Annotated in this window: 96 protein-coding genes (1 of these 96 running past the window's edge); 43 read left to right on the forward strand and 53 right to left on the reverse strand. The window is 70.1% G+C overall.

Features of this window, described 5'->3' with window-relative positions; all coding sequences use genetic code 11:
• The 3 genes from DEU35_RS06130 to DEU35_RS06140 form a co-directional block, all read left to right on the forward strand.
• Positions 1-3,418 carry the 3' portion of a DUF3418 domain-containing protein gene (locus DEU35_RS06130; RefSeq protein ID WP_116238953.1) on the forward strand. Its footprint begins 842 nt before the window's first position, so 3,418 of the gene's 4,260 nt are visible here — the last part of the coding sequence; its start codon lies beyond the left edge, outside the window; its stop codon occupies positions 3,416-3,418.
• Between the two features lie 20 nt (positions 3,419-3,438).
• The gene (locus tag DEU35_RS06135; protein ID WP_180993349.1) at positions 3,439-3,891 is read left to right on the forward strand and encodes an NUDIX domain-containing protein; all 453 of its coding nucleotides are present in this window, start codon (positions 3,439-3,441) and stop codon (positions 3,889-3,891) included.
• A 131-nt stretch (positions 3,892-4,022) separates the two neighbouring features.
• Positions 4,023-4,376, forward strand: a complete 354-nt coding sequence (locus DEU35_RS06140; protein ID WP_258027849.1) for an N-acetyltransferase — start codon at positions 4,023-4,025, stop codon at positions 4,374-4,376.
• A gap of 95 nt (positions 4,377-4,471) precedes the next feature.
• Here the strand turns inward: DEU35_RS06140 and DEU35_RS06145 are convergent, their stop codons facing one another.
• A complete protein-coding gene (locus tag DEU35_RS06145; RefSeq protein ID WP_103206354.1) occupies positions 4,472-4,969 on the reverse strand; it encodes a MarR family winged helix-turn-helix transcriptional regulator in 498 nt (165 codons plus the stop codon).
• A gap of 40 nt (positions 4,970-5,009) precedes the next feature.
• Between DEU35_RS06145 and DEU35_RS06150 the strand changes: the two genes are divergently transcribed.
• On the forward strand, positions 5,010-5,933 hold the full coding sequence (locus DEU35_RS06150) for an EamA family transporter (RefSeq protein ID WP_116238954.1): 924 nt from the start codon (positions 5,010-5,012) through the stop codon (positions 5,931-5,933).
• Here the strand turns inward: DEU35_RS06150 and DEU35_RS06155 are convergent.
• The 8 genes from DEU35_RS06155 to DEU35_RS06190 form a co-directional block, all read right to left on the reverse strand.
• Positions 5,912-6,739, reverse strand: a complete 828-nt coding sequence (locus tag DEU35_RS06155) for a hypothetical protein (protein ID WP_116238955.1) — start codon at positions 6,737-6,739, stop codon at positions 5,912-5,914. The two genes, DEU35_RS06150 and DEU35_RS06155, sit on opposite strands and share 22 nt — an antisense overlap.
• Positions 6,736-7,401, reverse strand: coding sequence for a response regulator transcription factor (locus DEU35_RS06160; protein ID WP_116238956.1), 666 nt, complete (start codon positions 7,399-7,401; stop codon positions 6,736-6,738). Before DEU35_RS06160 ends, DEU35_RS06155 begins: the two co-directional genes overlap by 4 nt.
• Positions 7,389-8,717 (reverse strand): histidine kinase, encoded by a 1,329-nt coding sequence (locus DEU35_RS06165; protein ID WP_103206350.1) that lies wholly within the window; start codon positions 8,715-8,717, stop codon positions 7,389-7,391. Before DEU35_RS06165 ends, DEU35_RS06160 begins: the two co-directional genes overlap by 13 nt.
• A 140-nt stretch (positions 8,718-8,857) precedes the next feature.
• Positions 8,858-10,123 (reverse strand): multiple monosaccharide ABC transporter permease, encoded by a 1,266-nt coding sequence (gene mmsB / locus DEU35_RS06170; protein WP_246077976.1) that lies wholly within the window; start codon positions 10,121-10,123, stop codon positions 8,858-8,860.
• Complete coding sequence (gene mmsA / locus DEU35_RS06175) at positions 10,110-11,636, reverse strand: multiple monosaccharide ABC transporter ATP-binding protein (protein ID WP_103206467.1); 1,527 nt, start codon at positions 11,634-11,636, stop codon at positions 10,110-10,112. Before mmsA ends, mmsB begins: the two co-directional genes overlap by 14 nt.
• Before the next feature lie 160 nt (positions 11,637-11,796).
• Positions 11,797-12,900, reverse strand: a complete 1,104-nt coding sequence (gene chvE, locus DEU35_RS06180) for a multiple monosaccharide ABC transporter substrate-binding protein (RefSeq protein WP_103206466.1) — start codon at positions 12,898-12,900, stop codon at positions 11,797-11,799.
• A gap of 331 nt (positions 12,901-13,231) precedes the next feature.
• Positions 13,232-14,257, reverse strand: a complete 1,026-nt coding sequence (locus DEU35_RS06185; RefSeq protein ID WP_103206349.1) for a LacI family DNA-binding transcriptional regulator — start codon at positions 14,255-14,257, stop codon at positions 13,232-13,234.
• 274 nt (positions 14,258-14,531) lie between these two features.
• Positions 14,532-15,854: a M20/M25/M40 family metallo-hydrolase gene (locus DEU35_RS06190; protein WP_103206348.1), complete on the reverse strand. Its 1,323-nt coding sequence runs from the start codon at positions 15,852-15,854 to the stop codon at positions 14,532-14,534.
• A gap of 76 nt (positions 15,855-15,930) precedes the next feature.
• Here DEU35_RS06190 and DEU35_RS06195 point away from each other — a divergent pair, with 76 nt between their 5' ends.
• Positions 15,931-16,914, forward strand: a complete 984-nt coding sequence (locus DEU35_RS06195) for a Gfo/Idh/MocA family protein (protein ID WP_103206465.1) — start codon at positions 15,931-15,933, stop codon at positions 16,912-16,914.
• Between the two features lie 47 nt (positions 16,915-16,961).
• Positions 16,962-17,822 carry an NYN domain-containing protein gene (locus DEU35_RS06200; RefSeq protein WP_103206347.1) on the forward strand — a complete coding sequence of 287 codons (861 nt, stop codon included), beginning with the start codon at positions 16,962-16,964 and terminating at the stop codon, positions 17,820-17,822.
• Positions 17,823-18,275: 453 nt separating this feature from the next.
• Here DEU35_RS06200 and DEU35_RS06205 read toward each other — a convergent pair whose 3' ends face one another.
• Complete coding sequence (locus tag DEU35_RS06205; protein ID WP_103206346.1) at positions 18,276-18,902, reverse strand: hypothetical protein; 627 nt, start codon at positions 18,900-18,902, stop codon at positions 18,276-18,278.
• Positions 18,903-18,906: 4 nt separating this feature from the next.
• Positions 18,907-20,451, reverse strand: a complete 1,545-nt coding sequence (locus DEU35_RS06210) for an ATP-dependent DNA ligase (RefSeq protein ID WP_116238957.1) — start codon at positions 20,449-20,451, stop codon at positions 18,907-18,909.
• Between the two features lie 214 nt (positions 20,452-20,665).
• Here DEU35_RS06210 and DEU35_RS06215 point away from each other — a divergent pair, with 214 nt between their 5' ends.
• Positions 20,666-22,315 (forward strand): ATP-dependent DNA helicase RecQ, encoded by a 1,650-nt coding sequence (locus DEU35_RS06215; RefSeq protein WP_116238958.1) that lies wholly within the window; start codon positions 20,666-20,668, stop codon positions 22,313-22,315.
• A gap of 110 nt (positions 22,316-22,425) precedes the next feature.
• Here DEU35_RS06215 and DEU35_RS06220 read toward each other — a convergent pair whose 3' ends face one another.
• Together DEU35_RS06220 and DEU35_RS06225 are read right to left on the reverse strand one after the other, a co-directional pair.
• Positions 22,426-22,833, reverse strand: a complete 408-nt coding sequence (locus tag DEU35_RS06220) for a hypothetical protein (RefSeq protein WP_103206343.1) — start codon at positions 22,831-22,833, stop codon at positions 22,426-22,428.
• A 95-nt stretch (positions 22,834-22,928) separates the two neighbouring features.
• Positions 22,929-24,095, reverse strand: coding sequence for a DUF418 domain-containing protein (locus tag DEU35_RS06225; protein ID WP_258873364.1), 1,167 nt, complete (start codon positions 24,093-24,095; stop codon positions 22,929-22,931).
• Between the two features lie 22 nt (positions 24,096-24,117).
• Between DEU35_RS06225 and DEU35_RS06230 the strand changes: the two genes are divergently transcribed.
• A complete protein-coding gene (locus tag DEU35_RS06230) occupies positions 24,118-24,726 on the forward strand; it encodes a TetR/AcrR family transcriptional regulator (protein WP_116238960.1) in 609 nt (202 codons plus the stop codon).
• 101 nt (positions 24,727-24,827) lie between these two features.
• On the opposite strand, the gene DEU35_RS06235 is transcribed toward DEU35_RS06230, so the two are convergent.
• From DEU35_RS06235 to DEU35_RS06250, 4 genes are all read right to left on the reverse strand, one after another.
• A complete protein-coding gene (locus tag DEU35_RS06235; RefSeq protein WP_116238961.1) occupies positions 24,828-25,604 on the reverse strand; it encodes an LLM class flavin-dependent oxidoreductase in 777 nt (258 codons plus the stop codon).
• Positions 25,601-26,482 carry an LLM class flavin-dependent oxidoreductase gene (locus DEU35_RS06240; RefSeq protein WP_116238962.1) on the reverse strand — a complete coding sequence of 294 codons (882 nt, stop codon included), beginning with the start codon at positions 26,480-26,482 and terminating at the stop codon, positions 25,601-25,603. Before DEU35_RS06240 ends, DEU35_RS06235 begins: the two co-directional genes overlap by 4 nt.
• A gap of 265 nt (positions 26,483-26,747) precedes the next feature.
• On the reverse strand, positions 26,748-29,264 hold the full coding sequence (locus tag DEU35_RS06245; RefSeq protein ID WP_116238963.1) for an ATP-dependent Clp protease ATP-binding subunit: 2,517 nt from the start codon (positions 29,262-29,264) through the stop codon (positions 26,748-26,750).
• Between the two features lie 87 nt (positions 29,265-29,351).
• Positions 29,352-30,182, reverse strand: coding sequence for a hypothetical protein (locus tag DEU35_RS06250; protein ID WP_116238964.1), 831 nt, complete (start codon positions 30,180-30,182; stop codon positions 29,352-29,354).
• A 121-nt stretch (positions 30,183-30,303) separates the two neighbouring features.
• Here DEU35_RS06250 and DEU35_RS06255 point away from each other — a divergent pair, with 121 nt between their 5' ends.
• The 4 genes from DEU35_RS06255 (at position 30,304) to DEU35_RS06265 (ending at position 33,081) form a co-directional block, all read left to right on the forward strand.
• The gene (locus tag DEU35_RS06255) at positions 30,304-31,110 is read left to right on the forward strand and encodes an EI24 domain-containing protein (RefSeq protein ID WP_103206336.1); all 807 of its coding nucleotides are present in this window, start codon (positions 30,304-30,306) and stop codon (positions 31,108-31,110) included.
• A 24-nt stretch (positions 31,111-31,134) separates the two neighbouring features.
• Complete coding sequence (locus DEU35_RS17055; protein WP_164481596.1) at positions 31,135-31,284, forward strand: hypothetical protein; 150 nt, start codon at positions 31,135-31,137, stop codon at positions 31,282-31,284.
• A 53-nt stretch (positions 31,285-31,337) separates the two neighbouring features.
• Positions 31,338-32,441 (forward strand): class I SAM-dependent methyltransferase, encoded by a 1,104-nt coding sequence (locus DEU35_RS06260; protein WP_116238965.1) that lies wholly within the window; start codon positions 31,338-31,340, stop codon positions 32,439-32,441.
• Positions 32,442-32,517: 76 nt separating this feature from the next.
• The gene (locus DEU35_RS06265) at positions 32,518-33,081 is read left to right on the forward strand and encodes a hypothetical protein (RefSeq protein ID WP_147301831.1); all 564 of its coding nucleotides are present in this window, start codon (positions 32,518-32,520) and stop codon (positions 33,079-33,081) included.
• 14 nt (positions 33,082-33,095) lie between these two features.
• On the opposite strand, the gene DEU35_RS06270 is transcribed toward DEU35_RS06265, so the two are convergent.
• Positions 33,096-33,560 carry a DUF3817 domain-containing protein gene (locus tag DEU35_RS06270; RefSeq protein ID WP_116238967.1) on the reverse strand — a complete coding sequence of 155 codons (465 nt, stop codon included), beginning with the start codon at positions 33,558-33,560 and terminating at the stop codon, positions 33,096-33,098.
• A gap of 322 nt (positions 33,561-33,882) precedes the next feature.
• On the opposite strand from DEU35_RS06270, the gene DEU35_RS06275 reads away from it, so the two are divergent.
• The 4 genes from DEU35_RS06275 to DEU35_RS06290 are packed head-to-tail and all read left to right on the forward strand — an operon-like array spanning position 33,883 to position 37,170.
• Complete coding sequence (locus DEU35_RS06275; RefSeq protein ID WP_103206332.1) at positions 33,883-34,908, forward strand: FUSC family protein; 1,026 nt, start codon at positions 33,883-33,885, stop codon at positions 34,906-34,908.
• Between the two features lie 7 nt (positions 34,909-34,915).
• Positions 34,916-35,401: a hypothetical protein gene (locus tag DEU35_RS06280; RefSeq protein WP_103206331.1), complete on the forward strand. Its 486-nt coding sequence runs from the start codon at positions 34,916-34,918 to the stop codon at positions 35,399-35,401.
• 15 nt (positions 35,402-35,416) lie between these two features.
• Positions 35,417-36,250 carry a ribokinase gene (locus DEU35_RS06285; RefSeq protein WP_116238968.1) on the forward strand — a complete coding sequence of 278 codons (834 nt, stop codon included), beginning with the start codon at positions 35,417-35,419 and terminating at the stop codon, positions 36,248-36,250.
• Positions 36,247-37,170 (forward strand): nucleoside hydrolase, encoded by a 924-nt coding sequence (locus tag DEU35_RS06290; RefSeq protein ID WP_116238969.1) that lies wholly within the window; start codon positions 36,247-36,249, stop codon positions 37,168-37,170. The genes DEU35_RS06285 and DEU35_RS06290 overlap by 4 nt, the downstream gene beginning before the upstream one ends.
• Before the next feature lie 9 nt (positions 37,171-37,179).
• Here the strand turns inward: DEU35_RS06290 and DEU35_RS17060 are convergent, their stop codons facing one another.
• Complete coding sequence (locus tag DEU35_RS17060) at positions 37,180-37,347, reverse strand: hypothetical protein (protein WP_170210608.1); 168 nt, start codon at positions 37,345-37,347, stop codon at positions 37,180-37,182.
• Between the two features lie 180 nt (positions 37,348-37,527).
• On the opposite strand from DEU35_RS17060, the gene DEU35_RS06295 reads away from it, so the two are divergent.
• Positions 37,528-38,475: a sensor histidine kinase gene (locus DEU35_RS06295; RefSeq protein ID WP_147301832.1), complete on the forward strand. Its 948-nt coding sequence runs from the start codon at positions 37,528-37,530 to the stop codon at positions 38,473-38,475.
• Here the strand turns inward: DEU35_RS06295 and DEU35_RS06300 are convergent.
• Both DEU35_RS06300 and DEU35_RS06305 read right to left on the reverse strand, forming a co-directional pair.
• Positions 38,455-40,218: a hypothetical protein gene (locus tag DEU35_RS06300; RefSeq protein ID WP_147301833.1), complete on the reverse strand. Its 1,764-nt coding sequence runs from the start codon at positions 40,216-40,218 to the stop codon at positions 38,455-38,457. The two genes, DEU35_RS06295 and DEU35_RS06300, sit on opposite strands and share 21 nt — an antisense overlap.
• An 11-nt stretch (positions 40,219-40,229) precedes the next feature.
• Positions 40,230-40,901, reverse strand: coding sequence for a response regulator transcription factor (locus tag DEU35_RS06305; protein WP_116238972.1), 672 nt, complete (start codon positions 40,899-40,901; stop codon positions 40,230-40,232).
• 168 nt (positions 40,902-41,069) lie between these two features.
• On the opposite strand from DEU35_RS06305, the gene DEU35_RS06310 reads away from it, so the two are divergent.
• Positions 41,070-43,001 (forward strand): Hsp70 family protein, encoded by a 1,932-nt coding sequence (locus DEU35_RS06310; protein WP_116238973.1) that lies wholly within the window; start codon positions 41,070-41,072, stop codon positions 42,999-43,001.
• A 128-nt stretch (positions 43,002-43,129) separates the two neighbouring features.
• Positions 43,130-43,666, forward strand: coding sequence for a sigma-70 family RNA polymerase sigma factor (locus tag DEU35_RS06315; RefSeq protein WP_116238974.1), 537 nt, complete (start codon positions 43,130-43,132; stop codon positions 43,664-43,666).
• A 57-nt stretch (positions 43,667-43,723) separates the two neighbouring features.
• On the opposite strand, the gene DEU35_RS06320 is transcribed toward DEU35_RS06315, so the two are convergent.
• The 12 genes from DEU35_RS06320 to eccD all read right to left on the reverse strand — a co-directional run bounded on the left by DEU35_RS06320 (position 43,724) and on the right by eccD (position 68,732).
• Positions 43,724-46,726 carry an AAA family ATPase gene (locus DEU35_RS06320; RefSeq protein ID WP_116238975.1) on the reverse strand — a complete coding sequence of 1,001 codons (3,003 nt, stop codon included), beginning with the start codon at positions 46,724-46,726 and terminating at the stop codon, positions 43,724-43,726.
• Positions 46,711-47,202: a hypothetical protein gene (locus DEU35_RS06325; protein WP_103206322.1), complete on the reverse strand. Its 492-nt coding sequence runs from the start codon at positions 47,200-47,202 to the stop codon at positions 46,711-46,713. The genes DEU35_RS06320 and DEU35_RS06325 overlap by 16 nt, the downstream gene beginning before the upstream one ends.
• Before the next feature lie 12 nt (positions 47,203-47,214).
• A complete protein-coding gene (locus tag DEU35_RS06330) occupies positions 47,215-50,160 on the reverse strand; it encodes a hypothetical protein (RefSeq protein ID WP_116238976.1) in 2,946 nt (981 codons plus the stop codon).
• A gap of 48 nt (positions 50,161-50,208) precedes the next feature.
• On the reverse strand, positions 50,209-60,804 hold the full coding sequence (locus tag DEU35_RS16815) for a hypothetical protein (RefSeq protein WP_147301834.1): 10,596 nt from the start codon (positions 60,802-60,804) through the stop codon (positions 50,209-50,211).
• 57 nt (positions 60,805-60,861) lie between these two features.
• On the reverse strand, positions 60,862-61,179 hold the full coding sequence (locus tag DEU35_RS16820) for a hypothetical protein (RefSeq protein WP_146035501.1): 318 nt from the start codon (positions 61,177-61,179) through the stop codon (positions 60,862-60,864).
• Positions 61,169-61,570, reverse strand: a complete 402-nt coding sequence (locus DEU35_RS06350) for a YbaB/EbfC family nucleoid-associated protein (protein ID WP_116238980.1) — start codon at positions 61,568-61,570, stop codon at positions 61,169-61,171. The genes DEU35_RS16820 and DEU35_RS06350 overlap by 11 nt, the downstream gene beginning before the upstream one ends.
• Positions 61,567-64,830, reverse strand: coding sequence for a hypothetical protein (locus tag DEU35_RS17065; protein ID WP_181904622.1), 3,264 nt, complete (start codon positions 64,828-64,830; stop codon positions 61,567-61,569). The genes DEU35_RS06350 and DEU35_RS17065 overlap by 4 nt, the downstream gene beginning before the upstream one ends.
• Positions 64,831-64,873: 43 nt before the next feature.
• Positions 64,874-65,206: a hypothetical protein gene (locus DEU35_RS06355; RefSeq protein WP_103206315.1), complete on the reverse strand. Its 333-nt coding sequence runs from the start codon at positions 65,204-65,206 to the stop codon at positions 64,874-64,876.
• A 58-nt stretch (positions 65,207-65,264) separates the two neighbouring features.
• A complete protein-coding gene (locus tag DEU35_RS06360) occupies positions 65,265-65,549 on the reverse strand; it encodes a hypothetical protein (RefSeq protein ID WP_103206314.1) in 285 nt (94 codons plus the stop codon).
• A 29-nt stretch (positions 65,550-65,578) separates the two neighbouring features.
• A complete protein-coding gene (locus DEU35_RS06365; RefSeq protein WP_103206313.1) occupies positions 65,579-65,872 on the reverse strand; it encodes a hypothetical protein in 294 nt (97 codons plus the stop codon).
• A gap of 84 nt (positions 65,873-65,956) precedes the next feature.
• A complete protein-coding gene (gene eccB / locus DEU35_RS06370) occupies positions 65,957-67,231 on the reverse strand; it encodes a type VII secretion protein EccB (protein ID WP_116238981.1) in 1,275 nt (424 codons plus the stop codon).
• Positions 67,232-67,286: 55 nt separating this feature from the next.
• A complete protein-coding gene (gene eccD, locus DEU35_RS06375; RefSeq protein WP_181904589.1) occupies positions 67,287-68,732 on the reverse strand; it encodes a type VII secretion integral membrane protein EccD in 1,446 nt (481 codons plus the stop codon).
• A 128-nt stretch (positions 68,733-68,860) separates the two neighbouring features.
• On the opposite strand from eccD, the gene eccCa reads away from it, so the two are divergent.
• A complete protein-coding gene (eccCa, locus tag DEU35_RS06380) occupies positions 68,861-72,847 on the forward strand; it encodes a type VII secretion protein EccCa (RefSeq protein ID WP_116238983.1) in 3,987 nt (1,328 codons plus the stop codon).
• A complete protein-coding gene (locus DEU35_RS06385) occupies positions 72,844-74,028 on the forward strand; it encodes a S8 family serine peptidase (RefSeq protein WP_103206309.1) in 1,185 nt (394 codons plus the stop codon). Before eccCa ends, DEU35_RS06385 begins: the two co-directional genes overlap by 4 nt.
• Positions 74,029-74,133: 105 nt before the next feature.
• Here the strand turns inward: DEU35_RS06385 and nrdF are convergent, their stop codons facing one another.
• Genes nrdF through nrdH form a run of 4 tightly spaced genes read right to left on the reverse strand, consistent with a single transcriptional unit; the run spans position 74,134 to position 77,987 of the window.
• Positions 74,134-75,108 carry a class 1b ribonucleoside-diphosphate reductase subunit beta gene (nrdF, locus tag DEU35_RS06390; RefSeq protein WP_074696716.1) on the reverse strand — a complete coding sequence of 325 codons (975 nt, stop codon included), beginning with the start codon at positions 75,106-75,108 and terminating at the stop codon, positions 74,134-74,136.
• A 38-nt stretch (positions 75,109-75,146) separates the two neighbouring features.
• Positions 75,147-77,303 carry a class 1b ribonucleoside-diphosphate reductase subunit alpha gene (gene nrdE, locus DEU35_RS06395; protein ID WP_103206308.1) on the reverse strand — a complete coding sequence of 719 codons (2,157 nt, stop codon included), beginning with the start codon at positions 77,301-77,303 and terminating at the stop codon, positions 75,147-75,149.
• On the reverse strand, positions 77,285-77,725 hold the full coding sequence (gene nrdI, locus DEU35_RS06400) for a class Ib ribonucleoside-diphosphate reductase assembly flavoprotein NrdI (RefSeq protein ID WP_116238984.1): 441 nt from the start codon (positions 77,723-77,725) through the stop codon (positions 77,285-77,287). Before nrdI ends, nrdE begins: the two co-directional genes overlap by 19 nt.
• Positions 77,726-77,753: 28 nt before the next feature.
• On the reverse strand, positions 77,754-77,987 hold the full coding sequence (nrdH, locus tag DEU35_RS06405; RefSeq protein WP_055838040.1) for a glutaredoxin-like protein NrdH: 234 nt from the start codon (positions 77,985-77,987) through the stop codon (positions 77,754-77,756).
• 386 nt (positions 77,988-78,373) lie between these two features.
• Here nrdH and DEU35_RS06410 point away from each other — a divergent pair, with 386 nt between their 5' ends.
• Positions 78,374-79,579 carry an MFS transporter gene (locus DEU35_RS06410; protein ID WP_103206307.1) on the forward strand — a complete coding sequence of 402 codons (1,206 nt, stop codon included), beginning with the start codon at positions 78,374-78,376 and terminating at the stop codon, positions 79,577-79,579.
• A gap of 51 nt (positions 79,580-79,630) precedes the next feature.
• On the opposite strand, the gene DEU35_RS06415 is transcribed toward DEU35_RS06410, so the two are convergent.
• Positions 79,631-80,035, reverse strand: a complete 405-nt coding sequence (locus tag DEU35_RS06415; RefSeq protein ID WP_103206306.1) for a pilus assembly protein CpaE — start codon at positions 80,033-80,035, stop codon at positions 79,631-79,633.
• Positions 80,036-80,107: 72 nt separating this feature from the next.
• Here DEU35_RS06415 and DEU35_RS06420 point away from each other — a divergent pair, with 72 nt between their 5' ends.
• From DEU35_RS06420 to DEU35_RS06445, 6 genes are all read left to right on the forward strand, one after another.
• On the forward strand, positions 80,108-80,860 hold the full coding sequence (locus tag DEU35_RS06420) for an alpha/beta fold hydrolase (protein ID WP_103206463.1): 753 nt from the start codon (positions 80,108-80,110) through the stop codon (positions 80,858-80,860).
• 73 nt (positions 80,861-80,933) lie between these two features.
• On the forward strand, positions 80,934-82,094 hold the full coding sequence (locus DEU35_RS06425) for an acyl-CoA dehydrogenase family protein (RefSeq protein WP_116238985.1): 1,161 nt from the start codon (positions 80,934-80,936) through the stop codon (positions 82,092-82,094).
• Positions 82,094-83,368 (forward strand): DUF445 domain-containing protein, encoded by a 1,275-nt coding sequence (locus tag DEU35_RS06430; RefSeq protein ID WP_116238986.1) that lies wholly within the window; start codon positions 82,094-82,096, stop codon positions 83,366-83,368. The genes DEU35_RS06425 and DEU35_RS06430 overlap by 1 nt, the downstream gene beginning before the upstream one ends.
• 77 nt (positions 83,369-83,445) lie before the next feature.
• Entirely contained in the window at positions 83,446-83,796 is a 351-nt protein-coding gene (locus tag DEU35_RS06435; RefSeq protein ID WP_258873369.1) for a gamma-glutamylcyclotransferase family protein, read from the forward strand.
• Positions 83,793-84,044 carry a hypothetical protein gene (locus DEU35_RS06440; RefSeq protein ID WP_116238988.1) on the forward strand — a complete coding sequence of 84 codons (252 nt, stop codon included), beginning with the start codon at positions 83,793-83,795 and terminating at the stop codon, positions 84,042-84,044. The genes DEU35_RS06435 and DEU35_RS06440 overlap by 4 nt, the downstream gene beginning before the upstream one ends.
• A complete protein-coding gene (locus tag DEU35_RS06445) occupies positions 84,041-84,505 on the forward strand; it encodes a histidine phosphatase family protein (RefSeq protein WP_116238989.1) in 465 nt (154 codons plus the stop codon). The genes DEU35_RS06440 and DEU35_RS06445 overlap by 4 nt, the downstream gene beginning before the upstream one ends.
• Here the strand turns inward: DEU35_RS06445 and hutH are convergent.
• Positions 84,495-86,069 (reverse strand): histidine ammonia-lyase, encoded by a 1,575-nt coding sequence (hutH, locus tag DEU35_RS06450; RefSeq protein WP_116238990.1) that lies wholly within the window; start codon positions 86,067-86,069, stop codon positions 84,495-84,497. The genes DEU35_RS06445 and hutH overlap by 11 nt on opposite strands.
• 61 nt (positions 86,070-86,130) lie before the next feature.
• Between hutH and DEU35_RS06455 the strand changes: the two genes are divergently transcribed.
• Complete coding sequence (locus DEU35_RS06455) at positions 86,131-86,904, forward strand: IclR family transcriptional regulator (RefSeq protein WP_103206300.1); 774 nt, start codon at positions 86,131-86,133, stop codon at positions 86,902-86,904.
• 37 nt (positions 86,905-86,941) lie between these two features.
• Here DEU35_RS06455 and DEU35_RS06460 read toward each other — a convergent pair whose 3' ends face one another.
• Positions 86,942-87,940, reverse strand: coding sequence for a LacI family DNA-binding transcriptional regulator (locus tag DEU35_RS06460; RefSeq protein WP_103206299.1), 999 nt, complete (start codon positions 87,938-87,940; stop codon positions 86,942-86,944).
• Positions 87,941-88,145: 205 nt separating this feature from the next.
• Between DEU35_RS06460 and DEU35_RS06465 the strand changes: the two genes are divergently transcribed.
• The 4 genes from DEU35_RS06465 to DEU35_RS06480 all read left to right on the forward strand — a co-directional run bounded on the left by DEU35_RS06465 (position 88,146) and on the right by DEU35_RS06480 (position 93,368).
• Positions 88,146-89,396, forward strand: a complete 1,251-nt coding sequence (locus DEU35_RS06465; protein WP_103206298.1) for an extracellular solute-binding protein — start codon at positions 88,146-88,148, stop codon at positions 89,394-89,396.
• A 2-nt stretch (positions 89,397-89,398) separates the two neighbouring features.
• Positions 89,399-90,505, forward strand: coding sequence for a carbohydrate ABC transporter permease (locus DEU35_RS06470; RefSeq protein ID WP_103206297.1), 1,107 nt, complete (start codon positions 89,399-89,401; stop codon positions 90,503-90,505).
• A 77-nt stretch (positions 90,506-90,582) separates the two neighbouring features.
• Positions 90,583-91,416 carry a carbohydrate ABC transporter permease gene (locus tag DEU35_RS06475; protein ID WP_246078022.1) on the forward strand — a complete coding sequence of 278 codons (834 nt, stop codon included), beginning with the start codon at positions 90,583-90,585 and terminating at the stop codon, positions 91,414-91,416.
• On the forward strand, positions 91,413-93,368 hold the full coding sequence (locus tag DEU35_RS06480; RefSeq protein ID WP_103206295.1) for a glycogen debranching N-terminal domain-containing protein: 1,956 nt from the start codon (positions 91,413-91,415) through the stop codon (positions 93,366-93,368). Before DEU35_RS06475 ends, DEU35_RS06480 begins: the two co-directional genes overlap by 4 nt.
• A gap of 119 nt (positions 93,369-93,487) precedes the next feature.
• Here the strand turns inward: DEU35_RS06480 and DEU35_RS06485 are convergent, their stop codons facing one another.
• Positions 93,488-93,964 (reverse strand): YbaK/EbsC family protein, encoded by a 477-nt coding sequence (locus tag DEU35_RS06485; protein WP_116238991.1) that lies wholly within the window; start codon positions 93,962-93,964, stop codon positions 93,488-93,490.
• Positions 93,965-94,171: 207 nt separating this feature from the next.
• On the opposite strand from DEU35_RS06485, the gene DEU35_RS06490 reads away from it, so the two are divergent.
• Positions 94,172-95,245, forward strand: coding sequence for a Glu/Leu/Phe/Val dehydrogenase family protein (locus DEU35_RS06490; protein WP_116238992.1), 1,074 nt, complete (start codon positions 94,172-94,174; stop codon positions 95,243-95,245).
• Positions 95,246-95,315: 70 nt separating this feature from the next.
• Here the strand turns inward: DEU35_RS06490 and DEU35_RS06495 are convergent, their stop codons facing one another.
• Both DEU35_RS06495 and DEU35_RS06500 read right to left on the reverse strand, forming a co-directional pair.
• Positions 95,316-95,654 (reverse strand): Lsr2 family protein, encoded by a 339-nt coding sequence (locus DEU35_RS06495; protein ID WP_116238993.1) that lies wholly within the window; start codon positions 95,652-95,654, stop codon positions 95,316-95,318.
• A gap of 210 nt (positions 95,655-95,864) precedes the next feature.
• Positions 95,865-96,212: an Lsr2 family protein gene (locus DEU35_RS06500; RefSeq protein ID WP_103206291.1), complete on the reverse strand. Its 348-nt coding sequence runs from the start codon at positions 96,210-96,212 to the stop codon at positions 95,865-95,867.
• Between the two features lie 170 nt (positions 96,213-96,382).
• On the opposite strand from DEU35_RS06500, the gene DEU35_RS06505 reads away from it, so the two are divergent.
• Positions 96,383-97,882, forward strand: a complete 1,500-nt coding sequence (locus DEU35_RS06505) for an amino acid permease (protein ID WP_116238994.1) — start codon at positions 96,383-96,385, stop codon at positions 97,880-97,882.
• 66 nt (positions 97,883-97,948) lie between these two features.
• Here the strand turns inward: DEU35_RS06505 and DEU35_RS06510 are convergent, their stop codons facing one another.
• Positions 97,949-98,794, reverse strand: coding sequence for a helix-turn-helix transcriptional regulator (locus DEU35_RS06510; RefSeq protein WP_116238995.1), 846 nt, complete (start codon positions 98,792-98,794; stop codon positions 97,949-97,951).
• 100 nt (positions 98,795-98,894) lie between these two features.
• Here DEU35_RS06510 and DEU35_RS06515 point away from each other — a divergent pair, with 100 nt between their 5' ends.
• The 3 genes from DEU35_RS06515 to DEU35_RS06525 all read left to right on the forward strand — a co-directional run bounded on the left by DEU35_RS06515 (position 98,895) and on the right by DEU35_RS06525 (position 102,220).
• Positions 98,895-99,650: an SDR family oxidoreductase gene (locus DEU35_RS06515; RefSeq protein ID WP_103206288.1), complete on the forward strand. Its 756-nt coding sequence runs from the start codon at positions 98,895-98,897 to the stop codon at positions 99,648-99,650.
• Between the two features lie 258 nt (positions 99,651-99,908).
• On the forward strand, positions 99,909-100,652 hold the full coding sequence (locus DEU35_RS06520; protein WP_116239340.1) for an ABC transporter ATP-binding protein: 744 nt from the start codon (positions 99,909-99,911) through the stop codon (positions 100,650-100,652).
• Positions 100,634-102,220, forward strand: coding sequence for a hypothetical protein (locus tag DEU35_RS06525; RefSeq protein WP_258873374.1), 1,587 nt, complete (start codon positions 100,634-100,636; stop codon positions 102,218-102,220). The genes DEU35_RS06520 and DEU35_RS06525 overlap by 19 nt, the downstream gene beginning before the upstream one ends.
• A gap of 47 nt (positions 102,221-102,267) precedes the next feature.
• On the opposite strand, the gene DEU35_RS06530 is transcribed toward DEU35_RS06525, so the two are convergent.
• Positions 102,268-103,284, reverse strand: coding sequence for a hypothetical protein (locus DEU35_RS06530; RefSeq protein WP_103206287.1), 1,017 nt, complete (start codon positions 103,282-103,284; stop codon positions 102,268-102,270).
• A gap of 48 nt (positions 103,285-103,332) precedes the next feature.
• On the opposite strand from DEU35_RS06530, the gene DEU35_RS06535 reads away from it, so the two are divergent.
• On the forward strand, positions 103,333-103,524 hold the full coding sequence (locus tag DEU35_RS06535) for a hypothetical protein (protein WP_116238996.1): 192 nt from the start codon (positions 103,333-103,335) through the stop codon (positions 103,522-103,524).
• A gap of 33 nt (positions 103,525-103,557) precedes the next feature.
• On the opposite strand, the gene DEU35_RS06540 is transcribed toward DEU35_RS06535, so the two are convergent.
• A complete protein-coding gene (locus DEU35_RS06540) occupies positions 103,558-104,139 on the reverse strand; it encodes a LysM peptidoglycan-binding domain-containing protein (protein ID WP_181904590.1) in 582 nt (193 codons plus the stop codon).
• Positions 104,140-104,281: 142 nt separating this feature from the next.
• Between DEU35_RS06540 and DEU35_RS06545 the strand changes: the two genes are divergently transcribed.
• The 3 genes from DEU35_RS06545 to DEU35_RS06555 all read left to right on the forward strand — a co-directional run bounded on the left by DEU35_RS06545 (position 104,282) and on the right by DEU35_RS06555 (position 105,747).
• Positions 104,282-104,722, forward strand: coding sequence for a VOC family protein (locus tag DEU35_RS06545; RefSeq protein ID WP_116238998.1), 441 nt, complete (start codon positions 104,282-104,284; stop codon positions 104,720-104,722).
• Positions 104,719-105,108, forward strand: coding sequence for a VOC family protein (locus DEU35_RS06550; protein WP_116238999.1), 390 nt, complete (start codon positions 104,719-104,721; stop codon positions 105,106-105,108). Before DEU35_RS06545 ends, DEU35_RS06550 begins: the two co-directional genes overlap by 4 nt.
• A gap of 360 nt (positions 105,109-105,468) precedes the next feature.
• Complete coding sequence (locus DEU35_RS06555) at positions 105,469-105,747, forward strand: helix-turn-helix domain-containing protein (protein ID WP_116239000.1); 279 nt, start codon at positions 105,469-105,471, stop codon at positions 105,745-105,747.
• Positions 105,748-105,921: 174 nt separating this feature from the next.
• Here DEU35_RS06555 and DEU35_RS16825 read toward each other — a convergent pair whose 3' ends face one another.
• From DEU35_RS16825 to DEU35_RS06575, 5 genes are all read right to left on the reverse strand, one after another.
• Positions 105,922-106,854, reverse strand: coding sequence for a hypothetical protein (locus DEU35_RS16825; protein WP_147301835.1), 933 nt, complete (start codon positions 106,852-106,854; stop codon positions 105,922-105,924).
• A 98-nt stretch (positions 106,855-106,952) separates the two neighbouring features.
• Positions 106,953-108,284 (reverse strand): hypothetical protein, encoded by a 1,332-nt coding sequence (locus DEU35_RS06560; RefSeq protein WP_147301836.1) that lies wholly within the window; start codon positions 108,282-108,284, stop codon positions 106,953-106,955.
• Positions 108,281-109,432: a DUF262 domain-containing protein gene (locus DEU35_RS06565; RefSeq protein ID WP_116239002.1), complete on the reverse strand. Its 1,152-nt coding sequence runs from the start codon at positions 109,430-109,432 to the stop codon at positions 108,281-108,283. The genes DEU35_RS06560 and DEU35_RS06565 overlap by 4 nt, the downstream gene beginning before the upstream one ends.
• 8 nt (positions 109,433-109,440) lie before the next feature.
• On the reverse strand, positions 109,441-110,370 hold the full coding sequence (locus DEU35_RS06570; protein WP_116239003.1) for a hypothetical protein: 930 nt from the start codon (positions 110,368-110,370) through the stop codon (positions 109,441-109,443).
• Positions 110,371-110,374: 4 nt separating this feature from the next.
• Positions 110,375-112,042: an N-6 DNA methylase gene (locus DEU35_RS06575; protein WP_181904591.1), complete on the reverse strand. Its 1,668-nt coding sequence runs from the start codon at positions 112,040-112,042 to the stop codon at positions 110,375-110,377.
• 109 nt (positions 112,043-112,151) lie between these two features.
• Between DEU35_RS06575 and DEU35_RS06580 the strand changes: the two genes are divergently transcribed.
• A complete protein-coding gene (locus DEU35_RS06580) occupies positions 112,152-112,409 on the forward strand; it encodes a hypothetical protein (RefSeq protein ID WP_116239005.1) in 258 nt (85 codons plus the stop codon).
• A gap of 1,692 nt (positions 112,410-114,101) precedes the next feature.
• Here DEU35_RS06580 and DEU35_RS06585 read toward each other — a convergent pair.
• Positions 114,102-114,608 (reverse strand): DUF3846 domain-containing protein, encoded by a 507-nt coding sequence (locus DEU35_RS06585; RefSeq protein ID WP_116239006.1) that lies wholly within the window; start codon positions 114,606-114,608, stop codon positions 114,102-114,104.
• A 170-nt stretch (positions 114,609-114,778) separates the two neighbouring features.
• Positions 114,779-115,120 carry a hypothetical protein gene (locus DEU35_RS06590; RefSeq protein WP_116239007.1) on the reverse strand — a complete coding sequence of 114 codons (342 nt, stop codon included), beginning with the start codon at positions 115,118-115,120 and terminating at the stop codon, positions 114,779-114,781.
• Positions 115,121-115,343 lie beyond the last annotated feature (223 nt).

The following is a 115,343-nucleotide window of genomic DNA, read 5'->3' on the forward strand; positions in this document are numbered from 1 at the left end:
CTTCTTCCCCGGCGAGGCGGAGATCCGCGACGCGGCGGATGCCATCCGAGGGGCGTATCAGAAGGACACCTCTCCCACCGAGGTGCTCCCCCTCTACGGGCGGCTCTCGGCCGCCGAGCAGCACCGCGTGTTCGAGCGTTCGAGCGTCGCGGGCGTGCGCCGCCGAGTGATCCTCGCCACGAACGTCGCCGAGACGAGTCTCACCGTCCCCGGCATCCGGTACGTCGTCGACACGGGGACGGCGCGCATCTCGCGCTACAGCAACCGCTCGAAGATCCAGCGCCTGCCGATCGAAGCGGTGTCGCAGGCGTCGGCGCAGCAGCGCTCGGGCCGCGCCGGCCGTACCTCGCCGGGCGTGGCGATCCGGCTCTACTCTGAGGACGATTTCACGCGTCGCCCGGAGTACACCGAACCCGAGATCCTGCGGACGTCGCTGGCATCCGTCATCCTGCAGATGCTCTCGCTCGGCTTCGGCGACATCCAGGCGTTCCCGTTCCTGACGCCGCCGGACTCGCGGGGCGTGAAGGCGGCATTCGACCTGCTCGTCGAGCTGGGCGCGGTGAAGCTGCCGGCACCGGCACCGGGGGCGCGCGGGGCCGACACCTCACCGAACCGCGACGTGCGCGGCGACGGCGACCCGTCCCGGCGTGACCGCGGTCGCCGCGCAGACGACGGCCCCCGCCTCACCGAGATCGGTCGTGAAATCGCGCGGCTGCCGATCGACCCACGGTTCGCACGCATGCTCATCGAGGCCCGGCGTAACGACGTGCAATCCGAGGTGCTCGCGATCGTGTCGGGCATGTCGATCCAGGACGTGCGCGAACGGCCCGAGGAGCGACGCGAGGAAGCCGACCGCTTCCACGCGCGGTTCACCGACCCCACCAGCGACTTCCTGTCGCTGCTCAACCTCTGGGACTACCTGCAGCTGAAGCAGGCGGAACTCGGCTCGAGCGCATTCCGGCGTCTGTGCCGCAGCGAGCACCTCAACTACGTGCGCGTGCGCGAGTGGATGGATGTGCATCGGCAGCTGCGGTCGCTCGGCGGCGAGCGCGGGGCGGGCGAGGCGCGCGGTGACGGCGGGCGCGGGCGCGGTTCGAGGAACCATGTCCCACTTATGGCTGGTTCAGACCCCTCCAGGCCACACAAATCGGGACATGGCTCGCACGTATCGGGACACGGTTCGGTCAGCACCGACCAGGGCGACGGCCCCGAGGGCCACGCCGCGGGCGATGCCATTCATCGCGCGATCCTGTCCGGGTTGCTGTCGCACCTCGGCATCCTGGATCCGCGCACGATGGCGCAGGCCAAAGACCGCAAGGCTCCGGGTGACACCCGCCCCACCAAGGGCGAATACATCGGCGCGCGCGGGGCGCGGTTCGCAATCTTCCCCGGGTCGGGGTTGAAGAAGAAGCGCCCCTCGGCGGTCATGGCCGCCGAGCTCGTCGAGACCTCTCGCCTGTTCGCCCGGACGGTCGCCGCCGTCGACCCGGCGTGGGCGGAAGAACTTGCCCCCGACCTGGTGAAGCGATCGCTGAGCGAGCCGCACTGGTCGAAGGATGCCGGCTCCGCCGCCGCCTATGAGAAGGTCACCCTCTTCGGGGTCGAACTCGTCGGCCGCCGCCGCGTGCAGCTGGCCCGCTTCGACCGGCCGCTCGCGCGCGAGATGTTCGTGCGCCACGCGCTGGTCGAGGGCGAGTGGGACCCCTCGGTGCTCGACAAGCGGCTCACGGCATTCCTCCGCCGCAACCAGGAGCAGCGCCGCCTGCTCGAGAAGATCGAGGAGCGCGAGCGCCGCCGCGACATCCTGATCGGCGACGAAGCGGTCTTCGCGTTCTACAACTCACGGATCCCCGCCGACGTCACCGATGTGCGCTCGTTCGAGACGTGGTGGAAGGATGCCTCGAACCGCACGCCCCACCTGCTCGACCTGCGCGAGTCCGACCTCACCGGCGACCGCGCCCAGGGCGATGACCGGGCCTTCCCCGCGCGCTGGCGCCAGGGCGATCAGACGCTCAACCTCGCGTACCGCTTCGAGCCGGGCGCGCCCGACGACGGCGTGACGGTGGTCGTGCCGCTGCCGCTGCTCGCGCAGCTACGTCCCGACGGCTTCGACTGGCAGGTCCCGGGCATGCGCGACGAACTGGTCACCGCGCTGCTGCGCGCCCTTCCGAAAACCATCCGCCGCAACGTCGTACCCGCCGCCGACTGGGCGGAGAAATTCTCGGCCGAGCTCGCCGAGAAGGGCCCCGAGCACGCGAACGGCTTGCCGAAGACGACGCTCGTCGACGCCCTCGCCGCTCTCGTGCAGCGCGTGGCGAACCAGCGGGTGAGCGCCGCCGATTTCGAACTCGAGCGGGTTCCCGGTCACCTGATGCCGTCGTTCCGCGCGGTGGATGCCCGTGGACGCGCGATCGGGAGCGACCGCGACCTCGCGACCCTGCAACGCCGCCTCGCCGACCGCGCGCGCTCGAGCGTCGAGTCGGCCGTGACGCGCGAGCGTCCCGCCACCCGGTCTGCCGCGAAGGTCGCCGAGGCATCGCCCGCGTTCGCGTCGCGCGCGAAGCTCACGAGCTGGGACATCGACGAGCTCACCGAGGTCGTCGACACCCCCGTCGCCGGCGGCGTCGTGCGCGGGTACCCGGCGCTCATCGACGAGGGCGACAGCGTCGCCCTGCGCGTGGAGGCCACACCCGAAGACGCCGCGCGACACACCCGCGCCGGCATCCGGCGTCTCATGCTGCTGGCCGTCCCCTCCCCCGCCACGTACGTGCTCGACCACCTCACCGCGAACGAGAAGCTGGCGCTCGCGGCATCCCCGTACCAGAACGCCAAGGCGCTCATCGAGGATGCGCGTGTCGCCCTGGCCGACGATGTGCTGCTGCGCGAGGCGCCGAGCGGCGTCGTGAGGACGAAGGCGGACTTCGAGCGGGTGCGCGATGCGTTCTCCTCCCTCTCGGTCGACCGCACCTTCCAGACCGTGTCTCTCGCGGCGAAGATCCTGCTCGCGCAGCGCGAGGTGGACCGCGCGATGAAGGATGCCTCGTCGATCACCCTGCTCGGTGCGCTGAACGACGTGCGCGGCCAGGTGAAGGGGCTGATCTTCCCCGGCTTCCTCTCCCGCACCGGCCTCTCGCGACTGCAGCACCTGCCGCGCTACCTCACGGGAGCGCTCGATCGGGTGAAGACCCTGTCGGACAACCCCGGCCGCGACCGCCAACGCATGACCGAATACGAACGCGCCGCCGCGGGCTTCGTGGATGCCGGAGGGTCGATGCCCCTCCCCGCGGACGCCCCCGCGAACCTCGTGCACACGCGCTGGCTGCTCGAGGAACTGCGCGTGAGCCTGTTCGCTCAGCGCCTCGGCACGGCCGAGCCCGTGTCGCCGCAGCGCATCGCGAAGGCGCTGAAGGGCGCGTGAGTCGAATCTAGACTCGCCCGATGGCGATGTCCTCCTACGTGACCTCGATCCGCTCACGGATCGGGTCCGATCTCCTCCTGCTCCCCGGGGTCACCGCGGTGATCCGCGACGGCGAACGGTTCCTCCTCGCCCGGCACCGGCACAGCGGCACCTGGAGCCTCATCGGGGGCGGGGTGGAACCCGGGGAGGAGCCCTCTGAGGCGCTCCTGCGCGAAGTGCGCGAAGAGACGGGCGCATCGGTCCGGGTGCGCGGCATCGTCGGCGTCTACGGCGGAGAGCCGATGATGGTCACCTATCCGAACGGCGACCGCGTCGGATACGTCACGACCGCGTACGATTGCGAACTGCTCGGCGACGCCGTCGCCGACGGCGAGGAGCTTCTCGAACTCCGGTGGTTCGAGCGGCAGGAGATCACCGCTCTCGATCGCCGTGATTGGATCGACCGCGTGATCGCCGACGCCGCGAAGCTATGAATGAGTCCGCGGTGGTTCGGCGCGCCAGACCGGACGACGCAGATGCGATTGCCGCGCTTCACGCACGGTCTCGGGCGGCCTACTATGGCGACTCGCTCTCCGCGGAGGATGCGGGGCACGACCGCCGCCCGATGTGGCGACGCCTCGTCACAGAGCACGACGCTCTCGTTCTGTGCGCGATCGTTGACGAGGTCATCATCGGCTTCTGCTGCCTGCGACGGGCCGCCGCGGCGAACGAGGTGGAGTTGCAGGGCCTGTACATAGAGCCTGGGCGGTTCGGGACCGGTGTCGCTGAGACGCTGTACGTGTCCTTCGTCGCGGAATGCCGGGGGCGCGCCGCCCGCCTCGAGGTCTGGGACCGCAACGAACGCGCCAAGGCGTTCTACCGCCGGCGCGGTTGGGTCCCCAGCGATCAGACCCGACCCGGCCCCGCCGACACTCCTTTCGTGACGTGGCGACTGCCACCTGAGTCAGACGCCGAGTGACGGCCCCAGGCACGAAGCAGCGTCCTGGGCGCGTCACGCTGGTCGGCGGGAGCCGCGCCGGCGCGCCCTTCGTGACGTGGCGTCGCCCGCCTGACTCACACTCCGAGCGACGCACCCCAGGCACGCAGCAGCGCCTCGAGCGCGCGACGCTGCTCGGCGTCGAGGCCCGCGAGCAGACGCTGCTCGTTGGCCATGTGGGCGGTGAACGCCTCGTCGATCACGCGGCGTCCGGCCGGCGTCAGCCGGATGACCCGCGCGCGCCCGTCGTCGGCGTCGTCATCGCGCACCACGAGACCGGATGCCAAAAGTCGATCGACGCGCTTGGTCACCGCCCCGCTGGTGACCATCGTGTGGCGCGCGAGCTCGCCCGGCGCCGCGGCGAACGGCTCCCCCGCGCGGCGAAGAGCGGCGAGGATGTCGAACTCCCCCTCGCCGAGACCGTAGCGGCGGTAGACGGCGAGCAGCTCGTCGCGCAGGTGATCGGCGAGACGGTGCAGGCGTCCGATCACCTGCATCGGTGAGACGTCGATGTCGGGGCGTTCGGCCTGCCACTGCGCCGTGAGGGCGTCGACGCGATCGGTCGTCGGGGTCATGGCATCCACTCTATCTTCCACGGAAAGTACACTGTCTTCCATGGAAGCTAAATGGCGCATCGTCGCCGTCACCGCCGTCGCGCCGATCGCGTGGGGTGCGACCTACGTCGTCACGCGACACCTCCTGCCGGCCGACGCACCCCTGTGGGGTGCCGCTCTGCGCGCCCTGCCGGCGGGCCTGCTGCTGTGGGCGCTCGCGCGACGCCGACCCCGAGGGGCGTGGTGGTGGAAGGCGCCCGTGCTCGGGATGCTGAACTTCGGCGCCTTCTTCGTGCTCGTCTACGTCGCGGCGCAGCTGTTGCCGTCGTCGATCGCCGCCTCGATCATGGCCCTCGCCCCGCTGGCCCTCGCCGGACTCGCGTGGCCCCTGCTCGCTCAGCGCCCCACGGCGCGCTGGGCCGTCGGCGCAGCCCTCGGCCTCGCGGGGGTCGCTCTCGTGGTCGGCCTCGGCACCGGAGCCGTTCCGCTCGCGGGGGTCGTGGCATCCGCCGTCGCTCTTCTGGCGTCATCGCTGGGTGCGATCCTCACGACCCGCTGGAAAGACGACACGCCCCTCCTGGCGACCACGTCGTGGCAGCTGACCGCGGGCGGTCTCGCCCTGGTCGCCGTCGCCGTGATGGTCGAAGGTGCTCCTCCGACCGTGGATGCCACGGGCCTCGCCGCGTACGTCGGGATCGCGGTGATCGCGACGGCGGTCGCGTTCGTGTGCTGGTTCACCGGACTCCGGCACCTGCCCGCGGGCACCGTGGGACTCATCGGTCTGCTGAACCCGGTGACCGGGGTGCTGCTCGGGGTGGCCGTGGGCGGCGAATCGCTCGCGACGCCGCAGGCGCTGGGCATCGTGCTCGTCCTCGTCGCGATCGCCGTGTCGAGCCGGGCGCGGAGCCGCAATCTGCCGCCCCGGGGAGCCCCGGGCGAGAGGCCCGACCCTGCGCAACGGCGCTACGACCGCAGCGATACCTGACCCAGCGCTGCTTCGACGTCGACGACCGCGGTCGCCGAGCTCGAGGTGCGCAAGCGGTTGTCGACTCGGCCGAGGCCGCTGTCGGTCGTGACGTTGTACTCATCGTCGGGCAGGGTGATGTCGGCGGATCCGGCCGTCACCGTGACCTTCGTGCGCGCGGGGGCATCGCCCTGCACCGTCGTGGCCAGACTGCCTCCCGCGACCTCGAACGTCGCGTCCCCGACCCCGGTGAGCGTGCCCGAAGCCGCGCCGCCCGAAACGGAGACGGAGACCGTGCGCACGTCACCGGCGAGATCCACGTCGCCCCCGGCGAGCTGCACGGAGAGTGAGTCGAAGTCGGCGTCGAGCGCGAGGGCGCCACCGGCGACCTCGATGCGCGCGTCGAGGTTCGTCGTGGTCGACAGCCGCGGGAGCAGCAGGGTCGCCGACCCCGCGCTGGTCGACCACCCGATGACGTTCGGCTGCGGGGAGCTCACCCGCAGCGTGGCGCCGTCGCGTTCGAAGGTCCAATCACCCGTCCCACCCCCGTCGACGTCGAGCTGCGCCTCCGACACGTCGCCGTAGGCGATCGTGAGCGAGCCGCCGGCCACGTCGACATCGAGCGCGGTGATCCCGGTCGTCGAGGTCTCGCTCGCCGCGTACGCGCGCCCACTGTCGCGCAGGGTGGCCGCCGCGCTCACTCCCGCCGAAACGACGGTGCCGGCGAGGACGCACGTTCCGACGACGATCGTGGCGAGCGAGACGAAGAAGGGCGTTCCGTGCCGCGAGCCCGGGTTCGACGCGGTCGAGGGTGCGTGCGAGGTCATGAGGTCGCTCCGGTGTGATCGTGGCCCAGGTGCACGAGGGCGGCGATGACGCGGCGGTTGCCGGTCTCGTCCTGCTCGAGGCCGAGCTTGGTGAAGATGGCGGTGATGTACTTCTCGACGCTGGCCTCCGAGACGAAGAGCGCCTGCGCGATGGCCTGATTCGAGCGGCCTTCGGCGATGAGGGCGAGCACCGATCGTTCGCGCTCGGTGAGGCTCTGCAGCCGTTCGTCGCGACGGCGCCGCGCCAGCAGCTGACCGACGACCTCGGGGTCGAGCACGGTCGCTCCCCCGGCGATGCGCGCGACCGTGTCGAGGAAGTCGCGCACGTCGGCGACCCGGTCCTTCAGCAGATACCCGAGCGAGCCCTGCCCGTCGGCGATGAGATCGCTCGCGTACTGCTCCTCGACGTATTGCGACAGGACCAGGACGCACAGCCCCGGATGCCGGGACCTCAGCGCGATCGCCGCGCGAATGCCCTCGTCGGTCCAGGTCGGCGGGAGCCGCACGTCGAGGATGCAGAGGTCGGGCGCGGTCTCCGCGACCGCGGCCTCGAGGCCCCCGGCATCCGGGAGAGCCGCGACGACCTCGTGACCGTCGTCGGCGAGCAGGCGGACGAGCCCCTCGCGCAGCAGGACCGAGTCTTCGCAGATCAGGATGCGCACGGAACGTTCACCTCCACCGTGGTCGGACCGCCCTGGGGGCTGTCGATGCGGGCGGTCCCGCCGGCCGCCGTGACGCGGTTGACGATGCCGTCCAGACCGCCGCCGGGAACGATCCGGGCCCCGCCCAGGCCGTCGTCTTCGACCCGGGCCCACAGGGTCGCGTCATCTCGCAGTCGCACGAGGACACGGCATCCGGTCGCCCGGGAGTGCTTCGCGGCGTTGGTCAGGGCCTCGGCGATCACGAAGTACACCGCGGCCTCGGCCGGGCGGGAGCACCGGCGCGGAAGGCGCACGTCGAGGGTCACCGGAATGTGGGACCGCGACGCGAGCGCCGAAAGAGCAGCGTCGAGACCTCGATCGTCGAGGACGGAGGCGTGGATGCCGCGGGCGAGCTGCCGCAGTTCGGTGATCGCCGACTTGGTCGAGGCGTGGGCCTCGGCAACGAGGGCTTTCGCGGCCTCGGGGTCGTCGTCGATCTTCGTCTGGGCGAGGCCCAGCGTCATGCCGATCGAGACGAGTCTCGGCTGCACGCCGTCGTGGAGGTCGCGCTCGATGCGGGTGCGCTCGACCTCGGCCGCTCGGACGGCGCCCGCGCGGCGGGTGTCGGAGGCACGCGCCTGCTCCTCGAGCTGCACCTCTCGAGAGGGCACGAGGATGGCGCGGGAGATGAGGCCGTGCAGCACCGCCAGACCCACGACGGCGGCGAGCGAGGCGACGAAGACAAGCAGACCCACGAGGGGTGCGGCGATGCCGTAGAGCGGGAGCAGTCCGAGCAGATTGATGTTCGACCAGCCGAAAAGGGGACTCACCATCACCGCGAGACCCCATGCCGTGAAGCTCGCGACCCCGAGGGTGCTCACCCCGAGGATGGTCGCGATCGCGAACGAAGCGACGGCACGCCACTGCCCCGGGTCGATCGCCTGCAGCCAGATCGTGTCCACCACGCCGAGGAAGCCCGTGCGCGCGCTCCGACGCGGGCGGAGCGCCGGGAGACCGAGACCGTACAGGCCGTCGAGGCGGACGCGCTCGAACCACGCGATCGCGAAGAGGACGTAGACCAGAGCCACGAGGGCGATCACGCCGATCAGCAGGGCGGCGAGGAGCCCCACGCCCGCGCCGAACAAGCCGAACACCCCGCCCAGGACGCCCGGCCCGACGACGCCGAGCGCGGCGAGATGGGCGACCGCACCGGCGATGCGGCCCGGCGAGGCGATCCGCACCCGCGCGGCGAGGGGCTGGTCGGCTCCCGCCGCGGGGGCGGGCTCTGTGCTCGCGGGCGTCGGCGGAGGAGGCGGGAGAACGGATGCCGTGGTCATGTGTTCCACGCTAGAGGCGCGCTCGCGCCGGCACCGCCCGGTCAGCCCCCGCCCGTTTTCGGGTTATCCCGAAAAGCGTTCCGGACACGCGAAGACGCCCCGCCGCAGAAGCGACGGGGCGTCTCACGCACGAGCGTGGATCAACCGCGGGTGCGGTTCTTGTTCCACACGTCGAAGGCCACGGCCAGCAGCAGCACGAGACCCTTGATGAACTGCTGCACGTCGGTCGAGATGCCCATGAGCGACATGCCGTTGTTGAGCACACCCATGACCAGACCACCGGCGATCGCGCCGACCACGCGGCCGACACCACCCTGGACGGCGGCTCCACCGATGAAGGAGGCGGCGATGGCATCCAGCTCGAAGAGGTTTCCCGCGCCGGGACCGGCGGAGTTCAGTCGGCCCGTGAACACGATGCCGGCGAGGGCCGCGAGGACACCCATGTTGACGAACAGCATGAAGTCGACGCGACGGGTGTTGATGCCGGACAGCTTCGCGGCGGTGCGGTTGCCACCCAGCGCGTAGATGTGGCGGCCGAAGACGCTGCGGCTCATGACCGTCGAGTAGCCGATGATCAGCAGAGCCAGCACCACGAGCACGATGGGCGTGCCGCGCGAGCCGGGGGCGACGCCCAGCAGGTAGGTGAGGTAGGCGATGAGCGCGCCGCCACCGATGAGCTTGACCAGGAAGGCGACCTGCGGCTCGTTCTGCAGCTCGAGCGCGGCGCGCTTGGCACGCTGACGCACCTGCGAGACGACGAAGAGCACGAGGGTCAGCACGCCCAGGGCGACCGTGATCCACTCGGCCGGCGACGTCGCCGCCGGGAACAGGTCGGGGAACAGGTAGCCGCCGCCGAGGGCACGGTACTCGGTGGGGAACGGGGTGATCTGGGTGTTGCCCAGGGTCATCTGCGTCAGACCGCGGAAGAGCAGCATGCCCGCGAGGGTCACGATGAACGCCGGGATGCCGATGTAGGCGACCCAGAATCCCTGCCACATGCCGACCACGGCGCCGAGGAGCAGCGAGAGGACGATCCCCAGCCACCAGGGCAGGCCCCACTGGACGATGAGCACACCCGAGACGGCACCGACGAAGGCGGCCACCGAACCGACCGAGAGATCGATGTGACCGGCGATGATGATCATCACCATGCCGATTGCGAGGATCAGGATGTAGCTGTTCTGGACGATGATGTTCGACACGTTGCCCGCGGTGAGCAGACGACCGCCGGTCAGCGCCTGAAAGAGCAGCACGATGACGATCAGCGCGATGAAGATGCCGATCTCGCGCAGGCGCGACGTGAAGAACTGCACGATGCCGCCGGCGCCGTTGCCGGCACCGCCGCCGACGGGCCCCTTCGGCGTGGCGGGACCCTGGGGGGTCACGGTGTTGTCAAGCGCTGACATGGTCGGCTTCCTTTTCCTTCGTCATGAGCACCATGAGTGCCTCGGGCGTGGCCTCTTCGATGGGCAGCTGGCCGGTGATGTGGCCTTCGCTGAGGGTGTAGATGCGGTCGCAGATGCCGAGGAGCTCAGGCAGCTCCGAAGAGATGACGAGCACCCCCTTCCCCTGCGCCGCGAGGGAGTTGATGATCGTGTAGATCTCGTATTTGGCGCCCACGTCGATGCCGCGGGTCGGCTCGTCGAGGATGAGCACCTCGGGGTCGGAGTAGAGCCACTGCGAGAGGACGACCTTCTGCTGGTTGCCGCCCGAGAGCTTGCCCACGACCACGTCGACGCTGGGCGCCTTGATGTTCATCGACTTGCGGTAGCGGTTGGCGACGAGGTACTCCTCGTCGCCGTCGACGAACCCGCCCTTGACGAGCTTGCGCATCCCGGCGATCGAGATGTTCCGCTTGATGGTGTCGATGAGGTTGAGCCCTGCGCCCTTGCGGTCTTCGGTGACGTAGGCCAGTCCGCTGCGGATGGCCGCGGGAACCGTCGAGGTGTCGGCCTTCTCGCCGCGGATGTAGACGTTGCCCGAGATGCGCGAGCCGAAGCTCTTGCCGAACACGCTCATCGCGAGCTCGGTGCGCCCCGCGCCCATGAGGCCGGCGATGCCGACGACCTCGCCGGCGCGCACGTTCAGGTTCGCCTGGTGGATGACGACGCGGCTCGCGTCGGTCGGGTGACTGACGTTCCAGTCCTCGATGCGCAGGACCTCGTCGCCGATCTCGACGTCGCGGTCGGGGTAGCGGTTCTCGAGCTCTCGGCCCACCATCCCGCGGATGATGCGGTCTTCGCTCGTACCGCCGGTGGCCACGTCGAGCGTCTCGATCGTGCGACCGTCACGGATGATCGTGACCTCGTCGGCGATCGCGCGGATCTCGTTGAGCTTGTGGCTGATGATGATGCAGGTGATGTTCTGACCGCGCAGGTGCCGGATCAGATCGAGCAGGTGCTCGGAGTCGTCGTCGTTGAGCGCCGCGGTCGGCTCATCGAGGATGAGGAGCTTGACGTCCTTCGACAGTGCCTTGGCGATCTCGACGAGCTGCTGCTTGCCGACGCCGATCTCGTTGACGGGAACGTCGGGGCTGTCGCCCAGACCCACGCGGGCGAGGAGCTTGGCCGCCTCGCGGTTGGTGGCATCCCAGTCGATGAGACCGCGGTTCGTGATCTCGTTGCCGAGGAAGATGTTCTCGGCGATCGAGAGGTAGGGGCTCAGCGCGAGCTCCTGGTGGATGATGACGATGCCGGCCGCTTCGCTGTCGCGGATGTCTTTGAACTCGACGGTGTTGCCGTCGAAGACGATCTCGCCGCGGTAATCGCCCGCGGGGTACACGCCGCTGAGCACCTTCATGAGGGTGGACTTGCCGGCGCCGTTCTCGCCGCAGATGGCGTGAACCGTCCCGCGCTCGACGGTCAGCGACACGTCGGCGAGCGCGATGACGCCGGGGAACTCCTTGGTGATCGAGCGCATCTCGAGGATGGTGCTCACGAGGTCCTCCTTGCAGAACCGGCTCGTGGCCGGTCGGAATATGGGGCGGGTGCGGGATGCCGCGGACCCGCGGGAGCCTCCGCCGCGACCCGGCGGGTCGCGGCGGAGGCGGGGCGGAGGGGCGGAGAGCCCCTCCGGGGGATTACTTCAGGTCGGCCTCGGTGTAGTAACCGCTGTCGATGAGGACTTCCTTGTAGTTGTCCTTGGTGACGATCGTCGAGTTGAGCAGGTACGAGGGAACGACCTTCTTGCCGTTGTCGTAGGTCTTCTCGTCGTTGACCTCGGGCTTCTCGCCCTTGCGGATGTCGTCGACCATGGTCACGGCCTGCTTGGCGAGCTCTCGCGTGTCCTTGAAGATCGTCGAGTACTGCTCACCGGCGATGATCGACTTGATCGAGCCGGCCTCGGCGTCCTGTCCCGTGATGACGGGGAGGGCGTTGGCGGCGTAGCCACCCGAGGTGAGGGCCGAGATGATGCCGATCGACAGCCCGTCGTAGGGCGAAAGGACACCGTCGAGCTTGGTGCCGCCGATGACGGTGAGGATGTTCTCCATGCGCTTCTGCGCCGTCTCGGGCAGCCAGCGCAGAATGGCCGCCTGGCCGAACTCGGTCTGGCCGGAGGGAACCTTCAGCACGCCCTTGTCCATGTAGGGCTTGAGGGTGTCCATGGCGCCGTTCCAGAAGAACGTGGCGTTGTTGTCGTCGGGGCTCCCCGCGAACAGCTCGACGTTGAAAGGACCTGCGGCGCCGGTGTCCTTGCCCGAGGCGTCGAGGACGCCGAGTCCGGTCAGGAGCGAGGTGGCCTGCTGGACGCCGACCTTGTAGTTGTCGAACGTCGTGTAGTAGTCGACGTTCTCGGTGCCGTTGATGAGGCGGTCGTACGCGATGACGGGGATGTTCGCGTCCTTGGCCTGCTGCAGCACGTCGGTCAGCGTGGTGCCGTCGATCGAGGCGACGATCAGGGCCTTGGCGCCCGTGGTGATCATGTTCTCGATCTGCGAGACCTGCGTGGGGATGTCGTCGTTCGCGTACTGAAGGTCGACCTGGTAGCCGAGCCCCTCGAGCTGCGACTTGACGTTGTTGCCGTCGGCGATCCACCGCTCCGACTGCTGCGTCGGCATGGCGACGCCGATGGTGCCGCCGGCTTCCTGCGAGTCTCCGCTGCCCGCGCCGGTGCGGTCTCCCGCGCAACCGGCGAGGCCGATGCCGAGCGCGAGGACGCCCGCTCCCGCGATCGCCTTGAGCATGCTGTGCTTCTTCACTCTGGTTCCCTCCGTTGGGTGTATGTCGCGGCGTCTCCCCTGGAGTCCACCGCGGGCAGTGCGGACGGCGCACATCGGGACGCACGGCCTCGGGGGCGAAACGAAGGGCCCTCGGCGAGGCGGTGCGATCCGCATCGTTCGAAACGTCTTCGTCTCGACGGATCCGCTCCGCAGCGAGTCCCGTCGGCCGTGTGACCCGGTCATGTGACCGTTCACATTGTGTGAGTGATGCTACCTCCCCGCTGGGCGGCACTGTCAAGTCTCGACGCGCCGGGAGTTCAGCCGTTGCCGAAACGTGACGTGCGCGTGGAGCGGTTCAGGCCCGCGGAGAGGCCGTCGACGACCGCACGATGAGGCGCAGGTGATCGGGTTCCACCACCGGTGCATCGTCGTTCGTCTCGCCGAGAGAGGCCAGGAGGTCGCTCACCGCGCGCGTGCCGATGCCCACGAAATCCTGGCGCACCGTCGTCAGCGGGGGCCAGAGGTGAGCGGATTCGGGGACGTCGTCGAACCCGACGACGGAGATGTCCTCGGGGACCGAGCGACCTATGGCCCGAACGGCATGCATGAACCCGAGGGCCATGTGGTCGTTGCCCGCGAACACCGCGGTGGCATCCTCGGTGCGCAGCAACTCCAACCCCGCCTCGAAGCCGAACTGCGCCGTCCAGTCGCCGAGGACGGGTGGCCTCGGCGAGAGGTCGTGGGCATCCATCTCCGCGAGATACCCGCGCATGCGGTGATCGGCCTCGACCCAGTCGCGTGGACCGGCGATATGCAGGATGCGCGAGTGCCCGAGTTCGATGAGGTGGCGGACGGCGGCGCGAGCCCCCGCGCTCTGGTCGTTGTGAGTGGTCGACGTGCCCGTCGAGGTGACGATCTGCACCGGCACCGGGAGCTTCAGTTCGTCGAGGATCGGCACCACCCGCGTCTGCGGAGCCACCGCGATGAGTCCCTCGATGGACTGCTGCATGAGGTGGTCGATCGACGAACGCACGTCGTCGGGGGCGCTCGTCGCGAGATTCGTGACGGTGAGGCGGTAGCCGGCGGCACGGGCGGCGGACTCGATGGCCTGCACCATCGACGCGGTGCCGTGGGTCGTGGCGCGCGGGCCCAGCACGCCGATGAGGCGCGAGCGGCTGGTGGCGAGAGCCCGGGCGGCCTGATTCGGCACGAACTTGAGCTCCGCGATCGCGGAGCGCACCTTCGCCGCGGTCTCGGGGCGCAACTGCGTGCTGTTGTTGATCACGCGCGAGACGGTTTGATACGACACTCCCGCGAGCCGCGCGACATCGCGGATGCTCGGGGCGCGCCCTGTCGCCTCCGGGATATCGGTGTCGCTCATCGTCCGCCTCATTGCGGGTCGCGCCCTGTTGCGTGACCGGTCACACGAGGATAGCCGACGCGACTCGGTCCGCCCGAACGCGCTCACGTCAGCGCGATAGGCCGGCTGTGCGCAGGGCGGGAGAGCCGTTTCACCCGCGCCGACACCGTCTGCCGGGGCGCCACAGACCCGGCTCCACGCCAGACGATCCGAACCGATGCGCCCGCGCGTCCGCATCCGATTCTGATGGGGTGCGCCACCCGGGAGCAGTCGGACGACGGCGCGAAGACCCCGGTCAGGAGGCGATCAGAGCCCGGTAGAACTGGATGCCGCGGAGCCAGGCATCGACGCGGATGCGCTCGTCGGGGGCGTGCAGCGCGTCGCGTTCGGCGCGCGAGAGGTGGAACGGGGCGAAGCGGTACACCGCGTCGGTGAGCCCGGCGTAGAACCGGCTGTCGCTCGCCCCCAGTTGCAGGTACGGCAGAGGAACGGTGTCAGGACCGAGGGTGTCGGTGACCGCCCGCGACAATCGCCGCCACGCTGCGCCCTGCCAGGGCGAGACCGGCGAGGGGTCGTTGCCGTGACGCATCTCGATGTCGACGAGCGGGTCGGCCACCGCCCGACGCAGGTGGACCGCGACATCGGCGAGGGTGTCGCCGGTGAGCAGCCGCACGTTCACGCTCGCCCGCGCCGAGGTGGCGAGCACGTTCTCACCCGTCGAGCCCTCGAGGCGGGTGACGACGGCGGTGGTGCGCACGAGGGCATTCGTCTCGGGACCGAGCAGCGACAACGCCAAGGTCACCGCGGGCGCCGACACGGAGGTGCGGTGGAACAGCGTCGAGAGGGGGTCCCTCGTGTGCGGCGCGGCGGTGGCCAACATCGCCCGGACCGGCGGAACGAGCCGCCGCGGGAACGGACGACGACGAAGGCGATCGATCGCACGAGCGAGTCGTGCTGTCGCGGGCAGGCGGGGCGGGGTCGAAGCGTGCCCCCCGGCCTCACGCGTCACGAGGTCGAAGGTCGCGACTCCGCGCTCGGCGACGCCGATCATCGCGGTGGGCGCGCTGACACCCGGCACGGCGCCCTCGACGACCGCTCCCCCCTCGTCGAGCACGAGGGCCGGACGGATGCCGCGCTCCGCGAGAAGGGACGCCATCGCCTGCGCCCCGGTGCCGCGTGTCTCTTCGTCGTGGCCGAAGGCGAGCCACACGTCGGTTCGCGGGGTGATGTCGTCGGCGAGCAATGCTTCGACCGCCTCGAGAATGGCGACGAGAGCGCCCTTGTCGTCGATCGCGCCGCGCGCGTAGAGGGTGGCGTCGGCGCCCTCGCCCTCGAGGTCGGCGGCGAACGGCGGGTGCTGCCACTCCTGCCCGTCGACGGGGACGACGTCCTGGTGGGCGAGAAGGACCAGCGGAGCGCCGGGGCGCTCCCCCGCCCAGCGATAGAGCAGCGACCGCCCCGCGACGACCTCTCGCTCGAGCCGCGCGTGGATCAGCGGATACAGCCGCTCGAGTGCGGCGTGGAAGGCCTCGAAGGCCGAGTCGTCGACCTCGGCCGGGTCGACACGCGACACCGTCGGGATGGACAGCAGCTCGCGGAATCGCTCGACGGGCGTCATGCGACGAGCCTAGAACGTGTGATCTCTCGGGTGGGCGCGGCGGACGATGTCGGCGGACGCGGCTACGGTGGAGCGCATGACCGGACTGCACTGGGGCATCCTCGCAACGGGCGGCATCGCGCACGCCTTCACCTCCGACCTGCGCACCGCGGGCCTCGACGTCACCGCCGTCGGCTCGCGACGCATCGAGAGCGCTCGCGCTTTCGCCGCGCAGTACGACATCGCGCACGCGTACGGCTCGTACGAAGAGCTCGTCGCCGACCCCGAGGTCGACATCGTCTACATCGCCACCCCGCATCCCGGCCACATCGCCAACGCCCTGCTCGCCCTCGAGCACGGCAAGCATGTGCTGGTCGAGAAGCCCTTCACCCTGAACGCCTCCGAGGCGGCGCAGATCCGTGACAAGGCGAGCGAGAAGGGTCTTCTCGCGATGGAGGCGATGTGGACGCGGTACCTGCCGCACATGGTGCGCATCCGCGAGATCCTCGCCGCCGGAACACTCGGCGAGATCCGCGTGGTCTCGGCCGATCACACTCAGAAGATCTCGACCGACCCGGCGCACCGCCTCAACGATCTCGCGCTCGGCGGCGGCGCCCTGCTCGACCTCGGCATCTACCCGATCTCGTTCGCGGTCGACGTCCTGGGCCTGCCCGAGCGCATCACCGCTCTCGCCCGCCTGTCCGATGCGGGCAGCGACGCCGAGGTGGCGACCGCATTCGTGCACGCCGGCGGAGCGCTGTCGACCACGGTGTCGTCGTCGCGCGGAGCCGGTCTGAACACCGCGCAGATCGTCGGCACCGACGCTCGCATCGAAATCGACCGCGTCTGGTACACCCCCACGTCGTTCCGCGTGGTCGCCCCCGACGGAGACGTGCTCGAGGAGTTCACGGCCGAGGTCGAGGGGCGCGGAATGCAGTTCCAGGCGCAGGCGGCAGAGCGTTTCGTCGCTGCCGGCGCCGGGTCGAATCACGTCCTGGGGATCGATGAGACCGTGGCCATCATGGGGGTCCTCGACGAGGTGCGCCGCCAGATCGGCGTGGTCTATCCCGGCGAGCGGTGAGCGGCGAGGGCTACCCGCTCTCGGCCGGGACGGGTCAGACTGGAACCATGCCCGATACCCAGACCGCCCGCGTCGCCGTCTACCTCGACTTCGACAACATCGTGATGTCCTGGTACGACCGCGTGCACGGGCGGAACGCGTACTCGCGGGATCGGCAGAAGATCGCAGAGAATCCGATCGACCCCGAGATCGCCGAGCGCCTCACCAAAGCGACCATCGACGTCGGCGCGATCATCGACTATGCCGCATCGTTCGGCACGCTCGTGCTCACCCGGGCCTACGCCGACTGGTCGTCGCCGGTCAATGCCGAGTACCGCTCGCAGCTCGTGGCGCGCGCGGTCGACCTTGTACAGCTCTTCCCCGCCGCCGCCTACGCCAAGAACGGTGCCGACATCCGTCTGGCGGTGGATGCCGTGGAAGACATGTTCCGCCTCCCCGACCTGTCGCACGTGGTCATCGTCGCCGGAGACAGCGACTACGTCCCCCTCGCGCAGCGGTGCAAGCGACTCGGCCGGTTCGTCGTCGGGGTCGGTGTGGCCGGGTCGACGGCGAAGTCGCTCGCCGCGGCGTGCGACCGGTTCGACGCCTACGACTCGCTCCCCGGCATCCCGAATCTGGCCGAGACGAAGAAGGACGCCGCGCCCTCTCGGCCCCGCGCGCGCAAGCGCTCGAAAGACCCCGCGGTCGACCTGCTCGAGCGCGCGATGCAGCTCGAAGCGGAGCGCGCCGACGGCGAGTGGCTGCACGCCTCGGCGGTGAAAGACCTGATGAAGCGGCTGGATCCGTCGTTCAGTGAGAAAGCGCTCGGGTTCCGCAGCTTCTCGGACTTCCTCAAAGCGCAGACCGACCATGTCGAGGTCGACGAGGAGTCGAACGTCGTTCAGGTGAAGGCCGTCTCGCGGGGCTGAGGCGGCGCGGGCGCGGACCCGACGCGCTGGCGGGCGTGGCCCCGCGCGCGGATGAGTGGCCCTGCGCGGTTGATCAGACGTGGGCGCCCGCGTCGAGTGTCCAAAACACCCGGACGATTTCGACGGGCGTCCGGGTGTTTTGGACACTCAAGGGACACGAACGGGCGAGGCTGAGGCGCGGTCGCGCGGCCCCAGCCGGGGCACGGTCGGCCCGCGGCGTCACGGCCGCGAGCACACTCACCCTCACGAGCACACTCGCCCTCACGAGCACCTCGCCCTCGCGAGCACACTCACCCTCACGGGCACCTCGCCCTCGCGAGCACACTCGCCCTCACGTCGAGTGTCCAAAACACCCGGACGATTTCGACGGGCGTCCGGGTGTTCTGGACACTCAACGGGTCGAAGAGGTTGGGCGGGCCGTTCGGCGTCCCGCGCCGGTGACGACCCGCGCCGTCAGCGGCGCTCGGCCCCGGGGGCGACGTGGGTCAGCACGCGCGACCACACCGAGGTGAGCGTGACCTCGCCGTTGACCGAAGCGATCTCGTCGGGGTGGACGACCTCGGCGGTGCCCGACCGCAATCGATCGACGTACCATGCGGCATCGCCCTGTCCCGCCGGGCCGTCCTGGCCCACGAGCACCAAGACGTCGGCGGCGAGATCGTCGAGAAGCGGCGTGCGCAGGTCGCGACTCAGCGCATCGGTCGGGCTCTGGACGCCGACGATCGCGACGCGGTCCACGACCCCGCCCATCGCGGCCGCGAGATAGAGCGCGATCGGACCCGCTGACCGCTCCCCCACGACGCCGACTGCCGCACCCAGGGCCTCGCGCTCGAGCAGCGCCTTCAACGCCTCGACGGTCAGCCCGGCCGGTGTCTGCCCGCCGAATACCGGCGGATCCTCCAGTTCGGGCGCGTCGAGACCGATGGCGACGATCCGCACGTCGAAGCCCGAGGTGACGCGGGCATCCGGATCGGTGGTGGCGACGTCGCCGGTGCGGAGCACGAACACGGCGCGCGGGGCGCCCGGGGTTCCGAAGCTGCGGTAACCGAGCTCGCCGTCGAGCCAGGGGGCAAGACTCATCGCGTCATCCTTCCGTCGCCGCTCCGCCGCCGGGCAGCAGCGCGCGCAGGGTGTCGATCGTGTCGGCCTCGGCCGCCGTCTTGTCCGAACGGTAGGTCTTCACGCGGGCGAAGCGCAGCGCCACGCCGCCGGGATACCGCACAGACCGCTGCACCCCGTCGATCGCGATCTCGACGACGGTGTCGGGCGCCACGCGGATGCCGCCCGCCAGCTCTCCGGTCTGCCGTTCGGCGAAGTGCGCCGACTGCCACCGCAGCAGCTCGTCGGTCAGGCCCTTGAAGGTCTTGCCGACCATCACGAACCCGCCCGGCTCGCCGAAGCGCCCCTCGGGATCGCGTGCGCCGAGATGCAGGTTGGACAGCCACCCCGAGCGTCGTCCCGAACCGTACTCGACGCCGAGAACGACGAGGTCGAAGGTGTGCACCGGCTTCACCTTGAGCCAGCTCTTGCCGCGACGTCCCGCGGTGTAGGCGTCGTCGAGCCCTTTCACCATCACGCCCTCGTGACCGGCGGCGAGGGCATCGCGGGCGAAAGCGTCGGCGACCTCGACGTCGTCGGTGAGCACGGCGGGGATGCGGTGCTCCCCCGCGACCCGCTGCAGCTCATCGAGACGGGTGGCGAGGGGTTCGTCGACGAGGTCACGACCATCGACGTGGAGGATGTCGAAGAACCAGGGCCGGAGGGCGATCTCCCGCGCGGTCTCGGCGCCGAAACGCGCCATCGTGTCTTGGAACGGCCGCGGGCCGCCGTCTTCGTCGAGTGACAGCGTCTCGCCGTCGAGGATGACGTCGTCGACGGGGAGGGAGAGAGCCACCTCGACGATCTCGGGCACGCGGTGGGTGATGTCGGCAAGCGTGCGGGTGAGAACGCGGACCTCGCCGCCGTGCCGATGCACCTGGACTCTCGCCCCGTCGAGCTTGTACTCCACCGACGCTCGACCGGTGACGGCCAGCGCCTCGGCGACGCTCGTCGCCGTCGACGCCAGCATCGGCTGCACGCCGCGGCCGACCACGAGGCCGACCGCCGCGAGGTCGTCGGCGGTGCCCGTCAGCGCGATGCGCGTCGTCTCGCCCAGGTCGCCCGACAACATGGCGGCCCGGCGCACCAGGGCACCGTCGCGATCGGAGGCCCGGGCCACGGCATCCAGCAGCACGCCCTCGAGGGCACCGGTTCGCATCTCTCCCGTCATGATGCGGATGAGCAGATGCCACTCCGGCGCCGTCGCCCGAGAAGCGAGTTCGTCGAGGAGGCGCGTGCGAACGGCCGCCGAACCGGCGCCGCCGACCTGCGTCAGCTCCGTGAAGGCGTCGTCGACGTCGCCGACGGTCAGGCCCGGTTCGTCTGCGTGATCACCGTCGCGGGCCGAGAGCGTGCGCCAGCCCACGCCGAGGCGGCCCTGGCGCGGTGAGGCGGTGAGAAGCCCGACCGCCGGCTCGATCTCGTCCGGGTCCAGCCCGCGGAGGAGCGTCGCGAGGGCGTCGACCTTGGCCAGACGCGAGCGCGTGTTCGTCACCACTGTGAGCGCGGTCTCGATGTCGCCGAAGAGCATGTCGGCATCCTGACATCCCCTTCCGACATCGGGCCGACGCTTGTGCGGGTCGCGCGGCGGTGTCATGCATCTGCGAGCGACACGGCGTCTTCCGAAGCGGTGGCGTTTTCCGGCCGCGGCGTCAGGAGAACAGATCCGGCTCGACCTCGCAACCCCCGGGGCGATGTCGGAGGTCTGGAGTGTGCTGGGGTCCTCCACCCAGGAATGAGGTCTCGTGAACGCTCCCGCCACCCTCGAACAGTCCGCTCGTACCGCCCGCGAGGTGTTCGGATGGGACGATCTGCTGCCGGGTCAGGCCGAGGCCATCGATGCGGTCGTGAGCGGACGCGACACCCTCGTCGTCTTCCCCACGGGAGCCGGCAAGTCGGCCGTCTACCAGATCGCGGGCTGCGAACTGGGCGGGACGACCGTGGTCATCTCACCTCTCCTCGCCCTGCAGCGCGATCAGATCGACTCCATCGACGCGGCCCCCGACGCCCCGGCGGCCGTCGCCCTCAACTCCCGCACGAGCGCCGCCGCCAAGAAGGCGGCATGGGCGGCCATCGAGGGACCCGACGCCGTGTACGCCTTCCTGGCGCCCGAGCAGCTCGCCAACGCAGAGGTCTTCGACCGGCTCGCGAAGGCCGACGTGCGTCTCGTCGTCATCGACGAGGCGCACTGCGTCTCGGCCTGGGGCCACGACTTCCGCCCCGATTACGCGCGCATCGGCGACGCCATCGACGCACTCGGCCATCCGCCGGTGCTGGCATTGACCGCCACGGCATCCGCTCCTGTCCGCGACGACATCGTGTCGAGCCTGGGCATGCGCGAGCCCCACCTCGAGGTGCGCGGAATGGACCGCCCCGAGATCCACATGGCAGTCCGCCGGCACGAGCACGACGCCGACAAGCGTCGCGCCGTCATCGCGGACGTCCGGGATGCCGGCGGCCCGGCCCTGCTCTACGTGGCGACGCGCAAGGGCACCGACTCCTACGCCGAGGAGTTGAGGGAGCTGGGCCTTCGGGCCGCGGCGTACCACGGCGCGATGGCGCAGAAGAAGCGCGACGAGGTGCACTCCGCCTGGAGCGCGGGAGACCTCGACGTGGTGGTGGCGACCTCGGCGTTCGGCATGGGCGTCGACAAGAGCGACGTGCGCCTGGTCGTGCACGCCGACGTGACCGAGTCGCTGGACTCGTACGCGCAGGAGATCGGTCGTGCAGCGCGTGACGGGCAGCCCGCGCGGGCGATCCTGCACTACCGCGCCGAGGACTTCTCGCTGCGCTCGTTCTTCGCCGGCGGCCGCACCAAGCGCGCCGACATCGCGGGCGTGTGGGACGTGCTGCAGCGGACCGGGAAGCCGTTGCGCGCGAAGGACATCGCCGATGAGAGCGGGCGCTCGGTGCGGGCGATCGGCCGGGTTCTGAACCAGCTCGTGGCGTGCGAGCTCGCCGTGTCGGGCCCCGACGGCGTCTCGGCACGGTCGAAGGTATCGGCGGGCGACGCGGTCGGCGCGGTCCGCGAACGCGATGAGGCCGAGGAGCGCATCCGCGCCTCGCGCATCGAGATCATGCGCGGGTACGCCGAGACGACGCACTGCCGTCGGCGGGCCCTGCTCGAGTACTTCGGTGTCGAGACCCCGGCGCAGTGCGGGTCGTGCGACCGGTGCGACACGGACACCGTCGCCCCGGCCGACGACTCGGCGGCGACAGCGGACGACGACGGGATCCGTATCGACTCCACCGTCGAGCACGGCGAGTTCGGCTCCGGTACGGCCATGGCGATCGAAGACGACCGGCTCACGGTGTTCTTCGCCGACCACGGGTACAAGGTGCTCGCCCGGTCGGCGTTCGAGAACGGCATCCTGGAGCTCGGCGAAGCGGCGTAGCACGCGGAGTTCGCCGCGGTTCCGCCGTTCCGAAGCCGCCCGACGCGGAGACGCCCCGCCCGGGAGGAGCGGGAACGTCAACGCACCCGCCCCGAGTCACTCCGGGGGCGTCAGCGCGCCCGCGTCGACCACCACGCCCACGCGACGAGCGGGATCTGCAAGAACAGCCGGATGAACCGTGAACGGTCGGTATTCAGCCCCGGCGCCGAGCGCCCGGTGCGCCACTGGTGCACGTTGCCCGGGAACACGGCGACGAAGAAGGCCGCGATCGCCGCCCCCACGCGTCCGCGCTCGCGCGGCAGGGCGACGAGGGCGACGCCCAGGACGACCTCGACGGCTCCGGATGCCACGACGATGGCGTCCTTGTCCGTCCGAAGCAGTCGCGTGGCCCATCCCGGAACGACGATCCGGTAGCCGCGGCGACCCCACGTGAGGTGACCGACCCCCGCCCCGACGAGCAGGAGGGCCAGCGCCCCGCGGGCGACGGAGCGGACGGTGAGACCTGTACGGCGCGGCATTCGGTCAGTCTGTCATCCGTGTACGGGGGCGGGGCCGTCAGCGCTCGACATCGTCGCGGAGGTCGGCGACCAGGCGGGAAGGGGCACAGCGCACACTACGCGCGCCCGTGCGCGCCGAGGTCGGCCGCCGCGCGCCACAACCACTCCACCGGTCCGGCCGCGAATCGACGCAGCCACAGGTGAGCCGCTGTCGCGACGACGGCGGTGATGAGCAAGAACGCCGCGACCGTCACCGGCACACGCCACGCGGAGAGCGACGACGCGAGCCCGAAACCCCAGCCGTAGAAGAGCGCTCCACCCAGGAGGTTCTGCAGGAGGTACGCGCTCAGGGCCACACGCCCCATCTCGGTGGCGCGGCGTCCGAACCATCCGCTCGTTCCGCGGCGAAGACAGAGTTCGACCACCATCCCCAGGAGGCCGAGGGCCACCACGGGGGCCACGACGTAGCGCTCCAGCAGCAATCCCACGGACGACGCCGACATCGCGAGGAGGAGGTCGACGGGCACCGCGCACGCGCCGATGATCATGAGACGGGCACGGAGCCGCGCGCCGTCCGCGGAGAACACCCCCGCGCGGAACAGCGCGGCGCCGGCGAGGAACATCGCCAGCGACAGGAATCCGATCAGCACGGGCTCGGCGCGAAAGACGATGACGTTATCGAGGCGGAAAGCCGCGAGCCCGAAGAAGGACTCCGTCGCGTAGGGGCTCCGTGCCTCGGGCAGCGAGACCTCGGCATCCACCCCCGGAAGAGTCGTCAGTGCGATCACGAGAAGCGTGATCATCGCGATGTGGATGGCTCCGAAGGCGACGATCAGGGCTCGCTGCGCTCGAGGCCGAGTAAGGAGGAGGAAAGACACCACGCCCGCGGTCACGGCGTACCCCATGAGCACATCGAACTCCGCGATGAGGACGTAGTTGACCAGACCGTCGATGAAGAGCAGTGCGGCGCGCCACAGGTATCGCCCGGGCCATCGACGGTGATGCCGAGCCGCGGAACGGTGCTGGATCGCGAGTCCGACGCCGAATGTCAGCGAGAGCAGCGCCAGGAACTTGCCCTGGGCCACAGCCATCAACGCGAGCTGTGCGGCGGCCTCGCCGCGGGACTCGTCGGGGAGAACAGGGGCACTGAGCATGCCCAGCAGGCCCCAGGGATGCGAGAACACCCAGACGTTCGTCGCGAGAGTGCCGACGATGGCGATGCCGCGCACCACGTCCAGGGCTTCGAGTCGACCCGTTCGGGCCAATACGTTCGTATTGTTCACGTGTTCACCGTAGCCTACGACGGTGACTACCTCCGCTTCTCCCTCCGCTCGCGGCAGCAAAGACGCGATCGCCGAGGCGGTCCTGAGCGTGCTCTCGACAGGTGGCGCCGACGATCTCAGCGTGCGGAAAGTCGCCGCAGAGGCAGGCGTCTCGGTCGGAGCGGTGCAGCACCACTTCCCGACCCGCGCAGCGCTCATCATCGGAGCAATGGATGCCGTGAACGCGCTGTTTCGCGACCGCATCCGCGCCGCGCTGTCCGGCGCGCGCTCGGCCGAGGAACGCCTCCTGCTGTTCTGCGAGGAGCTCGCCTGTCTCGGCGATGCCGGCCCGCGCGACGCGGTCGTATGGACGTCCTTCGCCTCGCGCGCCGGAACCGACCCTCGGGTGCGCGAGATCCATGCGAAGGATTGGCGCGTGACAGAAGGGTTTCTGCAGACCTTGATGACCGACGCCTACCCCCACGCGGACATCGCTTCCGACGATGCCGCGCTGCTGCTCGCCGCCCTCGATGGGATCGCCGTCGCTCGCGGCGCCGAGGGCGACGATCGGATGCCGCCTGCCCGCGGGCGACGCCTCGTCTCCGCGATTCTCGAGACCTTCGAGGCACGACCCGCGCCGCCCGCTTCTTAGACGTTCGTCGTGCCCCGAAAGCGCCCGACCGCCGAGATCCGTTCCGCGACCGCGGACGACGCCGTGGCCATCGCGCACGAGCGGCGTCGCGCCCGCTGGCCTCAGCCCGGAGCGGGCGCCGCCCTCCGCACGAACTCGATATAGGCCTCGACGGTGTCTTCGGGCACGATTGCGCGCAAGACGACCTCGTCGGCAGCCGCCGTGTAGGCCTCGAGCGCGTCGGCGAGTTTGCCGACGTCACGGATCGTCGTGTCCGCGGCATCCACCCCCATCCGCTCGAAATTCGCGGCGTAGTTCGGAAACGACGCGTACCGTGCGGTCTCGGCATCGAGGCGCTCGCGCGCGGCGGAGACGATCGCCGTGCGGACGTACACCGCGATGTGCGTCGCCGGCGCGATCTCGTGCAAAGCCTCGGCTTGAGCGCGGGCTTCGACCGGCGGGACCCAGTTCAGCAGCACGCCCTCGGCGAGCTCCGCTCCCGTGCGGCGCATCTTCGGCCCGAGTGCACCCACGAGGACGCGAGGGACGCCCGCGTCATGAAGAACCGAGACGGCATCTCTCACCCGGGCCAGGGCACCCTGCTTGGCCATGCCCGAGCCGATGCCGAGCGTCAATCGGTCCAGCGGAAGATCGAGGGATGCCACCTCGGCCGCGATCGCGTCGGCGGGACGACGGTCGACGGGGACGACGCCCGTGGCGAGTCGAAGGCGGTCCGTGACGCGCGCGGCGGCGGCGAGCGCGGCGAGGGCGTCGCCGTCAGGAGTGTCGTTGATCCAGAGGGTGTCGAAGCCCGCGCTCTCGACGGCCGGAGCGATCTGCGTGACGGCGTCAGGACCGAGGGATCCAGCGAGTCCGAGCGAAACGATTCCTCGCGTCACGATGCACCTCCCCCATTCGGCAGGGACACCGCGACCTGGCCCACCGCGGAGAAGAAGGCGGCGAGGTCGACGTCGTCGGTGGGCAGGAGCACGACATCGTCGACGCCCGCAGCCTGGAAACGCGCGACCCCCTCGGCGACCTCTGACACCGAACCCGCGAGAACGCGATCCGCCGCGTCCGCGCGGTCGGCGAGCACCGCTGTGGCGCGCTCGTGAGCATCGGGGCCGAAGGCCGTCAGCACATAGGCGACGACATCGGTACGGCCCTCACGACCCGCCTCGGCGCGGCCCGCCCGCACGGCCCGCACGGCGGCGGCGATCTCGTCGACGGTATGTCTGCTGTCGAGCACCACCCCGTCGGCGACGGCGCCCGCCAGAGCGAGGGTCTTCGGCCCTTCGGCGGCGGCGTACACGAGCGGGGCGGCGGCGGGCGGCCAATCGAGTGTGACATCGCGCAGCTTCACGTAACGCCCCTCTGCGCTGACCGTCTCGCCCGCGAGAAGGGACCTCAAGGCCGGCAGCTGCTCCCGCATGAGCGTCAACGGGGAGGCGACCTTGGCCCCGACCTGACGCATCCAGTCCTGCACCCCGTGACCGAAGCCCGGCAGGAGGCGCCCCGGGAACATGCGCTCGATCGTGGCGATCTCCATCGCCGAAACGGCGACGTTGCGGAGCGGAAGGGGCGCGATGCCGACCCCGATGCGCAGGTGATCGGTGACGGCGAGAGCTGCCGCGGCCGCAGCCCACGCCGAGGACCGGAAACAGTCCTCCCAGAGCCAGAGTTCTTCGACCCCGGCGTCTTCGGCCGCTCGCGCGGCGTCGCGGAGCTGCTCGGGCGGATGCGGGTACGGGCTGAAGATCGTGCCGATACGACTCATGCCTCTACTCTGCCGCGAACCTCCGACATCGGGGCGGGGCGGCGCGCGGATCGCATCCGCCGCGGCGCGGACGGCGGTGCGCACACGCGTTGACACCGCATTCGTTCGTCGAGCACGTACCGGATCGATGACCACCGCGTGCGTCCTGGACGAACGCAGGCGTCCTCGGGAAGCGTGCCCCGGGGCGCGCGCGGCCGGATCGCCCTCGCCGCACGAACCACGATGCCCCCGGCACCGAAGCACCGGGGGCGTCGAGAAGGGCTCGTCACGCGGCGAGAGCCGGTACGACGGGTGCGACCGTGAAGCCGGACGAGGTGGCATCCACGGTCACCGCTCCCCCGTCGCTCAGCTCACCCGACACGAACAGGTCGGCGATGCGGTCGTCGACCTCGCGCTGGATGACCCGGCGCAGCGGCCGAGCACCGTACTCGGGCTCGTACCCGACCGCGGCCAGCCGGTCGACGGCGGCATCGGTGACCTCGAGCGACACGTCGCGCGACGCCAGGCGCCGCGAGGTCGCGCCCAACAGCAGCCCAACGATCTCGCGCAGCTGCGCCTTCTCGAGCTTGCGGAAGAGCACGATGTCGTCGATGCGATTGAGGAACTCCGGGCGCATCGCCTCGCGCAGCTTCCCCATCACGCGATCACGCAGATCGGCATCGGCGAACTCGCGGTCGGTCGTGGTGAAGCCGATGGCCCCCGACCGGGATGCCAGGAACTCCGCGCCCAGGTTCGAGGTCATCACGATCACCGTGTTGCGGAAGTCGACCGTACGGCCCTGTCCGTCGGTGAGCCGACCGTCATCGAGCACCTGCAGCAGCAGCGTGAAAACGTCGGGGTGCGCTTTCTCGATCTCGTCGAACAGCACGACCGCATAGGGGTTGCGTCGCACGCGCTCGGTGAGCTGGCCCGCCTCGTCGTAGCCGACGTATCCGGGAGGGGCACCGATCAGGCGCGACACCGTGTGCCGCTCGCCGAACTCGCTCATGTCGAAGCGGATCACGGCGCCGTCGTCGTCGAAGAGCGAGCCGGCCAGGGCCTTGGCGAGCTCGGTCTTGCCGACGCCGGTGGGACCGAGGAACAGGAACGAGCCGACCGGGCGGTTCTCGTCTCCCATGCCCGTGCGGTTGCGACGCACGGCTTTGGCGACGGCGGCGACCGCGTCGTCCTGCCCGATCACGCGGGCGTGCAGTTCGGTCTCGAGCTCGGAGAGGCGACCGCGCTCGGTCACCGTGAGTCGCGCAACGGGAATGCCGGTGGCGCGGCTGATCACCGCGGCGATCTCGGGTTCGTCGACGACGGCGGCGACGCGGGGGCCGGCCGTCGCCTCGTCGAGCCGCTGCTGCACGGCGGCCATCTCGTCGCGCAGACGCGACGCCTCCTCGTAGTGCTCGGCGGAGACCGCGGCATTCTTGTCGGCCTCCAGCGTCGCGAGGCGCTCCAGCAGAGCGGAGGTGTCGACGGTGACGCCCAGGCGCAGCCGCAGGCGGGCACCGGCCTGGTCGATCAGATCGATCGCCTTGTCGGGCAGCACGCGGTCGGGAAGGTATCGATCGCTCAGCTCGACCGCGGCCCGCAGAGCCTCGTCCGTGTACGTGACGGCGTGGTGCTCCTCGTAGGCCGAGCGGAGGCCGCGCAGGATCTCCACGGCATCCGGGATCGAGGGCTCGCCCACGCGAACGGGCTGAAGGCGCCGCTCGAGGGCGGGATCCTTCTCGATCGTGCGGTACTCGCGCAGCGTGGTCGCTCCGATCAGGTGCACGTCACCGCGGGCGAGGCGGGGCTTGAGGATGTTGCCGGCGTCCATGGACCCGTCGCCGCTCCCGCCCGCCCCGACGAGAGTGTGCACCTCGTCGATGAAGACGACGAGCTTGTCGGATGCCGCGATCTCGTCCATCGTCTGGGTGAGGCGCTCCTCGAAGTCGCCCCGGTACCGCGCGCCCGCGAGCATCGCGGCCAGGTCGAGCGAGACGACACGGGTCTCGCGCAGCTGCTCGGGCACCTCTTCGGCGACGATCGCGCGCGCGAGACCTTCGACGACGGCCGTCTTGCCGACGCCGGCCTCGCCGATCAGCACGGGGTTGTTCTTCGTGCGACGGCTGAGGATCTCGATCGTCTGCTCGATCTCGTCGGAGCGACCGATGACCGGGTCGAGCTCTCCCGCGGCGGCTCGCGCCGTGAGGTCGGTGCCGAATCGGTCGAGGTTCGGAGTGACGGATGCCGACTCAGCGGGCACCTCGGTCTCGTCACCGCCCATGACGGTCTCACGCACGCCCTGGGTGAGGGCCTCGGCCGTCACTCCGGCCTGGGCGAGGATCTGCCCCGCGGGCGCGTCCTGGGCGAGCACGAGCGCGAAGAAGAGGTGGTCGGGGTCGACGTACGTGGACCCGGCGGCACGTGCCACCTGGAACGCGTGGAACAGGGCGCGCTGCACGGAGCCGGCGACCACGGCACCGTCGACGTTCGCGGGGGTCGCGGCGGCGGGCAGACGGCTCTCGGCCGCGCGGGCGATCGCGGCGGGATCGGCGCCGAGGCGCGCGACGGCCTCCTTGGCCGGCGAGCGCCGGACGAGGACGTGGAGGACGTGCAGGGCGTCGAGCTCACGCTGGCCGCGCCCGAGCGCGTAGCGTCCGGCTTCTTGGAGGGCGTCCTGCGTGCGGGCACTGAGGAACCGGCTGAGGTCGATCGAGCGTTCGGCTCGCGCCTGCTCGCCCGCGAGGTAGCGGGCCAGGAACTCGTCGAACGACTGGGCGCCGTCGCCGGGGGTGAAGTCTTCGGGCAATTCCGTCTCCTGAGATACGTGAGTGCGGTTCACTCAAGTTTGCTACTTGAGCGCCGTCGCATCAACTTCAACGTGGGCGCGCGGCGTCTATTCCCGAAGCGGGGGATCGACGTCGTTCCAGAGCTCGACCGTCTGTACGAGCCAGAACACCGCGAACAGCGCGAGGGCCACCGACTCGCCCACGAGCACCACCGGAAAACCCGTGCGCTCCAGGCCCGACACCACTCCGAGGACGAGCAGCACCAGGGTCAGCACGATCCCGACGGCCACCGCCGCATAGGCGAGTCGCACTCCCCGCCGCCGTCGACCGCTGCGCCGTGGCCACCACGCCGCGATCGACGCCACCGCCGCGATCAGCACGAAGAACGCGACGGCGGCGACCTCGTGTGCCCACCGGAGAAAGGCCTCGGGCGCGAGCACCGCCCACGCCGCCCCGCCCGCGACGAGCGCGACGATGATCCCGATCGTGAGCGCGACCCCGCGGCTCGCGGTGCCCTGCACGCGCGCCAGGATCCCCGCGACGATCACCCCGAGAAGAATCACGGATGCCACGGCCACGGCGTTGTTCGCCACGGTCGGCCTGACCTCGGGCGGCACGCACTGCGTCCCGTCGAGGCAGGCGCTCGATGAGACCGCGGTCGGGACGAAGGCAATCGCGAGGGCGAGCACCGCCGCGATGTCGAGCAGGCCCTGCTCGAGGCTGCGCCCCGACAGAGCCAGCAGAGCGAGGGCGACCGCGCTCAGCGCCCCCGTGAGGACCGGACCCGCGGGCGTGTAGTAAGCCGCGCTGACCGACAGCAGTCCCTCGCCACTCGCGAGCTCGAGACCGACACCGACGGCGAGGAAGACCGTCGCTCCGATCAGCGCCATGCGCACGTACCGGTACGTGCGTTGCGTCGACGTGGTGCGGATGCGCATAGCGGCATCCTGGCATCCCCCTGCGACATCGCCGCGGGATGCAGCCCGCGGGCGGGAAACGCCGGACGGAGCGGGCGCAACCTCTCGGGTCGGTGTCGGGGGTGTCTGTCAGAATCCGGGGATGCGCGAATTCCTCGCCGGGGCGGCCCTGCTGGCCCGCGGTCTCGGCCAGTGGCGCCGCACGCCCGGGGCGATGGCCCTCGGACTCATCCCGGGGACGGTGGTCGGACTGATCTTCGGATCGGCACTCGTGATCTGGGGTCTCGTGCTGCCCGGTCTCGTCGACGACTGGACGCCGTTCGCCGACACGTGGGCGCCGTTCTGGGCGGGCGCTCTGCGCACCGCGATCGGCCTGGCGTCGTTCGGCGCGGCGCTGCTCATCGTCGTCGTCTCGTTCACCGCCGTCACGCTCGCCGTGGGCGAGCCGTTCTACGACCGCATCTGGCGCGCGACCGAGCGCAGCGCCACCGGCGTGGTCCCCGACGTCGAGTACGGCTTCTGGCGGGCCGTCGGCGACAGCGTGCGCCTCATCGTCCGCGGCATCCTGGCCGCCGCGCTGGCGTGGCTCATCGGCCTGATCCCCTTCGTCGGCGGCGTCCTGGGCTTCGTCGCCGGGGTACTCCTGACCGGGTGGCTGCTGGCCGACGAACTCACCTCGCGCGCGCTGTCGGCCCGAGGCCTCGATCGGCGGGCGCGGACACAGCTCCTCCGCTCCCACCGCGCACGCGCCCTCGGCTTCGGCGTCGCGACCCAGCTGTGCTTCCTCGTCCCGCTCGGGGCGGTGGCGGTCATGCCCGCAGCCGTCGCCGGCAGCACGCTCTGGGCGCATGCGGCGCTGGGCATCCCCCCGCGCGACGGCAGCACCCCGGGTCCCCTCCCCCTGCATCCCGACCGCAGCACGAACGCACGTCCGGATTCGGCACGATAGCCTGGATCGACCGAAGGGATCCTCATGTTCATCGTCTCTCTCATCTTGTTCGTCGGCGGCATGCTGCTGACCGGCATCTCGTTCTCCCTCGCCGCTCCCGCGCTGTTCTTCGCGCTCGGCATCATCCTCGTCTCGGCCTCGCTGGCCCTGCCGTTCCACTTCGGCACCCGCTGAGCCCGCACCTCGGTCAGGCACCGCGTCACGTCGCCCCCGGGTAGCGTGGTCCGGTGCCTTTCTCGTTCGCCGCTCTGCGTCGCCGCCCCGATCTCGAGGGTCCCGATCTCGTGGCCGTCGACGCCGCCGACCGGCTGATCCTCGACGAGTCCGCCGACGCGCGCGCCGCACTCGGTGTGGGCCAACTCGTCGTGATCGGCGACGCCTACGGAGCGCTCACCCTGGCGGCGGCGGATGCCGGGGCCCGTGGCATCCGGGTGCATCAGGACGAGCTGCTGGGCGAGGAAGCCCTCGCACTGAACGCCCGCGACACCGGGCTCGAGAAAGTCTTCGACTCGCACGCCCTCGACGCGGACCTGCTCACCGGCGCCCGCGTCGTCCTTCTGCGCCTCCCCCGGTCGCTTCGGGCGCTGTCCGACATCGCCGGGCTCATCGCCCTGCACGCACACCCCGACGTCGTCGTCTTCGCGGGCGGGCGCCTCAAGCACATGACGGTGGCGATGAACGACGTGCTGCGGCGCGTCTTCGACCGCGTCGACGTCTCGCACGCGCGGCAGAAATCCCGCGTCCTCACCGCCCACGGCCCGCACGACGGCGCCGCCCCCGCACCGGAGGAAGCCGAGGTCGACGGCATCCGTGTCCGTGCGTTCGGCGGCGCCTTCGCGGGCGCATCGATCGATATCGGGACGCGGCTGCTGCTCGCGCACCTCCCCGCCCCGCGCGGAGACCGGGCGGTCGACCTCGCGTGCGGGACGGGCGTGGTCGCCGCGACCCTCGCTGTGCGGCATCCCTCCCTGCGCGTGATCGCGTGCGACCAGTCGGCGATCGCCGTCGCGTCCGCGCGGGCCACCGCCGAGGCCAACGGCGTGGCCGATCGCGTGAGGGTCGTGCGCGACGACGTCCTGCGCTCGCAACCGGAGGCCACGGCCTCGTTCATCGCGCTGAACCCGCCGTTCCACGCCGGCGCCGCGATCCACGAGGGTCTCGCTCCCCGCATGTTCGCCGACGCGGCGCGGGTGCTCGAGCCGGGCGGCGAGCTGTGGACCGTCTGGAACTCCGCTCTGCAGTACCGTCCGGCGCTCGAGCGCACCGTCGGTCCGACGCGTCAGGTGGCGCGCGACAGGAAGTTCACCGTCACGGTGTCGACGAAGCGCTGACGCGTCTCCCGGCGAGCCGTGGCGCGGGCCCCGTTCCGGGCGTAGATTTCGACCGACGTCGACGAGGAGGTGCGCCGTGCGGGTTCGAAGCACTGCCGCCGCTCTCGTCGCTGTGATGGTCGCGCTGCCCCTTCCCGGCGCCGCCGCGATCGCAGCTCCCCCATCCGGCGGTGTCCGCGCCGATCCGCTCTCCGACGCCCTCACGGCTCCGCTCCTCGCGGACTGCTCCAGCATCACCGACAACGGCCGCGGTTACGCCCGCCTCCACGGCGTCGACCTCTGCGGTGCCGACACGACGCCCCCGTCGGAGCCCTTGCGCACCGAAGCGGTGGGCGGGGAGGAGTGCGGGTCGGCGACGCTGTCGATGACGAGTCGCGGCGGCGGACTCGCCGCGATCGACTGGCGCGTGAGTTCGGAGACGGGCCCGATCGTCGCCGTCGAGCTCGATCTCGCCTTCGCTAGCCACTCGGGTGGCGAGATGCGCCACTTCTCCGACCGCTCCCCCAGCGTCCACGCGCACGACGGCACGGTCGCGTTCCTGGGAGCGGGGCGTGCGACGGCCACACTGTCGGGCTCGGTCGAGACGTTCACCGCGACCTGCCGGATCGTGCCGGCGAGCGTGCGCATCCTCGTGCGCTGACGCGGAGCGCGACCTCAGCCCTTGCCTCCCGGAGGGCCGACGGTCAGCAGCACGACGAAGACGACGGCGACCACCGCGACGAGCACGAGCGCGAGCACCCATGGTCGACGCAGGAAGGACCGCAGCAACCGGTCGATCGGTCGGCGGTCCCGCGGGTCGCCACTGTCGTCGAGGCGCCACGCGCCGCGCAGACGCCCGGTGCGGTGGAGCCAGATCTCGGTGGGGATCGTGGCGTAGGGGATCACGGCGCTGACGACCGCGAGGGCGGCAGGACCGACGCCCCAGCGCTGGTTCAGCGCGACGAGGATGGCCGTCGCCCCGTAGGCGAGGAACACGAAGCCGTGGATGCCGCCGCCGATCGACACCGCAGCCGGAAGGTCGGCCGCGGCGCGCAGGATCAGCCCGCCGATGAGAAGCGTCCACGAGACGGCCTCGGCGATCGCGAGCGTGCGAAACAGGGTCGGGGGCGTGCGGAACACGTCTCTCCTCGTTCGGGTCGGGGCTTCCCACCCTACGCAGAACGCTTCTCCGCGCTCCCGCGCACCGTTCGACATCGAAGCGTTACACGATGGGTTGATCGTCCTCGTCCAGCGACGGATCCGACCTCGCCCCCTCCGCCGCCGTCGACGTGTCGGGCTCGGGGCCCGGCTCGATCGGGGTTTTCTCGCGTTCGGCATCCATCGCACCACCCCATCAGATCGCGGGAGGGATGCCACACCCTTGACGCCGCGGCATGCGCGCCTGTCCCGGCTCCCCCGCGGGACGCCCGGCGCCCGTGATCTCGACGCGTAGGCTGGAGGGATGGCGGAATCCCGGGGGCGCGTGTGGACCGGGGTCATCCGCGTGGGACCGCACCGCGGAGATCACCGTGTGGCACTTCGCGCCGTCCTGAGCGTCGGCGTCCCGCTTCTCGTCCTCTTGGCACTCGGCCGGCTCGACCTCAGCGTCTACGCGAGCTTCGGAGCTTTCGCCGCGCTGTACGGTCGCACCGACCTCCCCCGCGCGCGCGTGCGAATGCAGGCCGTGGCGGGCACGGTCCTGGTCTCGTGCATGCTCATCGGCACCGCCCTCTCGACCCTCGCCACCCCCGCCATCGCGAGCGTCGCCGTCGTCGCGATCCTCGCCGCGGTCGTCACCCTCTTCGCCTACCGCACCCAGTGGCATCCGCCCGGCGCGCTCTTCGCCGTCTTCGCCGCGGGAGCCACCGCGAGCTTCCCCGCGACCGGTGCGACGTTCCTCACCGTGCTCGTCGTTGGCGGCGCGAGCGTGCTGTGGAGCCTGCTCGTGACCTGCGTCTTCGTCGTCGCGCGGCGCGGCTCCTGGCGGCGCCCGACTCGCACGCGGCCGCCGATCGGCTCGGTCGCGTGGGAGATGACGGCGACCGTCGGCGTCGCCGCTCTTCTCGCCGGCGTCGCCGGGGCCCTGCTCATCGGGACCCACTGGTACTGGGCGATGGTCGGTGCCGTCGCCGCGGTCGGCGGAGCGCACGTCACCGCGCGCCTCATCCGCGGCGTGCAGCGACTCGTCGGGACCCTCCTGGGCGTGCTGATCGCCGCGGGGCTGCTCGCCCTCGACCTGCCGCCCTGGATCGTCCTGCTCGTCGCCGTGGCCCTGCAGGCGGGAGCGGAGCTGTTCGTCGGCCGCAACTACGGCATCGCGATGCTCTTCATCACACCGCTCGCCCTGCTCATGGTGTCGTTGGCATCTCCCGTGGCGCCTGAGATGCTGCTGCGCGACCGCGTGATCGAGACGGTCATCGGCGTCGCGGTCGGAACCCTCGTCGCGATCGTGTCGGCGGGCCTGCGGCGCCGACCCGCGAGAAGCTGAGCGAACCATGGACACCGAACGACAGCGCCGCCTCTCCACCGACACCGCCGAACGCATCAGCGCCGGGTGCTACGGCGCCCTGGTCTCGGCATCCACGCTCATCGGTCTCGGCGAGGCCGACCTGAGCGACGTGATCCTCGTGGTCGCGCTCACGAACCTCGTCTACTTCGCCACGCACGTCTTCGCCTACACGCTCGGCGATACCTCGCCCGGCCGCCCGTCGAAGATCCTCCGACACCACCTGGCGGTGGGCGCGCCGATGGTGTCGGTCACCTTCCTCCCCCTGCTCGTGGTCGTGCTGCTCGTCGCTTTCGGCGTGGGCCTCGGCACCGCTCTGCTGTGGGGCGTCGGCGTCGCGGTGGCGTACCTCGTGGTCGTCGCCACGGCGGGAGCGCGTCTTCGCGGCTCGTCCGCGCCCGTCGTCGCGCTCACAGCGGTGGGTGCCGCCCTGGTGTCGGCGCTGCTCATCGTCGCCAAGCTCCTCCTCCACTGATCGGAAGGCCCCGCCATCTCCCCCCAGCTCACCGTCGTCGGCGCCATCAACGTCGACCTCACCGCCCGTGTCCACCGCTCCCCCGGGCCCGGCGAGACCGTCGCCGACGGCGTGCTCGACCGCGGCCCCGGCGGCAAGGGCGCCAACCAGGCGGTGGCCGCTGCCCGCCTCGGCGCCGACGTCCGACTCATCGGCGCCGTGGGCGACGACGCGGAGGGTCACGGCATCCGGGAGCGCTTCGCCGCGATCGGAGTCGACGCCTCGGGCGTGCAGACCGCTGACGCCGCGACGGGAACCGCCCTCATCGTCGTCGACGCGTCCGGCGAGAACTCGATCGTCGTGTGCCCGGGGGCGAACGCCGCGATCGACGCGGACGCGCTCGGCATCGCGCCCGGATCCCCGGTCCTGCTGCAGTTGGAGGTCTCGGATGCCGTCGTCTCGGCCGCCGCGCGCGCGGCGGGCTTCCTGGCAGTCAACGCCGCCCCGGCTCGGCCGCTGCCCGCCGAGGTGCTCGACCGGTGCGACCTCGTGATCGTCAACGAGACCGAGTACGCGCAGCTGCCCGAGGTGCACGACGCTCCCCTGCTTTGCGTGACGCTCGGTGCCGAGGGTGCGCGACTCTACCGGCGCGGCGCGCTCGTGGCCTCGGCCACGGGAGTGCCCACCACCGTCCGCAACACCGTCGGCGCGGGCGACGCGTTCTGCGCGGCGCTCGTCGTCGGGCTGCTCCGCGGAGAGACCGAGACCGACGCCCTCGCTCGCGCCTGCGCCGTGGGGTCCGCCGCCGTCGCCGACGACGCCTCGCAACCGGCGCTCGACGCCCTCGACACCTACGGAGTCCGCGCATGAACCGCCGCCCGATCCTCGTCGACTGCGACACCGGCATCGACGACGCCCTCGCCCTCGCCTACCTGCTGGCCGAGCCGTCCGTCGAGATCGTCGGCGTCACGACCGTCTCCGGCAACACGGATGCCGCCCGCGCCGCCGCCAACACCCTGTCGCTGTTCGAGCTCGCCGGCGAAGACGACATCCCCGTCGCGATCGGCGCGCACGATTTCCGCGCTCGCGCCTACGCGGGCGGAGCTCCGCACGTGCACGGTGACGACGGGCTCGGCGGTATCGCCCTGTCCGCCGCGGCCCGCGCGCACGACGCCCGCGCGGCGGTCGAGCTGATCGACCACGTGGCGTCACGGCATCCGGACCTCACCGTGCTCGCCCTCGGCCCCCTGACAAATCTCGCGGCCTACGCCGAGGCGCCCAGGGTCGCGCGGTTCGACCACCTCGTCGTGATGGGCGGTGCGTTCGCCCACTCGGGCAACGTCACCGCGTGGGCCGAGGCCAACATCCACAACGACCCCGAAGCCGCTGCCGTCGTGTTCGCGCAGGACTGGGACACCACGCTCGTGCCCCTCGACGTCACGATGACGCAGACCCTGGATGCCACCGACCTCGTGCGCCTCGAAGCGATCCCGGGAGCCGTGCCGCAGGCGTTGGCGCGCATGCTGCCGCACTACCTCGACTTCTACGCCGGAGTCTTTCCCGACCGCCGCTGCGCGCTACACGATCCGCTGGCCGCGATGGTGGCCGCGGGGGCTCTGCGCGGAGTGAGCGTTGCGGCGGGCCGGGTCGACGTGCGACTCGAACGCGGCGAACGCGGGCGGACGGTGTCGTCGAGCGGGTCGGAGACGCAGAGATGGGTCCGCGCGATGGAGGGCTCGGCGGCAGAAGTGCTGCTGGAACGGCTCGAAGCGCGGGAGTGGCCGGTCTGAGGCTCCTCGTCAGCGGCGGCGGCGGCGCTTCACCCATGCGCCGAGCCGGGACGTGTGGCGGTCGGTGAACTCGTTCGCGAGCCGGAACGCCTCGTCGCCGATGTCCGCACCGGCGGTGATGGCCTCGATGGCGCGGAGAGCGCGCTGCTCCTGGTCGTCGTGCGCGTCGCGGGCCATGAATCCAGAGTAGGAGCATCGGGAACCGGCCCGGCGATGCGGCGACCCGGATCGCTCGATTCCCCGTCGACAGCGCTGGGGCGACGACGAGGACCCCGGCATCTGCGCAGCGCTGCCGCGCGGCCGTCCCCGCCGGGTCGGCACCGCTCTCGCCGACGGACAGGCTGATAGCGTCGCAGCGTGCGCGCCGAAGAAGTGATCGGCGATGCGCTCACCACGGCGCTCACCGCATCGGACACCCCTCCTCCGCCGTCGACCCTGCTCGCGACCGTCGCGGAGGCGATCGGCGCGCATCGGTGCGAACTGCGGCTCGGTACGAAGGCGTTGAGCTGGAGCGCCCGCGAGACCGCCCCGGGCGACGACGTCGCGACCCTCCGACTCGGAACGGATCCCGACATCATCGCCACGGTCGCACCCGCCGCGGCGATGCCCGGTGCCGGCGCATGGCAGCCACTCCTTCTGCTTCTGACCCCCTACGCCGCCGAGGACGGGGTGTGGCACGCCCGACGTCGACGCCAGGAAGCGGTGCGCCGACGGGACGATGTCCGCTGGCGCGCGTCCGCCGACATGGAACACGAGCGGCGGCGCCTCGAGCGCGACCTCCACGACGGCGCTCAGCATCATCTCGTCGCCCTTCGCATGACGATGGCGATCGCCGAGCATCAGCAGCACGAGCAGGGCGGCGAGGAGCGGCTCGCCAGCCTGCGCGAACAGCTCGACACGGCCGAACGGCTCTTGCTCACCACCGCGCGAGGCGTCTTGCCGCCGATCCTGGCGCGGGAGGGGCTCAGCGGCGCTCTCGTCGAACTCGAGGACGCGAACGTGCAGGTCCGCACCGACATCTCGAGACTGCTCCCCGTCGTCGAGTCGGCGCTGTATTTCTTCGCCCTCGAGGCCGTCGGCAACGCCCGCCGCCACGCGCCCGGGGCGCGCATCCTCGTCGAGGCGCGACTGGAGGGCGGCCGTGCGTTCGTCCGGGTGAGCGACGACGGACCGGGGTTCACCGCGAGCGGCGAAGCGGGCGGTCTCGCCTCCCTCGCCCATCGCATCGAGGCGATCGGGGGCGTCCTCGACGTCGACTCGTCCCGCGGCACCGGGACACGCATCTCAGCCAGCGTGCCGTACTGACGAAGAGCTCTCGCGATCGAGCACGCCGGCCGCGCTCCGCTGCAGCGCCTCGACAGCCCGCTGTCCGGAACCACCCAGACCCGGTCGAGCCGCCGCGCGCTGCCACCGTTCGACGGCGGCGGCAGCCGCCGCGTGCACCTGCTCGTCGTCGGCGTCGGGGAGAAGACCGAGGCGTACCCGCGGATCACCGCCCGCCGCGCCGAGGAGGAGCGCGGCGTCGGCATCGACGATCGAGTGCGCCGTACCCCGCGCGTACTCGTCGAGCAGCGCGTCCTCGACGAGCTCGAAGGAGTGAGACCGCAGTCTGTCGATCTCCCAGAGCAGTGGCGTGACCCCTGCCCGCGACGCCGACGCAGAGAGCATGTCGAGCGCTCGGCGCGCCAGGAGCACCGGGGCCCTCGCCGAGAGCGTCGTGACGGCTTCGGCGGGTGCGACGCCGTCACGGAACACGAGTTGCTCGCTCGATAGAGCGTCGACGAATCCGGAACGCGGCGCGAGGGCGCACACCACCGCGTCGATCGAACCCCAGCGGCCCTGACGATCCCGCACCTCGGTGCCGAGCGCCGCATCGGCGGCCTCGTCGCAGAGCACCGTCTGCACGCCCGGCATGGGCGCCGGCGAGGGCCCCTGGACCACGAGCAGGGTCACGGGGGCGGCCAGCGCGTCACGGCAGGCCTCGAGCTCCCGGTCCGGCAGGCCCGCGGCATCCACGAGCGCGGACACGCGGGCGAAGAGGGGACGCGTGGCGATCTGCCGACTCGAGAGGGGCAGCGAGCTCACGTCGCCGCGGTCGGGCATCTCGACGACGACCTCGACCTCCCCGCCGGCTCGCTCCCGCACCCTGAGCTCGCCGCCGAGCGAGCCGATGCGCTCGATCTCCATCCGCAGCGCCCGTTCGACCGCGTCGCCGTCCAGTCCGCCGCCGCGCACCGCCGCGACCAGCCCGGACGCACGGTGAAGGGCCAATGTCAGGGGCACTCCTGTACGCGCCATCGCCCGAAGCACGCCGGCCACGGCGTGGTAGAAGCCCGACTCCACGTCCCAGCTCGTCCGCCGCCCCAGATCGCCGACGACGGTGACGGGAGAGACCGACGCCGCGGCGAGTTCGCGGAGCGTCTCTTCTGCGCCGCACGTGGGCAGCATCGCGGGGAAGACCCCGCGCACCGTGTCGCGGAGCTCGTCGATGAGGCGTTCCGTCAGCGCGTGCACGGCCGGCCACTCCACGGCTTCCGCGGGCGTCGAGAGCCGGCGGCGGAGTTCGGCGACGTCGGCGACGGTCGTCGTCGTGATGCTGTCCACCAGCCGGATGCGCTCCCCCTCACGGACGCGGGCGGCGCGGACCTCGGCCTGCTCGGCGTCCTGCTCACTCGACAGCGCGTCCTGTCGAGCGCGCTCGAGCTCTCTGAGGGCACGGTCGGCCCGCACGGTCGCCCCGAGCCACGCACACGACTCCACGAGCAGCCGTCGGCGTCTCGCGACGGCGAGGTCGGGAGGGGGCACGATCTCCAGGACCCCGACGCCGGGCACGACGTGAGGATCGGCACGCGCGGATTCGGAGCCCTCCTCGTTCTCAGGCCACGAGGCCAGCCGTTGAAGATGCCCGTCCTCGAGGCGTCGGAGCAGCCGCAGCCGCGGCGTGGGCGCTTCACGATCGGCCAGGCCGAGGGCGAGGTTCTGCAGGAGTGCGAGCAGCAGCGCGTCGCGAGGAGTCGTGGCGATGACGTCCACGACGCGACGAGGCACGTTCCGCGCCGTCATCTGCCGGCCCCACCGACTTTCTGCGCCTGCAGATAGCTCAGCACGGCGAGCACCCGACGATGATGCATCGTGGCGTCACCGGGGATCTCGAGCTTCACGAACAGCGACGCGACGTGCTTCTCGACCGCTTTCACCGAGACGAACAGCTGCTCCGCAATGGACCGGTTCGCTCGCCCCTCCGCCATCAGTCGGAGCACGTCCAGTTCGCGCTCCCCCAGGCCCGCCATCGCGCCGTCACGATGTTCCCCGATCTCGATGAGTCGGCTCGCGAGGACGGGCTCGATGACGATCTCGCGCGCGTGGATGCGCTGCAACGTGTCGTTGAGCATCTGCACACCGGCGATGCGCTCCTTGAGACGGTATCCGATGGCCTCCGTGCCGATCTCGAGCATCGCGCGCAGGAAGTGCGACTCGGCGTAGTGCGACAGCATCAGCAGACCGATGTCGGGAAACTGCGCCCGGATCCTTCGGGCGGTCACCAACCCGCCCTCTTCGCCGGGCGGCATCCGGATGTCGAGGATGGCGATGTCCACCTGCTCCGCATCGAGCGTGACGAGAAGCTCATCGCCGCCGTCGTGCGCGGCGACGACGTCGTGACCCGCCGCGGCGAGCAGCATGACCAGCCCCTCACGGAACAACGTGCCGTCGTCGGCGATCGCCACCCGCATCGAAGCCCCGTTTCCTGCGTCGCGCGGCGTTCGACCCGCGCGCCCTTATGCTATCGCGGCCCCCGGCGACAGACCCCGCGGAGCCAGGGAGGACCCGTTCACACTATTCATCTAGTGTCTGCTTCGTATCCGGGTTCGAGAGGGAGCTCGGACACCGGAAGGAGCCCCATGCCATATTCGATCGGCGTAGACCTCGGAGCGACCTCGATCGCGGTCGCCGTGGGCGACGACGCCGGAGTGCGGGCCGCCCACCTGACGCCGCACCTCGTCGAGCCCTCCGTCGCCTTCGTCGCCGCCGATGGCACCATCCTGACCGGCCAGGCTGCGATGGATGCCGCGCCCGAGGACCGGACGCGACTCGTGCGGGGGTTCAAGAGGCGGCTCGGCGACCCCACGCCGATCTTCGTCGGCGGCGTCGGCACCGCGCCCGAGGCGCTGATGGCCGCGCAACTCCGCGACGTCGTCGCCGCCGTCACCGAGCAGTACGACGAGGCGCCGCAGCGTGTCGTCGTCACGTGTCCCGCCGCGTGGGGTCCCTACCGCCGGGAGCAGTTCGCACGCATCTCCGAGCTCTCCGGCGTGCGCGTCGACGAGATCGTGGCCGATGCGGTCGCGGCCGCGACGTTCTTCGCGCGCGATCGCCGACTGGCCGAGGGCGACATCCTCGCCGTCTTCGACCTCGGGGGCCGCAACACGGAGGCCGCCGTCCTCCGTGTCGCACGCGGTGGGCCCGAGGTGCTCGGCACCCCGGAAGGAATCGAGCATCTCGGCGGCGACGATTTCGACGACGCGGTCCGGGGCCTGATCGATCAACGTCTGGGTGGACGTCTGTCCGCCCTGGATCCGGCCGACCCCGACGACGTCGCGATCCTGTCCTCCGTCGACGAGGCGTGCACGAGCGCCAAAGAAGCGCTGTCCGTCCACGAAGAGACCGTGGTGCGCCTGAACCTGGACAGAGCCGAGACGGCGATCACCCTGACACGGCCCGATCTGGAGAGCAGCATCCGCCCCATGGTGAAGACAGCGGTCGCCGCTCTGCTGCGCTCGATCGCCTCGGCGGGCCTCGATCCCGACGACGTGGACGTCGTCGTCCTCGCGGGCGGGTCGTCGCGCATCCCCCTCGTGGCCGAAGAGGTGTCGTCGATCGGCAAGCCGATCGCCGCCACCCACCTTCCCAAGTTCACCGTCGCCCTCGGGGCAGCCGAACGGGCGCGGGTGTGGGCAGCGGGATCCGATCACACCGTGCCGGCACGGCCCGACGCCCCCCTCGAGACGGCCGCCGCGAATCCCCTCCCGACGACCATCCTCACGAGTTCCGCCCCGGGGGCGACGGGACGCCCCCGGGTCCGTCGCCGGTCGATGCTCCTCGCCGGTCTCGCCGTCGCCGCGGTCGCCGGCGCCGCCATCGTCACCGCCGCCTCGTGGTCGGGACGCGGTGAAACCCCGATGGCGGCGAGCACCGCGGCAAGCCCGGTGGCGAGCGCCCCGCCCACCGTCGTCGCGGCGCCCGCACCGGCCGCCGCCGCGGCCGAGACCACGACCGCCACCCTCGCCTTCCCCATCCTCACCGACGGCAGTTCGACGACCGGACTCGACTGGTTCGTGCAGTCGAGCGACACGGCGGGCGTGTGGGGCGTGACCCCCTTGGACGAGAAAGAGGCCTCGCGCCCGAATCTCCGGCTGACGCAGACGGATGCCGGCTTCCACGCGGTGTGGACGGGGGACTCCCCCGCGCAGTTGTACGCGCAGAGCTCCGGCGCGACGATCGACCTCGAAGACATCGCCGACGGCGGCGGAGCGCTCGTCTTCGACGTCACACGCAACAGCGGAGCGGCCACGTTCTTCGAGGTCGCCGCGCACTGCGGATATCCCTGCGGGGGCGCGGTCGACATCACGAGCACGATCAACACCCTCGCGGAGGGAGCCACGCAACGCGTCATCGTCCCCGCCGCCTGCTTCACGGTCTCGGGCTTCGACCCCCGCGCCGTCGACACCCCCTTCGTGGCGTTCGGCACCGGCGCCCTGGACCTGACGTTCTCCGATGTGCGATGGGAGGACCTCGTCGGCGACGACCCGGCAGCTGTGCGCTGCAGCACGTGACGGCGGGTAGGGACAGCCCTACCCGCCGCGTCGGGACGACGACCCGACACGGGGGATGAGCCCAGAGACAGCCTTTCCGCGCGGTCGGACGATCGAAGAGAACCGTCCACCGAAGGAAGGACTCGTCCATGGGCATCCCCCCGGCCCCGACCGCACACAACACCCCGACCTCTTTCGACCAGCTCGTCACCACGCACCGGCGTGGTCTCGTGCGCTACGCCACGCGTCTGCTCGACGGCGACACCGCCAGCGCGGAGGACGTCGTGCAAGAGACCATGCTGCGCGCGTGGAACCACCTCGACCGCCTCACCGAGCAGCGCGGGTCGGTGCGCGGGTGGCTGACGCGCGTGACCCACAACATCGCGATGGATCATCACCGCGCCCGTCGGGCCCGTCCGGCGGAGATCGCCTGGTCGGAATTCGACGCCGAACGAACGGCATCCGTCGACGACCCCGCGCACGAGGTCGAGGACCGTGTCGTCGTGACGGAACTTCTCGCCGTCGTGTCGCCGGTGCACCGGGCCACGCTCGCGGAGGTCTATTTCGCCGATCAGACCGCCGCGGCGGCGGCCGAGCGGCTCGGCGTCCCGATCGGCACGGTCAAGAGCCGCGTGTTCCATGCGCTGCGTGCCATCCGCTCCCAGAGCGCGGCTCTCGTCGCCTGAAGCGCACGAGACATCACCCGCCGGGTCCGCACCCGGCGGGTGATGTCGTGTCCGGCATCAGGCGCCGATGACGCCGGCCGCGGGGATGTCCTCCGGCAGAAGCAGGACGAGATCGTCCATCGACGGATCCTCAATCGTGCGGGTGCGGCGGGCGTGGTTGGCGATCGCGGCGTCCATGACCTGTCGCGCGTATCGGCCGTTGCCGAATGACGCGGTGCGGTCGACGGCCGTGAAGTGCCCGCGCAGAGCGGCGACGGTCGAGCCCGTGCACTCGTAGCCCGAGCTGGTCGCGTGCTGGTTCACGATCGTCACCAGCTCGTCGGGCGTGTAGTTCGCGAACCTCACACGGTGCGAGAAGCGCGAGTCCAGGCCCGGGTTGGTCGCGAGGAACTGGTCCATCTCGCGCTCGTAGCCCGCCGCGATGACGACGACCTCGTCGCGGTGGTCCTCCATGAGCTTGACGAGCGTGTCCACCGACTCCTTTCCGAAGTCCGCACCGTTGCCCCCGCCCGACGCCAGCGTGTAGGCCTCGTCGATGAACAGCACGCCGCCGCGTGCGCGGTCGAACGCCTCGGTCGTCCTCCGGGCCGTGTGCCCCACGTACTCGCCGACGAGGTCGGCGCGCGACACCTCGGTGACCTGGCCCTGCGCCAGCACCCCGAGCGCCGTGAGAAGAGAGCCGTAGAGACGCGCGACCGTCGTCTTGCCTGTGCCGGGAGGACCCGCGAAGATCAGGTGCCTGCTGAGAGAGGGCGCGGGCAGCCCCGCCGCCTGCCTGCGGCGCGCCGACGTCAGGAGGTCGACCATCCCCTGCACCTCGGTCTTGACGTCGTCGAGCCCGACCAGCTCGCGCAGCGTTCCGAGCAGCTGCTCGACGCGTTCCTCGTCGACGCGGCCGACGCCGGCGCCGATCGCGGATCCGGGCAGCGGGCCCAGGTCGTTCGGCACGAGGCGCGTGAGGGTGAGCGCGTCCACCTCCGTGAGGCTGCCGAGCCGATAGGCCTGACGCCCGAGCATCTCCTCGAACACCTTCCGCGCCGTGCGGCCGTTGCCGAAGGTCTCATCGCGGGGCAGCTTGGTGAAGTAGTCGTGCAGCGCCGCGCGTGTTTCGAACTCGAGGCTGTAGTGGTTCACCCGGCACAGCCCCTCGACGATGGTCACCATCTCGGCGGAGGAGTAGTCGGCGAACTCGACCGTCCGGGAGAAGCGCGACGACAGACCGGGGTTGGCGGCCATGAACGTGCGCATGTCGTTGGTGTACCCCGCGACGATGACCACGACGTCGTCGCGATGGTCCTCCATGAGCTTGACGAGCGTGTCGATCGCCTCGCCTCCGAAGTCGTTGCTCGAGCCGCTGTCCTTGGACAGGGCGTACGCCTCGTCGATGAAGAGGACGCCTCCGAGCGCTTTACCGAACATCTCCGCCGTCTTGATCGCGGTGCCGCCGATGACGGCCGCGACGAGGTCGGGGCGCGCGACCTCGATGAGCTGGCCGGTCCGCAGGATGCCGAGCGCGGCGAGGATCCGCCCGTACAGTCGCGCGACGGTCGTCTTACCCGTCCCCGGCGAACCGGCGAACACCAGATGCCGCGAGATGGGAGGTGAAGGCAGGCCCGCCTCGGCGCGGCGTTCGGCCATCTGATGCATGCGCACGAGCGTCTCGACCTGGCGCTTCACGCTGTCGAGCCCGACGAGCTCGTCCAACTCCGCGAGCAGGCGATCGAGCTCGCTCGCCCCGTCCGGGCGGTCGTCGGCATCGGCAGCTGCCGCCGGCTCCGCCGGGGAACGCCGCTCCACCGCCGTCACCTCGGACTCGTGCCCGTCGTCACCGACCGGCGGTTCCTCGAGCTCGACATCGGCGTCGGGATCGACGTGGACCGCGTCGCCGGCGATGTCTCGCAAGCGAGTCCGTCGAAGTGCACCCGTCGACGAGCCGTGCCACACCGCGCCCTGCCGCCCGCCGCGCAGGGAGCCGCCTTCGAGCACGAGCCGAGCCGTGTCCCGCGCGATCGCTCCGGCGACCTCGGGCTCGACGATGCGCACTTCCGTCAGCGCTGCGGTCGCTTCGTCCGACGCGATCACGCCCGTCCCGGCCGGACGGGAGATCGTGGAGTCGACGAGGGTGACCGACGCGGAGTCCGCCACGACGACGGCATCGTGCCCGGCACCGCGCAGCTCGCACGCCCTCGCGGTCACCTGCGCACGTTCGACGAGGTGCAGGGCGTGGGTCGCGCCGTCGTGGATGCCGACCCCGGACAGGTCGATGACCGCGTCGGCCATGCCGACGACGCCCTGGCCGCGGGGATTGCGGATCGTGACGTCCGCCAGGGTCGCGGAGCCCCCGGATGTGACCAGCACCCCGATGCCGCCGCCGTCCACGATGACCGTGCCGGTGGCATCCAGGCTCGCTCCGCCTTCGACCGTCATCGCGGCGCCGGTGACATCGGCGATCCGGCCGCGTGCGACCGTCAGCTGCCCGCCGTCGGCGACCAGCAGACCGCCGGACGCCGACGCGATGACGACGTCGACGATGTGCGCGGAGCTCGGGCCTCGCACGACCAGGGCCGTCGTCGCGATGTCGTGGAGCCTGCCGCCGGTGATCTCCGACCGGCCGCCCTCGAAGACGAGCACACCGGCACCGGCGTCATTCGCGACGCGGGTGTCGTGCAGTGACAGCCGAGCGTCGGCCCGTACCACGAACGCGACCTCCGTCGACGCCTCGACGGTGCAATCGTCCAACGACAGCGTCCCGGAGGCCACGTCGACGGCCACGTCGCCGTCGGTCCGGGCGAGGGTGAGGCCGGACATCCGCGCCTCCGCCGTGCTGCAGACCGCGGGACCGTCGACGCCCTCGATGCGGACCTCGCCGGCATCCCCGACGCCCGACAGCGATACGGAACGGTCGACGAGCAGCGACTCGCGGTACAGACCCGGGCGGATCGAGATGACGTCGCCGTCCTCGGCGGAGGCGAGGGCCGACGCGATGGACGGATGACAATCGGGGAGGTCGGCGGCAACGGTGAGCACGGTGCGTTCCCGTGCGGTCAGTCGAGAGGCCATGTCGTGCCCTTCCAGGCGTCGGGGCGGATCGCCGCCGAGAGGCGCCGCCAGGTCTTCGCGTTCACGGGGAGAGGCGGGCCCGCGGTGCGCAGATGCCGCACCAGCTCCGCATCGGGCGCGATCCAGTACCTCTCCAAGAAGTACGCGCAGGCGTCGCTCCAGACCCAGACGCCGTCCGAGCGGAGCGAGGCGGGCACGGCCGCGTCCAGGTCGCCCACGTGGTCGCGCAGCTTCTGGGCGGCGTGCAGGATGACGGCGCCGGAGCGCAGCAGTCCCAGCACGTCTTCGCGCTCGACCGGGTCGACGATCACGGGGTGCTCGGGCGCGAACCACGGGTCGCCGTCGTGCTGACCGTCGAAGACCCGCGCGATCACCGTCAGCGGCGACGGCCGCAGACGACGCGCGACCCGGCCGACGAGGCCGCCCGGGGTGCCGCGGCCCGACGGACGTCTCTCGTCCGAGGTGTGCTCGTCCATCGTCCCCGCTCCTCACGCTGCCGACGGCAGATCGCCGAGCCAACGGTCGTCGGTGTGCGCACGCAGGTCGCCGCGCGCCTCCGCCGCCGAACGGAGCCTCGCGAGCGCCGGTTCGGTCCCGGTCCCCTCCTCGGCGAGGAGCACCCGGTCAGCGGGACCGCCGACGCCCTCCAGCACGCGCAGGCGGATGCCGGCGGGCAGCGCGATGTCCTCCGCCCCTGTCGCACCGTGCAGCACGCGGTCGAGCCGACGACCGCTCGTGGTCCAGATCAGCGCCTCGGCCGGACCGGTCGCCGGGCCGTCGGCGGCCGCGGCGACAAGCGGCATCCGCAGCCGGAGGACGTCACCCGGTGCGGCACCGGCGGCGGACGGGATGCCACGGACGACGACCGTCCGAGCGGTGGGCAGCATCGCGAGTCCCTCCGCGAGGCAGATGTGGAAGTCGAGGTCGTACTCGGCGTGCGGCTCCGCGGCGAAGATCCGCACGAGTGAGAGGCCCGTCAGCATGGCGGAGCGGTCGCCGGTGGCGGCTCGCATGCCGGGCTGCTGTGCGAGCAGGTGCGACACCGTGCGGCTGGCGATGTCGTACCGCGGACCGAGCGCCGTCCGCACGCCGTGCCGCTGCTCGGCGGTCGAGCGGACGTCGACGGGGACCTCGAGCAGACGGCGCGGGAGGACGACGGCGGACGGTTCGCCGGACGGGGCCGGCCCGCGCTCCGACACCGATGAGGCAGGAAAGGACGTCGCGTCGACCGGGTCGACGCCCGTCTCCTCGGGCACGAGGGCGCTCTGCGAAGCGGGGGCGGTCGTCTGCGCGGGCGGAGTCGCCCGTTCAGGCGCTGTCGACCGTGCGGGCGCGGTCGTCTGCGCGGGCGCCGTCGTCGTCGGTTGCGGTGTACCGGGCGCGGTGGGCGCCACAGCGGACGGGGACACCCCGGCCACGGGGTCGTGCGCGGCGGTCCGCCGTTGCTCGGTGGAGACGCGCCCCGTCCGAGAGGCGGGGCCGGGCGCGGGGGTGAGCGTCGATCCCTGCAGGGCACGGGTCAGGCCCGCACGCGGGGGGTCTCCGACCGGCGGGGTCGCCGGGGCGGGGGCGGGCTGGACGGGGGCGGCAGCGGGAGTGGCGGCGGCCGAGGCGGGCGTGGCCGGGGCGGGGGCAGCGGGAGTGGCGGCGGCCGAGACGGACGCGGCCGGCGTGGGGGCCGGGGCGGCCGACGGCGTGGCGGCGTCGGAGGACGCCCGCGGGTGCTCCGCGGCGGGCGCGGACGACGCGGCCGCCGCCGGCGCGGCACTCGACCGGGGCATGGGCGATTCGTGAGCGCCGGACCCCACGTCGGAGACGGAGAGAGCACCGGGCTCGGGCGGAGTAGGCGACGACCGGTTCGCGTCAGCGTGCTCGCCCTCGAGGGCAGCCGCGGCCGACGCGCCACGGGCTCGACGGCCGACCGCCCGCTCTCTCGAGGGTCGGGTCTCGCCTTCGCCGCCCACGACGGCGACGACCGTGACCGGGCTCCCCGGCGATCGCGGCTCCTCGCCCCCCGAGGGGAGGGCGCCGTCCGTGGCGCCGGGGCGGGCCCACCCGCCGACCAGGTGTCCCGAAGGATCGGACGACGACGTCACCGCGTCCATGTGCCCGGTGGGTCCGACGGCCGTCTCGTCGACGGAGACCGCTCCGTCTGCCTCGGGGGTGTCGCCGCTGGCATCCCTCGTCGCGGCGACGAGCCTGCCGTCCGGGGTCAACGCGAGCGCCTCGATGGGCGCCCACCGGCCGGGATACGCGTCGCGGACGACGCGCCGGGCGGTGGCGTCGAGCGGGTGGATCGCGACATTTCCGAGGCGCTCGAGGCGAGCGAGGAGGGGGGCGAGCAGCCGCGGGAGACCCCTCGGTCGCCGCGCGCCGTCGCACTGCAGGGAGATGCTCAGCGCATCGCCGACCACGGTTGCGGTGCCGGGCTCGACGAGCCGCTCCCCCGCCGGAGCCACCAGCAGCCCCGTCGGGACGATGTGCACCTGCCAATCCGCGCTCGCTCGGCGCCGCGCGCGCGCTCTTTCGTCGAAGCGGTAACCGCCGGCGGACGCGGGCACGAGACCGGGCGGCGTCTCCCAGCGTTCGAGGCACACGGATCCGTCGGGGGCGCACACGCTCTCGATCGCGAACGTCGGCGGCGTGGTCGTCTCGTCGCCGTCGAGTCGGACAGACGTCCCGTCGATCTCGACGCCGTGGGCGATGCGGAGCGGTTGCCCCAGCGTCGCCGCGAGGTTGCGCACGGTGGTGACGTCGAGGCTGCCGGGACCGTAGCCGACGAGCACCACCGCCGACCGCACCTCATCGGGCAGCGTCCGCAGCACCGCCTCCAGCCGCTCCTGGCGCGGCGCCGGCTCCGCCGGGCTGCCCACGACGACGAGCAACCGCCCGTCCTTGACCGCAATGCCCGCGAGTCGGACGGCGTGGCGCGGCTCAGCCCCCGCGGTCACCCAGAGTCCGGCGGGGATGTGCGCGGTCCCGGGGAGGTTCGCAGGGAGGTGCTGCTGCCACCTCGGGGCCGGGTAGCGCCGTCCGGTGGGAACGCGCGCGCCCTGGGGACTCCGGGTGATCCAGCCGTCCCCCCTCCCGACGGAGAACAGCGTGCCCGGGCACGGAAGGAAACGTCCCTCCGGCGCGACGACAGGAACACCGAGCACACGGGCCAGCCGAGCGCTGCCGGCCTCCGCGCCGTCCGCGCCGTCTCCACCGAATCCGTCGGACGGGACGACGACGGTGCCGTCGAGGTGGGGCCGCACCGCATCGACGATCTCGGGCGCGGCCTCCCGCAGCGACTGCTGCAGAGCGGGTGTCGCCAACAGGTAGCGCGCGGCTCGCAGCGGGGGCAGGCCATCGAGGAGGGACGCTGTCCCGGCGTCGCCCGGGGCGGCGACGACGATTCCAAAACCCGTCCGTTCCACGGTGATCGACGACACGGCATCCCCTTCCCTCATCTCGACCACGGGCGAGGAGGCGCGCAGGGTTCATCTGGTCGGGGCACTCCCGGCTGGTGCGCTCATTCCCGCGAGCGCGTCGTCGAAGAAGGCCTGGGCGTCGAAGACCGAACCGTCGCGGGTGGTCGTGCCATCGGGAAGCAGGACGCCGTCGTCCTCGTGCTCGTCCTCTTCCTCGGGCACGTACCCCGACATCGGCGCGTCGGGGATCCACATCGCGCGCGGCTGAGGTGCATCGCGGAGGTCGCCCGGCGACGGGAGGAAAGCCTGGGCGGCGGGTGACGGAAGATCCGGGATGCCATCGACTGGAGCCGACGAGGGCGGTGGAGGCGCTGCGGGGAACGGTGTCGTGGCGCGTGGCCGCGGCGGTGCGGGGCGGGAGGGCGGCTCGTCGACCTCGGGCTCTGCCGCTGTGACGTACTCCGCGTCGGACGGCTGCTCGCTCGGGGCTGTCAGGTATTCGGAGTCGGTGTCGTCGACCGGGGCAGTCCGCGGCGCACCGCCGGGTCCGGGCGGCGTCGGCGCACCCGAGATGGCCGGGGCCGGGACAGCTGGGGCCGGGACGCCCGGGACGCCCAGGATCGGCGGAACCGACGGGACCGACGGGACCGACGCATCGTCGGGGACGGAGGTCGACTCGCGGTCGTCGCCGCCGTCTTCCGAGCCCCAGCCGACGTCGGACTCGTCGTCGGCCTCGTAGCCGTCGTCATCGCGCGCGGAGCTGTCGTCCTCGGCATCCGTCTGAGCGTCCTCGGCGGCCTTCTCGTCGTCGTGCCGGCGCTGGTCCTCGTCGTGCCGGCGCTGTCTCTCCTCGAGTTCGTTCCGCTCGGCCTCGGCCTTCCGCTTCGCCTCCGCGTCCGCCTCGGACGTGCGCTCCGCCTCCGCCTTGCGCTTCTCCTCGGCTTCGCGACGCTCACGCTCCTCCGCGGCCTTGGGCTCCGCCTCCTGACGCTCACGCTTCTGCTCGGCTTCGCGACGCTCACGCTGCTCCTCGGCCTTGCGCTCCGCCTCCCGACGCTCACGCTCCGCCTCCGCCTTGCGCTTGTCCTCGGCTTCGCGACGCTCACGCTCCTCCGCGGCCTTGCGCTCCGCCTCCTGACGCTCGCGCTTCTGCTCGGCCTCCCGACGCTCGCGCTCCTGCTCGGCCTTCCGCTCCGCCTCGGCCTTGCGCTCCTCGTCGGCCCTGCGCTTCGCCTCCGCCTCGCGACGCTCGCGCTCCTCGTCGGCCCTGCGCTTCGTCTCCGCCTCTCGACGCTGACGCTCCTCGTCGGCTTTCCGCTTCTCCTCCGCCTTCGCCGTGGCCCTGCGATCCTCCTCGGCCCGACGTTCCCGCTCGACCCGATCCTCCGCGTCTCGCGCCCGCCCCCGGGCCGCCTCACGCGCATCGCGAGCCTCGTCTTCACGCGCCGCCGCCGTGGCGGCCTCACGCGCAGCGTCGGCGTCACGGGCCGCGTCGCCCGTGAGGTCAGCGGGCACCGCGAGATCGAGGGCGCCCAGCTGCTGCTCCCATACCTGCAGCACGACGGGCACGTCGATCTCGTCCGGTTGCCGCTCGCCGTCGCTGCTCACGATGGTCGAGGTCCCCGCATCCACCTTCAACCGCAGGTGCGCGTCGACGATGAACGACCGGCCCTTGTGCGTGATCTTCTCGGAGGTCTTGACGTCCTCCCCCTGTTCGCCCGTCCGACTCGAAGACACCTTCCACGACGGCGTGAACCCCCCGAAAGCGAAGCCGCCGTCGGTCTCGCCGAACATGCCGAACTGCAGGGTCGCGCCCGTCTCGTCCGCCTGCTTGCGCCCGGCTGCCGTACCGGTGCCGAGGTCGATCGAGTGCTTCAGCGTCGTCTCCGGCGCGGTCGTGTCCAACCGGATCGACGGCGCCACGAGCGCGCCGGAGACCGAGACGTGGGACCGGACGTCGCGGAAGGCGCCGCGGCGGGCGATGAGGTCGTCGGAGCGGAACGTCTCGCCCGAGACGATCCGCGGGAGCGCGGCGAAGAGCGAGCCGTCCGAGATCGACACGCGCAGCGCCTCGTCGTAGACGTCGCCCGGCCGCTCGGCACCGAGCGACCCGAGTCGCGCGTGCACGGCAGCCCGGATGGCGTCGCCTCCCGTGTGGTCCCACCGCACGGGTCGCCAGGCTCCCGCCGCCGGCAGACGGAACTGCTTCGCGCTCGGCGCGGGCGGCGCGGACGCAATCGCCTCCGGTGAGTTCTGCGGCTCGAGGATGTCGAGAGAACCGGTGAACGAGAGCGGGGGAAGGTTCTGTTGCGTTCCCTCGGTGATGCTGCGCGGCAGCATCGCGTCGATGGCACCGCTGACGTGCTCGTGGATCCTGACGTTCACATCGAAGGTGACGGGGATGTGATGCTGCTCCAGTGCTTCGTGCTCGGCGGTGACGGTCACCGTCGGCGACACCGGCTCGGACGCGCTCTTGTCCCATCGACGGTTGAACACGGTCACGTCGTGCTGCGGGGCGATCTCCGCGCCCGGGTGGTCGATGTCGGCATCCGCGCGCGTGTTGAAACCGAGTCGGCCGTCGGCACCGACGTCGACGGCGTGGAAGCTGCTGCGCTTGCCGGCGACGCCGTGCGACCGGTCCGTCGACAGCTTCTCCCCCGTCAGGGTCGTCCGATTCTCGGCATCCGTCGGATCCGGTCGGTGAGCGACGGTGACCTCGATCGTCGCGGTGCGCTGGCTGAACGAGCCTCCCGGGAGCGGGATCGTGACCCGGTTGGGTCCGACGATCGCATCGCGGAGGAACCCGGAGCCCGGCGCCTCGGTGAGCAGACGGCGAACCTCGGCGGCGATGAGTCCGCGATCCGCGTCGCCGACGCCACGCGGCCGCCAGGTGGCATCCATGGAGTCGAGGTCCTGCGCCGAGACCGTGCTGTGCCCGACGACGGCGTCGGAGTCGTCGCGGTACGGAGCGAGGGGGTCGCGGGTCGTCGGTGCGCTCGGGGCGTTCGTCGATACGGCCCCATCACCGGGCGACGGCTGCGCGCGAGGCAGGGGGGTCATCTCGTAGCCGTCCGGACTCCCCACGGGAGGAATCGATGCCGCCGTGCTCGGGCCGGCCGACGCTGTCGTGCTCGGCCCCGCCGACGCCCCGGTGTCCACCGGTGCGGGCGACGGGGCGGTCGGTCCCGACGTCGTGGCCGCGGGCGTGTGCGCGCTCAGTGCGGGCGGCAGGGCGACGCCGTGCGCGAGCAGCAGCTTCGCGGCCTCAGCAGCGGGCAGCTCGACGTCCACGGACGCCGGCTCGTAGCGGGTGTACGACGGGTTGGCGAACCCCCGACGCCACCGCCACCGGCGCAGCTCCAGGGTGGGTGCGTAGGTGCGTTCGGCGTCGAAGCGGACGACGACGGTCTCCCCCGTCCGGCTGCGCTCCGTCGATCTGCCGGTCGACAGGCTGTGGTCGGCGGACCGCCCGTAGGTGTACCCCGCCTTGAGCCCCGCCTGCATGACGAACCGGTTCTTCGAGCCCGGCACCACCGCACGCAGCATCGCGTCGCCGCCGAAGCCGACGTTCCACTCCCGCGATGTCCCGACGCTCCGGTCCTCCCCCGAGCCGCGCGTCAGCGTACGGTCCTGCCGGGAGGTGACGAACGTCGGGTTGCCCAGGCGCTGCGTCACCTCGACCGACCCGCGCAGGTCGCCGAGCTTGCCGGTGAGCGTCATGTCGCCGGTCGACACGCTGCGACCGCCGAGCCCGGCGTTCGCGATCGTGCGGAGTCCGGCGTCGGAGGCGAGCGCCGCGACGGCCGACGCCGTGACCTCGCCCGGCTTGGTGAAGGGCGATCGCGTGAGGGCGTGGGTGCGGGTCGTGGTGCCGAAGGTCAGCGGGCCCCAGCTCGAGAAGTTGCCGCTGCCCCAGATGCGGCGGTGTCGCGCGCCGGGCCCGTGGGTGAGGTCGCCGCGCTTGGAGAGGGCGGCCTCGAGCACGTCGGCGTGCACCTCGTGCCCGTGGATGCGCTCGACCTTGGCGAAGGGGCCGAGAGCCGCGACGTCGACCGCGCGGAAGGCGCTGTCGTGAACCGCCCCTACGAGGGTGCGTCCGCCCGCGGAGGTCGGCGCGCCGCCGTCCAGCTGGGGACGACGCACGACGACCCCGCTCACCGGGATCGACCGGCCGGCATTCGGCGTCTCCGCACGGTGCCGGCTGCTCGCCGGACCGCTTCCGAGGAGCCTTCCGCCCGCGAGGGCGCGCTGGAAGACGTTCGCATCCGCGGTCGACTCGTGCACCACTCGCAGGGTCGTGCGGGTGGGATGGTACGCCGCGGGCGTGTCACCGGACGCCGCGCGCGTCTCCTTCAGGGCCTGGGATGCCGAGCTCTTGACCGAACGCTGGTGCCCGGCGGACACCTGGGCGGAGGCCCGACCCCAATCCGGGCCGAGTGCGCTCGTCGCCGGAGCCCCGGACGCGGCGAGCAGAAGCCCCCCGAAGGTGAAGCGCTGACCGCGCTTGGAGTCCACCGTCATCTCGCGCTTGCTCGCGAGGGACTCCTCGCGCTTGGACGGGACGCTGGCGGTGGTGTCGTCCGCATCGGTGAGCGCGATGTCGGCCCGCACCGTGACACGGTGCGTCCGGCCGCCCTCCTGCCAGCTGATGGTCGCCCCGCCGGTGGCGGCGTCGTGCAGTGAGGCCTTGCCGGCGTCTCCGTCGAACCGCCCCGCAACGGCACCGGCGCCTTTCTCCGACAGCCCGAGTCCCGTCGAGATCTGGTCCGCCAGATCCGGGGGCGCCGAGACGAAGGAGTCCTTCGATGGATCGAAGGCGGTGTCGGTGCCCGGAGTCACGGACGGTGCGTTGCCGTTGGCGGGGGTAACGGCATCCGGCATCCACAGCCCGCGCGCCGCGGCGTCGGCGATCGGCACCGAGAACGTCGTGCGCACCTCGACCGGCTGCGGAGCGCCGCGACCCGACGCCACCCGGACCGTGCGGGAGAGGGTGTAGACGGCCAGCTTGTCGTCGTCGCTGCGGGAGCTGGAGTGCTTCAGCTCCTTCGAACCGCCGTGCTGGCCGCTCAGCGTCACGGTCAGGCCGCCGCCGGTGCGGAAGAAGCTGCGCACGCGCCCGCGAGCACCGATCGTGGCGTTCAGTTCGTTGTTCTTCGACCAGCCCGAGGAGAAGGCGGTGCTGCTCGCGGTCTTGCTCGACCCCGCGGACACTCCGCGGAAGGTGACCTGCGGCGCTCCGGCATCCACCGAGAACGTCAGGGAGTCGCCCTTCGCCGTCGCCTCGCCCGAGGCCGTGAGCAGGCTCGTGAGCGCATCGACGTCTCTCTGCGACGTCGGACGGACCGCGGCGGTGTCGAGATGGGTGACGCGCTGGGGACGGATGCCGCGGAGGTCGGCGCTTCGCGCGTCGGCGGGCGCGCCGGGCGCGCGTCCGCGCTGCGGGGTCGCATGGGGCACGGTGTGCTCCAGCTCGGGCATCGACAGGCTCATGTCGACGCGGAGGGGTGTCGTCCTGGCGTCCGTCGTGAGCGTCAGCGACACCGTGGCGTGCGCGGGTGTCGGTGCGGTCGCCGGGGTCGCCGTGTCGCTGAGCGTCGTCTTGATGCCGAGGTCGGAGCCCGTACCGGCGCCCAGGCCGAAGGTCACGGCGGGGTACCCGGGCCCGAAGCCCGCGGCCACCGTCACCTGCCCTGCCACCTGATGGGAGGTGCTCAGGGACTCCTTCGCCCCGAGTTCCACGTTCTGCGTGCGCGAGAAGACGTCCTCGGCCTGCGCCTCGGGCTTGGCGGCCGCGGGAGCGTCGTCGGTCGCCACCGGTTTCGCCGACGGAGCCGTCGGTGTCACGGCCGGCATGCGCACGTCGGTGCGGTGCACCACGGCTGTGCGCCCGTCGACCGTGATGACCCCGGAAGCGAGCACGTCGCGCCATGCGGCAGCGACCTCCGCCGCCGTCGACTCGTCTCGCAGTCCCAGGGAACGGGAGACGCGTTCGGGGCGCACGCGCAGGTGACGGGCGACCTGCCTCCGTAGGTCGCGCGGATCACCGATGGCAGAGACGGGCAGCGGTTGCCCCTGGAGGATCTCATTCGCCGGGTACTGCCTATCGGGCAGCTGATGCTCGCCGTCGGCGATGCGCTCGATCGCCCAGAGGTGCCGCGGATACACCGTTGCGCCGCCGCGATGGACCGCATCGCCCATGATCCCGGTGTCGCTGTTCACGCCGCTGCGCGTGGGGTCCTGCAGCAGAACGCGCCGCGTGTCGACCGACTCGTCGGCGAGGCCGAGGAAATGCAGCAGCTCGTGCGTCAACACCGCACCGGATTCGTCCGTCCGCCACGTCCGCTGGTCCGTGGCGGTGACCGGCTGCCCGTCCGGCCCCCGGCCGGTCGTCCCCACCTCGTCGACACCGGCGACGACCCGCACGGTGGCGTGCGCGGTGGCGGCGGTGGGGGTGAACTCGACGTCGAGATGCATCTGATCGCCGCTGGGAAGCCGATATCCGCGATTGACGATGGTCGTCACGCTCGCCCGGGCGCGGTCCTGCGCGGCGGTGACTTCGGCGTCGGTGACGCCCGTCCCTCGCACCAGGTGCACGCGCACGGTGTAGACCTGGATCGCCCGACCGTCGGGGACGATGACGCGCGCCCGGTCGTAGGCGATGCGTCCCTCGAAGCGGTCAAGCCGCCCTGTCCGGCCATCGGCGCGCACGTCGAAAGCGGTCTGGTCGACGCGGTGCGGCGTCGCGGACGCGAGCCGGGGGCGCCAGTCCGACTCGCGGAGGGGGTTCGACGGGTCCGACCACATCGCCGTCGCAGCGGGCGCGTGCCGCCAGCCCTCGTCGCTCGCGGCGGACCGTCGCGGATCCGGTGCCGGCGGCTGCGGAGTCGGGCGGCGGCGGGTCCGCGAGGGGCCCGCGGTCGCCGCGGCGGGCGTCCGCGGCGCGCGATTCGGCAGCGGAGGCGGCGGGGGCGGAGAGGAGGGTATCCGCGCCGCCGGGCCCGCGGACGACGCAGGCGTCGCCGCCGGGGGGCGTGCCGACGAGGAAGACGCGACCACGGGCACCGCCGGGCGCGTGCTCGCCGGCCCGGGTCCCGGCTGCGGGGTGCCGCCCGCGTCCTGCCGCGCCGCTTTCGGCTGCCCCGAAGTCGTACCGGCGGCCGCGCGCGCCGGCGTGACGCGCGCCGGCGTCGGGGCCGGCGCCGGCGAAGACGCCGGGAGGGCAGACGGCAGCGCGGTCGGCGCCGGGGGCCGTGCGGACGGCGACGACGTCGTCGGCTGCGCGGACGACGGGACGGTCGCCGGCGCCTTCGGCTGCGGGGCTCCCGATGCCGCGTTCGTCGGGGCGGTGTGCCGTGCCGGTGAGACCGTTCCCGAGGTGGGCGCCGGTGCGTCCACGCGCGGCGTGGCCGTCGGCGCAAGGGCCGGCCCTCCCGAGGCGATGCCTGCCGAACCGTCGGCCGCCTCTGCGCGACCCGGACGGGGATCGGATGCCGTCGCCTCACGCGGCGAGCCGTTCGGGGTCACCGCCGGATCCGCCGCGGAAACGGGCGCGGGGTCTCCTGCGGGCCGTGCGCGGCCGGGAGCTACCGCGGACGAAGCCGCCGGCGACGCATCGGCCGTCTCCCGCCCATCTGCTGGGGAATCCCCCGCGCGGCGGTCGGGCCCGACCTCATCGACCGTCGGACGCGACGTGTCCGACCCGCCGTCGGACGACAGGGGTGCGGCGGTGAGGTCGTCGGTGTGCGGGCGATCACCGTCGTGCGGTGTCCCCCGCTGCGCACCGTCCGCTGCCGGGCCGGGGGCCGGATCGGACCGGGTGGACGGGTCGGGCGTCGCCGTGGCGGAGGGCGTGGCGGTGTCAGCCCCCGGGTCCGGCGTCGTCGACGGGCCGGCCGTTCCTGGGCCCGTCGCCGCGGGCCCCGGCGTCGCCGTCGAGCTGGGCGTCGCCGTCTCCGTCGGCGCCGGGCCGGGCGTCCCCACGGGTCCGGGGCTCGAGTTGACCGGTGCCGGATCGGGCGTCACGACGGGTCGAGGCGTCGACCCGTCGGACGTCGCCTGCCCGGGCGTCGTCGTGTCCGCCGGCGCCGCGTTCGAAGGCGCCGGGTCCGAGGGCGCCGTGTTCGAAGGCGCCGTGTTCGAAGGCGCCGCGTCGGGAGTGGCCCCCGGCTCGGGCATTGCGGCTTCGGCCTGTCCCGGTGTCGGCGTCCGCACGGGTCCCGGTGTCGATGCATCGGCCGGCGTCGGGTCGGAGGTCGCCGTGTCAGACGTCTCCGGTGCGGGCGTCGACGCGTCCGCCGGCGCCGGCGCCGGCGTCACCTCGGGTCGAGGCGCCGCCGCATCGGGCGTCGCCGGCCCGGGCGTCGCTGCCGGCTCAGAGGTGGGCTGGTCCGGCTCCGGCGTCGAGACGGGTGCCGCCGCAGGGCCCGGCGTGGGCGCGCCGGACGGCGACGGCCCGGGAGTCGCCGTGTCCGCGGGCGCCGTGTCCGAAGGCTCCGCACCGGGGGTAGCCCCCGGGTTGACCGTCGCCGGATCCGCCTGTCCCGGCGCCGGGGTCACCGCGGGTCCCGGCGTCGACCCGTCGACCGGCGCCGTGTCGGGAGTCGCTGCGTGCGCAGGCGGCGGGCCTGGCGTCACGACAGGGGCGGGCGTCTCGGCAGGATCGGGCTCGGTCACCTCGGCGATCGTCTCGCCGGGCGCGGCCGCGTCGGCCGGTGCCGGGACGGGCGTCTCGGCGACCGCCTCGCCGCGCCCCGGAGCGCCCGACGTCGCGGGGCCGGCTGCCGCGTCCGCCGGACCGGTCGTGTCCGTCGCCGCTGGGTTCGGCGTCGCCGCAGGACCCGGCGTCCCCGCGGGATCCGGCGTCGCCGCAGAGCCCGGCGTCGCCGCAGAGCCGGGCGTCACCGCGTCCGAGGGGCGAGCGGGAGCCGGCCGTGCATCGACACCGGAGGCCGTCGCCGAGTCGGGCGGCGCCGTCGGACCGGTCGCCGTCTCGCCGTCATCGCCCGACGGACCTCCACCGGGCGTCGCGCGCGGATCGGTCGGCGCTCCGGGCCGGTCGGAGCTCCCGGGGTCCGCCGTCGCCTTCTGACCGGCACCCGGCGTCGCGGGCGGACCGACCGGATCCGGTGCCGACGAGGGCTGTCCGAAGGGTGCGGATGCCACGGGGCGCGAAGCGGCCGAATCGGTCGGTGCCGCCGCCCCCATCGAGGACTCGGCGTGCGGCCGTTCCCCCCGCGGCGCGGGCGGCATCGTCGCCCCGGAGGGGGGCTGAGTCCCGGGAGAGCTCTGCCCGCGTTCCGGTGCCGCCGCGGCACGGTCGGGGTCGGCTGCCGGGCCACCGACCGCGTCGCTCGCCGGGCGTCTGCCCGGCCCCGTGCCCACGCCCGCGACGGGCGTCGCCGCCGGACCCGGGGCTCGTCCCACACCCGTGCCCGAGCCCGAGGCGGGGTTCGTCATCGGCCCCGCGGAGGAACGCGCTGCGCCGCCTTCGGACATCGCGCCGGATCGATCATCCGCGCTCGTCCCCTCGCCCGTGGCATCCCCGCCGTCCTGGGCGGACCCGCCGCCGAGGTGGAATCCGGCTGCCTCGCCGAGACCGGTGCCGATGCTCGACGACGCCGCCGACATCACTCCGCCGGCGCTGACATCGAACCCCTGTCCCTGAATGGCGTTGTACGTGCCCTCCGTCATCACCTCGACGAACGCCTCGCCGGCGAAGTCCGTGACGATGCCCTGACCGGTCTCTCGCCAGCCGTGCGGCCGTGGCCCCGCTCCCGTCGGCGAGGGCACCGGTGACGGCCCCGAGCCGCCCGGCGTCGGGGTGGGCGCCGGCCCCGGCTTGGGCGTCGGGGTGGGCGGCGCCGGACTCGGGCTCGGCGTCGGACGCGGGGTCGGCGTCGGACCCCCGCTCGGGCTCGGCACGGCGTCGAGAGCATCGCCGCCCGCCCCCTTACCCGGTCCGGGCACGGCGATGTCGCCGGCGCCCTTGCCGAGGCCCTTGCCGATCGCCGCGCCACCGACGATGACGGCGCCGCCGAACATGCCCGCGAGAGCGCCTCCCGCCGCTGCACCGGAGGTCTTGTCACCGTCCCAGTCGGTGCGATTGCCCTCCGCCATCTGCGCGAGCTGCGCGACCGCGTCGATGGCGACCTCGCTCAGGACGTTGAACGCCGCCCCTTTCGCGATCTCGGCGAGGAGCTTGCGCAGCACCGTACGGAACAGGATGGAGTACATCGCCTTGCGCGCGGCGAGCCAGGCCATCGACGACCCGAACGACGGCACCGCCATGGCGATCGCCCAGGCGATCTCGGCGATGAGCGCGATCAGGGCGCCGATCAGGGTGTACTTCGTGTACTCGACGTCGAGCGCGAGCTTGCTGAGGAACTGCGAGCTCGAGAGCATCGATTCGGCGACCTCCCGCAGCGCGTCGCCCTCGGTGAGCGAGACGATGTACTGGTCGTACGCGTCGCGGCTTCTGCCGGTGAAGTCACGCTGCGTCGCCATCAGATCGCGGCGCAGGTCGCCGTCGAGATCGCTGAGCTCGCGAGCGGCCAGCTGCCAGCCCCGCGCGAGGTCGCGCAGCTGGTCCTCGTTCGCCATCGGGAAGCGCTCTCCCGCGAGCACGAGGAAGAGATTCGCGGCCTCGTTGCTGACCATGAGCGCCATCGCGTCCCCCTTCCTCGATGGCCCGGCGGACGTCCCGCCGAGCCGGTCTCCGGCCGATTACTTCTGGTGTCGGCTCTCGCGCACGGCGACGTTCTCCGTCTCGGCGAACTCGCCGGCCACCGTCGCCGTGTCCTGGGCGAGTTCCTCGACGGAGGTCGCGAGCTGCGCGGTGAACGCGCGGGCGGCCTCGGCTGCCGGCACGTAGTTCGCGTCGTACGACTCTTTGAAGTCGCCGTCGCCCGCCGCGCTCGGATAACGGGATGCCAGCTGCTCGACGGTCGCGGACAGACCCCGCACCCGGCTGTGGAGGGCGCTGATCCGTCGCGCGCTCTGACGCATCCGGTCGGGGTCGGCGGCGAAGCGGTCATCGCTCATGGCGACCGCCCTGCAGCTGGTCGACCATGGTCTGCATCATGGCCGTCATCTCATCCGCGGTCGGCAGTCCCGCCGCGGGATCGAGGCCGTCCGGTCCGCCCTCGGCGAGAAGAAGCCGACCGCGCTCCTGAACCTCGCGCTGCGCCTGCGCGACGACGGCGACGATCTTGGCGCACAGTTCTTTCGGTGCGAGCTCGCGCCACGACTGGCCGGTCATCCGCAGATCGGTGAGCACACCTCGCGCATCCACCGTGGCGCTCAGCACACGGTCCTTCGACGTCGCGGTCGCCGTCAGCGCGTCGATGTCGGCGGCGCGGGCGGCGAGATCGGCGTGCGTCTGGCGCACTTCCGTCATCATCTGCTCGATGTCGTCTCCGGTGAACTGCATCATGATCCCTTCTGCTGCGCCACCGCAGCCTCTTCGGACGCGCCGGACTCGGCGCGCCTGCCCGCGACGGGCGCGCGTCCGGCAGCCACACCGGCCGGGACGTGCGCCGGTTGCACCGGCTCGCGCTCCTCGCCGAGGCCGACGACCCCGTTGCCGTCCACGTTGGTCGTGCCCCAGACGGACTCGTCTTCGGCGAGCCAGGTGTTGCGTTCCCGGTCGCGGTCCCGCGACGCCTGCGCCTGCGGCGACATGGGCATCATCGGCATCCCTCCGCCGCCCATCCCTCCGCCGCCGGCCGCGCCGCCGTTGACGGCTCCGTTACCGCCCGCACCGCCGCCCGCGGCGAAGTCGTCCTGACCGCGGACGCCGTCGGTCGCGCCCCAGGTGTCTCCGCCGGCGCCGCCGCCGGGGGCGCCGAAGGACGCGGCGTCGCCCGCTCCGCCGCCTGAGCCGGCGATGCCCGAGCCGGCGTCCCCGAGCATGCCGGCCCCGCCGACGCCTCCGCCGGGCGAGTATCCGCCACCGCCGACGTTCGGGAGGTCGCTCGCGCCACCGCTGCCCCCGAAGCCCGCACCGCCGCCCGCGGCGAAATCGCCCGCGTCCGCGCCGACACCGGGGGTGAGATCCACTCCTCGTCCGGGCGACCAGTCGAAGCCGGCGCCGCCGTCCTGCCCGATACCGGCACCGCCACCGGCCGCCCAGTCGTCCCCGGCGCCACCGCCACCGGGAAGCCAGTCGGAGCCCGCACCGGCACCAGCGCCCGAGCCCGCACCGCCCGTCGACCAGTCAGAACCCACGCCGGCACCGACACCGACGCCATCACCGAAACCGGCACCGCCACCGCCCGTCGACCAGTCCGAGCCGGAACCACCCGCACCCGCACCGCCCGTCGACCAGTCTGAGCCGGAACCACCCGCACCCGCACCGCCCGACGACCAATCAGAACCCGCACCGACACCACCGCCGAAGCCGGCACCGCCACCGCCGGTCGACCAGTCCGCCCCGGAGCCGGCCGCACCGCCCGAACCCGCGCCGACGTCGTCCCCGAACCCGGCTCCCCCGGTCGACCAGTCCGCGCCGACACCGCCCGACGCCCCGTCGGAGCCGACACCGGCACCGGCAGAACCCGCACCGGCAGCGCCGCCCACGCCCGAGCCGCTGCCGCCCGACGCCCAGTCGGAGCCGAGACCGTCCGCGCCGCCGGAACCCGCACCGACGTCGTTGCCGAACCCGGCGCCGCCCGTCGACCAATCGGAGTCCGTGCTGCCGGCGCCCGTGCCGACGCCACTTCCGAGACCCGCACCGCCGGCGGTCGCTCCGGGGGCCGTCCAGCCGGCACCGCCGCCGGCGCCCGCGCCCGAAGACCCGAGATCGGGAAGGGCGGCTCCCGGCGCCGACGTCGATCCGTTCACACCGGCGCCGCCTCCGGACTCGGTGGGGGCCGTGAGCCCGGCGAAGTCCGCCGCCGGTTCGTCGAGGTCGGGCATGGCCACGTCGTCCGGAATCAGCGAAGCCCCGTCGTCGTAGGCACCGTCGCTCGTCCCGGGTCGTCGGCCGGCTGATCCGCTGTTGGTCCCGCGCGCGCCGCCGAAGCCACCCCCGCCGCCCCCGGGTGTGCCCACGACACCCACGCCACCGATGCCCTGACCACTCCCGACATCGCCGGTGGACCACGAGCCGGTCCCCGCGCCGCCGCCTGCGCCTTCTGCGCCGAACCCGCCCACGCCGCCGGATCCGGACCCGCCGAAGGCACCGGCGCCGCCCGGACCCGTACCGTCGCCGACTGCGCCGAAGCCGCCATCGCCATCGACACCGGCTCCGCCCGCCGAGCCCGCGCCCCCACCGCCGACTCCCGCTGCCGCACCGCCGCCGGCACCACCGGGACCGGAACCGAAGACCCCGTCGCCGTTGCCCGAGGCACCCGCGCCGCCACCCGGACCGGAACCGAAGACCCCGTCGCCATTACCCGAGGCACCCGCGCCGCCACCCGGACCGTCGCCGAACACACCGTCGCCATTACCCGAGGCACCCGCGCCGCCACCCGGACCGTCGCCGAACACACCGTCGCCGTTACCCGAGGCACCCGCGCCGCCACCCGGACCATCGCCGAACACACCGTCGCCGTTACCCGAGGCACCGCCACCGCCCCCGCCCGAGCCGTCCCCGCCTACTCCGTTCCCTCCCGGGTAGAGAAGAGACGGGTCCTCCGGCATCGCGGTCGGATCCTGCATCTGCTTGAGAGCCCGCAACGACGATCGCATGGCCGTCTCGAGGGTCTGCTGTGCCGCGTAGACCTCGGCCGCGGCCGTCGCGAGGACGTCGCGCACGGACTGCGAGATCGCGCGGTTGATGGGGCCGTACGTCGACGGGCTCCGTAGATCTCCACCGACGCCGGTGAACCCCGGCGGGGCGAGCTGTGCGCGGTCGCCCCAGGTGTAGGCGGCGAAGACGCCCTTGGCATGTTCGACCGACATGCCGTTGCGTCCCTTCGCCCCGGCGCGCCAGGCGCGGTCGGCTTCCTCGATGTACCGGACGATGTCCTCCATCACCGCCGACTTGGCCTGCGCCGCACGATTGGCGATGGCCTCCTGGTGTTGGTTCCACGTGTTCTGCACGGATGTCTCGAAGGTGCGTACCGCCTCGGCCACGGTCCGCAGGTTGGCCCCGACGCCGCCGTCATCGGTGAGCTGGCGGTGCAGGGAGGCGAGTGATTTCTGCTGTGCGGTGAGCTGCGCCAGCAGGGCCGTCGCCGCCGAGCCGCGGATGGACGAGTCCTCTGCACCGAGCGCCGTCGCGCGCGCGGAGATCTCCTCGGCGTTCTGCCCGATCACCGACGTGAACGTCTCGAACAGGGCGGCCGCCGTATCGGATCGCCGGGCGCTGAGCCCCGGGCCGTTGTCACTGGCCACTTTGGCGACGTTGTTCCTCAGCGCCTGGAAGGCGTCGGCGAAACGGACGCCGGAGTCCGGGTTGTTGATGAGCTCGTACGTGCGGACGTTGTCCTCGTAATGGAAGTATCCGTACCGCATGTCCGCCGACCAGTCGTCACGGCCCGCTCCGCCGGGCGTCCCGCCGATCCATCCGTTCTCGGCGGCCTGCAGCTCGTCGAGCACCGTCGCCAGTCCACTGTCCTCCACACCCGCGACAAGCGCGAGGAGCGCCTCCAACCCCATGTCCCCCGTCGCGGTGGACCCGCTCGTCGAACCCCCTGCGCCCGTCGCTCCGTGGTCGCCTGAGCCCGTGGTGGTCTCGTCCTCGGCCATGTCGTCTCCTCGTTCGCAGGGGGTTCTCGGGGTGGGTTCTCGGTCAGGCCTGGGCCTGCACCGCGCTCAGATCGTCGGTCTCCTCGAAGAGCTGCTCCGCCTTGTCCAGCTGGTCGCGGAACTCGGGCAACGTCTTCTCGGTGAAGGTGTCCGTGAACGAACGCACCTGACCGGCGAGCGCCGAGACGGTGTTGCCGACCTGCGCGGCAGCCTCCCATCGCGCCTCGACGGGTTGGGCACGCAGATCCGAGCTGATGGCGTAACCGTCCGTGCCGTACAGCGCGTCGTCCGTGGTGGTCTCGACGTCCTGGACCAGCGCCTTGACCTGCTTGTACTGTTCGCGATCGAAGGCGACGCGGGTGCCGTCATCTGCCACGATTTCTCCTCTCGTCGGGGTCACGGGGTACCCGCCGACGGCGGGTACCCCGTCGTGCTCAGTTGAAGACGGCCGCGCCGCGCACGTCGCCGTCGAAGAACTCCTCGCGAACGCGGATGGCGGCGTTCTTGATGTTGAGGCCCGCCTGCTGGACCTCCTCGTACTCGACGTTCCAGCGCTGCTGCAGCTCGCCCCACACGGGCAGCGAGCGGCCCCACTGGGCCTCGCCCATCGGGCGGATGGTGTCGTAGATGTTCTGCAGGATCTGCTCGACCTCCTGGCAGGAGCTGTTGAGCGACTGGTTGGCCACCTCGAACTGGACGAGGTCGACGTTGAAGGACATAGCGTTTTCCTTTCGGGGGGAAGGGGTGATCAGGCCGCGGCGCTGGACGTGGTGGAGTCGTCGGTGTTGGTGCGCTGCGTCAGCAGCGCCTGCACCTGGGTGTTCAGGACGTCGAGCTTGTTCTTGATGTCGCTGTACTCGCTCTGCCACTCGGTGAGCCGGCGCTGCAGCACGATGCCGGCCTCCGCCCGCGCCGCTGCGGCCATCGTCTGGGTGGCGTCCTCGACGCGACCGCGGGCGGCCTCCATCGCGGAGACCTGCTCCATCGTGCGGCTGATGATCTGCTGGAGGGTTCCTGCTTCGAAACCGGTGAGCTGTGCCATGACTTTCTCCTTATTCGGGGGTGATGAGGGGATGAGTTCGAACGAATGGGGACGTGGATACGAAACCTGCGGGCGCCTCCTCTCCTACGTCGCGATCGTGGGGCCTGTCGGCAGGAGCGCGAGCAGCGCTTCCGGCACGGCAGGAGATCGAGAGGCGTCGAGCCCGAGGGCGGATGCCGTGGCGGTGTCGGCGACGGGGTACTTGGTGCCGTCGTCCGAGACGAGGTACAGGCCGATTCCGCTGACGCCCGGCGCAGCCGCCGTGGCGGCGAGGAGCCCGGCGCCCGGGGCGACCTCGACGGCCCCGCCTGCCTCGACGAGCGCGGTGGTCTCGACGGACGCGATGGTCGTCCGTCCGTCCGCCCACACCGAGCACGGCGCCGCATCCGGCGCCATCGGCGTCGGGGGCGTGCGGGGCAGCTCGTCCTGCCACGACGCAGCATCCGCGATCCGCGCCGCGACGAGATCGCGCCGATCCAGAGCGCGCGGCGACGGCAGCCCAGAGGCCGGGGCCGCGGTGAGCAGCGCCGCGACCGTCTCGGTGATGGGCATCAGGCCGCTGGAGGTCACGACGTAGCGTGACCCGTCGCCCTCGGTATCCATCACCTGCCCGAGCGTGGTCCCTTGCCCGGCGATCTCCGGTCCGACCCCGCCGAGCGTCAGAGGCGACAGGTCGAGGTCGCGACCATCGGGGATGGTGTCCAACCACGCGGGCTCGACCGGGGTGGCCTGCGTCGGCTCGAAGCCGATCGCGCGCGCGGCCCAGGCCTCCTCGACGCGAGAGCGCACCCCGTCCCAGAGGAGCCACAGCTGGCCACCCGATGTCACGAGCGCTCCCTCACCGTCGCCCAGGGGCGTGGTCCGCGGCGCTCCGCCGATCGTCAGAGACGTCGTTCCGTCGGCAGCGCACGCGGTCCAGGTCGGCGCGGGCGACGAGGCGGACGGGAGTTCGTCGGGCAGACCCTCGACGCCCACCGCGCGGCCCCGGGGCACGGACGCGAGGTCCGCACTCGAGACGCGGACGACGGACGGCGGTCCCCCGACGAGAAGGGCGGCGGATGCCAGATTCATGACGGGGTGGAGCACGTCGTCGATGAGCACGTAGCGGCTACCGGTGGTCTCATCGACGAGGAGCGCGCCGCGCTGCTCGCGCCAGCTGTCGTTCGTCGTGAACAGGAACAGGTTGAGGACGACCACGACCACGATTGCGGCCGCCGCGACGGCGGCGCCGATCCCCATGCCGGTCGACGTGCGCCGCAGCGGACGATCGGGCGAGTCGGGGTCGGACCGCAGGACCGCCGCCGAGAGACGCCCGCGCAGGAACAGGTGCGCGTCGACGAGATCCCGTCTGCCGTACATGTCGTCTCTCCTTTCCTGCCGTCATCTCGACCACGGCCGAACGGCCGAGGATGGTTCACACGATGTCCGCGATCCAATCGAAGAGACCCGCCACGGCGAGCATCAGACCGGGCACGGCGATGGCGCAGCACCAGTGCAGGACGTCGCCGGCTCGCCCCCAGGTCGGTGCGAGACGCGTGCGCGGAAGCACCAGGGCCAGCACGCACGCGTGGCCGGCGACGACGATCAGCAGGAGGACCGAGAGGACCTGCCAGACCGGGTCGAGGACCGCGGCCTGCGCGACACCGAGCACCGCCGCCGGCAGAGCGGCGGCGACGAGCACCGCACCGCGTTGCAGCGTCGCGTGCAGCTCTCTCGCCTGCAGCGCGACCGCCACGCTTGCGGCGACCGTCAGGGCCACGCAGGTCCACTCGCGCACCAGCGCGAGGTCGATCAGCGCCGCACACAGCAGGGCGGCCCAAGCGGCCCACAGAGCGGTGGCCGTCTGGTGCGCGACCGTCGCGCGCCGCTGCACGTCGTCGGCTGGGACGGCGTCCAGGCCGGTCTGGAACTCTGCCGTCGACAGCGGCACGGAATCGACGGCCAGTCCGCCGATCCACGCGGCGAGCCCCGGGATGCCGCGCGCCAGACCGAGCGCGAGGACCACGAGGATCGCCGCCGCGGCGGCCAGGTCGAGACCGAGCACGAGCGGCAGAGACAGGGCGGAGACCGCCAACATGGCCGCGCCCGTCGAGGCCAACAGCACGGGACGGACGCCGCCGCGGGCGTAGGCCGCCGCACCCGCCGCGACCCCCCACAGGGCGGCTCCCGCCGCGAGGATCGCCGGCGCAGACGCCTCGGCGCCGGGGAACAGGGCGGCGGGCACCGTCGCGCCCGCAACGCCGGCTGCGGTCACGCCCACACCGGTCAGGACCGCCCCCATCGGGTCGTCCCACAGCCGCCCGACGAGGACTCCCGCGGCGAGCAGCACCAGGGCGAGCGCCCCCGCCATGATGGGGGCGATCGTGCCGGCGCCGCCGGCGATGACGACGGCCGCCGAAGAGGCGACCGCGGTCGCGGCCAGAGCCGATCGGCGCGTCGACCTGGACGACCAGTCGTCATCGCGCGCATCGAGCACCGACTGCACGCCGTCGACGACGTCGTCATACTGCGCCGGGGCGAGTGCGGCCGCGCGCGGGCGCAAGAACAGCACGTCGCCGTCGAGGAGCCCCGCGGATGCCGTACCCAGGTCTTCGTCGAGCGGCGCGTGGCCGAGGCGTTGCAGGACCCACCCCCCGTGGTCGAGGCCCCGTGTCGCGAGCGACGGGTCGAGATGGCCCACGATCGTCGGCAGCAACTCCGCGATCGGGATGTGCGACGGGACGGCGAGCTCGACGCGGGAGGTCGGTCCGACCACGCTGAGGCGGCACATGTCGCCGGTGCTCGCGGCGACGAAGGGCTCCTCGGCCCGCCGGTGATCCTCTGCCGTGCCGGGTGCTGTGCGCTGATCGAGCGTGGTCATGCACTGCACACGCACCGAGACGAAGCGAGGGTTCATCGTGGAGGCACGACGTCGGCGGCGTCGCGATGAACCCCGCGCGGGGGGACAGCCGTGGAAGGGGTGACGCACATGCAGCGAGGAGAGCCGACATGAGCACCATCCCCTTCCGCAGGCAGCAGAGAGAGAAGCCGCCCGAGCTGCCCTCGGGCGACATCGAACTGCAGGAGCCGCCGTCGCTGCCGGAGCTGCAGCCGAAGGACCCGCTGACGATGCTCATGATGGTGCCGATGATGCTCATCAGCGGGGTGATGATGCTCGTCTTCCTCGGCGAGCGCAATCCCGCCCTCGCCGTCGGACTCTTCCTGGGCATGCTGGCCCTGGCGGTACTCATGGTGCTGGTGCAGCTCACCCGGGCCGCGGCCGAACGCCGGACCACCGTGCGCGGCGATCGCCGGGACTTCCTCCGCTACCTCGGGCAGATGCGCGGAAAGGTCCGAGGTGCGGCCGCGCAGCAGCGCGCTTCCCTGATGTGGCGGCATCCCGACCCGGCGTCGTTGTCGAACATGGCGATGACCGCGCGGCTGTGGGAGCGCCGCGGCACTCACGGCGACTTCGGCGAGCTGCGCATCGGCACCGGGTCGCACAGCCTCAGCCAGCGCATCACGCCCCTCTCGACCAAGCCCATCGCCGATCTGGAGCCCCTTTCGGCGCGAGCGCTGCGGCGCTTCATCGCCGTGCACGGCTCGGTGCCCGACCTTCCCGTCTCCCTGTTCGTCCGTCGTCTCGCGAACATCCGGCTCACGGGCGACGCAGATGCCGCGCGGAGCATGGCCCGGGCGCTGGTTGCTCAAGCGGTGACGACGCACGCGCCGGATGAGCTGCGCGTCGCCGTCTGTGCGTCACCCGATCGCGCCGCCGATTGGGACTGGACGAAGTGGCTGCCGCACGCGCAGCACCCGAGCGGCCAGGACGGAGCGGGATCTGCGCGACTCTTCGCGACGGACGTCGCCGAGTTCATCGAGCTCATCGACGCCGACATGAACGGGCGTTCGCGTTTCGAGCCCGGCGCCTCTCCCACCGCCGAAGAGCCCTACCATCTCGTCGTCTTCGACGGCATCGCCCCCGCGCCCGGGTCGCGCATCACGTCGGGCGGATACCGCTGCACCACCGCGATCACCCTCGGCGTCGAGGTGGACGAGAACGACACGTCGGGTCTTCTGCTGGACGTGCGGACGGATGCCGTGCACATGCTGCGCCGCGATCGCACCGAGGGCGTGCAGCGCTCGCTGCTGTGCGTTCCGGATGCCATGAGTCTCGCCGCCGCGACGGCGCTCGCTCGTGTGATCGCTCCCTACCGTGCGGGCGGTCGCTCGGCGGATGCGAGCGAGCCGATGGTGTCGGACTTCGAGCTGCCGACGCTGCTCGGCATCGACGACGTCGACAAGTGGTCCCCCGCGAGCTCTCTGCGCGAGGGCCTCGATCGCACGCGCCTGCGCATCCCGCTGGGCGTCGACGAGCGCGGACACCCCGTGCATCTGGACATCAAAGAGGCCGCCCAGGGTGGCATGGGGCCGCACGGCCTTCTCATCGGGGCCACCGGCTCCGGCAAGAGCGAGCTGCTGCGCACGCTCGTGCTCGGCATGGCGATGACGCACTCGTCCGAGACCCTCAATTTCGTGCTCGTCGATTTCAAGGGGGGCGCGACGTTTCTGGGCCTCGACGAGCTGCCCCACGTCTCGGCGCTCATCACGAACCTCGCCGACGAGGCGACGCTCGTCACCCGCATGCAGGACGCCCTGGCGGGTGAGCTGAACCGGCGGCAGGAATATCTACGCGCGGCCGGCAACTACTCGTCGCTGCTCGAGCACGAGAAGGCGCGGCTCGCGGGAGCACCGCTCGAGGCCATGCCGACGCTGTTCGTCATCGTGGACGAGTTCAGTGAGCTGCTGGCATCCAATCCGGACTTCGCCGAGCTGTTCGTCATGATCGGACGGCTGGGGCGTTCCCTCGGTGTGCATCTCCTGCTGGCCAGCCAGCGCCTCGAGGACGGCCGCATGACGAAACTCGAGAGCCATCTGTCGTACCGCATCGGCCTGCGGACGTTCTCGGCGATGGAGAGCCGGAGCGTCATCGGCGTCCCCGACGCGCACCAACTGCCGAACGCACCCGGCAACGGGTACCTCCGCAGCGACGTCGCGACGCTCACGCGGTTCAAAGCCGCGTACGTCTCGGGCACCTACCGGCGGCGCACGCGCGAGGAGCGACAGGAAGAAGTGCGTCAGCAGGTCGTCGTCTTCCAGGCGTCGCGCGTCGCGCCCCCCGTGGTCGAGGACACGTCACTGCCCGTGCCGGAAGAAACGGCCGCCGGACCCGCCCCTACGGGTATCTCGCCCGGGGTCGACGACACGGTCATGTCGATGATCGTCGACCGCCTGGTCGGTTTCGGCCCCCCGGCTCACCAGGTCTGGTTGCCGCCGCTCGCCGCGCCGCCGACGCTCGATCAGCTCCTGCCGCCGCTGCTGGTCGACCCGGACCGCGGACTGCACGCCATCGGGTGGACCGGCTCCGGGCACCTCGGCGTGCCGATCGGCGTGGTCGACAAGCCCTACGAGCAGACGCGGGAGCTCTACGAGATCGACCTCGCCGGCGCGGGCGGCAACGTCGGCATCGCCGGAGGCCCCCAATCCGGCAAGACGACGTTGTTGCGCACCATGGTCAGCGCCCTCGCGCTCACGCACACCCCGGCCGAGGTGCAGTTCTACTGCATCGACTTCGGCGGCGGCGGCCTCTCGACGCTCGAAGGACTCCCCCACGTCGGCGGTGTCGCCACCCGCCGGCAGGCCGAGCAGGTCGCGCGCACGATCGCCGAGGTGCGCACCCTGCTCCGCGACCGCGAACAACTCTTCACCGACGCAGCTCTCGAGGGCATGGCCGAGTACCGCGCCAAGCGCGCCGCCGGAGAGCTCGCCGAGCAGCAGTTCGGCGACGTCTTCCTGGTCGTCGACGGCTGGGCGGCTCTGCGCGCCGAGTTCGAAGAGCACGACATGACGCTGCGGGAGATCGCGCGGCAGGGCCTGGCCTACGGCGTGCACGTCATGATCTCGACGAGCCGCTGGACCGACGTGCACAGCTCGTTGCGCGACCAGCTCGGAACGCGCGTGGAGCTGAAGCTGGGCGACCCGATCGACTCCGTCCATGGCATGCGCAAGGCGGCGACCGTGCCGCAGCTGCCGGGACGCGGCATCACCGTCGACGGCATGCACTTCCTCGCCGGTGTGCCGCGCATCGATGGCGACACCTCGGTGGAGGGGCTCGCCGCGGCATCCCGAGGTCTCGGCGAGGCCCTCGACGAGGCGTGGGACGGTCCCCTCGCCCCGCCGGTGCGCATGCTGCCCGCGGTGCTCGACGCCGCCGTGCTGCCCGCTCCGACGCTGCCCGGCCCGATCATCGCGCTCGGGCACGGCGAGCAAGACCTTCAGCCGGTGTGGCACGACTTCGCGCTGAAGCCGCACCTGAGCATCGTCGGCGACTCGGCGAGCGGCAAGACCGGGGCTCTTCGGCTCATCGCGCGCGGCGTCGTCGACGCGTATGCGCCCGACGACGTGCGGATGGTCGTCATCGACCCGCGCCGCGGCGTCGTCGAATCGGTCCCGGAGACGTACCAGTTCGCCACCGCCTTCTCGACCTCGGCCACCGAGCAGGTGGTCGCCAAGCTCGTCGCCGAACTGCGCGGCCGCGTACCGAGCGCCGACATCACACCGGCGCAGTTGCGTCGGCGGGACTGGTGGAGCGGCCCGGAGTTCTTCGTGCTCGTCGACGACTACGACCTGCTGCTGGGCGGGGGGATGTCGGGCCCACTCATGCCGCTGGTCGAGCTCATCCCGCAGGCGGGCGACATCGGACTGCACCTCGTCCTCGCCCGCGCGGGCGCGGGCTCGAGCAGAACGGCGATGGATGCCGTCATCCGACGCCTGCACGAGTCGAACACACCCGAGCTGACGCTCTCGATGCCCGCATCCGAGCCGATGACGTTCTCGCCGGGCCGGGGCAGGCCGCTGCCGGCCGGACGCGCGTCTCTTCTCACGCGACGCGGGGGAACCGGTCTGCAGATCGGCTGGACGGAGCCGCCGCAGTGAGCCTCGACCGCACGAAGCGCACGCGCCGACGCCTCACGGTCGTCGCCCTGGTGTCCCTCGCGGCGGGGCTGCCGGCTGTCGCGCTGCCGAGCCTTCCCGCGGCAGCCGCGGCGTCGTGCGCGGCTTCGGCCGGTTCGCCGGTCATCGAGGGCGCTTCGTGGGGGCAGAAGCGGATGGGCGCCGAGCACGCGTGGGCTCGCACGACGGGCGATGTCGTCGTGGCCGTGCTCGACACGGGGGTCAGCGCGGCGACGACATCGCTGCAGGGTCATGTGCTGCCGGGTGTCGACCTGGCGGGCGGTCCCGCCGACAGCGATTGCTACGGCCGCGGCACCTTCGTCGGCTCCCTCATCGCTGGGCAGGCCGTCGAGGGCACACAGTTCGTGGGACTCGCACCGGGGGCGACGATCCTTCCCGTCCGCATCACGGACGATCCCGACGACATCGCCCTGATCGACGCGCTGCCGACTCTCCTGGCACGGGGCATCACGGCAGCGGTCGACGGGGGCGCCCGAGTGATCGCCGTCCCGCTCACGGCGACGGCCAGCTCTCCCGAGCTGGAGCAGGCCGTGCGGGCGGCGGTCGCGGCCGATGTCCTCGTCGTCGCCGCGGCAGGCTCTCCGACGACGGACGCGGCGGCCTACCCGGCCCGCCTCGACGGTGTGCTGTCGGTCGCGCCGCTCGGCGAGGACGGTGGCGTCGAGGTGTCTCGGCTCGGTGCCGCGCCGGATATCGCGGCTCCCTCCGCCGGTCTCGTGGGCGCCGTGCCGGACGGCGCGGGGCACGTGGTCGGCGACGAGCCCGGCTTAGCCGTGGCCTACGCCGCCGGTGCAGCGGCCCTCGTCCGAGCCGACGACCCCACGCTCACCGTCGAAGCCGTCATCCAGCGCCTGATGGTCACGGCCGATGCGCCGACTCGACCGCTGCCGGAGGGAGCGAGCACCGATCCGTCGCTCGGTGCCGGCGTGGTCGACCCCGTCGCCGCGATCTCGCGTCTCGCCCCCGCGCAGATCGTTGCCGCGCGCGACGAACCGCTGACGCTGGAGGTTCCCCCGCCGGCCGACGAGCGGCCCGACGCTCTCGCGTTGGTGCTGGGCCTCGGCCTGCTGGGTGCGGCTGGCGCCGCCCTCGGGCCCCTCGTCGGGGTGGCGACCGTCCGTCGAGCTTCGCGAGGATCTTGACGCCTCCCTTCGAACGGCCTGTGTCCGGCCCCTCCCGTGCAGAAGGGCCCCCGCGTGTTCGCGGGGGCCCTTCTCAGGGATGGTGTCCAGGGGCACCGAAGGAACTCAGAAGTCCCAGTCGTCGTCCTCGGTCGCCTCGGCCTTGCCGATGACGTACGACGAGCCCGAGCCACTGAAGAAGTCGTGGTTCTCGTCGGCGTTCGGCGAGAGGGCCGAGAGGATCGCGGGGTTCACGTTCGTCACCGACGCGGGGAACATCGCCTCGTAGCCGAGGTTCATCAGGGCCTTGTTCGCGTTGTAGTGAAGGAACTTCTTCACGTCTTCGCTCAGTCCGACCGAGTCGTACAGGCTCTGCGTGTAGCCCACCTCGTTGTCGTAGAGCTCATACATCAACGAGAACGTGTAGTCCTTGATGTCGTCACGACGGGCCTGGTCGACCGTCTCGAGACCGCGCTGGAACTTGTAGCCGATGTAGTACCCGTGCACGGCCTCGTCACGGATGATGAGGCGGATGAGGTCGGCGGTGTTGGTGAGCTTGGCGCGGCTCGACCAGTGCATCGGCAGGTAGAACCCCGAGTAGAACAGGAACGACTCGAGCAGGGTCGAGGCGACCTTGCGCTTCAGCGGGTCATCGCCACGGTAGTAATCCATGACGATGCGCGCCTTCTTCTGAAGGAACTCGTTCTCGGTCGACCAGCGGAAGGCCTCGTCGATCTCCTTCGTCGAGCACAGTGTCGAGAAGATCGACGAGTAGCTCTTGGCATGCACCGACTCCATGAACGCGATGTTCGTGTACACGGCTTCCTCGTGCGGGGTGATCGCGTCGGGGATGAGCGAGACCGCGCCGACCGTGCCCTGGATCGTGTCGAGGAGCGTGAGCCCCGTGAACACGCGCATCGTGAGCGTCTGCTCCTCGGGGGTGAGCGTGTTCCACGACTGGATGTCGTTCGACAGCGGCACCTTCTCAGGCAGCCAGAAGTTGTTCACCAGACGGTTCCAGACCTCGAGGTCCTTGTCGTCCTGGATGCGGTTCCAGTTGATGGCCTGCACGTGGTTCAGCAACTGCAGCTTCTCAGCCATGTCGTTCCTGTGTCCTTGATCGATGAGAGGTCAGTGGCTCAGAGCATGCACGAGACGCACTCGGTCATGTCGGTGCCCTCGAGCGCCAGCTGACGCAGACGGATGTAGTAGATGGTCTTGATGCCCTTGCGCCACGCGTAGATCTGCGCCTTGTTGATATCGCGGGTGGTGACGGTGTCCTTGAAGAACAGCGTCAGCGACAGGCCCTGGTCGACGTGCTGCGTCGCGGCGGCGTACGTGTCGATGACCTTCTCGTAGCCGATCTCGTACGCGTCCTGGTAGTACTCCAGGTTCTCGTTCGTCATGAACGGAGCCGGGTAGTAGACGCGACCGAGCTTGCCTTCCTTGCGGATCTCGATCTTCGAGGCGATCGGGTGGATCGAGCTCGTGGAGTTGTTGATGTACGAGATCGAACCGGTCGGGGGCACGGCCTGCAGGTTCTGGTTGTAGATGCCGTGCGCCTGCACCGACGCCTTGAGCTCGCGCCAGTCGTCCTGCGTGGGGATCTGGACGTTCGCGAACAGCTCCTTGGCCTTCGCCGTCTCGGGCTCCCACACCTGCTCGGTGTACTTGTCGAAGAACTCACCCGACGCGTAGGTGGAGTTCTCGAAGCCGTCGAAGGCGGTGCCGCGCTCGATCGCGAGGCGGTTCGAGGCACGCAGCGCGTGGAACAGCACCGTGTAGAAGTAGATGTTCGTGAAGTCGATGCCCTCTTCGGAGCCGTAGTAGACGTGCTCGCGAGCGAGGTAGCCGTGCAGGTTCATCTGGCCGAGGCCGATGGCGTGCGAACGGTCGTTGCCGTCTTCGATGGAACGCACCGAGGCGATGTGGCTCTGCACGCTCACGGCAGTGAGGGCACGGATTGCGGTCTCGACCGTGAGGCCGAGGTCGCCGCCGTCCATCGCGAGAGCGATGTTCATCGAGCCGAGGTTGCAGGAGATGTCCTTGCCGATGGTGTCGTACGAGAGGTCCTCGTTGTACGTGGTCGGCGTGTTGACCTGCAGGATCTCCGAGCACAGGTTCGACATGTTGATGCGTCCGGCGATCGGATTGGCCTTGTTCACCGTGTCCTCGAACATGATGTACGGGTAGCCCGACTCGAACTGGATCTCGGCGAGGGTCTGGAAGAACTCGCGCGCGTTGATCTTCGTCTTCTTGATGCGGGGGTCGTCGACCATCTCGCGGTACTTCTCGGTGACCGAGATGTCGCCGAACGGCTTGCCGTAGACCTTCTCGACGTCGTACGGCGAGAAGAGGTACATGTCCTCGCCGTTCTTGGCGAGCTCGAACGTGATGTCGGGGATGACGACACCCAGCGACAGCGTCTTGATGCGGATCTTCTCGTCGGCGTTCTCGCGCTTGGTGTCGAGGAAGCGCAGGATGTCGGGGTGGTGGGCGTTGAGGTACACCGCGCCGGCGCCCTGACGCGCGCCGAGCTGGTTGGCGTAGCTGAAGCTGTCTTCGAGAAGCTTCATCACGGGGATGATGCCCGACGACTGGTTCTCGATCTGCTTGATCGGAGCCCCCGCCTCGCGGATGTTCGACAGCAGCAGGGCGACGCCGCCGCCGCGCTTGGACAGCTGCAGAGCGGAGTTGATGCCGCGGGCGATCGACTCCATGTTGTCTTCGATGCGGAGCAGGAAGCACGACACGAGCTCGCCGCGCTGCGCCTTGCCCGCGTTAAGGAAGGTGGGGGTGGCGGGCTGGAAGCGGCCCGAGATGATCTCGTCGACCAGCTGCACGGCCAGGCGGGGGTCGCCGTCGGCGAGCGCGAGGGCGGTCATGACGACGCGGTCCTCGAAGCGCTCCAGATAGCGCTTTCCGTCGAAGGTCTTGAGCGTGTAGCTCGTGTAGTACTTGAAGGCGCCGAGGAAGGTCTCGAAGCGGAACTTCGCCCCGTACGCGCGGTCGTTCAGCTCCTGGATGAAGTCCATCGAGTACTTCTCGAGCACGGTCGGCTCGTAGTACTCCTTCTCGACGAGGTAGTCGAGACGCTCCTTGAGCGAGTGGAAGAACACCGTGTTCTGGTTCACGTGCTGCAGGAAGTACTCCCGCGCGGCACGCTTGTCGGCGTCGAACTGGATCTTGCCGTCGGCGTCGTACAGATTCAGCATCGCGTTGAGGGCGTGGTAATCCAATCCCTCGAATCGCGCCTCGGTCTTGAAGTCCACGTCGGTCAGCTCAACTTCCACCATCGTTCCAATCCCTCGTTGACCCGCTCGACATCGTCGGGGGTGCCGAAAACTTCCAGCCGGTACAGGTGCGGCACCCCGCATTTGCGCGCGATGATGTCGCCGGCGAGGCAGAAGGCGTCGCCGAAGTTCGTGTTTCCCGCGGCGATGACACCACGGATGTTGCGTCGGTTCCGCTCCTCGTTGAGGAATCGGATGACCTGCTTGGGGACCGCGCCCTTCTCGACGCCCCGGCCGGCACCCCCACCGTAAGTGGGGGTGACCAGCACGAAGGGTTCGTCGACCTGGAGGGGCGGATCGGTCGGCCGGAGCGGAATACGCACGGCCCGCCTGCCGAGCTTCTCGATGAAACGCGCGGTGTTGCCCGACACGCTCGAGAAGTAGACCAGCAGCGGAGCCTCGGTCGCCGACAAGACAGTGCTCATGACGAAGGTCTGAGAGCCTGTCGCCGGATCAGGCGAGGCGCGAAGCGAGCTCGTCGATCTTGTCGGGACGGAATCCCGACCAGTGGTCCTCGTCGGTGATGACGACGGGTGCCTGCAGGTACCCGAGCGACTTGACCTGCTCGAGCGCCGACGGGTCTTCGGACAGGTCGAGCACGTTGTACTCGATGCCCTTCGAGTCGAGTGCGCGGTAGGTCGCCGTGCACTGGACGCAGGACGGCTTGGTGTAGACCGTGATCGCCATGTCGTTCTCTCTCTCCCCTGGAAAATCCGTGTCCGGCCGGGCAGGGCCAGCCGGGACCTCAATACTACATATGGGGACGGACATCGGAAGGCACCACAAGGGGTAGTAGTTACAGCGATGTGATTTTCCACCGTCTCTCCCCATGTACAACACAGGTTGTCCACGATTTCATCCACAGATCGCACCCCTCCCGGAACCTTGTCGACGGGCGCGATTCCGCGGATTTGGCGGGACCGGTCGATGTCTGTCCACAGGTCGGACGGTAGACGGGGGGTCCGACATTGCACAGACGAGCGAATTCGCCCGAGGGCGTGTCGCGGCGTGTCGCGTCGGTCCCGCACGAGGACGCCTCGGCGCGTGTCGGAGGTCGGCTGTAGCGTTATCCGGTGGCCGGCTACCGCGAACTCCTCCGAACCCCAGGCGTGGGGCGCATCATCGCCGCGCAGTTGACGGCGCGCTTCCCGAACGGCATGACCAGCCTCGCGGTCCTCCTGCACATCGAGCACGTCACCGGTTCCTACGGAGCCGCGGGGCTGGTGCTGGCCGCCACGAGCATCGGCCAGGCCGTCGCGGGCCCGGTCACGAGCCGCTGGATGGGCATCTGGGGCATGCGCCGGGTCCTTACCGTCACGCTCCTCGTGTGCGCGGCCGCGATCACGACCCTCGCGCTCATCGAGATGCCGCTCCCCCTCTACATGGCGCTCGGTCTCATCGCGGGTCTCTCCACTCCCCCGGTGCAGTCGGCCGTGCGCACCATCTACCCCAAGATGGTCAACGCGAAGCGGCTCACCCCGCTCTACTCGCTCGACGCATCCCTTCAAGAGATCATCTGGGTGCTCGCGCCCGTGCTCATCACCCTGGTGGCGACGCAGGTCGGCACCGTCCCGGGTCTGCTCCTCGTCGTGATCATCCTGCTCGGCGGCGGGGCGTGGTTCATCCTCAGCCCCGAGGTCGGCCGCGTGCGTATCCCGCGCAGCCGCCGCGGTCTCGGCCGGGTGCTCGCCAAGCCGCCGGTCATCCTCGCCACCGCGACCGGGTTCCTCCTCATCGGCGCCTGCTCCGCCGTCGAAGCGGGCGTCGTGGCCACCTTCGATCACGGCGGGCTCGAGGCCGGCCTCATCCTCGCCGTCTTCGCCGTCGGCAGCCTCGCCGGCGGGCTGTCGTTCGGCCACATCCCCATCGGCCCCTGGGCCATGGCGCGCCGCTTCGCGATCGTGGCCCTGGGTCTCTCGCTGACCGTCCTCTCGCTCAATGCGTGGTGGATCGGAGCGACCCTCCTCGTCGCCGGAGCCGGCATCGCTCCGGCCCTGGCGGTGATGTTCGCGATGACCTCGGCGAGCGTCCGCTTCAGCGAGACGGCCGAGGCCTACGGCTGGATCGGCACCGGTCAGCTCATCGGCGCCGCCGCGGGCTCGGCGGTCGCGGGGTTCCTGGTCGACGGCGTCGGCCCGACCGGTGCGTACGTCGCCGCCGCGGGCTTCGCGGTGGCCGGCTTCGTCGTCGCCGCGGTGTTCGTGCGCGGCTTCCCCGATCTCCGGCACCGTGATGCGAGCCCCATCCCCGACACCGAGCCGGTCCACACCATCACCTGAGCGGATGCCGGGGTGCTCGGCATCCCGGATCCGAACCGCTCGACCCGCGGGTCAGTGAGTGCGCCGCAGCAGCTCGAGCACCGCGAGCGCGTACGCATCAGCCGGAGCCGGGTGGTCGAACACCAGCGTCGAGCCGCCGATCGAGATCTCGACCTCGTAGGTGTCGGAGAGACGACGCAGAGAGCGGAAGGTCGAGCGCAGCATCTCGCGCAGCTGGGATTCCGAGGGCAGCCAGAGAGCGTCTTCGGTGGCGACGGAGTCGAGCGCCCACTCCGTCGTGCCGTTGAACGCGAGGATCCTACCGGTGGGGTAATCGCGCGGCTCCACCGTCATGTCGCTCACGGTGAAGACATCGGCCTCGAACTCCGGTTCGTCGAGCTGGAAGCGGTCACCGGAGCGCGGATGCCACACCAATCCCGCCTCGCGCAGGGCCTGGGCCAACTCGGTCGAGATCATGGCATCCATTCTGGGGGCGTTCTGTGACGGCCGGTCGCCGGTCGGGCACGTCGACGGAGCAAGATGGATGCCATGTCGACACCCGTGACCCTCCCCCGACTGTCGTGGGGCGACCCGCACGGACCACAGGCGCTCCTCGCCCACGGACTCGGATCCGACGGTGCGCTCATGTGGCGTTACGGCGTGGCGCTGGCCGATGCCGGGTGGCACGCGGTCGCGGTGGACCTCCGCGGCCACGGTGACGCCCCGCGCACCCTCGACTACCGCCTGTCGTCCTACGCGGCCGATCTGGCGGGCACGGTGCCCGCGCGAGGCGGTGCGTGGGACGCTGTCGTCGGGCACTCGCTCGGCGGTGCGTCGTCGACCCTCGCCTCGGCTCAACGTCCCGACTGGACCCGCCGGCTCGTGCTCATCGACCCGGCCATCGCCCTGTCGGAGCACGATCGCGAGGTCGTGCGCGTGAGCCAGGAGCAGTCGTTCGCCGACCCGAGCATCGACGCCGTGCGCGCGGCGCACCCCGACTGGCATCCGATCGACGTCGAGTTGAAGGCACGGGCGACGCAGCGGGCGAGCCGCTGGGCGGTCGAGCAGACGAGTCTGCAGAACGCCGTGTGGGACGTGCGCTCCGCCGCGGCTGCTCTCACCGTGCCCACGCACGTGGTGGGCGCCGACCCGGCCGTGCACTCGATCTTCACGGGCGCGCTCGCGGCCGAGGTCCTGCGCAATCCGGTCGTCACGATGAGCGTCATCGAGGGCGCCGGGCACTCCCCTCATCGGGACCGCCCCGAGGCGGCGGTCGCGGCGGTGCTCCACGCCCTCCGCTGAGCTCGCATACGCCATTTCCGGGGCGGTGCCACCCCGGCGCGCAATGTCGGCGGTGCCCAGCAGAATGGATGCCATGACCTCGTTCGACCCGGCTCGGTACCTTCCCGACGACCTGCTCGCACGCATCCGCGAGCGCGCCGTCGTGCACGACCGCGAGAACACCTTCCCGCGCGACGACCTCGACGAGCTCCGGGCGACCGGGTATCTCGGCATCCTGGTGCCGGCCGAGCTCGGTGGGGCGGGCCTGAGCCTCGCCGACGCGTCGCTCCTGCAGCAGCGTCTCGCGGGTGCGGCCCCGGCCACGGCCCTGGCCGTCAACATGCACCTGGTGTGGACGGGAGTCGCCAAAGTGCTGCTCGATCGCGGCATCGACGATCTCGCGTTCGTTCAGCGCGGCGCCGCGGCGGGCGAGGTGTTCGCCTTCGGCATCAGCGAGGCCGGCAACGATCTCGTGCTGTTCGGCAGCGACACCGAGGCGCGCCCCGATGGCGAGGGCGGCTACACGTTCACGGGGACGAAGATCTTCACCTCCCTCTCCCCCGTGTGGAACCACCTCGGTGTGCACGGGCTCGACGAGACCTCGCCCGACGGTCCGAAGATGGTGTTCGCGTTCCTCGACCGCAGCGACGAGATCGTGACCCGTGACGACTGGGACACCCTGGGCATGCGCGGCACGCAGAGTCACACGACCGAACTCCGAGGGGCCCACGCGCCCGCGGACCGAGTCGTGCGTCGCCTCGACCCGGGCCCGCAGCCCGACCCCCTCGTGTTCGGGATCTTCGCGGTCTTCGAGATCCTGCTCGCGTCGGTCTACACCGGCATCGCGAGGCGTGCACTGGACCTGGCCGTCGAGGCCGCGACCTCGCGACGGTCGAAGAAGACGGGCACGACGTACGCCAACGACCCCGATATCCGGTGGCGCATCGCCGAGATGGCACTCGCGTACGACGCGCTCCCGCCGCAGCTGGCGGAGCTCGCCTCCGACGTGGACACCCTGACCGATCACGGTGGTCGGTGGTTCACGCTGCTCTCCGGCGTGAAGTACCGTGCCGTCGCGATGGCGAAGGCGGTCGTCGACGACGCGATCCTCGTCGGCGGCGGTTCGGCGTACTTCTCGCGCAACGAACTCAGCCGCCTGTACCGCGACGTGCTCGCCGGCATGTTCCACCCCTCCGATTCCGAGTCCGCACACGCGACCGCCGCGGCGGCGTGGCTCGGCCCGGTGACCGACTGATGCCGCGCACACCCACCCGGGCGCTGAGCCCGGCCGATCAGGAGCGTCGCCGCGCCCTGCGCGTGATGAAGGGTGTGGCGCTCGGCGCGCTCATCGCGATGGCCATCGTCTTCGCCGTCTCGTTCTCGCTCCAGCGCGAGGTCGAGTGGTTGCAGTACGTCCGCGCCGCGGCCGAGGGCGGAATGGTCGGCGCCCTCGCCGACTGGTTCGCGGTCACCGCGCTCTTCCGGCACCCGCTCGGGCTGCCGATCCCGCACACGGCGATCATCCCGCGCCGGAAAGACGAGATCGGGCGGCAGTTGGGCGAGTTCGTCGAGACGAACTTCCTCGAGGGCGATGTCGTGCGGACCAAGCTCGAGTCGACCCCCCTGTCGGCTCGTGCCGGGGCCTGGCTCGCCGATCCCACACACGCCGATCGCGTCGCGGCCGAGGGGGCGACGCTCGCTACGAGCATCCTCACCGCGCTCAGCGACGACGACGTGCAGGGCCTGATCGAAGACCTGGCCCGCGAGCACCTGCTCTCCCCCGACTGGGGTCCTTCCATCGGCGGCTGGCTCGAACGCGTCGTCGGCTCGGGCGCCCATCACGGCGCCGTCGATCTGGCCCTCGACAACATCGCGGTCTGGCTCGGGAACAACCGCGACACGTTCCAGGGACTCGTCTCACGACGGCTTCCGTCGTGGGTTCCCGGCATGGCGGCCCGTCTCGTCGACGACACCGTCTACCGCGAGGCCGTGCAATTCGTCGACGCCGTTCGGACCGATCCGAACCACCAGGCGCGGGGGGCGATCGACGGGTACCTCGGTCGCCTCGCCGACAGCCTGCAGCACGACCCCGCGACGATGGTCCGCCTCGAAGAAGCCAAGGCCGCGGTGTTCGACAGTCCGCGCGTGCGCCAGTTGGCGGCCGACGCCTGGAACACTGCCAAGGCCGGACTGCTGCGGTCGCTCGCAGACCCCGAGAGCGCTCTGCGTCGCCGCGCCGCCGCGGCCCTCGCCGAGGTCGGCGGCCGTCTGCAACGCGATGAAGCCCTGCAGAAGCGCGTCGACGGATGGGTCACCGACGCGGCGGTCTTCGTCGTCGGACGCTACCGCCATGACATCGCCTCGATCATCACCGACACCGTCGAGCGCTGGGACGCCGAAGAGACCACCGAGAAGATCGAACTCATGGTCGGCCGCGACCTGCAGTACATCCGCCTGAACGGAACGATCGTCGGTGCCCTGGCGGGCCTGGTCATCTTCACCGTCGCGCACCTCGTGTGGGGATCATGACGGTTCGCGCAAGACCTGGCCGAAACGTCGCACATCTCGCCGCCCCGCGCGGCCGGCACGTGAGTAGCGTTGTGCGCGTGAGCGACGGTTCGGGCACGGAGTCCCTCTTCACGTACGGGACGCTTCAGCTGCCCGACGTGCAGCTCGACACCTTCGGCCACCGCGTCGACGGCGACGACGACGCCCTCGCGGGGTACCGGCTTGACTGGACCGATATCTCCGACGCACACGTCGCCGCGCTCTCGGGTCTCGACCGGCACCCGATCCTCCGCCGCACGGACGACACTCGCGACCGCGTGTTCGGTCGCGTGCTGCGCCTGACGCCCGATGAACTCGACGCCGCCGACGAGTACGAGGTGTCGCTTTACCGCCGCGCCTCGGTCGTTCTCGTCAGCGGCATCCGCGCCTGGGTGTACGTGGCCACATGAGCGCCCTCTCCCTCGCCGTCGAGGCGTCCGACCGCTCGATCACCCCCGGATACCGCGCGACGGGCATCGACGGACTGGTCGCCCGGGACTCGAGCGCGCCCGTGCGCCGGTGTGCTCCGGTCCCGAGCGTCGCGAACGCCGACCTCATCGAGGCACATACCGCCGCGGGCGCCCCCGCAGCTCGCACAGCGCGACCGGCCGCGCAGTGCGTTCCCCAGCCCCCGGCAGGATTGGCGAAAAGACGATGATTCAACTCATCCTCGCGCGGCACGCGAAATCGGACTGGACCGAAGACGGCCTCGACGATCACGACCGCCCGCTCAACACCCGCGGCGTCCGCGACGCCCCGGCGATGGCCCGGACCGTCGTGAGAAAAGGCGTTCGACCCGAGGTGATCCTCTCCAGCACGGCGCGTCGCGCCCGCCAGACGGCTGATGCTTTCGCCCGCGCGTTCGAGGCCCCGATTACCGAGCAGGCGGAGCTCTACCTGGCCGAGCCCGCACGCATCCTCGCCGCCGCGCGTGGCGCCGGCGTGGACGAGGTGATGGTCGTGGCCCACGATCCCGGAATGAGCGCGCTCGTGTCGCGGCTCGCCGATCGCGACGAACGGATGGTGACGTGCGCCGTGGCCATCTTCACGTGGCACGACGGCACGTGGGACGACGTCGACGCCACCCCTCCCGACGAGTTCGAGCTGCTCACCCCGTAGGTCCGTCCGAGGGCACCCGACGACTCTGCCCGCGAGAGGCGGCGGCCCGCGCGGCATCGGCGACCGCTCCCGAGGCGACCAGATCGGTCACGGCCTCGATCTCGGGCGAGACGAAGCGGTCGGGGCCAGGGCCCCGCACGTGCTCCCGGACGAGAGCACGGACGGCTCCGGTGGCCGCCGCCGGCTGAAGCGGAGCGCGAAGATCGAGGGCCCGGCATCCGGTCAGCACTTCGATCGCCAGCACCCGAGCGAGCCCGTCGATGGCGCGGCGCAGCTTGCGGGCCCCGGCCCAGCCCATCGAGACGTGGTCCTCCTGCATGGCGCTCGACGGGATCGAGTCGACGGAGGCGGGGGCGGCGAGGCGCTTGAGCTCCGACACGATGCCGGCCGCGGCGTACTGGGCGATCATCAGCCCCGAGTCCACTCCGACCTCGTCGGCGAGGAAAGGCGGCAGACCGTTGCTGCGCGAGACGTCGAGAGCGCGGTCGGTGCGCCGCTCCGACATCGAGGCGACGTCGGCCACCGCGATCGCCAGGAAGTCGAGCACGTAGGCGACGGGGGCGCCGTGGAAGTTGCCGTTGGACTCGACGCGTCCGTCGACCGTGACGACGGGATTGTCGACGGCGGAGGCCAGCTCGCGTTCGGCGATCAGGACGGCGTGCGTCATCGTGTCGCGCGCGGCGCCGTGCACCTGCGGGGCGCACCGCAGGGAGTAGGCGTCTTGCACGCGCGTGCACTCGGGGCCGCGGTGACTCGCGACGATCGGCGAATCGGCGAGGAACGCGCGCAGGTTCGCCGCCGAGTCGGCCTGGCCGAGCTGCGGACGCAACGCCATGAGGTCGGCGGCGAACACGGCATCCGTCCCCAGCTGCGATTCGATCGAGATCGCGGCCGAGACGTCGGCCGTCGTCAACAGCATCTCGAGGTCGTGAAGCGCGAGCAGCAGCATGCCGAGCATGCCGTCGGTGCCGTTGATGAGGGCGAGGCCCTCTTTCTCGCGCAGGGCGACGGGGGCGATGTGCGCCGCAGCGAGCGCGTCGGCGGCTGCCCGAAGCTCCCCGGACGCATCGCGCACCTCGCCCTCACCCATGACGGCCAGGGCGACGTGCGACAGCGGAGCCAGATCGCCCGAGCAGCCGAGCGAGCCGTACTCGCGCACGACGGGGGTGATCCCCGCATTCAGCAGGGCGGCGTAGGTCTCGACGACGACGGGGCGGACGCCGGTGCGCCCGGTGGCGAGGGTCTGCAAGCGCAGCAGCATGAGGGCGCGGATCACCTCGCGCTCGACCTCGGCGCCGGTTCCGGCGGCGTGCGAGCGGATGAGGCTCGCCTGCAGCTGCGCCCGGCGGTCCTCGGCGATGAAGGTCGTCGCGAGGGCGCCGAAGCCCGTCGAGATGCCGTAGTGCGGCTGCGGGTCGTCGGCGAGCCCCTCGATGAGCGCCCGTGTGTCGGCCACCCGCTGCAGAGCGTCGGCGTCCACGCCGACCCGGGCATCGTGGCGGGCGACGTCGACGACCTCGCGCGGGGTGAGGGGGCTGGCTCCGACGGTGACGCGTGCGTTCATACGCCGATTCCATCGCCTCGGGCGATACGGAATGCGGGGGATCTGGCATCCTGTGTCTGTCATGCCAGACAAACCCCGCCCTCAAGTCCCCGCCGCCGACCAGACGTTGCGGATCCTCTCGCTGCTCGCGCGGCAACCGGGGCCGATGGCCGCGCAGTCGATGGCGACCGCGCTCGGGATCCCCCGTTCCAGCACCTACCACCTGCTCGCGACTCTCGAGCAGCACGGCTACGTCGTGCACCTTCCGGGCGACCGGCGCTGGGGCCTGGGGACGGCGGCTTTCGAGCTCGGCGGCGGTTACGCCCGGCAACAGCCGCTCGCCCGCCTCGGTCGGCCGCTGCTCGCGGGGCTGTCGGACCGCGTCGGCGAATCGGCACACCTCGCCGTGCTGGCCGGGCGAGACGTGCTCTACATCGTCGAGGAACGCGCCCCGCGCCGCCCCGCGCTCGTGACCGATGTGGGCGTCCGCCTCCCCGCGCATCTCACCGCGACGGGCCGGGCCATGCTCGCCGCGCTCCCCCGCGAGCAGGTTCGGGCACTGTTCCCGGATGCCACCGCCCTCACGCTGCGCCACGACGCGGGCCCCGCCACGCCGCGTGACCTGCGCGAGCTGCTCCGCGAGGTTCGGGCAGCGGGTCACGCGAGCGAGGACGGCGAGATCACCCCCGGATTCCGCTCCGTCGCCGCCGCGGTGCTCGATCACGCCGGGTGGCCCGCCGCGGCCGTGGCGATCACGTGGCCCGCCGACGGGGCCGAGCGTGATGCGAAAGCACTGGCGTCCGCGGCATCCGCGACTGCCGCCGAGCTCGCCCGACGCATCGGCCACCCCGCCTAGTCGCGCGCCGCTCAGTACCGGGCAGGACCGTGGCGCCTCAGCGCACCACCAGCCGCGGCTCCACGAGCACGTGGGCGGCCCCGGCCGTCGCGGCGCGCGGCGCGACGACCGTGCCGTTCTCGCCCATGAGCAGATCGAGGGCGCCGGATGCCACCCTCTCGGGCAACTGCTCCACGCTCGAGAGCCCGAGCGCTTCGACGGCGGGGGTGTTGTCGAAACCGATCACGGCGACATCGGGGCGACCAGCCAAGGTCACGGCGAGATGCGCGCCGATCGCGAGCGAATCACTCGCGCAGACGATGCCGCGCACGCCGGGGTCGGCCGCCAGGCCCGCTGTGACCACGTCGCGCGCGGCGGCGACGTTCTCTTCAACGACCCATCGCGGCCCCGAAGCTGAGCTCTCGCGCCAGCCGCGCTCACGATCGTCACCCGTGCCCGAGCCGGAGGGCCACCCGAGGAACGCGATGCGCGGTACGCCCCGCTCCTGCAGGTGTATCGTCGCCGCGCGAGTTCCCGCGGCCCCGTCGACATCGACCCACAGATGCGCGGGCGCCTCGACGTCGTTCTCGCCCCACGGGCGACCGAACGAGACGAACGGCAGCCCGCGGTCCACGAGCCAGCCGGTGCGGGGGTCGCCGTGGAAGGTTCCGGTCACCACCACGGCATCCACCTCTCCCCCCTCGAGAAGGTCGCCGAGGCGGGCGATCTCTTCTTCGGGCGTGCGCGCGGCGTAGAGCAAGACGCGCATGTCACGTTCTCCCGCACGTTCGGTGAGGGCGTGCACGAAGCGGTCCAGGACGACGCCTGAGATACCACCGGCGTAGGGATCGAGATGGATGCCGATGGTCGAGCTGCGTCGCGTGCGAAGCCGACGGGCGGCGGCGTGCGGCCGATAGCCGAGCTCGGTGATCGCCGCCTCGACCCTCAGGCGCGTCGCTTCGCGGACGATATCCGGCGTGTTGACGACGTTCGAGACGGTCTGCCGGGAGACCCCCGCGACACGCGCGACGTCGTCGACGGTGGGCGCCTTCGCCATGTCTGCCCTCCCCCTCAGTCCGCTCCGGAGAGATCCGACCGGGCCGCCACGAGTCCGGCCAGATCGTCAGCCTAGGACGCCGGGCACCCTCTTGACAGCCAGGCCCGCCGTTCTTTACCGTTGTCAAACCGTCATTTGAACGTTCAAAAGATGGCCCTCCGAGCACCTGCGGAGGGGTCGCATGCCTCATCGAAGGAGAGAGACAATGACACGGCACACCCCCAACCGCCGGGCGCGAACCTGGCTCGGAGCCGGCGCACTGCTGACCACCGGCGCCCTGGCCCTGACGGCCTGCGGGTCGGGCTTCAACGACACCCCCGGCGAAGGTCAGGCCTCCGGCGGCGGCACGCTCAGGCTCCTCATCGGCTCGTCGGGCGACGCCGAGACAAAGGCCGTCACCGACGCCGTCGCCGCCTGGAGCGAGCAGTCGGGCGTGCAGGCCGAGGTCCAGACCGCCAACGACCTCCCCCAGCAACTCTCTCAGGGCTTCGCGGCCGGGTCTCCGCCCGACCTCTTCTACCTCGCCCCCGAGGCCCTCGCCGGCTACGCCGCAAACGGCTCGATCGCCGCCTACGGCGACGACCTGGCGAACAAGGACGATTTCTATCCATCGCTCGTCGACAACTTCACCGTCGACGGGAAGTTCTACTGCGCACCCAAGGATTTCTCGACCCTGGCCCTCATCATCAACACCGACCTCTGGTCGGCGGCAGGGCTGACGGATGCCGATGTCCCCACGACCTGGGACCAGTTGGCATCCGTCGCCCAGAAGCTCACCACCGACGGCCGCGTGGGCCTGGCGTTCGGCGCCGAGTACCAGCGCATCGGAGCCTTCATGGCCGAGGCCGGCGGCGGACTCGTCACCGACGGCAAGGCCACGGCGGACAGCTCCGCGAACGTCGAGGCGCTGAATTACGTCAAGACGCACCTGAATGACGGCACGTTCGCGTTCGCGTCCGACGTGGGCGCCGGGTGGGGCGGCGAGGCGTTCGGCACCCAGAAGGCCGCGATGGTCATCGAAGGCAACTGGATCACCGGCGCCATGTCGGCCGATTACCCGGGCGTGAAGTACCAGGTCGCCGAACTGCCCGCGGGTCCCGGTGGCAAGGGCACGCTGCAGTTCACCAACTGCTGGGGCATGGCCGCCGACAGCGGCAACCAGGATCAGGCGCGCTCGCTCGTCGAGTACTTGACCTCCACCGACCAGCAGCTGGCGTTCTCGAAAGCCTTCGGCCCGATGCCCTCGATCCAGTCGGCCGCCGACGCGTGGAGCGCGGCGAACCCCGATCTCACGGCGTTCCTCTCCGGTGCCGAGAACGCGCAGTTCCCGCCGAACATGGCCGGCGCCGCCGACGTCATCACCGACTTCAACGCCCAGCTGGAGTCGCTGAAGACGGGTGACCCGCAGGCGCTGCTGCAGACGGCGCAATCCAACCTCGAGGCCATCACGAAGTAGCCATGAGTGCTCTCACCTCAGCGCCGCGTCGCGCCGGATCCTCCTCCCCGGGAATCCGGCGCGGCGAGGCCGCCGCCGGCTGGCTGTTCACCGCCCCCGTGCTGATCATCCTGGGCGTGTTCCTGCTCGTCCCCGTGCTCATGGCGCTGTGGGTGAGCTTCTCTGACTGGACCGGGCGCGGCAGCCCCTTCTCGCCCAACGTCGGCTTCGTCGGTCTCGACAACTACGCCGCCGTCACCACAGGCGGCGGTCTCGCCGAGCGCGACTTCGGCACGGCGCTGCGCAACAACGCCTGGTACGTGCTGCTGGTCGTCCCCCTTCAGACGGCGCTGTCACTGTTTCTCGCGGTGCTGGTCAACCGCGCGATCCTCCGCGGCCGGGGGCTCTTCCGCACGGCCTTCTACTTCCCCTCGGTCACGAGCTCGGTGGCCATCACCGTGCTGTGGCTCTTCCTCTTCTCGGCATCCGGAGCCGTCAACGAAGTACTGTCGTGGCTCGGCATCAATGGACCGAACTGGTTCAGCGATCCCTCGGGCGTCGTGCACAACCTGCTCGGCGCCGTGGGGGTGACCAGCGGCCCCGCGTTTCTGACCGGCAATACGCTGCTCGGCGTCTCGTGGTGGGACTGGCTCGCCGGTCCGTCTGTCGCGATGTCGGCGTTCATCCTCATGGCGGTCTTCACCACCTCGGGCACGTTCATGCTGTTGTTCATCGCGGGCCTGCAGAACATCGGTGCCGATGTGCAGGAGGCCGCCATGATGGACGGCGCGAACGGCTGGCAGCGGTTCTGGCGCGTCACCCTTCCGCAGCTCAAGCCCGTGCTGTTCACGGTGCTGACCCTCGGCCTCATCGGCACCTGGCAGGTGTTCGACCAGATCTACACGGGCACCCAGGGCGGCCCGGGCAAGACGACACTCACCCCCGCCTACCTCAGCTACTCCTCGGCGTTCCTGTCGCAGCAGTGGGGCCAGGGCGCGGCGATCGCTTTCGTGCTGTTCGTGATCATCGTGGCGCTGACGATCCTGCAGCGGTTCGTGCTGCGCGATCGTCCCGTGTCGAAGCGGCGCCTCCGCCAATACGACGTGCACACGAAAGCAGCCCGACGATGACCGCGACCGCATCCCCGCAGACCACGGTCCTCGCCGAACAGCGCCTCGGCGGACCCGAGAAGCCGACGAAGCACCGCATGTCGCGCAAAGCCCTCGGCTGGCAGATCGGCCTCTACGCCCTTCTGGTCGTGCTCGCCGTCATCTACATCTACCCCTTCCTCGTACAGGTGGCGACGTCGTTCAAGACGGATGCCTCGGCGGCGGCCGACCCGATCTCGCTCGCGCCGCAGCCTTTCACGTGGGCGGCGTACGAACGGTTGTTCCTCAACTCCGACTTCCCTGTATGGTTCGGCAATTCCGTCGTGGTCACCGTCTTCGTCACCGCGGGGCGCGTGTTCTTCAATTCGCTCGCCGGATACGCGCTCGCGCGGCTGCAGTTTCGGGGGCGCGGTCTCGTCTTCGCCGGACTCATCGCGGTCATGGCTGTCCCTACCGTCGTGCTGCTCATCCCGAAGTTCCTCGTGATCAACCAGCTCGGCATCTACGACTCCTACGCCGGCATGATCCTCCCGCTGCTCGTTGATGCCGCGGGCGTCTTCATCATGAAGAACTTCTTCGAGTCGATCCCACCGTCCGTCGAGGAGCAAGCGCGCATCGACGGGGCGGGGACCTTTCGCATCTTCTGGTCGGTCGTCCTTCCGATGGCTCGACCCGCGCTCATCACGATCGTCATCCTGTCGTTCCAGGGATCGTGGAACGAGCTGAGCCACTTCGTCATCTCCACCCAGTCCCCCGAGCTGACCACCCTGACCAAGGGCGTGGCCTCTCTGGCCAGCGGGCAGCTCAGCCAGGGCAGCCAATTCCCCCTCAAACTCGCGGCCGCGGCCATCATGACGATTCCCGTCGCCGTGGTGTTCTTCATCTTCCAGCGCCGCATCATGAACGCCAGCGAAGGAGCCGTCAAAGAATGACCACCGCCCCCACGACCACCCCGCCCGCCGCAACCGCCGTCGCCCCGGCTGCTCTGCAACCGCTGCTGAACGACGCCCTGATCGTGCTGCGCGCCCCGACCCAGGTCTGGTCCGACACCACGGGCGACATCGGCTCCGCTGCCGTGCACGGGGTCTACCACGGCGACGTGCGGCACGTCCGGGCACTGACCGTGTCGTGCGACGATTCCACGATCGAGTGGATCTCGACCGCTCCCGACGGAGCGTCGCGCGTGGTCTTCGGCGGGCTCCTGCGCGGGATCGACGACACGACCCCCGACCCCAAGGTGCGGCTTCTGCGTGATCGGCGGGTTGCCGACGGCGTCGTCAGCGAGTCGTGGACCCTGCGCTCGCGTCTCGACCGGCCCGTTCGCGCCGCATTGCGTCTGCGGGTCGAGCCCGAGTTCGCGCAGTTGCACGAGGTGAAGTCCGGTCACGCGCTCGCTCGCAGCACCGACGTGACGGTCGACGGTGGTGGCGCGCGCGTCAACGCCGGCGCTCTGGGGCTCGAACTGATCGCTCCCGGGGCCCGGGTGGCATCCGGCGTCGACGGCGTGGTCGCCGTCTGGAGCGTCGAGGTGCCCGCGTTCGGCGAGGTCGAGATCGGCTGGTCGCTCAGGCTGCGCGATGACACCCTCGTCGTGGACTCCGCCACCGCGCCCGCCCGGTGGGATGCCGCGGGCGTCGCCGCCGGAGCTCCCGACGCGCGCCTGTCCCGGTGGCTGCGGACGGCCCTCGACGATCTGGACGCCCTGCGTCTGGCGCTTCCCGACCACCCGCTCGATGAATTCTTCGCCGCCGGGGCACCGTGGTTCTTCACCCTGTTCGGACGCGACTCCATCTGGGCCGCGCGCCTCACCCTGCCGGTGGACCGTGAGATCGCGGCATCCACCCTCCGCGTGCTCGCGCGCCTGCAGGGGACTGATGACGACGCACAGACGGCGCAGGAGCCCGGCAAGATCCTGCACGAACTGCGTGCTTCCGCGCTCGAGATGCCGGGTGAGGGCATCGTGCTGCCCCCGAAGTACTACGGCAGCGTCGACTCCACTCCGCTGTGGATCTGTCTGCTGGCCGATGCCCACCGTGCCGGCATGCCCGACGGCGAGGTGCGCGAGCTGCTGCCCGCGCTCCGCCGGGCGCTCGGCTGGATCCGCGACTACGGCGACAGCGACGGCGACGGCTTCCTCGACTACATCGACCGGCTCGGCACGGGCCTGTCGAATCAGGGGTGGAAAGACTCCGGCGACTCGGTCCAATGGCGCGACGGCAGCCTCGCCGAAGGACCGATCGCCCTGTGCGAGGTGCAGGCCTACGCCTATGAGGCCGCTCTTGCCGGCGCCGACCTGCTCGAGCGTTTCGGAGACACCACCGATGCCGACGACATCTCGTTCTGGCGCGTCTGGGCTGCCGATCTCAAGACGCGTTTCGCCTCGACGTACTGGGTCGAGACGCCCGAGGGGCGGTACCCGGCGATCGCGCTCGACCGCGACAAGCGCCCCGTCGACTCCCTCACCAGCAACATCGGGCATCTTCTCGGCACCGGCATCCTCTCCTCCGACGAAGAGGTGCACGTCGCCTCGCTGCTGCTCGGTGAGACCATGTCGAGCGGTTTCGGCATCCGCACATTGTCGACGGACGCCGCGGGGTATTGGCCCCTGTCCTACCACGGGGGCAGTGTCTGGGTGCACGACACCGCGATCGCGGCGCACGGCATGCTGCGCGCGGGACTCGTCGAGTCGGCGCGGGCGGTGGTGGAGGGGCTGCTGGATGCCGCCGAGGGCTTCGGGTACCGCGTTCCCGAGCTGCACGCCGGCGATCCGCGGTCACACTCGTCCGTGCCGACGCCCTACCCGGCCGCGTGCCGGCCCCAGGCGTGGTCGGCAGCCGCCGCGGTGGTGTGCCTGACCGCGCTCGCGCCCGCCCCCGGGGAGTGAGCCCGCCGGGCGGTGGTGGCCCGAGCGCCACCGCCCGGCGCCCCCTCCGCGGTGGGGCGCCAGAAGTGGCCCCGGGCCACCCCCGTGGCTTTGGGTCCACAGCCGACCGCCGCGCGACCTCACGCCACCCGCGTGACCGTACCGCCGGTCAGCCGCACGAGCTCGGCGAACGTCAACGGGAACACGGTGTGCGGGGTGCCGCCCGCGGCCCAGATCTCGGGAAAAGCGGCGAGATCCTCGTCGACGACCGTGGTCAGTGGTTGCGGGTGCCCGGTGGGGGCCACTCCCCCGATGGGCTGCCCGGTGGCGGTCAACACCTGATCGGGGGTGGCACGATGGATGCCGCTGCGTCCGAGCCGCTCGGCCAGAGCCGTCGTGTCGACGCGGTGTGCGCCGCTGGTCATGACGAGCAGGGGTTCGTCGTCACTCCAGAACACAAGGCTGTTCGCGATGGCCCCGACGTCCACCCCCAGGGCGGCGGCCGCGAGAGCCGCGGTGGATGCGGCATCGGGGAGTACGACGATCTGACCGTCGATTTCCGCGGCCTGCAGGGACGCGGCGACAAGACGACTGCGGGTGGGGAGGGCGTCGGACATGCCGCCCAGCCTAGGTCCGTCTGCGTGTCCCCCGCCCCCGCCCGCCGTCACACGATCCGCTCGAGGTCGTATGGTGTGGCGCCGTCCGGGCTCCCCGTCGCTGCACTCGCATCCGACCGCCTCACCCGTCAGAATGGATGCCGGATGTCGCAACGCCGCGGCCTCCGAGAAGCGCTGCCCACAAGGCGGCCGACGACAAGGAACGCGATGACCAACGCTCTGCCCCTGCCCGAATTCACGCACGAACGCGTGGAGGTGATCACGGGGCGACGCAGCGGTCTGCTCGTCGCCGTGGCTCTGCACTCCTCCGTGCTCGGTCCCGCACTCGGCGGTGCGCGCCTGTGGACGTACCCCTCGTGGACCGACGCGCTCGGCGACGCGCTGCGCCTCTCGGCGGCGATGACGCTCAAGAACGCCGCCGCCGGCCTCGACGCGGGAGGCGGCAAGTCCGTGATCGGTCTTCCCGAGGGCACGGTGCTCGACCCCGACCGGCGGCGAGCCGCCTTCCTCGACCTCGGCGATGCCGTCGACAGCCTCGGGGGCCTCTACCGCACGGCCGAAGACGTGGGCTCGACGACCGACGACATGCTCGTCGTCAGCGAGCGCACTCCGCACGTCGTCGGTCTGCCCGACGCCGTCGGCGGCTCGGGCGAGCCCGCGGGCCCCACGAGCCTCGGCGTCTACGCCTCTCTCGTCGCGACCCTCGAGCGCGCCGTCGGCACGGGCGACGTCGCCGGTCGTCGCATCACGATCGCCGGCCTCGGGCAGGTCGGTGGGCGTCTCGCCGAGCGCCTGGCCGCCGAGCACGCCGTTCTCACCGTGACCGACGTGAACCCCGCCAAGCGCGCCCTCGCCGTCGAACTCGGCGCGGCCTGGGTCGAGCCGAGCGAGGCGCATCTCATCCCCGCCGACGTCTTCGTCCCCGCGGGCATCGGCGGCGTCCTCACCGACGAGGTCATCGACGCACTCGACGCGCGTGCCGTATGCGGTCCCGCCAACAACCCGCTCGCCGATCGCTCCGGTGCCGACCGACTCGCGGCGCGCGGGATCCTCTACGCCCCCGACTTCGTCGTCAACGCCGGAGGTGTCATCTATCTCGACCTGGTGGCCAAGGAGCGCGGCAGCATCGACGAGATCATGGCGCGGGTCGCCGAGATCGGCGACACCGTCCGCCGCGTCTTCGACGAAGCCGCGACCCGCGGGGTGACCCCCCTCGCCGCAGCCGAGGGGCTCGCCGCCGAGCGACTCGCCGCGGGAACGGGCCGCGCCGCGCTCGTCTAGATCACCGGCCGAACGAAAAGAACCGGATGCCACCCGAGCGGGGGGCATCCGGTTCTTTCTCGTCAAAGGGTCAGTGAGCGGCGTCGTAGGCCGCGAGAACGGAGGCGGAAATGCGTCCTCGATCATTGATCGGAAACCCATTCTTCTGAGCCCACGCTCGCACGTCGACCAGGTCGCGGGTCGGAATGGCGCGCCCTCGCGGAGTGCGTCGAGGGAGGGTCGAAGAAGACCCGATCGATCGGGCGGCGGAAATGAACGGCCGAAAAGCGTTGCGGAACTTCTCGGCGTTTTCGGCAGACAGATCGATTTCGTAGGAACGGCCTTCCACGGAGAAGGTCAGAGTCGTTCCGTCTTCGATGACCGATCCATCGAGATCGTCGATCGTCTGGGTGATGTGCTTTTTCGCCATGCCGCGACCATATGCCGCCGACGAGGCGCATTCCGGGCCGCGCTTCCAAAATTCACCCGTCAGCTCGCCCGCTTTCACCGGCCCCGGTCGCCGAGGGAGCCTTCCGCATTCCTCCGCGGTTTCCGCGCGTCTACGGACGACGGGGGCGGGCGAACCGACATCCTCTCGGCCGGTGCTTTCGCGAGCGGCCGAGAGGATAAGAGGGAGAGGTCAGGAATTGGCCTCGGTGTACGCGTCGAGAATCGTGGCGGGAACCCGACCACGGTCGCTGACGGTGTGTCCGTTCGCGCGCGCCCATTCCCGAACGGCGCCGAGATCGACGTCGTTCGAACGACGGGCCGCCCGCGGCCGACGCGCGGCCGAATTGCCGCGGGACACCGAACGAGCGGCATCCACGAACGGGGCGATCGCCGAGTAGAACTTGTCGGCATTGCGGTCGGAGAGGTCGATCTCGTAAGCGCGACCTTCGACGGAGAAGGTGATCTGCTTTCCTTGTCCGTCTTCGAGAACGGAGCCGTCGAGGTCGTCGACGAGGTGCGTGATGTGCTTCATAGCCATAATACGAAAAACCTTACACCCGCATTCGATGAATTTCCCGCATAAGTCGATTCTGGTAAAGGCGCGCTCGTCCAGCCCCCCGAACGGATAGGCACGGCGCCCGTCGGGGGACTATCCTCCACGGGTGGTGTTCGCTCCCAGGACATCACTCGAGACAGAGGAAGCGTCGCGTGAGCCTTTTCCGTACCAAGTCGGTGGAGCAATCCATCGCCGACACCGATGAGCCGGAGTTCCGCCTCAAGAAGTCCCTCAGCGCTGTCGATCTGACCGTCTTCGGCGTCGGCGTCGTGATCGGCGCGGGCATCTTCACCCTGACCGGTCGAGCCGCCCATGACGTCGCCGGCCCCGCCGTGGTGATCAGCTTCATCGTCGCCGCGATCGCGTGCGGTCTGGCAGCCATGTGTTACGCCGAATTCGCTTCGACCGTCCCCGTTTCGGGGTCGGCGTACACCTTCTCCTATGCCTCTCTGGGTGAGCTCTTCGCCTGGATCATCGGCTGGGATCTCATTCTCGAGATGTTCCTCGGCGCGAGTGTCGTCGCCCAGGGATGGAGTGCTTATCTCGGCACCTTCCTCCAGCAACTGGGGATCGTCCTTCCGCCGGAGATCTCCTACGGCGGTGTCGTCGATCTCCCGGCGATTCTGCTCGTCCTGGTGCTCGGTGGTCTGATGACCCTCGGCATCAAGGAGTCCCTGCGGGTGAACCTCGTTCTCGTGGCCGTGAAGCTCTTCATCGTGCTCTTCGTCATCATCGCGGGCATCATGTTCATCAACCCGGCCAACTACAGCCCCTTCGTGCCGGACTCCGTGCCGACCGAGTCGGCGTCGGGTCTCACCCAGCCGCTCCTGCAGTTCCTGTCGGGCCTGCAGCCCGCCACCTTCGGTGTCGGCGGCATCCTGGCCGGTGCAGCCCTGGTGTTCTTCGCCTACATCGGCTTCGACGTCGTGGCGACCACGGCAGAAGAGACCAAGCGCCCCCAGCGCGACCTGCCGATCGGCATCATCGCCTCGCTCATCATCTGCACGATCCTGTACTGCGCCGTGGCGATCGTCGTCACGGGCATGGTGCCCTACTCCGAACTGAACCCCTCGGCAGCCCTCGCCAACGCTTTCGCGTTCCACGGTCAGACGTGGATGGCCACCGTCATCGCCGCGGGCGCCGTCGCCGGTCTGACGACCGTGGTGCTGACCCTGATGATCGGCGCGACCCGCATCATCTTCGCCATGTCGCGGGACCGCCTGCTCCCCGGGGCGCTCGCGAAGGTGCACCCGCGCTTCCGCACCCCGTGGGTCATCTCGATCCTCGTCACCGTGATCGTCGCGATCGTGGCCGGCGTCACGCCCATCGGCGTGCTGGAAGAGATGGTCAACATCGGAACGCTCTCCGCGTTCGTGCTCGTGTCGATCGGCGTGATCGTGCTGCGCCGCAAACGCCCCGACCTCAAACGCGGTTTCCGCGTGCCGTGGAGCCCCGTGCTGCCGATCCTGTCGGCGCTGATCTGCACGTACCTCATGCTCAACCTCTCGGTCGAGACCTGGCTGCGGTTCCTCATCTGGCTGGCCCTGGGCTTCGCGATCTATTTCGCGTACTCGCGCAGCCACGCCCGCGTGGGCACGGGCGCCTCGCTCGACCCGACGAAGCCGAACGTGGTCTCTCCACCGAAGGAATGACCCGAGCAGGCACCGGATGCCACGCCCCGTCGTTCTCAGGACGCTCGGGGCGTGGCATCCGTCGTTTCACCGCGAGGCGAAGCGCTGTGAGCCGAGGACGCCGAGCAGACGGATCTTCTCCTCCGCCGCGCTGCGCGGCTGCGGGGTGAGCACGAGCAGGGCCTGGGCGCGATCCTCGGTGAAGAGCACCTGGCAGTCGACCTCGATCTCCCCCAGCTCGGGGTGCACGAGCACCTTGTGGTCGGCGAAACGCTGCGCGACCTCCTGCCGCTCCCACAGCGACCGGAATTCCTCGCTGCGGCGTTGCAGTTCGGCGACGAGCTCGCCGGCAGTGGACGCGGGCCCCAGCACGCCGTACGCCGCGCGCACCCCGGCGACGATGGCGCGACTCTGCCTCTCGCGGTCGTGAGCGGGGTACTTCCGGCGCTCGTCGCCGGGGCGCGTGAACCACCGCCACGCTTCGAAGCGGTCCCAGCCGCGGGCGCCGGCGTGGTCTCCGAGCAGTGCCGCCGCCAGAGGGTTCTGCAGCAACGTCTCACCCAGGTGCGAGATGACCAGGGCGGGGGTGTCGTCGAGGCGCGCGAACACGCGCTGCAACGCCGGCACCACGTGGTCGGCGCGGCCGAGACGATCGGGCACCGCGTGGCCGGCGAGACGGAAGAGGTAGTCGCGCTCGTCGATGCCGAGGCGCAGGGCGCGGGCGAGGGCCGCGAGCATCTGGGTGCTCGGTTGCGGTCCCCGCGCCTGCTCGAGGCGCGTGTAGTAGTCGGTCGACATCGTGGCCGCCTGCGCGACCTCCTCACGACGCAATCCGGCGGTGCGGCGACGGGCGCCGGACACGAGACCGATGTCCTCCGGCCGCAGCGCCTCACGCCGCGCCCGCAGGAACTCCGCCACCCCCGTGCGATTCATGACCTCATCCTCGCGCGTCGAGCCGTCGGCATCCAGGGATCGACGATCCCCCGATCGACGGGGCCTGGATGCCGTGCGCGCGGCAACGAAGACTGGGCTCATGAACATCACCGGAAACACCGTCTTCCTCCCCGGCGCCACCAGCGGGATCGGCCTCGCCCTCGCCGAGCGACTGCGTGACGCGGGCAACACCGTCGTCGTGGGCGGCCGACGTCGCGAGCGTCTCGACGAGCTCGCGGCCTCGGAGGGTTTCGACACGGTGCTCATCGACACCGCCGACGCTGATTCGATCCGCGCTGCGACCGCCGGGGTCGTGAGCCGTCACCCCGACCTGAACGTCGTCATCGCGATGGCCGGGATCATGCGCGTCGAGGACTGGACCGCGGGCCCCGAGGTCCTGGCATCCGCTGAGGAGACCGTCATGACGAACGTGCTCGGTCCCCTGCGGCTCATCGCGCACCTGCTCCCTCACCTGCAGAGCCGACCGGATGCCACGATCATGACCGTCTCGTCGGGTCTGGCGTTCGTGCCGCTGCGCGCAACCCCCACCTATAATGCGACGAAGGCCGCCATCCACCTCTTCAGCGAGTCGCTCCGCCTGCAGCTCGAGGGGACGAGCGTCTCGGTACTCGAACTGGAGCCGCCGTCGGTCGCCACCGACCTGCTGCCCGGGCAGCGCGAGAGCTCTTTCGCCATGAATCTGGAGGAATTCGCCGATGAGGTCATGGCGATCCTCCGCGATCAGCCCGACGTGGCCGAGGTGCAGGTCGAGCGTCTGGCGTTCCTGCGCCGCGCCGAGGCCGAGGGGCGCTATGCCGAAACGGTGCGACAGCTCAACGCCGCCGACCCGCACTGAACCGCCCCGGGCGATACCCACCCGGGTGGTCGGGGCGGCCTTCGCGACTCCCACGGGCGGCACGAGGCCGTCGCCGTGCGAGCGGAGGTCGTCGACGCCATCCGGTACGGAGAACGAAAAGTTCCGCGGCGGGGCTGGGATCGCCCCGCCGCCCGCCGATAGGTTCGGGACGTGACCGACATTCCTCGTGACGCCCCCCAGCCGTCCGCTTTGCCCGAGGCGGTGGCACCGCCCGCCTCCCGCGATTCGCTTCCGGCGATGCAGCTGGCGGGTCTGGCGAAGCACTTCGGGCAGAAGGTCGCGGTGGCCGGTCTCGACCTCACCGTCCCGACCGGGTCGTTCTACGGTCTGGTCGGTCCCAACGGCGCGGGCAAGACCACCACGCTGTCGATGGCGACCGGACTTCTGAGGCCGGATGCCGGCACGGTCGGCATCCACGGAGTCGATGTCTGGACCCACCCGGTCGAGGCGAAGAAGCTCATCGGCAACCTCGCCGACGGCGTGCGTCTGTTCGACCGGCTCACCGGCGAACAGCTCGTCACCTACACCGGCATGATGTTCGGCCTCACGCGTGAGGAGGTCGGCGCCCGCACGGCCGACCTGCTGCAGATCATGGACCTCACCGAGGCCGCAGGCACCCCCGTCGTCGACTACTCCGCGGGCATGACCAAGAAGGTCGCCCTCGCCTGCGCTCTCGTGCACGCCCCACGTCTGCTCGTCCTCGACGAGCCCTTCGAGTCCGTCGACCCGGTGTCGGCCGCCAACATCGAAGACATCCTGCGCGGCTACACCGCCTCGGGTGGAACGGTCATCGTCTCGAGCCACTCGATGGACCTCGTGCAGCGCATGTGCGACCACGTCGCCATCATCGCGCAGGGCCGATTGCTGGCATCCGGAACCGTCGACGAGGTCCGAGGTGGACAGACCCTGCAGGACCGCTTCGTCGAGCTGGTCGGCGGACGCCACCACGCGGAGGGGCCGCAGTGGTTGCGACAGTCCTGAAGATCCGGTTCCGCGTCCTGGGCAACACCCTGATGCGGAGCCCGATGCAGATGGTCGGCTTCATCTTCGGAGTGATCGGCGCGCTGTGGATGCTGCTGCTCGTCGGCGTCGGGCTCTTCTTCGTCGGCACGCTCGACCTCGACATCGCGCGGTCCGTGATCACTGCCGCGGGGGCGCTGCTCACCCTCGGGTGGGTCGTGGGCCCGATCTTCGCCGCGGGGCTCGACACGACGCTCGACCCCGCCAAGCTCGCGCCCTTCCCGATGACGACGCGGCAGATGATGGTCGCGATCATCGCGGGAGGGCTCACGGGGGTGCCGGGCATCACGACCGCGGTCGGTTCGCTCGCCGTGTTCCTCGTGTGGGCGCGGTACCCGGTCGCGGCCGTCGCCGCGCTCGTGTGCGTTCCGCTTGGCGTCGTGATCTGCGTCGTCGCCTCGCGCGCGGTGGCCGCCCTCGCCGCCGGCATCGGCGGAGGCCGCCGCACCCGCGAGATCATCGGCCTCGTCGGTTTCGCCCTCGTCATCTTCGCGAGTCCGATCTTCATCGGCATCACCGGCGCTCTGGTCTCGGCGAGCGAGCAGGGGGTTCAGCTGCAGGCCCTCGTCACGGGTCTGTCGTGGACGCCGATCGCCGCCGCGTGGGCGGTGCCCGGAGACCTCGCAGGGGGCGCCTGGACCACGGGGGTGCTGAAGCTCGTGATCGCCGTCGTCACCCTCGCGGTGCTGTGGTGGCTCTGGCAGCGGAGCCTGTCGGCATCCCTCGTCGGTCCTCCGGCACGCGCGGCCACGCGTCGCCGGTCCGGATCGCTGGGGTGGTTCGGCGTCATGCCCTCGAACCCCGTCGGGGCGACCTGGGCGCGCTCCCTCACGTCGTGGACGCGCGATTTCCGGTATCTACGGCAGTTGCTTCTGATCCCGTTCGCCCCCGTCCTCGTGCTCATCTATTCGCGCGGCGACCTCGACGGACCGTTCTTCGCGGCCTCGGGCCTGCTGGTCGGATTCTTCGCCGGCATCCTGGCGTACACCGACGTGTCGTACGACGGCACCGCCTTCGCCACGGTGCTGCAGACCGGTATCCGCGGGCGCGCCGACCGCCTCGGACGCATGCTCGGGTCGGCGACCGTGAGCATCCCGCTGGTGCTGCTCGCCGACGTCGTGACACTGGCGATCGTCGGCAAGTGGGAGTTGCTCCCCGCGGTGATCGGCGGCTCGATCGGCCTCACGCTGGTGGGGCTCGGTGTGAGCGCCGTGAGCTCGGCCCTCCTCGTGGTGCCCACGCCCGCCCCCGGCGATTCGCCCTTCAAGCGGGTGCCCGGCTCGACGTTCACGATGTTCCTCGCGTTCTTCCTCTGCTGGGCCCTGGTCGCCGTGCTGGCGCTGCCCGCTGTCGTACCTGCCGTGATGGCGATCTTCTTTGGGGTGACGGACGCCGGCTGGGTCTCCCTCGCGATCGGACTCGTCTGGGGCGTCATCGTCTTCGCGGGCGGCGTACTCATGGGCGGCGCGCGCTTCGACGCGAGCGCGCCGAGGCTGCTCGCGCAGCTGCGGACCTTCACGGGCGCCTGAGACCGGATGCCGCGCGCCGACACCGAGCTTCCTCGCCGTTCTGCCTGTCAGACAAGTCCGAGCAGCCGGCACAAACCCGCGACGACGAAGACACCCGGTACGAAGATGGCGGCGATAAACCCCGCAGACAGCCGAACACGCAATCTCCGTCCGTGCGGGGCGACCTCGCCTGACCGAAGCGAACGATCGTCGCGGTAACGCTGCGTCTGCGAACGCACCCTTGTGCCGAGAACGCTCACCATCGTTAGGAGCGCCACGAATTCCTGTTCCCGCCAGAGGCGCCAGGGCCTGCGGGCGGTGAGCACGAACCAGCCGTCGACCAGCTCGGCTTGGCAGTCGGCGGCCACATCCAGCATCCGCTGCATGACGTCGGGAGTGAAGACGTAGAGGGCGTCGCGCTCGTAACCGGCTGGCACGTAAAGCGAAAAGGTGCGGTCGAAGTCACCCTCGAGGCGCAACCGCTGACCGCCCCGCACTTTCGACGCAAACCCGTCTCGAGCGCGAGCACGACGATTGTGGACCACGATGTGCGGCGTCTGCACCTCAAGCGTGATCGCCACAATACCGCGGTGGCGCACCGCCCGTGCGAATTCGGGCCCGACGCTGGCGGCGGTGAACACCGGCCACCGCCCGGCCGAGCGGGGGCGCAGGGCATGCGTGGCGACCGCGCCCGGAAGAGACACGACGGCCGTCCCCGGCAGGTCGACGACGCGAGGGTGGACGTCGAAATCGAGCCCGTTCGATGCGGCAGCGCGGGCGACGCGCACGGCGCGCACGGCGTCTCTCCACGCGACAGCGCACCACCATGCCGCAAGCAAGCCCGACAGGACGAACACCGCGCCCGTGATCGTGTCGGCGGTCGCCGACGGCAACTTCGCTACCGGCACGTAGAGCGATAAGAACACCGCCTGCGCGGCGAGATAAAGGGTGCAAACGACGATTTTCGCTTTCCACCGTCTTCCCAGTGGCGTGCCCTGGGCTCGGTCGAAGCGGCGGACGTCGTGCACAGCCACCGGACTTCGGAGTGCGCCGAGATCAAAAGTGTCGGCGAGGCTGTCGGTCATACGTCGACAGTAGTGACGCAGGAGGGCCGCGCTGCTTCTCGGGAGGTTGTGCATCCCGTCTTCATCCCCGCCATCCTCGCGGTCTTCGCGGGAGCGACGGGCGCGGGGTGGGTGTCACTCGGCATCGGACTCGTCTGGGGCGCGGTCGTCTTCGCGGGCGGGGTGCTCATCGGCGGCGCGCGCTTCGACGCGAGCGCGCCGAGGCTGCTCGCGCAGCTGCGAACGTTCACGGGCGCCTGAGACCGGATGCCGCGCGCCGGTCTCGGCGTGGGCTCAGTCGTCGTAGGGGTAGTCGAAGACGAAGCCCGGGACGGCCGCGGGATCCAGCACGAGCACTTGGCCGGGGTGGATCGTGCTGCCGGGGATGCCGTTCAGCGTGGTGAGCGAGAGAGGGTTCCAGATGCAGAACCGGTCGCCGATCGCGGCGGGGGTGTCACCGGGGGCCACGGTGTACGTAGCGATGCGTCCATCTTCCATGGACGTGGGGGTTCCCGCCGCGAACTCGCGGACGCCCGTGTCGACGAGCTTTCCGAACAGACTCGCGGTGGGGGCCTGCCCGTCCTGACTGCCCATGTGGATGTAGGCGGGTTCCGTGCAGTCGCCGAACCCTCCCCCGGGGATGTACGTACCGTTGCCGACGTCGACGTACCCCTCGGGCGGTCCGTAGGGATCGGCGGGGGCGGATGCCGTGGGCGTCGTCGCGTCGTTCGGAATCACTTCCAGCGACGACGTGAGGCCCGCGGCCACCGTGGCGACCGTCCCCAGCGACGCGAAGGCCGGCACCGTCAACGCCGCCAATCCCACGACCACCGCGCCGCACACGAGGCCGACGATGACCTTGGCAGACGGCTTCATGGTGTCGAGCATGCCAGGCGGCGTCGTCGAGCGCCATTGCCTCGGGGCGTGGTTCGTTCGGTGCTCGCGGCGGGCGGGCCATCGCGGTCACCACGCACGGGTCTAAGGTGAGGGCCACCGCCCGCCGCCGGAAGGATGCCTCATGGCCACCTCGCTCGTCGTCTACATCTCGTTCGCCGGAGCCGCCCGAGAGGCGATGACTTTCTACGAGTCGGTCTTCGGCGGCGAGCTGAAGATCAGCACCTTCGGAGACTTCGGCATGACAGACGCCCCCGCCGACGGTGTGATGCACTCCGAATTGCGTGCCGACGGCTTCACCGTGATGGGAGCCGACGCCTTCGGCGAGCCCGAGGGCGGCTGGGGCGCGAATCGCGTACACGCCGCGTTCATGAGCGACCAACTCGATCGCGTGCGCGGCTTCTACGACCGCTTCGTCGAGCGGGGCTCCGAGGTCGTGCAGCCGCTCGAGAAGCAGATGTGGGGCGACCTCTACGGCGAGGTGACCGATCCGTGGGGCGTGGCCTGGATGTTCAACATCGCTGCCCCCGGCGGCTGGGCCGAGAGCGGAAGCGTGAGCTCGTGAGCATGCGCCTCGAGCTAGTCCCCCTGCCCGTGTCCGACGTCGACCGAGCCATCTCGTTCTACCGCGACGTCGTAGGCTTCGTCCTCGACCACGACGTCTCCCCCGGAAACGGCATACGTGTCGTCCAGCTCACCCCGCCCGGCTCCGCCTGTTCGATCTCCTTCGGCGTCGGAATGGGGGCTGGGACGCCGGTGTCGAACCTGCACCTGGTCGTCGACGACCTGGACGCCGTTCGCGCCGACCTCGCCGCGAAGGGCCTCGAGGTGTCACCGGTGCAGGACATGGGCGGCGGGGTGCGCTATGCATTCTTCGCAGATCCCGACGGCAACTCCTGGGCCCTGCAGGAGATCCGCGCGGGAGCGCGGCTTCCCGATCCCGTGTCGTAGGCACCGGACGCGCCTTCAGGCGCGAGTTCGAGGGAATTCCGGATGCCGGCGCCGCCCGCCGTTCACCCGCGCTCCGGCCTCTCATCCGTGAATTCTCGGCGACCCCTTGGAGCGGCGACTTCGACGCTCTCCGGGCGCCCCGTGGGCGGCCGGTTCCTGAACGATTCCGTTCGAAAAACGAAGAAGGCCCCCGCTGGACGGAGGCCTTCTCGTGGTGTTCTGGTGGCCCCAATGGAAGCGTTCGCGAACAATTCACGACCCCTGTTGGCGCTCAGCGAGGCGCTGCGAAACGGGGAGATTTGTCGTGCTCTGCGAGGACGGATCCGTGAGCATGGGCCCGGAACACGTTCCCTCCGTCAGATGACTCCCGCGCTGCTCGAACAAATCATCGCTGACTACCGCGCAGGCGCCAGTGTCTACGCCATAGCTGATAAGCACGGCATCCATCGCCAGACGGTCACCAACCATCTCGTCGAGGCCGGCGTCACACTCCGACGAACCATCACGGATATGGAGCGGCAGCGGGCGAGGGAGCTCTACGACTCAGGCGCGTACATCAAGGACATTGCCAATGTTCTCCACCGCAACCCGGCAACTATCGCGAAGATGGTGCGCAGCGATCAAACGGTGGCACAATAGCTGCCGTCGTAAGGCCCGTGAGCTCATCGCGTTCAAGGACCCACCGAACACGACAATCAACTGAAGGTCAGGTTCCCCAAGGGCTCAGTCGCGGTCGCGTAGCGGATCAAGAGGATTAGGGAACAGCGCGTCGATCGCCTCACCCACGACGAGATTCGGTTTGCCGCGTGCACTTCAGCGAAAGGGCGTCTCGCTCTTCACAACTGGAAGATCGGGGTAACCGTGAAACTCGAGGAATTCACGTAGAGCGTCTACCGATTCGTCACCGAGAGGACTCGGTCCAATATGTACCGCGCGTATTGGCAGCCTGCGCGCGGGGCGTGTGACAAACCGATCGTTTGCCGCACGTTGGTTCTCGCCGTCCGCTGGCGAAACTTCGATATAGGGAGTGAGCCCGAACCGCGTCGAGCGGTATTTCACGAACTTCCACCTTGGATTCACCTCGAACACAACGCGAGCTTCACGCTCGTCAACGAATGCCGGATTCTTGAGTTGCAACAGATCAATGCCTCCAAGATTTACCCAAGGGAGCAACGCATCGGAAAGAGGATGCGGCCCTCGACGGGCTAGATCGGCTATACGCTCGACACGCTCTATAGCGGTCGTTGAGTCGTACTGGACTGGCCACCAGCCGTCAGACTCAATCCGCACATCATCAGGATCTGGGCCATAGATGGGTTTACCATTATCGTCCTCATCGATCTCATCACGCTTCCAAGATGCGGGCGGGAAGGGATGACGGTCAGTCGGAGCTTGCGCTACTGGCAAAAAATCCACGCCGGCGTCTAACTCAATCGCATATGAGACAGACGATCCGTAACCTCTCCAGACCGTCAACAGATCGGGTTTAAGCGCAGCGCAGAGGAGGAACGCCTCAAGCCCGTTGCGCTCGGCGTATTGCATTAGTTGGTCGAAACGAAGCGCCTGGTCATGGTTGAGCTTCTTACGCGCGACGAGGCCCGCCTGCTTTAACGTCGCGGTTGCGTGCTTTGGCTCGAGGGAGTCATTCATGAACCGGTGAGAAGTTGCCCAAAAGACGCGGTTCGTGACGATACTTCGGAGGCCCTCCGCGTCCGTATAATGCCAGACAAACTTCGGCTTCTTCATCGCATCCCCCTCTGTCGTACTTGATCGCTAGCCACGGAAGCCCAAACTACCTTCTTGCACAGATGACAGGCAGGTCAAACTAGCTTCGCCCATCCCGGTTAATCTCCAGCTCGAACCATCAGCGCGAATCGAACAGACTCATCAGGGTGCGCCTGAGCCCAACATGCAGCGAGAACAGTCAGAACGTGGGGCCTGCCATACACGTCACCGAGACGGTTGACCCAGTCGTGGGCGTCCTCGCCCTCCAGTTCGTCAAGCTTTCGCTGAAGCTCCGCAGAGTCAACATGCAGCGCCTCGGCCAGTGCGACGGGATCGTCCTTGAGCGTCCTGAAGAGTTCGTCGGGATCGCCTGTATCAGGTAGGAAATGAAGCGGCCACTGACCGTCAATCGGGCGGTCAGACATCTTCCCCCGTTGATCACCGTCGGGCACGACAGCGAACGCCAGCTCGGCCTTGGGCGGCCGGGGAAGACTAGTGCGGAGAGGCGTCATGAAACCATTGCCGCCGCCCCACACAAGCGAGGTGCTTTTGGATAGCGATCGGTCACCCTGATCGAGCAGGGCACGGCACAGATACCAGGCTGACTCGTCCTCCACAAACAGAACACGCTCGATGGGCGGTCGTGCGAGCAGAGTATCGGCAATCGTAGGGTCGTCTTCGGAATGATAAGCGTCAGTCGAGCCACTCTCACCCATGCGCAGGAGGAGGAACCCGTCGTGGTCGACAGCCGAAGCGATCATCTCTTCCGAGTGCGTTGAGATCAACATCCGCCAACCGCGTTTCTGACAGATCGCGAGAAGTCGCGAAAGAAGGCCTTCGACACCGACCGGCGGGAGATATGCATCGGGCTCGTCGAGGAGCAGAGTGAGATCCTTGTGGTCCTTGAACTGCTCGAGAATCCAAAGGAGGAAGTGAACCGAGAACTCGCCAAGCCCCATCTCCAACGCGTCATATGTGATTCCGGCATAGCTCACCGTGAAGTAGGGCGTCAGCGGATCGTCATCGGGGTCGCGACCCCAACGAAACTTCGCCGCGATTTCCTGCCCCTCGGGCCCGACGTCAAGCGCGTACCATTCAACCGACTCATAATCGCGGCCGACTACCCGTCGCACGTCATCTAACCGCTTGTCGTCTGGGCCGATCAAGCCCAGCTCATCTTTCATCTCGGCGAGATTGTTGAGAGACCTGAGCACCATGAGCGCCTGCTCACACAAGTGATGAAGGTCCAGATAAAGCGCCGCCTCCCCGAGGCTTGCAGCGATAGAACGAAGCAAACGTGACTTGCCGGAACCGTTTCGTCCGCCCAGGACAGTGCAAGGGCGAGATAGATCAATGACGCTGGCGGGCCCGATCGAGAACAAGTTCGGAGTCGCGTTGGCGTGCGCAGCTTGCAGATCGCGCCAGACGCGGAGCTCGTCGGCTCGCCTCATGCTGTCGCATCCCCATCAATGATCGGGTTCCCCCAGTCCTCCTGCTCAATAAAAGCCGATACAGATCCTTGCACAAAGTTGGATGGGCTCTCCTCAAGCTGCCGGATCAAGCTGTCCGACATTCGCTTCGGCTGCGTGTCAAACTCGTGCACAGAAACGAGATGGATCACGAGGTCTCGAATCAGAACAGAGGATACGTCGGTCACTCGATACGACGCACGATCGTCGTAAAGGGCAACGAGTGGGCCCAGGAAGTCGGTACTGTGGTCGGCACGCGCCTCGAGACGGAGCTCCTCGAACCGAGCAAGCAGGTGGTCAGGAATCAATCCCGTGTCAATGGGAGCCCACGCACAATAGACCAGCCAGGTCTGCAACGTGCCCTTGTTGAATCGGACGCGATTCTTCGTCGCGTCGATCAACCTAAGTAGTTGCGCCGCCGCAGATCGGACACCAGAAATAGTCGTTTCCGCGAATGCGCCGGTCCTGTACTGGGTCTCGACCACGTTGTTATTGATGTGGCGGCGCATGTCGTCGATCTCGAGAGCCACGCATGCACGCGCGATCACGTCATCGTAGGCGAGTCGACTGTTGCTGAAACCAATTCGCTCCCTCGTCAGAAGCCCGCTCGCTTTGAGTTCCTCGACCAATTCCTTGACTTGGTCGCGAGCTTCTCCATGCAGAGCGTTGCGCTTCTCCGGGGGCGTGAGGTTGTAAGACTGGTTGAGCCGAAAGAAGAGCTCATTCGGCTCTTGTGGCTTGTAATCGTCCAGCTTGATTACAGAAATCGAGAAGCCGTTCACGGCGCGGCGAACTTCGGCCGGGAGCTTCTCGTACGTCAAGCCGTCGAGCCGCCTTATCCGCTCGTCAGGAGGCTCCGTCGACCCATTCACCCTGATCTCGTTCGCGAAGAAGTCGCGGATCGCAGCTAGCCGCTGCTGTCCGTCCAATACAACATCCTCGCCTTCCGAATCCACGACCACGTGAATCGCAGGTACATACCACGCGCGCAGGATGGTGTCGATCAGACGTTGCCGGCGCGGAGTATCCCAAATCTCATCGCGCTGAAAATCAGGCTGGAGATCAAGCTCGCCCTCACGGATCCGGCGCACGAGCGACTCAAGGTCAGGGTCGGTCTTTGTTAGCCTCACGACTTTCCTTAAAAGAGTTTGGACGCATTGATGTCGTCGACCTTGGAAGCTTCCGCCGCGAACGAACTGGGGATCACTGGCTCAGGCACTCGGTTGTTATGCGACTCCATGACGTCGGAGATCTCAGCAGCGATCAGGTCGAGCACGTTGTCCATGCTCGTCACCCGCTCCGACACACCCCGCGATATTGAGGCGGCGACGTAGCCATCACCCGCCGAGTTCTTCATAAAGCCGTAGATGCCAACGCCGTCGAGGTATGTGGCCGTCAGCGCCTGAGCATCTTGAATCATCTTCGCAAATTCTTCGGGCGTCGATAGCCGCGCAGCCCAGAGCGTATAGACAAGAGGCGGAGCCTTACGACGCCACTGATCCCAATGCTGGATGCGGGTATTCTCCTGCTGCCTGTAGAGCTTCAGGTCGGTGGCCTGAAACTTCAGTTCCTTGCGACGGTTGCTCCAATCAGCACGCCCCTTGCGATCCGGCGTGGAACCAAAGCCTGGCGCACCGGTCAACTTGGCTTCACAGCATATGAGAGGGTCTTGCAGCGCCTTGCCCGGGCGCGCCGGCCAAGCAATGTCGATCTGATGCAGCTGAGAGAAACCCTGAACGTTGCTTCGAGATGCGAGTGGGCTCGAGGTCTTGTTGCTCAGGATGAGCGTGATGATCTCCGAGAAGAAGTTGCCCTTACTCCGATAGATACCCTCGCCACCCTCAGAGCCTTTCTTGAGCCTGCTGCCTGACGCCGCGCGCGGCGTGACCTGCTCGACGCGGTACGTGTCGATCGTCCAGAGCAGATCTAGAAAGTCAGACTCAACCTCCCGGAAGCTCTTGACGAGCTGATCCTGGATGCGGTCCCGGAGCGCCTCGACCTTGTCCCAGGGATTGCCTACGAGCGCTTCTACGCGCGCTTGATCATTGGGATCAGCAGATGAGGCCATGGCCTCATTCTGCCCGACGGAGTCGCCGTTCTCTCCGTTGACGTGCCGCGCCGAGTAGAAGTGCAATCTCGTCTGCCGAGAGACCAGCCCCTACACCGAGCACCGCTTCATCGACTCGCTTGGCTACTTCAGTCCACTGACCGTTGCGAAGCCGAGTATCGAGCGACCGTCGCTGCGGCTCGAGCGCTTGCCACGCTTTCGCCATCACCTCCGGTGACGGCAACGGGAGCAGGGCTGCTTCTCTGGGCTCCATCTTCAAGATTCCGCCACCGTACGAACGCCCGTTTATCTCAGCACCCAGCATGGTGACCGAATTGAGACACATGTAAGGGAGTGCGGCGGCGGCGATCTTCGGCGCACCCTCGTGCAGGCGGACGCCGTGCATCGAGTTGAGGAAACCAACCTTCGCGGAGTTCGTGATCAGCCGTGGATAGTTGTGGCTCATATAGGTGAAGAAGAGATCGGGCGTCGATGGCGCAGGCGGCCTCCACCATGGCGTGCGAATCTGGCACTTGTAGCCCTGGTCGATAGAGAGCGATTCACCGTAAGCGGTGTACGCAATCCGACCCTCAGAGGTGTCAGACACTTCAGGCCTGAAGAGCCACACAGGCTCATCGGCATCACGAAGTTGTTTCCATTGCGCACGAGTGAATGCCGGGCTCCTGAGATGCCGCGTACCTGGCGGGCTGACCGCAACAAGCTGCGATTCAGACAGCTTGTACTGCAGACGCGTCGACTCTGAGATGACGAAGAACTTGTTAGCGCCCGTCACCGCACCGAGTTCGGATGTTCCGTACTCACTCAGCGGGCTGAATGAACGCGCCAGCACCTCGCGGTAGAGACCGCGCGCAGCTTTCGGCACGAGAATGTCAGTCCACTTACCCGACTCGGGCGGTGTGACGTTGAGTTGCATGTAGGGCCGCACCTTGGCAAGGTCATCTGCAGTCTCGACGTGCCACAGGGAGAAGGAGTCGCAGCCTCCGCGCCCCTCTGCGAGCAAAAGCACCACGTCTGCGAGGGCGTCCTGAAACTGCAGTCTCTCAAACAGAACAAGGTTCACGCGCTCGAAGCGCGATCGCAGCCAGGCGCGAATTGGCTCAGCGTACCCAACAGTGAGAAGCTCCGCGGGCAACACCATCGCTAAGCGACCCTCGGGCTTCAGGAAACCCGCCGCATGGGCGAGGCTCGCCGCCCACGACGACGCGAGTCCACTCAGGCGGACACCCTGCTTGAGCGCGGCCTCGGCGCTGAGGCGCCGGGACGTTCCAGTGTGCTCTTGGTACCGGATGAATGGCGGGTTGCCAATCACCGCGTCGAGGTAGGGCACTGGCGCATCCAGCACATCGGGCGTCTGCAACTCAAAGAAGTCCGAGGCAATGAGATGTGCTTCGAGGGACTCTTCCGCAAGGAGACGCTCCGCCTCACCGAGGGATGCCGCGTGGAGATCGACGCCGAATAGCTGGCTATCCAGATCATCTGCTCGGCCGAGTGCGCGAAGCCTCCGACCCGCGGCGAGCAGGAAGACTCCGTCACCACACGTGGGGTCCATGACCGCAGCGTTGGGATCGTCCTGGATCGCCCATGCAGCAAGATGCTCGGCGATCGGTTCTGGTGTGAAGAACGCCCCACGAGCCTTGCGCAAAGTCGCGCTATCGCCGGGTAGGAGGTCCACGCTGGCCACTCTACGGCGGGCCTCCCACGTTGATCGAGTCGGCACGCCGAATCGAACATAGTTACGGTAAAAATTCCCAGAGATCGGGGCGCCGACTTACTCTGGACACATGATCCATGAGTTCTACGACGAGCATGGCCTGTTGGAGCCGGGGGTGCGGCGGACAATCCAACACGGCTCCGCCGCACCGAAGTTCGAAATCATCGCCACCCTCAAGTCGTTGACCCCCGAACGCTGGCGCGCCGAGGTGACGTTGTTCGGCGCGACTGTGGTCAAGCTTGATCGGACCTTCCCTTCCAAGCAAGCTGCAGGCGCCGCGGCGGAGGCCGCTCTGCAAGAGCGCATGGTTGCAATCTTCGCTAGCTGAAGGGTCGGCGTTACGACTCAGGTCGATGCGGCCCGCCCCAAGCAGCACTCTCGGCGTGAGCAGTCGTCACGGGGGTGGCAAAGTGTGGCTGACACGTGCTGCGGCCCCGTGGGGTCGCCGTGTGTCCGAGGGTTTGGCAGAGTGCTCGCATGAGTACATCGACACCGGCATGTGGCGCTCGTAACGGCGACTTCGCTTGCTCGTTGCCTGCAGATCACGCGCGCCTACCCATTCCCGGCGCTGCCGAGCATGGGGTGCGGTGGCGAGACCAAAACGGCATCAAGTACACAGCGTGGTGGTCAGACGAGTTCGCGGACGTTCGGATTGAAGAGCGATAGGCATCTCGCCCGTCTAAGTAGATTCGACGTCGGACTGGTATGTTTTGCGCCATGTTGGATCCCCGTGTGGTCGCAGCCTTCAAGGAGTCGTTGGTCGACCGACTGCCGTCGATGGCCTCGACTGAGGGTGTAGGCGAGGCTGCGGGCCGCGCCGTACACGAGCAGATGTTCGAACATGCAGCCAGAGGCTTTGCGAGTACGGGGACCGCTATTTCTACCCTCCACGGTGCTCCGCGCGAGAACGCGATTCTTTCGAACCTTGGCGGCGGGCCCAAACTTCACGGCGGTCTCGGTATGGCTGGCGGCCAGACCGCCTTGGGTCGCACGAGTGGTCGCGCTTCTCTTGCCGCGGAGCTGACTGTGCCGTTTATCGCGATCGGGTGCAACATCGCGGCTGACACCGTGTGGCGTTACGGCAGGGCCGTGTGGCAGGACCGGAGCCGGTCGAAGCTCCCCATTCGTCCGCGAGACCCTGATACTGCTGGCAGTTCATAAGGGCAACCCAGTTTCTCGCCGCCTATCTCACATCGCCCGGGCAAAGCGCATCGCATCCGCTAATTCTGCACCTTCGTCCCGCACGATGCTCGCCGTAACGCCGCACAGGTAAAGCGAGGTGATGTGTAGAACGCTGGTCCAGTCAGAGGAAGGCTTGGACTCGAAGAATCCGTCGTTCTCGATCGGCGCCCAGTCGATGGCCAGTCGGGCCGTGGCATGGGTGGACTGAGATGCCTCCTACCACATCTCATAGAGCTCAGGGTTGTTCGTCCTCTTCAAAGCGGCGACGAACGCCCGGGCTTCGTTGTCGATCGAGGAATCGATGACGCCAAGCATCGATATATCCAAGGCTGCGAGTAGTGGGGCGAGCTCAGCTTCGACTCCCATCGCGGCCAGATGCGATACGCGGCGCGTATCGAGTCACTGCGCTTCCGCGACGGGGTCGGGCGTCGCGGCGGAGCGATTCTCTAGCGTGTACAGCCACATCAGGCTCCCGAAAAGCTCGGCGAAGGTTCACGCGTTTGGTGGTGCAGATCCGTCGAGAAAGGCACGAGCGAGGCAAAGAAGAGCGAAAATCTGGTGGTGCAGGGCACGCAGCCAGGCCGACCGCCAATTGCGTTACAGGGGTTGCCGGGAAATCTTCGATCCGACACCCCAGGACTGCTTTTGTCCTCACTTCTAGTCGACGCGCTGATAGTGGCCTTGGTTGAACGGCTACAGGCGACTCAGGAACGGCATTCACCTCCCTTGTCAACCTATCTCCCCCAGGTGGATAACGGGCGACCTGGCTCCGTGACCACCGTAGGCCGTAGACGCCGATGAGGAATAGGGCGGTGGCTTAGGCGACCACCGCCCCTCGTCAAGGTCGATTATTCTCGTCAGTACTGCCGTCAACGCGCTCAATCTGCACCTCGAGGATTGACGACATTTCCTCCAATATCGCTGCCCAAATGACCGTCTCGACGTAGTCGTCTCGATCGATTGGCTCCTCGCGCCAGGGGCTGCCAACGCGTTCGCGGGTCAGGACTCGGTAGATTCCCGGCTCGAGTAGACCCTGCCGAAGATCCTTCGGTAGCTCGGTGCTCTCGCCCTCGTCATCGGTCAGTCCGACCACTACGACGTCGCCGACAAGTCGGGCGTCGCGGGCCGGTGGAACGTGGAAACGACACAGGAACGTTGCGCGCCGGTTGTACGGCAGGTCCCGGATGAGTCCCTCTTCGTTGACATACATCGTGACGCCGAGATCGGGGATGTCGACGGCTTCGATCCACCCGCCGACAGCCTTGTGATTGTCACCGACCTCTTCGAGTTCGATGGTATGCATGTCCCTGGCGTCGGACGCCGGGATGATGATGCCCTGCACCATGGTGGTGTGCCGCCTTTGTGCTTGCGACCGGGAACCGGGATGGTTCTCGTGAAATCGCAGAGCACAAACGAGCAGCGCTTATCACGAGGAGCGAGAGTGGGGCAGGGCGGCCGGCGAGCGAGCATCCAGATGGACGTCGCTCAAGCCGACCGCCCGTGAGGGTGAAGCCGTCAGGTGGTCGACGTCTTCGCTCGCGGGGTCTTCGGTGCCGGTGTGGCATTGAAGATGGCGGCGATGGCGTCGCGTTTACCTGCTGCTTCGCGTTCGATTTCGTCGCGGACGTCTTGTGCGCGGCGTTGGATGGCTGGGTCGGCTTTGGTCTTGTCGATCCAGGCTTCGATGGCGAGACGTACCTCGTCAGTGACGTTGCGGTCGCGCAGCTGGGCAATGATGTCCAGCTGGGTGCGGGTGGACTCGTTGAGTCTGACCGCGAGGGGTTTGATCGGGCCGCAGCCGAGTCCGTTGGCGGACGCAGCCGAGGCGGGCGGGGTGTTGACGTTGGACTCGCTCATGTGGGCGGGTCACCTCCTTGACGGATGCGGCCGAGAACTCAGGACAAGTTCTCTACAAGACCGCAGACCAGCAACGAGGTCTGAGGCGGACGCCTGGACCGAACTGCAGCACCCGTTGTGCTTAGTGAACGACGGAACGTCGTCCGCGCCAACCGTCCGATCGACACCTCAACGAGGCCTTCGTTTTCTGACTCACTTGAAGCCGGATTGACGATTTACCGGG

It is taken from the genome of Microbacterium sp. AG157 (assembly GCF_003385695.1).
GTDB classification, from domain to species: Bacteria; Actinomycetota; Actinomycetes; order Actinomycetales; family Microbacteriaceae; genus Microbacterium; species Microbacterium testaceum.

Coding starts and splice junctions, on each gene's coding strand:
- DEU35_RS06135 (WP_180993349.1), top strand. CDS start 3,439: ATGGCGATGTCCTCCTACGTGACCTCGATCCGCTCACGGATCGGGTCC.
- DEU35_RS06140 (WP_258027849.1), top strand. CDS start 4,023: ATGTGGCGACGCCTCGTCACAGAGCACGACGCTCTCGTTCTGTGCGCG.
- DEU35_RS06145 (WP_103206354.1), bottom strand. CDS start 4,969: ATGACCCCGACGACCGATCGCGTCGACGCCCTCACGGCGCAGTGGCAG.
- DEU35_RS06150 (WP_116238954.1), top strand. CDS start 5,010: ATGGAAGCTAAATGGCGCATCGTCGCCGTCACCGCCGTCGCGCCGATC.
- DEU35_RS06155 (WP_116238955.1), bottom strand. CDS start 6,739: ATGACCTCGCACGCACCCTCGACCGCGTCGAACCCGGGCTCGCGGCAC.
- DEU35_RS06165 (WP_103206350.1), bottom strand. CDS start 8,717: ATGACCACGGCATCCGTTCTCCCGCCTCCTCCGCCGACGCCCGCGAGC.
- mmsB (WP_246077976.1), bottom strand. CDS start 10,123: ATGTCAGCGCTTGACAACACCGTGACCCCCCAGGGTCCCGCCACGCCG.
- mmsA (WP_103206467.1), bottom strand. CDS start 11,636: ATGCGCTCGATCACCAAGGAGTTCCCCGGCGTCATCGCGCTCGCCGAC.
- chvE (WP_103206466.1), bottom strand. CDS start 12,900: ATGCTCAAGGCGATCGCGGGAGCGGGCGTCCTCGCGCTCGGCATCGGC.
- DEU35_RS06185 (WP_103206349.1), bottom strand. CDS start 14,257: ATGAGCGACACCGATATCCCGGAGGCGACAGGGCGCGCCCCGAGCATC.
- DEU35_RS06190 (WP_103206348.1), bottom strand. CDS start 15,854: ATGACGCCCGTCGAGCGATTCCGCGAGCTGCTGTCCATCCCGACGGTG.
- DEU35_RS06195 (WP_103206465.1), top strand. CDS start 15,931: ATGACCGGACTGCACTGGGGCATCCTCGCAACGGGCGGCATCGCGCAC.
- DEU35_RS06200 (WP_103206347.1), top strand. CDS start 16,962: ATGCCCGATACCCAGACCGCCCGCGTCGCCGTCTACCTCGACTTCGAC.
- DEU35_RS06205 (WP_103206346.1), bottom strand. CDS start 18,902: ATGAGTCTTGCCCCCTGGCTCGACGGCGAGCTCGGTTACCGCAGCTTC.
- DEU35_RS06210 (WP_116238957.1), bottom strand. CDS start 20,451: ATGCTCTTCGGCGACATCGAGACCGCGCTCACAGTGGTGACGAACACG.
- DEU35_RS06220 (WP_103206343.1), bottom strand. CDS start 22,833: ATGCCGCGCCGTACAGGTCTCACCGTCCGCTCCGTCGCCCGCGGGGCG.
- DEU35_RS06240 (WP_116238962.1), bottom strand. CDS start 26,482: ATGAGTCGTATCGGCACGATCTTCAGCCCGTACCCGCATCCGCCCGAG.
- DEU35_RS06250 (WP_116238964.1), bottom strand. CDS start 30,182: ATGCGCATCCGCACCACGTCGACGCAACGCACGTACCGGTACGTGCGC.
- DEU35_RS06255 (WP_103206336.1), top strand. CDS start 30,304: ATGCGCGAATTCCTCGCCGGGGCGGCCCTGCTGGCCCGCGGTCTCGGC.
- DEU35_RS17055 (WP_164481596.1), top strand. CDS start 31,135: ATGTTCATCGTCTCTCTCATCTTGTTCGTCGGCGGCATGCTGCTGACC.
- DEU35_RS06275 (WP_103206332.1), top strand. CDS start 33,883: ATGGCGGAATCCCGGGGGCGCGTGTGGACCGGGGTCATCCGCGTGGGA.
- DEU35_RS06280 (WP_103206331.1), top strand. CDS start 34,916: ATGGACACCGAACGACAGCGCCGCCTCTCCACCGACACCGCCGAACGC.
- DEU35_RS06290 (WP_116238969.1), top strand. CDS start 36,247: ATGAACCGCCGCCCGATCCTCGTCGACTGCGACACCGGCATCGACGAC.
- DEU35_RS17060 (WP_170210608.1), bottom strand. CDS start 37,347: ATGGCCCGCGACGCGCACGACGACCAGGAGCAGCGCGCTCTCCGCGCC.
- DEU35_RS06305 (WP_116238972.1), bottom strand. CDS start 40,901: ATGCGGGTGGCGATCGCCGACGACGGCACGTTGTTCCGTGAGGGGCTG.
- DEU35_RS06310 (WP_116238973.1), top strand. CDS start 41,070: ATGCCATATTCGATCGGCGTAGACCTCGGAGCGACCTCGATCGCGGTC.
- DEU35_RS06315 (WP_116238974.1), top strand. CDS start 43,130: ATGGGCATCCCCCCGGCCCCGACCGCACACAACACCCCGACCTCTTTC.
- DEU35_RS06320 (WP_116238975.1), bottom strand. CDS start 46,726: ATGGCCTCTCGACTGACCGCACGGGAACGCACCGTGCTCACCGTTGCC.
- DEU35_RS06325 (WP_103206322.1), bottom strand. CDS start 47,202: ATGGACGAGCACACCTCGGACGAGAGACGTCCGTCGGGCCGCGGCACC.
- DEU35_RS16815 (WP_147301834.1), bottom strand. CDS start 60,804: ATGGCGCTCATGGTCAGCAACGAGGCCGCGAATCTCTTCCTCGTGCTC.
- DEU35_RS16820 (WP_146035501.1), bottom strand. CDS start 61,179: ATGAGCGATGACCGCTTCGCCGCCGACCCCGACCGGATGCGTCAGAGC.
- DEU35_RS06350 (WP_116238980.1), bottom strand. CDS start 61,570: ATGATGCAGTTCACCGGAGACGACATCGAGCAGATGATGACGGAAGTG.
- DEU35_RS17065 (WP_181904622.1), bottom strand. CDS start 64,830: ATGGCCGAGGACGAGACCACCACGGGCTCAGGCGACCACGGAGCGACG.
- DEU35_RS06360 (WP_103206314.1), bottom strand. CDS start 65,549: ATGTCCTTCAACGTCGACCTCGTCCAGTTCGAGGTGGCCAACCAGTCG.
- DEU35_RS06365 (WP_103206313.1), bottom strand. CDS start 65,872: ATGGCACAGCTCACCGGTTTCGAAGCAGGAACCCTCCAGCAGATCATC.
- eccB (WP_116238981.1), bottom strand. CDS start 67,231: ATGTACGGCAGACGGGATCTCGTCGACGCGCACCTGTTCCTGCGCGGG.
- eccD (WP_181904589.1), bottom strand. CDS start 68,732: ATGACCACGCTCGATCAGCGCACAGCACCCGGCACGGCAGAGGATCAC.
- eccCa (WP_116238983.1), top strand. CDS start 68,861: ATGAGCACCATCCCCTTCCGCAGGCAGCAGAGAGAGAAGCCGCCCGAG.
- nrdF (WP_074696716.1), bottom strand. CDS start 75,108: ATGGCTGAGAAGCTGCAGTTGCTGAACCACGTGCAGGCCATCAACTGG.
- nrdE (WP_103206308.1), bottom strand. CDS start 77,303: ATGGTGGAAGTTGAGCTGACCGACGTGGACTTCAAGACCGAGGCGCGA.
- nrdI (WP_116238984.1), bottom strand. CDS start 77,725: ATGAGCACTGTCTTGTCGGCGACCGAGGCTCCGCTGCTGGTCTACTTC.
- nrdH (WP_055838040.1), bottom strand. CDS start 77,987: ATGGCGATCACGGTCTACACCAAGCCGTCCTGCGTCCAGTGCACGGCG.
- DEU35_RS06415 (WP_103206306.1), bottom strand. CDS start 80,035: ATGATCTCGACCGAGTTGGCCCAGGCCCTGCGCGAGGCGGGATTGGTG.
- DEU35_RS06420 (WP_103206463.1), top strand. CDS start 80,108: ATGTCGACACCCGTGACCCTCCCCCGACTGTCGTGGGGCGACCCGCAC.
- DEU35_RS06425 (WP_116238985.1), top strand. CDS start 80,934: ATGACCTCGTTCGACCCGGCTCGGTACCTTCCCGACGACCTGCTCGCA.
- DEU35_RS06430 (WP_116238986.1), top strand. CDS start 82,094: ATGCCGCGCACACCCACCCGGGCGCTGAGCCCGGCCGATCAGGAGCGT.
- DEU35_RS06440 (WP_116238988.1), top strand. CDS start 83,793: ATGAGCGCCCTCTCCCTCGCCGTCGAGGCGTCCGACCGCTCGATCACC.
- DEU35_RS06445 (WP_116238989.1), top strand. CDS start 84,041: ATGATTCAACTCATCCTCGCGCGGCACGCGAAATCGGACTGGACCGAA.
- hutH (WP_116238990.1), bottom strand. CDS start 86,069: ATGAACGCACGCGTCACCGTCGGAGCCAGCCCCCTCACCCCGCGCGAG.
- DEU35_RS06455 (WP_103206300.1), top strand. CDS start 86,131: ATGCCAGACAAACCCCGCCCTCAAGTCCCCGCCGCCGACCAGACGTTG.
- DEU35_RS06460 (WP_103206299.1), bottom strand. CDS start 87,940: ATGGCGAAGGCGCCCACCGTCGACGACGTCGCGCGTGTCGCGGGGGTC.
- DEU35_RS06465 (WP_103206298.1), top strand. CDS start 88,146: ATGACACGGCACACCCCCAACCGCCGGGCGCGAACCTGGCTCGGAGCC.
- DEU35_RS06470 (WP_103206297.1), top strand. CDS start 89,399: ATGAGTGCTCTCACCTCAGCGCCGCGTCGCGCCGGATCCTCCTCCCCG.
- DEU35_RS06475 (WP_246078022.1), top strand. CDS start 90,583: ATGTCGCGCAAAGCCCTCGGCTGGCAGATCGGCCTCTACGCCCTTCTG.
- DEU35_RS06480 (WP_103206295.1), top strand. CDS start 91,413: ATGACCACCGCCCCCACGACCACCCCGCCCGCCGCAACCGCCGTCGCC.
- DEU35_RS06485 (WP_116238991.1), bottom strand. CDS start 93,964: ATGTCCGACGCCCTCCCCACCCGCAGTCGTCTTGTCGCCGCGTCCCTG.
- DEU35_RS06490 (WP_116238992.1), top strand. CDS start 94,172: ATGACCAACGCTCTGCCCCTGCCCGAATTCACGCACGAACGCGTGGAG.
- DEU35_RS06495 (WP_116238993.1), bottom strand. CDS start 95,654: ATGGCGAAAAAGCACATCACCCAGACGATCGACGATCTCGATGGATCG.
- DEU35_RS06500 (WP_103206291.1), bottom strand. CDS start 96,212: ATGGCTATGAAGCACATCACGCACCTCGTCGACGACCTCGACGGCTCC.
- DEU35_RS06510 (WP_116238995.1), bottom strand. CDS start 98,794: ATGAATCGCACGGGGGTGGCGGAGTTCCTGCGGGCGCGGCGTGAGGCG.
- DEU35_RS06515 (WP_103206288.1), top strand. CDS start 98,895: ATGAACATCACCGGAAACACCGTCTTCCTCCCCGGCGCCACCAGCGGG.
- DEU35_RS06520 (WP_116239340.1), top strand. CDS start 99,909: ATGCAGCTGGCGGGTCTGGCGAAGCACTTCGGGCAGAAGGTCGCGGTG.
- DEU35_RS06530 (WP_103206287.1), bottom strand. CDS start 103,284: ATGACCGACAGCCTCGCCGACACTTTTGATCTCGGCGCACTCCGAAGT.
- DEU35_RS06540 (WP_181904590.1), bottom strand. CDS start 104,139: ATGAAGCCGTCTGCCAAGGTCATCGTCGGCCTCGTGTGCGGCGCGGTG.
- DEU35_RS06545 (WP_116238998.1), top strand. CDS start 104,282: ATGGCCACCTCGCTCGTCGTCTACATCTCGTTCGCCGGAGCCGCCCGA.
- DEU35_RS06555 (WP_116239000.1), top strand. CDS start 105,469: ATGACTCCCGCGCTGCTCGAACAAATCATCGCTGACTACCGCGCAGGC.
- DEU35_RS16825 (WP_147301835.1), bottom strand. CDS start 106,854: ATGAAGAAGCCGAAGTTTGTCTGGCATTATACGGACGCGGAGGGCCTC.
- DEU35_RS06560 (WP_147301836.1), bottom strand. CDS start 108,284: ATGAGGCGAGCCGACGAGCTCCGCGTCTGGCGCGATCTGCAAGCTGCG.
- DEU35_RS06570 (WP_116239003.1), bottom strand. CDS start 110,370: ATGGCCTCATCTGCTGATCCCAATGATCAAGCGCGCGTAGAAGCGCTC.
- DEU35_RS06580 (WP_116239005.1), top strand. CDS start 112,152: ATGATCCATGAGTTCTACGACGAGCATGGCCTGTTGGAGCCGGGGGTG.
- DEU35_RS06585 (WP_116239006.1), bottom strand. CDS start 114,608: ATGGTGCAGGGCATCATCATCCCGGCGTCCGACGCCAGGGACATGCAT.
- DEU35_RS06590 (WP_116239007.1), bottom strand. CDS start 115,120: ATGAGCGAGTCCAACGTCAACACCCCGCCCGCCTCGGCTGCGTCCGCC.